108 protein-coding genes and 1 riboswitch (2 of these 109 cut by a window edge) are annotated in these 115,343 nt (G+C 37.1%); of the genes, 103 read left to right on the forward strand and 5 right to left on the reverse strand.

Annotated elements, in window-relative coordinates; genetic code table 11:
• Positions 1-431: the beginning of a membrane protein gene (locus DN394_RS04190; protein WP_046957413.1), read on the reverse strand. 955 nt of this gene lie to the left of the window's left edge; the window shows 431 of its 1,386 coding nt (coding positions 1-431); it begins with the start codon at positions 429-431; its stop codon lies off the left edge, out of view.
• 101 nt (positions 432-532) lie between these two features.
• Here DN394_RS04190 and DN394_RS04195 point away from each other — a divergent pair, with 101 nt between their 5' ends.
• Both DN394_RS04195 and DN394_RS04200 read left to right on the forward strand, forming a co-directional pair.
• Positions 533-967, forward strand: coding sequence for a YoqO family protein (locus DN394_RS04195; RefSeq protein ID WP_097917898.1), 435 nt, complete (start codon positions 533-535; stop codon positions 965-967).
• A 14-nt stretch (positions 968-981) separates the two neighbouring features.
• Positions 982-1,350, forward strand: coding sequence for a YoqO family protein (locus DN394_RS04200; protein ID WP_097917873.1), 369 nt, complete (start codon positions 982-984; stop codon positions 1,348-1,350).
• A 32-nt stretch (positions 1,351-1,382) separates the two neighbouring features.
• Here DN394_RS04200 and DN394_RS04205 read toward each other — a convergent pair whose 3' ends face one another.
• The 3 genes from DN394_RS04205 to DN394_RS04215 form a co-directional block, all read right to left on the reverse strand.
• Positions 1,383-1,907 carry a DinB family protein gene (locus tag DN394_RS04205; RefSeq protein WP_088123302.1) on the reverse strand — a complete coding sequence of 175 codons (525 nt, stop codon included), beginning with the start codon at positions 1,905-1,907 and terminating at the stop codon, positions 1,383-1,385.
• Between the two features lie 84 nt (positions 1,908-1,991).
• Positions 1,992-3,062 (reverse strand): M24 family metallopeptidase, encoded by a 1,071-nt coding sequence (locus DN394_RS04210; RefSeq protein WP_000172796.1) that lies wholly within the window; start codon positions 3,060-3,062, stop codon positions 1,992-1,994.
• 363 nt (positions 3,063-3,425) lie between these two features.
• The gene (locus DN394_RS04215) at positions 3,426-5,135 is read right to left on the reverse strand and encodes an Rqc2 family fibronectin-binding protein (protein ID WP_000863260.1); all 1,710 of its coding nucleotides are present in this window, start codon (positions 5,133-5,135) and stop codon (positions 3,426-3,428) included.
• Between the two features lie 105 nt (positions 5,136-5,240).
• Between DN394_RS04215 and DN394_RS04220 the strand changes: the two genes are divergently transcribed.
• The 17 genes from DN394_RS04220 (at position 5,241) to spoVM (ending at position 23,233) form a co-directional block, all read left to right on the forward strand.
• The gene (locus DN394_RS04220; RefSeq protein WP_048546043.1) at positions 5,241-7,964 is read left to right on the forward strand and encodes a calcium-translocating P-type ATPase, SERCA-type; all 2,724 of its coding nucleotides are present in this window, start codon (positions 5,241-5,243) and stop codon (positions 7,962-7,964) included.
• 99 nt (positions 7,965-8,063) lie between these two features.
• The gene (locus DN394_RS04225; RefSeq protein WP_000563111.1) at positions 8,064-8,939 is read left to right on the forward strand and encodes a YicC/YloC family endoribonuclease; all 876 of its coding nucleotides are present in this window, start codon (positions 8,064-8,066) and stop codon (positions 8,937-8,939) included.
• A gap of 67 nt (positions 8,940-9,006) precedes the next feature.
• On the forward strand, positions 9,007-9,270 hold the full coding sequence (remA, locus tag DN394_RS04230) for an extracellular matrix/biofilm regulator RemA (RefSeq protein WP_001251456.1): 264 nt from the start codon (positions 9,007-9,009) through the stop codon (positions 9,268-9,270).
• Positions 9,271-9,283: 13 nt separating this feature from the next.
• On the forward strand, positions 9,284-9,901 hold the full coding sequence (gene gmk, locus DN394_RS04235; protein WP_137050962.1) for a guanylate kinase: 618 nt from the start codon (positions 9,284-9,286) through the stop codon (positions 9,899-9,901).
• A 2-nt stretch (positions 9,902-9,903) separates the two neighbouring features.
• Positions 9,904-10,116, forward strand: coding sequence for a DNA-directed RNA polymerase subunit omega (gene rpoZ, locus DN394_RS04240; RefSeq protein ID WP_000933965.1), 213 nt, complete (start codon positions 9,904-9,906; stop codon positions 10,114-10,116).
• A 172-nt stretch (positions 10,117-10,288) separates the two neighbouring features.
• Positions 10,289-11,494: a bifunctional phosphopantothenoylcysteine decarboxylase/phosphopantothenate--cysteine ligase CoaBC gene (coaBC, locus tag DN394_RS04245; protein WP_000911721.1), complete on the forward strand. Its 1,206-nt coding sequence runs from the start codon at positions 10,289-10,291 to the stop codon at positions 11,492-11,494.
• Positions 11,491-13,896 (forward strand): primosomal protein N', encoded by a 2,406-nt coding sequence (priA, locus tag DN394_RS04250; protein ID WP_149293641.1) that lies wholly within the window; start codon positions 11,491-11,493, stop codon positions 13,894-13,896. The genes coaBC and priA overlap by 4 nt, the downstream gene beginning before the upstream one ends.
• An 11-nt stretch (positions 13,897-13,907) precedes the next feature.
• On the forward strand, positions 13,908-14,378 hold the full coding sequence (def, locus tag DN394_RS04255; RefSeq protein WP_000279468.1) for a peptide deformylase: 471 nt from the start codon (positions 13,908-13,910) through the stop codon (positions 14,376-14,378).
• 23 nt (positions 14,379-14,401) lie between these two features.
• Positions 14,402-15,346, forward strand: a complete 945-nt coding sequence (fmt, locus tag DN394_RS04260; protein ID WP_149293642.1) for a methionyl-tRNA formyltransferase — start codon at positions 14,402-14,404, stop codon at positions 15,344-15,346.
• Positions 15,343-16,677 (forward strand): 16S rRNA (cytosine(967)-C(5))-methyltransferase RsmB, encoded by a 1,335-nt coding sequence (rsmB, locus tag DN394_RS04265; protein WP_001249653.1) that lies wholly within the window; start codon positions 15,343-15,345, stop codon positions 16,675-16,677. The genes fmt and rsmB overlap by 4 nt, the downstream gene beginning before the upstream one ends.
• 4 nt (positions 16,678-16,681) lie before the next feature.
• Positions 16,682-17,770: a dual-specificity RNA methyltransferase RlmN gene (gene rlmN / locus DN394_RS04270; protein WP_000450539.1), complete on the forward strand. Its 1,089-nt coding sequence runs from the start codon at positions 16,682-16,684 to the stop codon at positions 17,768-17,770.
• Between the two features lie 4 nt (positions 17,771-17,774).
• The gene (locus DN394_RS04275; protein WP_000648694.1) at positions 17,775-18,527 is read left to right on the forward strand and encodes a Stp1/IreP family PP2C-type Ser/Thr phosphatase; all 753 of its coding nucleotides are present in this window, start codon (positions 17,775-17,777) and stop codon (positions 18,525-18,527) included.
• Positions 18,528-18,535: 8 nt separating this feature from the next.
• A complete protein-coding gene (gene prkC / locus DN394_RS04280; RefSeq protein WP_097917875.1) occupies positions 18,536-20,509 on the forward strand; it encodes a serine/threonine protein kinase PrkC in 1,974 nt (657 codons plus the stop codon).
• Positions 20,510-20,777: 268 nt separating this feature from the next.
• On the forward strand, positions 20,778-21,659 hold the full coding sequence (rsgA, locus tag DN394_RS04285; RefSeq protein WP_001113945.1) for a ribosome small subunit-dependent GTPase A: 882 nt from the start codon (positions 20,778-20,780) through the stop codon (positions 21,657-21,659).
• Positions 21,660-21,661: 2 nt separating this feature from the next.
• A complete protein-coding gene (gene rpe / locus DN394_RS04290) occupies positions 21,662-22,306 on the forward strand; it encodes a ribulose-phosphate 3-epimerase (protein ID WP_149293643.1) in 645 nt (214 codons plus the stop codon).
• 99 nt (positions 22,307-22,405) lie between these two features.
• Positions 22,406-23,086, forward strand: coding sequence for a thiamine diphosphokinase (locus DN394_RS04295; protein WP_002008369.1), 681 nt, complete (start codon positions 22,406-22,408; stop codon positions 23,084-23,086).
• A 66-nt stretch (positions 23,087-23,152) separates the two neighbouring features.
• Positions 23,153-23,233, forward strand: a complete 81-nt coding sequence (spoVM, locus tag DN394_RS04300; protein WP_001213599.1) for a stage V sporulation protein SpoVM — start codon at positions 23,153-23,155, stop codon at positions 23,231-23,233.
• Positions 23,234-23,306: 73 nt separating this feature from the next.
• On the opposite strand, the gene rpmB is transcribed toward spoVM, so the two are convergent.
• The gene (rpmB, locus tag DN394_RS04305; RefSeq protein WP_000124776.1) at positions 23,307-23,495 is read right to left on the reverse strand and encodes a 50S ribosomal protein L28; all 189 of its coding nucleotides are present in this window, start codon (positions 23,493-23,495) and stop codon (positions 23,307-23,309) included.
• A 375-nt stretch (positions 23,496-23,870) separates the two neighbouring features.
• On the opposite strand from rpmB, the gene DN394_RS04310 reads away from it, so the two are divergent.
• The 84 genes from DN394_RS04310 to miaB all read left to right on the forward strand — a co-directional run.
• Positions 23,871-24,233, forward strand: a complete 363-nt coding sequence (locus DN394_RS04310; RefSeq protein WP_000021109.1) for an Asp23/Gls24 family envelope stress response protein — start codon at positions 23,871-23,873, stop codon at positions 24,231-24,233.
• Between the two features lie 22 nt (positions 24,234-24,255).
• A complete protein-coding gene (locus tag DN394_RS04315; RefSeq protein ID WP_000027123.1) occupies positions 24,256-25,932 on the forward strand; it encodes a DAK2 domain-containing protein in 1,677 nt (558 codons plus the stop codon).
• Between the two features lie 283 nt (positions 25,933-26,215).
• Positions 26,216-28,264 (forward strand): ATP-dependent DNA helicase RecG, encoded by a 2,049-nt coding sequence (recG, locus tag DN394_RS04320; protein WP_149293644.1) that lies wholly within the window; start codon positions 26,216-26,218, stop codon positions 28,262-28,264.
• Between the two features lie 88 nt (positions 28,265-28,352).
• A complete protein-coding gene (gene fapR, locus DN394_RS04325; protein WP_000747354.1) occupies positions 28,353-28,946 on the forward strand; it encodes a transcription factor FapR in 594 nt (197 codons plus the stop codon).
• A complete protein-coding gene (gene plsX / locus DN394_RS04330; RefSeq protein ID WP_046956482.1) occupies positions 28,943-29,935 on the forward strand; it encodes a phosphate acyltransferase PlsX in 993 nt (330 codons plus the stop codon). The genes fapR and plsX overlap by 4 nt, the downstream gene beginning before the upstream one ends.
• A 14-nt stretch (positions 29,936-29,949) precedes the next feature.
• Positions 29,950-30,894 (forward strand): ACP S-malonyltransferase, encoded by a 945-nt coding sequence (gene fabD / locus DN394_RS04335; protein WP_000516944.1) that lies wholly within the window; start codon positions 29,950-29,952, stop codon positions 30,892-30,894.
• Entirely contained in the window at positions 30,894-31,634 is a 741-nt protein-coding gene (gene fabG, locus DN394_RS04340) for a 3-oxoacyl-[acyl-carrier-protein] reductase (protein WP_097917877.1), read from the forward strand. The genes fabD and fabG overlap by 1 nt, the downstream gene beginning before the upstream one ends.
• A gap of 69 nt (positions 31,635-31,703) precedes the next feature.
• Positions 31,704-31,937 carry an acyl carrier protein gene (acpP, locus tag DN394_RS04345; protein WP_000786062.1) on the forward strand — a complete coding sequence of 78 codons (234 nt, stop codon included), beginning with the start codon at positions 31,704-31,706 and terminating at the stop codon, positions 31,935-31,937.
• Between the two features lie 58 nt (positions 31,938-31,995).
• Positions 31,996-32,733 carry a ribonuclease III gene (rncS, locus tag DN394_RS04350; protein ID WP_001146867.1) on the forward strand — a complete coding sequence of 246 codons (738 nt, stop codon included), beginning with the start codon at positions 31,996-31,998 and terminating at the stop codon, positions 32,731-32,733.
• A 147-nt stretch (positions 32,734-32,880) separates the two neighbouring features.
• Positions 32,881-36,450 carry a chromosome segregation protein SMC gene (smc, locus tag DN394_RS04355; RefSeq protein ID WP_097917878.1) on the forward strand — a complete coding sequence of 1,190 codons (3,570 nt, stop codon included), beginning with the start codon at positions 32,881-32,883 and terminating at the stop codon, positions 36,448-36,450.
• A gap of 15 nt (positions 36,451-36,465) precedes the next feature.
• The gene (gene ftsY / locus DN394_RS04360; RefSeq protein WP_000007644.1) at positions 36,466-37,455 is read left to right on the forward strand and encodes a signal recognition particle-docking protein FtsY; all 990 of its coding nucleotides are present in this window, start codon (positions 36,466-36,468) and stop codon (positions 37,453-37,455) included.
• Between the two features lie 133 nt (positions 37,456-37,588).
• The gene (locus DN394_RS04365) at positions 37,589-37,921 is read left to right on the forward strand and encodes a putative DNA-binding protein (RefSeq protein ID WP_000891061.1); all 333 of its coding nucleotides are present in this window, start codon (positions 37,589-37,591) and stop codon (positions 37,919-37,921) included.
• 12 nt (positions 37,922-37,933) lie between these two features.
• Positions 37,934-39,283, forward strand: a complete 1,350-nt coding sequence (gene ffh, locus DN394_RS04370; protein WP_149293645.1) for a signal recognition particle protein — start codon at positions 37,934-37,936, stop codon at positions 39,281-39,283.
• 100 nt (positions 39,284-39,383) lie between these two features.
• A complete protein-coding gene (gene rpsP, locus DN394_RS04375; RefSeq protein WP_000268750.1) occupies positions 39,384-39,656 on the forward strand; it encodes a 30S ribosomal protein S16 in 273 nt (90 codons plus the stop codon).
• 14 nt (positions 39,657-39,670) lie between these two features.
• Positions 39,671-39,898 carry a KH domain-containing protein gene (locus tag DN394_RS04380; RefSeq protein WP_000737397.1) on the forward strand — a complete coding sequence of 76 codons (228 nt, stop codon included), beginning with the start codon at positions 39,671-39,673 and terminating at the stop codon, positions 39,896-39,898.
• A 121-nt stretch (positions 39,899-40,019) separates the two neighbouring features.
• Complete coding sequence (rimM, locus tag DN394_RS04385; protein WP_000170282.1) at positions 40,020-40,535, forward strand: ribosome maturation factor RimM; 516 nt, start codon at positions 40,020-40,022, stop codon at positions 40,533-40,535.
• Complete coding sequence (trmD, locus tag DN394_RS04390) at positions 40,535-41,269, forward strand: tRNA (guanosine(37)-N1)-methyltransferase TrmD (RefSeq protein WP_000686894.1); 735 nt, start codon at positions 40,535-40,537, stop codon at positions 41,267-41,269. The genes rimM and trmD overlap by 1 nt, the downstream gene beginning before the upstream one ends.
• A 146-nt stretch (positions 41,270-41,415) precedes the next feature.
• Complete coding sequence (gene rplS, locus DN394_RS04395; protein WP_001186518.1) at positions 41,416-41,760, forward strand: 50S ribosomal protein L19; 345 nt, start codon at positions 41,416-41,418, stop codon at positions 41,758-41,760.
• Positions 41,761-41,861: 101 nt separating this feature from the next.
• On the forward strand, positions 41,862-42,413 hold the full coding sequence (lepB, locus tag DN394_RS04400) for a signal peptidase I (RefSeq protein WP_000711855.1): 552 nt from the start codon (positions 41,862-41,864) through the stop codon (positions 42,411-42,413).
• A 20-nt stretch (positions 42,414-42,433) separates the two neighbouring features.
• Positions 42,434-43,324: a ribosome biogenesis GTPase YlqF gene (gene ylqF / locus DN394_RS04405; protein ID WP_000236709.1), complete on the forward strand. Its 891-nt coding sequence runs from the start codon at positions 42,434-42,436 to the stop codon at positions 43,322-43,324.
• Positions 43,325-43,375: 51 nt separating this feature from the next.
• Positions 43,376-44,149, forward strand: a complete 774-nt coding sequence (locus tag DN394_RS04410; RefSeq protein WP_046956485.1) for a ribonuclease HII — start codon at positions 43,376-43,378, stop codon at positions 44,147-44,149.
• A 194-nt stretch (positions 44,150-44,343) separates the two neighbouring features.
• On the forward strand, positions 44,344-45,504 hold the full coding sequence (gene sucC / locus DN394_RS04415) for an ADP-forming succinate--CoA ligase subunit beta (RefSeq protein ID WP_001020778.1): 1,161 nt from the start codon (positions 44,344-44,346) through the stop codon (positions 45,502-45,504).
• Between the two features lie 19 nt (positions 45,505-45,523).
• On the forward strand, positions 45,524-46,426 hold the full coding sequence (gene sucD / locus DN394_RS04420) for a succinate--CoA ligase subunit alpha (protein WP_149293646.1): 903 nt from the start codon (positions 45,524-45,526) through the stop codon (positions 46,424-46,426).
• 87 nt (positions 46,427-46,513) lie between these two features.
• On the forward strand, positions 46,514-47,383 hold the full coding sequence (gene dprA / locus DN394_RS04425; protein ID WP_000818024.1) for a DNA-processing protein DprA: 870 nt from the start codon (positions 46,514-46,516) through the stop codon (positions 47,381-47,383).
• Positions 47,384-47,527: 144 nt separating this feature from the next.
• The gene (topA, locus tag DN394_RS04430) at positions 47,528-49,606 is read left to right on the forward strand and encodes a type I DNA topoisomerase (protein WP_001286953.1); all 2,079 of its coding nucleotides are present in this window, start codon (positions 47,528-47,530) and stop codon (positions 49,604-49,606) included.
• Positions 49,607-49,654: 48 nt separating this feature from the next.
• Complete coding sequence (trmFO, locus tag DN394_RS04435; protein WP_000211996.1) at positions 49,655-50,959, forward strand: FADH(2)-oxidizing methylenetetrahydrofolate--tRNA-(uracil(54)-C(5))-methyltransferase TrmFO; 1,305 nt, start codon at positions 49,655-49,657, stop codon at positions 50,957-50,959.
• A 65-nt stretch (positions 50,960-51,024) separates the two neighbouring features.
• Positions 51,025-51,924 carry a tyrosine recombinase XerC gene (xerC, locus tag DN394_RS04440; RefSeq protein ID WP_001101235.1) on the forward strand — a complete coding sequence of 300 codons (900 nt, stop codon included), beginning with the start codon at positions 51,025-51,027 and terminating at the stop codon, positions 51,922-51,924.
• Between the two features lie 42 nt (positions 51,925-51,966).
• Positions 51,967-52,509 (forward strand): ATP-dependent protease proteolytic subunit HslV, encoded by a 543-nt coding sequence (gene hslV, locus DN394_RS04445; RefSeq protein ID WP_000526271.1) that lies wholly within the window; start codon positions 51,967-51,969, stop codon positions 52,507-52,509.
• Between the two features lie 22 nt (positions 52,510-52,531).
• Entirely contained in the window at positions 52,532-53,923 is a 1,392-nt protein-coding gene (hslU, locus tag DN394_RS04450) for an ATP-dependent protease ATPase subunit HslU (RefSeq protein ID WP_000550070.1), read from the forward strand.
• A 77-nt stretch (positions 53,924-54,000) separates the two neighbouring features.
• Complete coding sequence (codY, locus tag DN394_RS04455) at positions 54,001-54,780, forward strand: GTP-sensing pleiotropic transcriptional regulator CodY (RefSeq protein ID WP_000421290.1); 780 nt, start codon at positions 54,001-54,003, stop codon at positions 54,778-54,780.
• Between the two features lie 351 nt (positions 54,781-55,131).
• Positions 55,132-55,833, forward strand: coding sequence for a 30S ribosomal protein S2 (rpsB, locus tag DN394_RS04460; protein WP_000111484.1), 702 nt, complete (start codon positions 55,132-55,134; stop codon positions 55,831-55,833).
• 103 nt (positions 55,834-55,936) lie between these two features.
• Positions 55,937-56,824, forward strand: a complete 888-nt coding sequence (gene tsf, locus DN394_RS04465; protein ID WP_001018585.1) for a translation elongation factor Ts — start codon at positions 55,937-55,939, stop codon at positions 56,822-56,824.
• Positions 56,825-56,890: 66 nt separating this feature from the next.
• The gene (gene pyrH / locus DN394_RS04470; RefSeq protein ID WP_000042667.1) at positions 56,891-57,613 is read left to right on the forward strand and encodes a UMP kinase; all 723 of its coding nucleotides are present in this window, start codon (positions 56,891-56,893) and stop codon (positions 57,611-57,613) included.
• Positions 57,614-57,615: 2 nt separating this feature from the next.
• On the forward strand, positions 57,616-58,173 hold the full coding sequence (gene frr, locus DN394_RS04475) for a ribosome recycling factor (protein WP_000531506.1): 558 nt from the start codon (positions 57,616-57,618) through the stop codon (positions 58,171-58,173).
• Between the two features lie 85 nt (positions 58,174-58,258).
• Positions 58,259-59,035 carry an isoprenyl transferase gene (gene uppS, locus DN394_RS04480; RefSeq protein WP_000971311.1) on the forward strand — a complete coding sequence of 259 codons (777 nt, stop codon included), beginning with the start codon at positions 58,259-58,261 and terminating at the stop codon, positions 59,033-59,035.
• 17 nt (positions 59,036-59,052) lie between these two features.
• Entirely contained in the window at positions 59,053-59,844 is a 792-nt protein-coding gene (gene cdsA, locus DN394_RS04485; protein WP_000813596.1) for a phosphatidate cytidylyltransferase, read from the forward strand.
• A gap of 23 nt (positions 59,845-59,867) precedes the next feature.
• Positions 59,868-61,010, forward strand: coding sequence for a 1-deoxy-D-xylulose-5-phosphate reductoisomerase (gene dxr, locus DN394_RS04490; RefSeq protein WP_000790363.1), 1,143 nt, complete (start codon positions 59,868-59,870; stop codon positions 61,008-61,010).
• Positions 61,011-61,026: 16 nt separating this feature from the next.
• A complete protein-coding gene (rseP, locus tag DN394_RS04495; protein ID WP_046957401.1) occupies positions 61,027-62,283 on the forward strand; it encodes an RIP metalloprotease RseP in 1,257 nt (418 codons plus the stop codon).
• A gap of 109 nt (positions 62,284-62,392) precedes the next feature.
• The gene (locus DN394_RS04500) at positions 62,393-64,093 is read left to right on the forward strand and encodes a proline--tRNA ligase (RefSeq protein ID WP_046956487.1); all 1,701 of its coding nucleotides are present in this window, start codon (positions 62,393-62,395) and stop codon (positions 64,091-64,093) included.
• A 124-nt stretch (positions 64,094-64,217) separates the two neighbouring features.
• Entirely contained in the window at positions 64,218-68,519 is a 4,302-nt protein-coding gene (locus tag DN394_RS04505) for a PolC-type DNA polymerase III (RefSeq protein ID WP_097917880.1), read from the forward strand.
• Between the two features lie 333 nt (positions 68,520-68,852).
• Entirely contained in the window at positions 68,853-69,323 is a 471-nt protein-coding gene (rimP, locus tag DN394_RS04510) for a ribosome maturation factor RimP (protein WP_000359098.1), read from the forward strand.
• A gap of 17 nt (positions 69,324-69,340) precedes the next feature.
• On the forward strand, positions 69,341-70,447 hold the full coding sequence (nusA, locus tag DN394_RS04515; RefSeq protein WP_000102596.1) for a transcription termination factor NusA: 1,107 nt from the start codon (positions 69,341-69,343) through the stop codon (positions 70,445-70,447).
• Between the two features lie 11 nt (positions 70,448-70,458).
• Entirely contained in the window at positions 70,459-70,731 is a 273-nt protein-coding gene (gene rnpM / locus DN394_RS04520) for an RNase P modulator RnpM (RefSeq protein ID WP_000071127.1), read from the forward strand.
• On the forward strand, positions 70,732-71,043 hold the full coding sequence (locus tag DN394_RS04525) for a YlxQ family RNA-binding protein (RefSeq protein WP_001286521.1): 312 nt from the start codon (positions 70,732-70,734) through the stop codon (positions 71,041-71,043). It begins immediately after the preceding gene.
• A 4-nt stretch (positions 71,044-71,047) separates the two neighbouring features.
• The gene (infB, locus tag DN394_RS04530; protein ID WP_000036353.1) at positions 71,048-73,108 is read left to right on the forward strand and encodes a translation initiation factor IF-2; all 2,061 of its coding nucleotides are present in this window, start codon (positions 71,048-71,050) and stop codon (positions 73,106-73,108) included.
• Positions 73,105-73,386: a DUF503 domain-containing protein gene (locus DN394_RS04535; RefSeq protein WP_000582364.1), complete on the forward strand. Its 282-nt coding sequence runs from the start codon at positions 73,105-73,107 to the stop codon at positions 73,384-73,386. The genes infB and DN394_RS04535 overlap by 4 nt, the downstream gene beginning before the upstream one ends.
• Positions 73,387-73,401: 15 nt before the next feature.
• Positions 73,402-73,758 carry a 30S ribosome-binding factor RbfA gene (gene rbfA / locus DN394_RS04540; protein WP_000776445.1) on the forward strand — a complete coding sequence of 119 codons (357 nt, stop codon included), beginning with the start codon at positions 73,402-73,404 and terminating at the stop codon, positions 73,756-73,758.
• A gap of 86 nt (positions 73,759-73,844) precedes the next feature.
• The gene (truB, locus tag DN394_RS04545; protein WP_046957399.1) at positions 73,845-74,768 is read left to right on the forward strand and encodes a tRNA pseudouridine(55) synthase TruB; all 924 of its coding nucleotides are present in this window, start codon (positions 73,845-73,847) and stop codon (positions 74,766-74,768) included.
• A 43-nt stretch (positions 74,769-74,811) separates the two neighbouring features.
• On the forward strand, positions 74,812-75,783 hold the full coding sequence (gene ribF, locus DN394_RS04550; RefSeq protein ID WP_149293647.1) for a bifunctional riboflavin kinase/FAD synthetase: 972 nt from the start codon (positions 74,812-74,814) through the stop codon (positions 75,781-75,783).
• Between the two features lie 100 nt (positions 75,784-75,883).
• On the forward strand, positions 75,884-76,153 hold the full coding sequence (gene rpsO / locus DN394_RS04555; RefSeq protein WP_001229392.1) for a 30S ribosomal protein S15: 270 nt from the start codon (positions 75,884-75,886) through the stop codon (positions 76,151-76,153).
• A 160-nt stretch (positions 76,154-76,313) separates the two neighbouring features.
• Positions 76,314-78,452, forward strand: coding sequence for a polyribonucleotide nucleotidyltransferase (gene pnp / locus DN394_RS04560; protein ID WP_046957398.1), 2,139 nt, complete (start codon positions 76,314-76,316; stop codon positions 78,450-78,452).
• Between the two features lie 152 nt (positions 78,453-78,604).
• Complete coding sequence (locus tag DN394_RS04565; protein WP_000647534.1) at positions 78,605-79,504, forward strand: polysaccharide deacetylase family protein; 900 nt, start codon at positions 78,605-78,607, stop codon at positions 79,502-79,504.
• An 86-nt stretch (positions 79,505-79,590) separates the two neighbouring features.
• Positions 79,591-80,832, forward strand: coding sequence for a M16 family metallopeptidase (locus DN394_RS04570; RefSeq protein WP_000593006.1), 1,242 nt, complete (start codon positions 79,591-79,593; stop codon positions 80,830-80,832).
• A 130-nt stretch (positions 80,833-80,962) separates the two neighbouring features.
• Complete coding sequence (locus tag DN394_RS04575) at positions 80,963-81,214, forward strand: YlmC/YmxH family sporulation protein (protein ID WP_149293648.1); 252 nt, start codon at positions 80,963-80,965, stop codon at positions 81,212-81,214.
• 274 nt (positions 81,215-81,488) lie between these two features.
• Positions 81,489-82,391, forward strand: coding sequence for a dipicolinic acid synthetase subunit A (gene dpaA, locus DN394_RS04580; protein ID WP_000954740.1), 903 nt, complete (start codon positions 81,489-81,491; stop codon positions 82,389-82,391).
• Positions 82,388-82,987, forward strand: coding sequence for a dipicolinate synthase subunit B (dpaB, locus tag DN394_RS04585; RefSeq protein WP_001049480.1), 600 nt, complete (start codon positions 82,388-82,390; stop codon positions 82,985-82,987). Before dpaA ends, dpaB begins: the two co-directional genes overlap by 4 nt.
• 150 nt (positions 82,988-83,137) lie before the next feature.
• Positions 83,138-84,184: an aspartate-semialdehyde dehydrogenase gene (gene asd / locus DN394_RS04590; protein WP_046957394.1), complete on the forward strand. Its 1,047-nt coding sequence runs from the start codon at positions 83,138-83,140 to the stop codon at positions 84,182-84,184.
• Positions 84,185-84,207: 23 nt separating this feature from the next.
• Entirely contained in the window at positions 84,208-85,440 is a 1,233-nt protein-coding gene (gene dapG, locus DN394_RS04595) for an aspartate kinase (protein ID WP_097914682.1), read from the forward strand.
• An 11-nt stretch (positions 85,441-85,451) separates the two neighbouring features.
• A complete protein-coding gene (dapA, locus tag DN394_RS04600) occupies positions 85,452-86,330 on the forward strand; it encodes a 4-hydroxy-tetrahydrodipicolinate synthase (protein ID WP_000564777.1) in 879 nt (292 codons plus the stop codon).
• Positions 86,331-87,089: 759 nt separating this feature from the next.
• The gene (locus DN394_RS04605; protein WP_000823080.1) at positions 87,090-88,760 is read left to right on the forward strand and encodes a ribonuclease J; all 1,671 of its coding nucleotides are present in this window, start codon (positions 87,090-87,092) and stop codon (positions 88,758-88,760) included.
• A 104-nt stretch (positions 88,761-88,864) separates the two neighbouring features.
• Positions 88,865-89,614: a translocation-enhancing protein TepA gene (tepA, locus tag DN394_RS04610; RefSeq protein ID WP_000139828.1), complete on the forward strand. Its 750-nt coding sequence runs from the start codon at positions 88,865-88,867 to the stop codon at positions 89,612-89,614.
• A complete protein-coding gene (locus DN394_RS04615) occupies positions 89,611-89,814 on the forward strand; it encodes a YlzJ-like family protein (protein ID WP_000605020.1) in 204 nt (67 codons plus the stop codon). The genes tepA and DN394_RS04615 overlap by 4 nt, the downstream gene beginning before the upstream one ends.
• 212 nt (positions 89,815-90,026) lie before the next feature.
• Positions 90,027-92,411, forward strand: a complete 2,385-nt coding sequence (locus DN394_RS04620; protein WP_001118773.1) for a DNA translocase FtsK — start codon at positions 90,027-90,029, stop codon at positions 92,409-92,411.
• Between the two features lie 203 nt (positions 92,412-92,614).
• A riboswitch (purine riboswitch) is annotated at positions 92,615-92,716 on the forward strand.
• A 233-nt stretch (positions 92,717-92,949) separates the two neighbouring features.
• Positions 92,950-93,675, forward strand: a complete 726-nt coding sequence (locus tag DN394_RS04630) for a GntR family transcriptional regulator (RefSeq protein WP_000114176.1) — start codon at positions 92,950-92,952, stop codon at positions 93,673-93,675.
• Positions 93,676-93,767: 92 nt separating this feature from the next.
• Positions 93,768-94,835, forward strand: coding sequence for a BMP family lipoprotein (locus DN394_RS04635; protein WP_000730590.1), 1,068 nt, complete (start codon positions 93,768-93,770; stop codon positions 94,833-94,835).
• Between the two features lie 108 nt (positions 94,836-94,943).
• Positions 94,944-96,476 carry an ABC transporter ATP-binding protein gene (locus DN394_RS04640; protein WP_097914691.1) on the forward strand — a complete coding sequence of 511 codons (1,533 nt, stop codon included), beginning with the start codon at positions 94,944-94,946 and terminating at the stop codon, positions 96,474-96,476.
• The gene (locus DN394_RS04645; protein WP_097914694.1) at positions 96,469-97,527 is read left to right on the forward strand and encodes an ABC transporter permease; all 1,059 of its coding nucleotides are present in this window, start codon (positions 96,469-96,471) and stop codon (positions 97,525-97,527) included. The genes DN394_RS04640 and DN394_RS04645 overlap by 8 nt, the downstream gene beginning before the upstream one ends.
• Positions 97,528-98,487, forward strand: a complete 960-nt coding sequence (locus DN394_RS04650) for an ABC transporter permease (protein WP_000008847.1) — start codon at positions 97,528-97,530, stop codon at positions 98,485-98,487.
• A gap of 198 nt (positions 98,488-98,685) precedes the next feature.
• Positions 98,686-99,960 carry an EF-P 5-aminopentanol modification-associated protein YfmF gene (gene yfmF / locus DN394_RS04655; protein ID WP_046956496.1) on the forward strand — a complete coding sequence of 425 codons (1,275 nt, stop codon included), beginning with the start codon at positions 98,686-98,688 and terminating at the stop codon, positions 99,958-99,960.
• Positions 99,961-101,247 (forward strand): EF-P 5-aminopentanol modification-associated protein YfmH, encoded by a 1,287-nt coding sequence (yfmH, locus tag DN394_RS04660; RefSeq protein ID WP_000411935.1) that lies wholly within the window; start codon positions 99,961-99,963, stop codon positions 101,245-101,247.
• A gap of 99 nt (positions 101,248-101,346) precedes the next feature.
• Complete coding sequence (ymfI, locus tag DN394_RS04665; RefSeq protein WP_000759593.1) at positions 101,347-102,060, forward strand: elongation factor P 5-aminopentanone reductase; 714 nt, start codon at positions 101,347-101,349, stop codon at positions 102,058-102,060.
• A gap of 75 nt (positions 102,061-102,135) precedes the next feature.
• On the forward strand, positions 102,136-102,384 hold the full coding sequence (locus DN394_RS04670; protein WP_000114455.1) for a DUF3243 domain-containing protein: 249 nt from the start codon (positions 102,136-102,138) through the stop codon (positions 102,382-102,384).
• Between the two features lie 139 nt (positions 102,385-102,523).
• Positions 102,524-103,309: a DUF3388 domain-containing protein gene (locus DN394_RS04675; RefSeq protein WP_000574107.1), complete on the forward strand. Its 786-nt coding sequence runs from the start codon at positions 102,524-102,526 to the stop codon at positions 103,307-103,309.
• Between the two features lie 21 nt (positions 103,310-103,330).
• Complete coding sequence (locus DN394_RS04680; RefSeq protein ID WP_000137490.1) at positions 103,331-104,242, forward strand: helix-turn-helix domain-containing protein; 912 nt, start codon at positions 103,331-103,333, stop codon at positions 104,240-104,242.
• 63 nt (positions 104,243-104,305) lie between these two features.
• Positions 104,306-104,884, forward strand: coding sequence for a CDP-diacylglycerol--glycerol-3-phosphate 3-phosphatidyltransferase (pgsA, locus tag DN394_RS04685; RefSeq protein ID WP_046956497.1), 579 nt, complete (start codon positions 104,306-104,308; stop codon positions 104,882-104,884).
• 20 nt (positions 104,885-104,904) lie between these two features.
• Positions 104,905-106,143 carry a competence/damage-inducible protein CinA gene (cinA, locus tag DN394_RS04690; protein ID WP_149293649.1) on the forward strand — a complete coding sequence of 413 codons (1,239 nt, stop codon included), beginning with the start codon at positions 104,905-104,907 and terminating at the stop codon, positions 106,141-106,143.
• 142 nt (positions 106,144-106,285) lie between these two features.
• Positions 106,286-107,317: a recombinase RecA gene (recA, locus tag DN394_RS04695; protein ID WP_046956499.1), complete on the forward strand. Its 1,032-nt coding sequence runs from the start codon at positions 106,286-106,288 to the stop codon at positions 107,315-107,317.
• 481 nt (positions 107,318-107,798) lie between these two features.
• Complete coding sequence (rny, locus tag DN394_RS04700) at positions 107,799-109,361, forward strand: ribonuclease Y (RefSeq protein WP_000099775.1); 1,563 nt, start codon at positions 107,799-107,801, stop codon at positions 109,359-109,361.
• A gap of 154 nt (positions 109,362-109,515) precedes the next feature.
• Positions 109,516-110,310, forward strand: a complete 795-nt coding sequence (locus DN394_RS04705; protein ID WP_001221093.1) for a TIGR00282 family metallophosphoesterase — start codon at positions 109,516-109,518, stop codon at positions 110,308-110,310.
• A gap of 149 nt (positions 110,311-110,459) precedes the next feature.
• On the forward strand, positions 110,460-110,720 hold the full coding sequence (gene spoVS, locus DN394_RS04710) for a stage V sporulation protein SpoVS (RefSeq protein ID WP_000404341.1): 261 nt from the start codon (positions 110,460-110,462) through the stop codon (positions 110,718-110,720).
• Positions 110,721-110,778: 58 nt separating this feature from the next.
• Positions 110,779-111,702: a dipeptidase gene (locus DN394_RS04715; RefSeq protein WP_149293650.1), complete on the forward strand. Its 924-nt coding sequence runs from the start codon at positions 110,779-110,781 to the stop codon at positions 111,700-111,702.
• A 227-nt stretch (positions 111,703-111,929) separates the two neighbouring features.
• Positions 111,930-113,687 carry a 2-oxoacid:acceptor oxidoreductase subunit alpha gene (locus tag DN394_RS04720; protein WP_046956501.1) on the forward strand — a complete coding sequence of 586 codons (1,758 nt, stop codon included), beginning with the start codon at positions 111,930-111,932 and terminating at the stop codon, positions 113,685-113,687.
• Entirely contained in the window at positions 113,674-114,540 is an 867-nt protein-coding gene (locus DN394_RS04725; protein ID WP_000190162.1) for a 2-oxoacid:ferredoxin oxidoreductase subunit beta, read from the forward strand. Before DN394_RS04720 ends, DN394_RS04725 begins: the two co-directional genes overlap by 14 nt.
• A 429-nt stretch (positions 114,541-114,969) precedes the next feature.
• On the forward strand, positions 114,970-115,343 hold the start of the coding sequence (miaB, locus tag DN394_RS04730; protein WP_149293651.1) for a tRNA (N6-isopentenyl adenosine(37)-C2)-methylthiotransferase MiaB. It continues 1,156 nt past the right edge of the window; only the first 374 of its 1,530 coding nucleotides appear in the window; it begins with the start codon at positions 114,970-114,972; the stop codon falls past the right edge of the window.

The following is a 115,343-nucleotide window of genomic DNA, read 5'->3' on the forward strand; positions in this document are numbered from 1 at the left end:
GGAAGGCCGACGCGTACAGCCACGGGTAATAAAATAGCTCCCATTAAAGCGACAGCTGGAGAAGGCCAAAAGAAGAAAGAAATTGTCATCATTAAAAGGCCGATAATCCAGTAGGCGAGGGTAGGGGTACGAATCATCTTTGTAAATGGTGAAATCATCGTATCATTTATGCCAGTATGAACGAGTAGATTGCTCATTGATACGATAATGGAGATGATTAATATAGTTGGTAATAGCTCAGTAATGGCGTAAATGAAACTTTGAAAAATACCGCTAACGGCAAGAGGGATAGAACTTGTAGCAGTTAATGCTAATAAAAAGATAAAAACGATACAAATAATCGTCGTATCTTTCCGGAGAATAAAAAAAGTAATAATAGTGAGTAAACAAAGAATATAGAGAGCATGCAACAGCGTTAATTCAACTCCCATAACATTCACATCCTTTAGGCATTCATGTAGTTTATTGTATGAAAGCAGTAAAAGTATGTGAGTATAGGAAAAAGAAAAAAAGTGAAATTTCATGTACTGTAATGGTAAGAAGTAGAAATGGATGTTACAATACAATTAATCCTAAAAATGGAATTTATGGAGGGCTTATGCGCAAAAAAATTGGGTTTTGGGGATTCATTATATCTTGTAGTCTATTAATCATTTTAAATCTGTTTACAAACAATGAATGGATAAGTATCATACCTGTTTTCGGGTTTGTTTTTGTACTGTTGTATAACTGGGATGATATGAAACAATATAGTAAGAAAAGTATCGGATGTATGATAGGCAGCATTATTGTTATTTGTTCATTTGTCGCAGGGATTATTTTAATAGAGGGGCAGAAGCAAATGGAGAAAATGTCTATTTTTCAAGAATGGATGTCATCTGCGAAGGGTCTTTATATTGTAATTGTAGTTGTTATTTTACTAAGATTTGTTATAAGCATAGTAAGTTACATATTAAAGGAGAAGTAGAATGGGGAGTACGAATGAGAGAGAAAATAGGGTATTATGGTGTGCTCGTTTGTTTACTATTATCAGTTATTTCAGGGCAATTTCTTAAAAGTGAATGGGTACCAATTATATTATGTATAGGAGTATTCATATTTGCTCCTATGTATCGCTGGGATGAATGGAAAGCATATAGCAGAAAAAAGAAAATTGTTTTCAGCATCGAGTTTGTCATTATAATTAGCACGATTCCTTTTTTGTTATTGAAAGGAAATGAGATAATAGATGGAATTGTAATGTTTCAAGGGTGGTTATTTATCGCGAAATTACTATATTTAATATGTATTTTAATGCCGATAGCGGTAGTCGCTAAAAAAGTAAACGAAAAGTTATTCGTTAATGAATAAAAGAAAATGCCACCTTATTCGGTGGCATTTTCTCATTTTACTGAATGAGATTTTTGCATCTTTTTAACTAAACGAATTTGTCCGCGATGATTGATTTCATCTTCAAATACGTGAAACCACTTAAAATAGTTATTCGCTCGTTTGTCATACCAAAATTCTGTCGTTTTAAATAGCCATTCATCAGGTAACGATTGAAAAGTCTCGATCGTTTTGGAACGTACTTTTTGTAATGTGTTTATGTAAAATTCTATAGGGTTTCCTTTTATTTTCTCGCGTCCAATATTTCCTAACTCAATAGCAGGTAACCACTGTTCTAATTCAGCCTCCGTTGGTTCACGGTCTTCAAAAGTATGAATTTGGTAGTAAAATTCAATAGCGGCCATATGGTACAAAAGCATGCCAATTGAATTTGCTTCCTCATCATATAAATAATCAAGTTCTTCAATTGTTAAACCTTCCACCGCCTGCATTGTTGTATAGCGAGCGTAATTCATCATGGAAACAAGTTTTGAAAATTCAACTTGTAAACCATCTATTTTATCAATTACAAAATTCAATTAAAATTCCCCCTCTTTAAACGATGACTCCAGAGAAAGAATTCTATGTGCAGAGAAAAACTCCTTTTAAAAAAGGTCATGATTTTAACAAGGAATAACAATTAGTTCCCGATTTGATTTTGTAATAACTTCATATCCGTCTTTTGTAATGACAATATCATCTTCAATTCTACAACCGCCCCAGTTTGGTATATAAATGCCTGGTTCCACTGTAACGACCATACCTTCTTCTAAAGTAGCTTTACTTTCTTGGGATAAGCGGAGAGGTTCATGTATTTCTAACCCAAGACCATGACCAGTAGAGTGTCCAAAATATTGGCCGTATCCATGCTCAGTAATGTAATCTCTCGTTATATCATCGATACTTTTCGCAGTTTCCCCAGGTTTAATTGCTTCCGTCCCACGTTTTAACGCTTCTCGTACAACATTGTATATCTTTTTGAATTCTTCTGATGGTTCCCCAATTGCTACAGTACGTGTTATATCGGAACAATATCCGTCGTAAAGTGCACCGAAATCTAATGTAACGACGTCGCCTCGCTCGATTATTTTATTTGATGCAACTCCATGAGGAAGTGAAGAGCGAACTCCAGAAGCTACAATGATTTGAAATGAGGAGGAGGTAGCCCCTTTTTTACGCATGAAAAATTCTAACTCATCTCGTACATCATTTTCACTTATTCCTGGTTTTAGAAACGTAAGGATGTGGTGAAATGCTTCGTCAGCAATATTAGCTGCAATTTTCATTGTTTCTATTTCAGGCGTGTCTTTAATAATACGAATATTTTCGATGATTTCGCACACTTGAATCATTTCCACATGTACGTATTTTTGTAAGTTTTTATATTGTTGCAATGTCATGTTGTTTTCTTCAATTCCGAGTTTTTGAATGTTTAATTTCGATACTTGATTTGCAATTTCTTTTTCTAAATTTCCATTATGCATAATAATTTCAGCATCTTTTATTTGTGATTTCGCTTGATCTACATAGCGAAAATCAGTTATAAAAACAGCTTTATCCGCAGAGATTAAGACGACGCCAGCACTACCTGTAAAGCCTGTTGCATATTGGCGATTTTCTTTTTTTGTAATCAGTAATCCGTCAATTTCATAGTTTTGTAGTTGATTTTGGATTTTATTAATTTTTAAAGTCATGTTAATTCCCCCTATTCACAGTATTGAATAAAGCAAATAGTGTGCCAAAATATATATTTGAAGAAAAGATAGTAGGAACAACATATATTTTAGGGGAGATAAAAAATAGCTCGCTATTTGTGGGAGACGGTTTGTTCATAAAATCCAGATTGCTTCAATAAATAGCAGGGGGATGAAAAAATATTGATTGGAGTTGCACTTTATTTACATGCTGTAAAAAATTTTATACAACTGTGAAATGACACTGTCAATTTTTTTGACAATATTGAAAGGGAGAAAGATGTTTTGAGTTATTGAATGGATATAGGAACTAAATTGAAAAAATATAAAAAATGCGTTGCTTATAAGCAACGCATTTTTTATTTACGCTTTTAATTTCATTACAGTATCAGCATCAGGTGTTACATATACGGTTTGCTGATTGTCGTACGTAACAAAACCAAGTTTTGCACCACTCGGTTTTTTGACATGGCGTATTTTGGTGAAATCTACAGGAACAGAACTAGAATCTTTTGCTTTACTGAAATAGGCAGCGATTTTAGCAGCTTCTAACACGGTTTCTTCGGTAGGTTCAAGAGAACGAATGACAACATGAGACCCAGGGATATCTTTCGTATGTAACCAAATTTCATCACGACGGGCAAACTTCGTTGTTAAATAATCGTTTTGCTTGTTGTTTTTACCGACGAAAATTTCTGTTCCGTCACTAGCTAAATATTTGTCTAATACCGGTTTAGTTGGTTTCTTCTTAGCATTTTTTGCTTTACGATTGCGCATATAACCTTCTTCAGCTAATTCCTCGCGAATTTCTTCAATATCTTTTGAAGAAGCAGCTTCCATTTGTTGAAGTAAGCTATCAAAATAAAGAATTTCTTCATTTGTTTTTTCGATTTGTTCTTCTACAACAACAACTGAATTTTTCGCTTTTTGGTACTTTTGGAAATAGCGTTGTGCATTGTCAGATGGTGTTTTTAAAGGATCTAATGTAATTTTTACAGTTCCGCCATTTTCGTCGTAATAGTTAACGACTTCAATATCTTTATCACCTTTTTTCAAAGCGTACATATTGGCTGTAAGTAGTTCTCCAAATAGTTGATATTTATCTGCTTTTCCGGCATCTTGTAATGTTTTTTCTAGTTTAATGAGTTTCTTCTCATTTTTATTTTTTTCGTTTTGCATAAAGCGCTCTAAATCATAAGCTTGCTGTTTTACACGGTCTCGCTCTGCTTTTCCGAAAAAGAAACGGTCTAGCAATTCACTAACAGATGAGAATGTCTTGTCTTCTCCTTGCAAGTGTGCAAGAGGGAAAAGATAAAAGAATTCTTTCCCATTTGAAGTAGTCATTGTTGGTGAATATGTATGAGTTAGTAATGGTTTTTGTATGGAGAAAAATGCGTCCGCTAATGCTTTTTCATTTACCATACCTGCTTTTTTCACTACTTCTTTTGCGAATAACGGCGAAATTCCCGTAAAGGTGCCGACAAGTTGTTTATCCATGTTTCCAGATAGAAAGTCTAGCGGTCTAATAAATTCATCATTTGTTTCAATCTGGAGTGGGTTAATTTTATGTTGTGCTGGTGGTGCAATGTACTCCGCTCCAGCATATACAGTTCGATGTCGGTTTACCGCTAAAGAAACGTGTTTTAAGCTATCTAAAATATTGTTTGTTTTTGTATCTACTAAAATGATGTTACTATGTCGTCCCATTATTTCAATTACTAATGTTTTTAGCGATTCGTCACCAATTTCATTTCTGCTACGAACTGTAATTTGAATAATGCGCTCTAAATCAATTTGTTCAATTTTTTCAATGAACCCACCTTCTAAATGCTTACGAAGAAGCATACAAAACATTGGCGGAAGTGCAGGTGAATCGTAATTTTGATTTGTTAAGTGTAAACGTGCATATGTCGGATGAGCGGAAAGAATTAGTTTTTGATTTTTTCCGTTTGCTCGAATATGTAATAAAATCTCGTATTTTGAAGGTTGATATATTTTGGAAATTCTTCCTGTGTAAAGAGAATTTGCAATTTCATGTGTAATTGCTCTTGTAAATAATCCATCGAATGCCATAAATGAACACTCCTTTCTAACTAAAAGTTAATTATAGCATTTTTTTGGACGAGGCTGAATAAGCTTTCAATAGAGTATGTCTGGAATCAGGAGGTCGATAGCGGGATGAACTGGTATGGAATGCGCGCACACGAAGTGGAAGAAAGAACGAATACGAATGTGAAGGTGGGGCTTACAGAGAAGGAAGCAGAAGGGCGAATAAAAAAATTTGGTACAAATGAATTAGATGAAGCCAAAAGGCCTTCTGCACTGATGGTATTTTTGGCGCAGTTTAAAGATTTTATGGTACTTGTTTTATTTGGTGCAACAATAGTTTCAGCTTTTTTAGGTGAATACATTGATTCTATTGCGATTGTTGCGATTGTTATTATCAATGGTATTCTTGGCTTTTTTCAAGAAAGAAAGGCTGAAAAGTCACTGGAAGCTTTAAAAGAGCTAGCCGCCCCGCAAGTTACTGTAATGCGGAATGGAAATTGGGTAAAAGCACCGTCTAAAGCACTTGTTTTAGGTGATATCATTAAATTTTCTAGTGGTGATCGTATTGGGGCGGATGTACGTCTTGTTGAGGCATCAAGTTTATATATCGAAGAATCAGCTTTGACAGGAGAGTCAGTACCGGTGCAGAAGAAGGTAGAAGCTCTGCAGGGGCAAGATGTTTCAATTGGTGATCAAAAAAATATGGCTTTTATGGGTACGATGATTACACGAGGAGCTGGAACAGGGGTCGTTGTAGCAACTGGTATGAATACAGCGATGGGCCAAATTGCAAATATGTTACAAAATGCAGAGCAAATGGAAACACCACTGCAAAGAAGATTAGAGCAACTCGGGAAAATATTAATTATTGTGGCTCTTATTTTGACAGCGCTTGTTGTATTAGCCGGTGTGTATCAAGGGAATGAAGTGTATCATATGTTTTTAGCAGGCGTGTCGCTAGCTGTTGCTGCTATTCCTGAAGGATTACCAGCAATTGTTACAGTAGCTTTATCGCTTGGTGTACAGCGTATGATTAAAAAGAGAGCAATTGTAAGGAAGTTACCAGCGGTAGAAACGTTAGGATGCGCTTCTGTTATATGCTCTGATAAAACAGGAACAATGACGCAAAACAAAATGATGGTAACACATATGTGGTCAGGTGGGGAATTATGGAAAGTTACGGGTCAAGGATATGAACCTAATGGCTCTTTTTTGAAAGGTGAAAAAGAATGCGATCCAGCTAAAACAAAAGCACTGTATCAACTACTAACATTTGGTTCACTTTGTAATAACGCAAATATTATTCAAAAGAAAAAGGCGTATGTATTAGATGGAGATCCAACTGAGGGAGCACTTGTAGCTGCAGCAATGAAAGCGGGGATAACGCGTGAGGCACTGAAAGGGAAATTTGAAATTATTCGTGAATTTCCATTCGATTCAACTCGAAAAATGATGAGTGTTATTGTGCGAGATAGAGAGGGGAAAAAGTTTCTTGTTACGAAGGGAGCACCAGATGTCCTCCTGCAAATGAGTCAAACGATTTTATGGGGGGATAAGCAACAACCGTTAAGTGAGTTGTATAGAAAAGAAGTACAGGCGGCTATTCATAGTTTAGGTAGTCAAGCGCTCCGAACAATTGCAGTTGCATTTAAGCCATTAAAAGTAACAGATTCTATTGAACATGAAAGAGACGTTGAAAAAGATTTTATGTTGGTCGGGATACAGGGAATGATTGATCCGCCAAGACCAGAGGTAGAACAGGCTGTAAAAGAGTGCAGAGAAGCTGGTATTCGAACAGTGATGATTACAGGAGATCATAAAGTGACAGCAATGGCAATTGCGGAACAATTAGGGGTTTTACCACCTGGTGGACGTGTTGTTGAAGGAGTAGAACTCGCGAATATGGATGTAGAGGAACTAGAAAGTGTTGTAGAAGATACGTATGTATTTGCTCGAGTATCACCTGAACATAAATTGAAGATTGTTAAGGCGTTGCAAAATAAAGGGCATATAGTAGCGATGACAGGTGATGGAGTAAACGATGCTCCGGCTATAAAAACAGCGGATATTGGGATAGCGATGGGAATTACAGGGACAGACGTTGCGAAAGAAGCTTCTTCTCTTGTTTTGCTAGATGATAATTTTGCTACGATTAAATCAGCAATTAAAGAAGGCAGAAATATATACGAGAATATACGTAAGTTTATTCGTTATTTATTAGCATCGAACGTAGGAGAAATTTTAGTCATGTTATTTGCAATGTTACTTGCATTACCGCTGCCGATGGTTCCCATTCAAATTTTATGGGTGAACTTAGTGACTGACGGATTACCGGCGATGGCATTAGGATTGGATAAGGCGGAAGGAGACGTTATGAAGAGAACGCCGCGTCATCCGAAAGAAGGGGTATTTGCTAGAGGGCTTGCCTGGAAAATTATAAGCCGTGGCTTTCTAATTGGAGCAGTGACGTTAGTGGCGTTTATTATTGCATATAATCAACATCCAAATGAACTGAAATATGCACAAACTGTGGCGTTTGCGACGTTGGTACTTGCACAACTTATTCATGTATTTGATTGCCGAAGTGAACATTCTATCTTCCACCGTAATCCGTTTGGGAACGTGTATTTAGTAGGAGCGGTTATTATTTCTTTACTGTTAATGTTAGTGGTTATATATTACCCACCGCTACAACCGATCTTTAGTACAATGCCAATACAAGCGAGAGATTGGTTGTTAATTGGAGGTTTGTCATCAATTCCGACCTTCTTATTAGTAGGTTCTTTATTAACAGGGAAAAAGGGGAAGAAGGAAAAGCCAGTATTATATAAGAAGGGATTAAACTTGAAATAGTCAATGATATGAAAATGTGATATAATTTACAGAAGGTAGTAGAGCCTTGTCTCTATTACCTTTTTCATTGAGTTATTTCATGGCTTGGATGTGATAAAAATGATTTGTAGTATGACAGGATTTGGAAGATCGAAAGTGGAAAATGATACTTTTCAAATTACAGTAGAAATGAAATCGGTGAACCACCGTTTTCTAGAGATGAGTATTCGACTTCCGAAGCAAATGATGATATTTGAAGAAAAAATTCGTAAAATAATTGCAGAACAAGTTCGGCGTGGACGCATTGAAGTGTCTATTAGTATAACGGGTGAAGGGCTTGTTGAAAGAAAATTAAGTGTGAATTGGTCGCTTCTTGAGCAGTACCAATCGATTATGGAAGATATAAAAGGAAAATTTCAATTACAAGATTCTATTACACTTCAGCAATTAATGGAAATGCCAGAAGTAACAGCGATTGAAGAAGTAGAAAATGTAAATGAACAATTTGAGAACGGTTTATATGAGGCTGTTCGCCAAGCTGCTCATATGTTAAAAACGATGAGAGATGGCGAAGGAGAACGATTACATAAAGATATAGCGTATCGTTTACAAGAGATTCACAATTGTGTAAATGCAATTATTCCGCATGTACCGATTGTTACACAAAAATATCGTGAACGATTAGAAAATCGCTTAAAAGAATTACATAATCAAGATCTAGATGAACAAAGATTGTTAACAGAAGTCGCAATCTTTGCAGAGCGTTGTGATATTCACGAAGAGTTAGTTCGTTTGCAAAGTCATTTAGAGCAATTTCGTGAAACACTGCAGATTGAAGAGCCTGTTGGAAGGAAAATGGATTTCATCGTGCAAGAGATGCATAGAGAAATTAATACGATTGGTTCTAAGGCAAATGACTTAACAATTTCAAAATATGTTGTAGAAATGAAAAATAACCTTGAAAAAATTCGTGAACAAGTACAAAATATTGAGTAGCTTTCAAAAAATATATAAAGTTATACGTGGTGGAGAAATCGGATAGACTTACTAGGAGGCGCAAACTATGGCCATGCGGTTTTTAAATATTGGATACGGAAATATTGTATCTGCTCATCGAATTATTGCTATTGTAAGTCCGGAGTCAGCTCCTATTAAACGAACAGTACAGGAAGCACGCGAACATAATGCTTTGCTTGATGCTACGTATGGGAGAAAAACAAGGGCGGTTATTGTTATGGATGATGGGCATGTGGTATTAAGTCCAATTCAGCCAGAGACGATTGCACATCGTTTGAATAATAAAGAAGATTTAAGTGAGGAAGGGTAGGTTTTACATATTTATGAGAAGTAGAAGAGGATTGCTCATCGTTCTTTCAGGACCTTCTGGGGTTGGTAAAGGAACGGTTCGAAAAGAGCTGTTTAGTCATGAGGATACACGTTTTCAGTACTCCATTTCAGTAACGACACGTAAGCCACGTGAAGGTGAAGTAGATGGTGTGGATTATTTCTTTAAAGAGAGAGAAGAATTTGAGGAAATGATTCGTAATGAAAAATTACTGGAGTGGGCTGAGTTCGTAGGTAATTATTACGGAACACCGATTGACTATGTTGAAAAAACATTACAAGAAGGAAAAGATGTATTCTTAGAAATTGAAGTGCAAGGAGCAATTCAAGTTAAGAAAGCTTTCCCAGAAGGTGTATTTATTTTCTTAGCACCTCCAAGTTTATCTGAACTAAAGAACCGTATTATCGGCCGTGGTACAGAAACTGAAGATGTTATTGAAAATCGTTTAACGGTAGCGAAAGAAGAAATCGAAATGATGGACGCTTACGACTATGTTGTAGAAAACGATCAAGTTGAATTAGCTTGTGAAAGAATTAAAGCAATTGTGGTTGGTGAACATTGCCGCCGCGAAAGAGTAGCAAAATATTATAAAGAAATGACGGAGGGTCTATAATTATGTTAAATCCATCAATTGATTCATTATTAACAAAAATCGATTCTAAATATACACTTGTAACAGTAGCTGCAAAACGTGCGCGTGAAATGCAACTTGCTGATAACTGTGTTATCGAGCAACCTGTTTCTCATAAATGTGTAGGTAAATCATTAGAAGAAATCGATGCAGAAGTATTAAAATATGTACCAAGCGAAGGCAAAATCATCGATTAAGACATTCTTTTCGACAAATTAAAACATAGACTTTATAATTTTCTATGTAACGGTAACAACCTATTTACAAGTAGGTTGTTATTTTTTTACGATAGGGAAGAAATATTGGTACTGATGAGATGGGAATTCTGTTTCAGTATTATAAGTTTGAAAAAGAAAGAGGACGAGCCATATGCTAAAAGGGAAAAAGATACTTCTATGTGTAACAGGAGGCATTGCGGTCTTTAAAGCGGCTGCGTTAACTAGTAAATTGACACAGGCTGGTGCTATTGTAAAAGTAATGATGAGTGAGTCGGCAATGAAGTTTGTTACGCCTCTTACATTTCAAGCACTTTCTCGCCATGACGTATATACAGATACATTCGATGAGAAAGACTCGGCTGTTATTGCACATATCGATTTAGCAGATTGGGCAGATGTAGTACTTGTTGCGCCTGCTACTGCCAATTGTATTGGGAAGTTAGCTGGTGGTATTGCAGACGATATGATTACAACTACTTTGTTAGCTACTACAGCCCCAGTGTGGATTGCACCTGCTATGAATGTGCATATGTATGAAAACAAAATTGTACAAAAAAATATGATGACGTTGAAAACGTTAGGATATACATTTATTGAGCCTGGAGAAGGTTTTTTAGCGTGTGGTTATGTTGCGAAGGGAAGACTAGAAGAACCGGAAGCAATTATTGCACGGTTAGAAGAGGCTTTTTCCGAACAAAAACCGTTGCAAGGAAAAAAAATATTAATAACTGCTGGCCCAACTCGCGAAAAGATTGATCCAGTGCGTTTTATGACCAATTTTTCTTCCGGGAAAATGGGATATGCAATTGCGGAAGTGGCAGCGAACTTAGGTGCTGATGTCATACTTGTTTCGGGACCGACAGCATTAAACCCACCATTACATGTAAATACGGTACAAGTGGAATCTGCACAAGATATGTTAGAAGTAGTTCTGCAACAGTATCAAAACGTAGATGTTGTCATTAAAACAGCAGCAGTTGCAGATTATCGCCCGAAATATGTTCATGATAATAAAATGAAAAAGAAAAATGGTGATGCTGTAATCGAACTCGAGAGAACAGTAGATATTTTAAAAACGTTAGGTGAGATGAAGGATAAACAGTTACTTATCGGTTTTGCGGCTGAAACGACAAAGGTAGAGGAATACGCAACAAAAAAATTACGTGAGAAAAATGCGAATATGATTGTTGCGAACGATGTAAAGGCACAAGGAGCTGGATTTGGTACAGATACAAACATTGTAACAATGTATAGAAAAGATGGAGAAGTTATCGAGTTACCACTTTTAACGAAGAAAGAGGTTGCTCGTGAAATATTAAAGCAAATTGAAATGATGTTAGAAGATGATCGTCTATGAAATTTGCAAGTGTAATTGTTGATGTACCTGCACGTCAGACAGATCGACCATTTGATTATATTATCCCTAAAAAGTGGGAAGATATTGTTCAGACAGGCATGCGTGTAGTAGTTCCATTTGGCCCAAGGAAATTGCAAGGCTTTATTATTGGGATCAAAGATTCGGCTGAAGTAGAAAGTAAGAAGCTAAAGACAATCCATGAAATATTAGATGTAACACCAGTTTTAAACGAGGAATTATTAAAGCTTGGATATTGGCTTACAAGCGAAACGTTATGTTATATGATTTCAGCCTTTCAAGTCATGCTTCCAACGGCGATAAAAGCTACGTATAAAAAGCGTCTACAACTTCGTAAACAAGAAAAAGTAGCACCTGAACTACTGTTTTTATTTCAGGACAAAGAAGCGATAGATTGGGAAGCTATTGAGACGCAGCCGCATCTATACCGCACGATTCAACAAGAAATTAAAAATGGCACGATTGAAGTTGTTTATCAGGTAAAAGATAAAGTGCAAAAGAAGAAACAAAGAGTCGTTCAACCGGAGTTGTCAGAAGATAAATTGGAATTAGCAGCATTTGAACTGAAAAGTAAAAAACAACAAGATGTACTCTATTATTTTGTGGAAAATTATAAAAGTGTGCCGTTGAAAGTGATAACAGAAGAGTTGCAAATAACAGACGCTCCGATTAAAGCACTTGTTAAAAAGGGGCTAATTTCAGAAAAGTATGTGGAAGTGTACCGAAATCCGTATGACGATGATGATTTTGAACAAACGAAACCATTCCCACTTACGGAGGAACAAAAGCAAGTTATTGCACCGATTTTATCATCAATTACAAATGAAACTTACAATCCATTTTTACTATATGGTGTTACAGGAAGCGGAAAAACAGAAGTATATTTACAATCTATAGCAGCGGTGCTCGCGAAAGGGAAAGAAGCTATTGTACTTGTTCCTGAAATTGCACTAACGCCTCAAATGGTAGATCGTTTTAAAGGCAGATTTGGCTCGCAAGTTGCGGTTCTTCATAGTGCGCTGTCTGTTGGAGAAAAATATGATGAATGGCGTAAGATTTTAAGAAAAGAAGTGAAAGTTGTAGTTGGTGCACGTTCAGCTGTATTTGCTCCTTTTGAAAATTTAGGGATTATTATTATTGATGAGGAGCATGAATCGAGCTATAAGCAAGAAGATAATCCGAGGTATCATGCAAGGGATGTAGCTGTCTGGAGGGGGCAATATCATAAATGTCCTATCGTTCTTGGTAGTGCAACACCGACACTTGAATCGTTTGCAAGAGCGAAAAAAGGTGTGTATGAATTACTAACGATGGAAAAACGTATGAATAAACAAGCGTTACCAACAGTAGAGATTGTTGATATGCGTGAGGAACTTCGTGACGGGAATCGTTCCATGTTTTCGAAGGCATTGCATGAAAAAATAGCAGATCGATTAGAAAAGAAAGAACAGATGGTGCTCTTTTTAAATAGAAGAGGTCATTCTACATTTGTTATGTGCCGTGATTGTGGGTATGTTGTACAATGTCCGCATTGTGATATCTCGCTGACATATCATAAAATGAACCATCGTTTAAAATGTCATTACTGCAGTCACGAAGAGAATATGCCGACTGCGTGTCCTGCTTGTCAAAGTACATATATTCGTTTCTTTGGTACAGGTACACAAAAGGTAGAAGAAGAAATTACAAAACTATTTCCAGAGGCACGAGTCATTCGAATGGATGTAGATACGACAAGTCGCAAAGGAATGCATGAAAAATTATTAAAGGCGTTCGGGGAAGAAAAAGCAGATATACTACTTGGAACACAAATGATTGCGAAAGGATTAGATTTTCCTAAAGTAACGCTTGTCGGGGTTTTAACTGCAGATACGATGCTTCACTTGCCTGATTTTCGAGCGAGTGAAAAGACGTATCAGTTATTGACGCAAGTAAGTGGACGAGCAGGCAGACATGAATTGCCAGGGGAAGTTATAATTCAAACGTATACGCCAGAACATTACAGTATAGAGTTAGCAAAGAACCAACAATATGATGTGTTTTTTGACCAAGAAATGCAAATGAGACGAACAAGACAATATCCACCTTATTACTATGTTGTGCTTGTAACAGTATCTCATCCAGAATTATTAAAGGCAGTGCAAGTGACGGAAAAAATTGTCGGTCATTTACGGGCGCATTGCACAGAGCAAACGATGGTGTTAGGACCGGTTGCTTCAGCAATTCCAAGGATAAAAGATAGATATCGTTATCAATGCATGATAAAATACAAACGGGAACCAAACTTAAAGAACGTGCTCAAAATGGTAAATGAACATTATCAAGCAGAAATGCAAAAAGAGCTACAAATCTCAATTGATTTTAATCCAACAATGTTAATGTAGCGGAGGGAAATATGGCAGTTTTAGAAATAGTAAAGCATCCAAATGAAGTGTTAGAAACACCATGCGAAAGAGTAATTAACTTTGATAAAAAGTTAGTGAAATTGTTGAAAGATATGCATGAAACAATGTTAATTGCGGACGGAGTCGGTTTAGCTGCACCTCAAGTAGGTGTAAGCTTGCAAGTTGCGGTAGTTGATATCGGTGATGATACGGGGAAAATCGAGTTAATCAATCCATCGATACTAGAAAAACGTGGTGAACAAGTAGGTCCCGAAGGCTGTCTAAGCTTCCCGGGACTTTATGGTGAAGTGGAACGTGCGGATTATATTAAAGTACGTGCGCAAAATCGCCGAGGTAAAGTATTTTTACTAGAAGCAGAAGGATTTTTAGCACGTGCAATTCAACATGAAATCGATCATTTACACGGTGTGTTATTTACATCGAAAGTGACAAGATATTATGAGGAAAACGAATTAGAATAGGTATTAAAAGGAGCGGTTTTTGAATGATAAAAGTAGTATTTATGGGAACACCGGACTTTTCAGTGCCGGTGCTTCGTCGTCTTATCGAAGATGGCTATGATGTAATAGGTGTTGTGACGCAGCCTGATCGTCCGGTAGGTAGAAAAAAAGTATTAACACCTACACCTGTTAAAGTTGAAGCAGAAAAACATGGTATTCCGGTGTTACAACCGTTAAGAATTCGTGAAAAAGACGAATATGAACAAGTCTTGGCATTAGAGCCAGATTTAATTGTAACAGCTGCTTTCGGTCAGATTGTACCAAATGAAATTTTAGAAGCACCGAAGTATGGATGTATTAACGTCCACGCGTCTTTACTACCTGAACTTCGTGGTGGTGCACCAATCCATTATGCAGTTATGGAAGGTAAAGAAAAAACGGGTATTACAATTATGTATATGGTAGAGAAATTGGATGCTGGTGATATCTTAACACAAGTAGAAGTCGAGATTGAAGAGCGTGAAACGACAGGCTCTTTATTCGATAAGTTAAGTGAAGCAGGGGCACACCTTCTATCTAAAACAGTACCTTTATTAATTCAAGGTAAGTTAGAACCAATTAAACAAAACGAAGAAGAAGTAACGTTTGCATATAATATAAAACGTGAGCAAGAGAAGATTGATTGGACAAAAACAGGTGAAGAAGTATACAATCACATTCGCGGATTGAATCCATGGCCAGTCGCTTATACGACTTTGGCAGGACAAGTTATTAAAGTATGGTGGGGAGAGAAGGTCTCTATTACAGAGAAAGCTGAACCAGGTACAATAGTAGCTCTTGAAGAAGATGGATTTGTTGTTGCAACAGGGAATGAGACAGGTGTTAAAATCACTGAATTGCAACCTTCTGGTAAAAAACGTATGAGTTGTTCGCAATTTTTACGTGGCACAAAACCTGAAATTGGAACGAAGTTAGGAGAAAATGCATGAGACAAAATGTTCGTGAGTTAGCTCTTGATGGCTTAATTCAAGTAGAAAAAAGTGGTGCATACAGTAACTTACTTTTAAATAATCTAATTGAAAAAAATGCAATTGATAGAAAAGATATTGGTTTGTTAACTGAAATTGTATATGGAACGATTCAACGTCGTGACACATTAGATTATTATTTACAGCCTTTTTTAAAAAAGAAGGTTGAGGCGTGGGTAAGAGTATTACTTCGCTTATCTTTATATCAAATGATTTATTTAGACCGAGTGCCAGAAAGAGCGGCTATTCATGAAGCAGTTGAAATTGCAAAGCGTCGCGGGCATAAAGGGATTGCTGGTATGGTAAACGGGGTATTACGTTCGATTCAGAGAGAAGGGGTACCTTCTGTAGATGAAATCAAGGATCCAATAGAACGTTTGGCAATTGCAACAAGTCATCCAATGTGGCTTGTGCAAGACTGGGCTTCTGAATATGGTTTAGAGACAGCAGAGAAAATGTGTGAAGTGAACATGTTACCCCCGGTACCAACAGCGCGTGTAAATGTTGATAAAATAACAGTAGAAGAAGCAATTGAGTTGTTGGCTGGTGAAGGTATAGAAGCGAAGCGCGGCGATTTATCAGAGGATGCAATTCAAATTGAAAGAGGGAATGTAGCGCATACAGATGCGTTCAAAAAAGGTTTTCTTTCTATTCAAGATGAAAGTTCTATGCTTGTAGCACGCGCTTTAGAACCGAATGAGGGAGATGAAGTTCTTGATAGTTGTGCTGCTCCGGGCGGAAAGACAACGCACATTGCAGAGCGATTAAAAGGAACAGGTCAAGTTATGTCTCTTGATTTACATGCACACAAAGTACGTTTAATTAAACAACAAGCGGAGAGACTTGGTCTAGAAAATGTCGAAACAAAAGCACTAGATGCTAGAAAAGTACAAGAACACTTCGCGAATGAAACATTTGATAAAATATTAGTAGATGCACCATGTTCTGGATTTGGTGTGATTAGACGTAAACCTGATATTAAGTTAGGTAAAAATAAAGGCGATAGTGAAAGATTATCGACGATTCAACTTGCAATACTAGAAAAAATAGCACCGTTATTAAAACAAGGTGGTCGCCTTGTTTATAGTACGTGCACAATAGAAAAAATAGAAAATGAACAAGTAATAAAGCAATTTTTACAAGAGCATCCTGAATTTGAATGGGATACTACGATAAAAGATCGCATGCCAGAAAAGTTAAATCCGTATATTGATGAAGGTCAAGTACGAATTTTACCGCATTATTTTGCAACAGATGGCTTTTATATTGCTTGTTTAAGGAAGAAGGTGTAGCATCGTGGAAACGACTGTGAGAAAACAAAAGAAAAATCTAGAAACGAAGAAACCATCAATTTATTCTTTACAACTTCATGAAATGCAAGATTGGTTAAAGGAACAAGGAGAACCTAAATTCCGTGCAGGACAAATCTTTGATTGGCTATATAAAAAACGTGTAAAAAATTATGACGACATGTCGAATCTTTCTAAAGGATTACGCGATAAATTGTCGAATTCCTTTGATATTACTACTTTAAATACATTGGTAAAACAAACATCTTCTGATGGAACAATTAAATTTTTATTCCAATTATATGATGGTTATTCTATTGAAACAGTGTTAATGCGACACGAATATGGAAATTCTATTTGTGTAACAACACAGGTTGGATGCCGTATTGGTTGTACGTTCTGTGCATCTACACTTGGTGGGTTAAAACGAAACTTAGAGGCTGGAGAGATTGTAGCGCAAGTAGTAGAAGTGCAACGTGCACTTGATGAAACAGAAGAACGTGTAAGTTCGCTTGTTGTTATGGGAATTGGAGAGCCGTTTGATAATTACGACAACTTAATGTCATTCTTACGCATTGTAAACCATGAAAAAGGAATTCATATTGGTGCAAGACATATGACAGTTTCAACAAGTGGAATTGTTCCAAAAATTTATAAGTTCGCTGAAGAAGATATGCAAATTAATTTTGCGATTTCATTGCATTCTGCAAATACAGAGTTACGTTCAAAATTAATGCCGATTAACCGTGCTTATAAGCTACCAGACTTAATGGAAGCTGTTAAATACTATGTAAATAGAACAGGGCGTCGTATTACGTTTGAATATGGCTTATTTGGAGGAGAAAATGACCAAGTTGAGCAAGCTGAAGAACTTGCTGCGCTTTTAAAAGGTGTAAAATGTCATGTAAACTTAATTCCGGTAAACTACGTACCTGAACGTGATTATGTACGTACGCCACGTGAACAAATTTTCTTATTTGAAAAAACGTTAAAAGATCGTGGAGTGAATGTAACAATTCGCCGTGAACAAGGTCATGATATTGATGCAGCCTGCGGTCAGTTACGTGCGAAGGAGCGTAAAGAAGAGACGAGGTGACGAGATGAAAGCCGTGTTTCTATCAGATAAAGGAAAAGTTCGCCAACATAATGAAGATAGTGCAGGAGTTTTTCACAATTTAGATGGAAATATTTTAGCGGTAGTAGCAGATGGAATGGGAGGTCATCGAGCTGGTGATGTAGCTAGCTCGATGACCATTCAATTATTCCATGATTATTGGAAGCAAACGCATAATATGAATGAACCCAAAAAAGTAGAAGAGTGGTTACATACGAGTGTTGGGATTATTAATGAGCGTATATATGAGTACTCTAAGCAACATGTAGAATGTAATGGTATGGGAACAACACTTATAATAGCGATTTGTACGCCAAACTTTGTGACAATAGGTCATATAGGAGATAGTCGTTGTTATATGGTATCAGAGGGAGAAATCTCGCTTGTAACGGAAGATCACTCACTTGTAAATGAACTTGTGAGACATGGTGAAATTTCAAAAGAAGACGCAGAATATCACCCGAAAAAGAATGTTTTGTTAAGGGCATTAGGAACAGAAGAAAAGGTCGGATTAGATGTTAAAACATTGGTGCTTGAGGAAGATGATCAGTTACTTCTTTGCTCTGATGGGTTATCTAACAAAGTTTCTATTGCTGATATGCAACAAATTTTACAGTTAAATGAACAGCTTGAAACTAAGGGACAACGTCTCATTCAATTGGCGAATGATCGTGGCGGGGAAGATAATATCACCCTTGTTCTTATTGATTATGCGGGTTCGACAAACGAAAGTAGGTGAAGTGCAACGTGCTGATTGGAAAACGCTTAAATGACCGTTATAAGCTGCTGAAAATGATTGGTGGTGGTGGAATGGCCAATGTGTATTTAGCTCATGATGATATACTTGGCCGAGATGTAGCGGTAAAAATATTAAGACTCGACTATTCAAATAACGAAGAGTTTATTAAACGTTTCCATCGAGAAGCGCAGTCTGTTACAACGTTGTCGCATCCAAATATTGTGAATATGTATGATGTCGGAGAAGAAGATGGTATATATTATCTTGTAATGGAGTATGTACCAGGACAAACATTGAAGCAATACATAATTGAGCGAGGGATGTTACCTATAGGAGAAGCTCTTGATATTATGGAGCAGTTAACATCCGCCATGGCACACGCCCATCATTTTGAAATTGTGCACCGTGATATTAAACCGCACAATATTTTAATTCGAGCTGATGGAGTAATAAAAGTAACAGATTTTGGAATTGCGACAGCTACAAGTGCAACAACAATTACACATACAAATTCGGTACTCGGTTCGGTGCATTACTTATCACCAGAACAAGCACGCGGCGGGATAGCAAATAAACAATCAGATATTTATTCCCTAGGGATCGTTATGTTTGAGTTGTTAACAGGAAGACAACCGTTTTCTGGCGAATCTGCTGTTGCTATAGCTTTAAAACATTTACAAAGTGAAATTCCGTCTCCAAAGAGATGGAATGAAAATATTCCGCAAAGTGTCGAAAATATTATATTAAAGGCAACTGCGAAAGATCCGTTTCACCGATATCAATCTGCCAATGCGATGAAACGAGATATTGAAACTGCGCTATATCCAGAGAGGATAAATGAGCAGCCATTTTACATACCGGAAGATATGGAAGCGACAAAAGCGATTCCGATTATTCAACAAGAACAATTATTCGAAAATGTAACTGATGAAACAATTGTTTTAAAAGGAAGTAAAATGGATGAACAGAAAAGAAAAGAAGAAACGGAATTAAATAAGAAGAAAAAACGAAGTAATAAATGGATCAAAGTTTTAATTACGACATTTTTACTTTTAGCAATTGGAATAACGTTAGCGCTTACTGTTATTCCGGGATTCTTTATTCCAAAAGATGTAAAAGTCCCTGATGTGGCTGGTATGAAGTATACGACAGCAGTAAATAAATTAGTTGAAAAGGGTTTTGAGGTTACGGAACCTAACATTGTATATACAGATGATGTTGAAGCAGGTGATGTGATAAAAACAGACCCTGTGGCAGGTAGAGTCGTGAAAGAAAACTCTAAAATTACTATCTATCAATCAGGTGGAAAAAAGAAAAGTAAGATGAGTGATCTCACAGGAAAAGATTTTGAGAGTATAAGGAATGAATTAGAAGAAAAATATAAGCAAGTTACAATAAATTATATTGAAAATGATAGGCCGAAAGGTGAAATCGTAGAGCAAATTCCGACGCCTGATCAAATGGTAGTAGAGGCGGAACAAGAACTGAAAATTTGGGTAAGTAAAGGTCCTTATCAAATTAGACCAGGTGATTTTTCAGGATGGACTGAAAATAGCGTAAATGGTTATTTGAATGAGAGAAAACTAACTCCAGATATAAAACGAGAGTATTCCGATACTGTTGATAAAGGACTTGTAATTTCGCAATCTCCAAAACCAGGAACGCCGTTAAAAGAAGGAGATAAAGTGACGATTATCATCTCAGAGGGGCCTAAGCCGAAAGTAACGAAAACAGTGAAAGTGGATAATATTTCTATTCCGTATGAGTCTTCTATAATTGGTGAGAAAAAACCGCAAACGATAGAAATTTATAAAGAAGATATGCAACAAAAAATGGATAGACCAATTGAAACTAGAACAATTTCAGAGTCGGCAACTATTTCTTTAGAATTTGTAATTCAAGAAGGTACAAAAGGACACTATAAAATTGTACGAGATGGTGTAACGATTATCGACAAAGAAGTACCATACCCAACTCAATAATAATGACTTCCATTTTCTTTCTAGAGGGGATGGAATGTATTACTCTTGCCTGTTATGCTGTCTACATATAGTGGACTGTATAACAGGCAAAAATATATGATTCAAAAAGCTATAAAAGTGATACTGTTATAAATAATATTTTAAATTTGATGGTAGATTAAATATATTAACTTGTATATATGACGGGTTTTGAAATAAGTATTTAAAGAATTTTAAACCATTTAATATTAATGACAGCTTCACTTTATACAAAATAAAGGAGAATTATATGCCAGAAGGAAAAATTGTAAAAGCTCTAAGTGGATTTTATTATGTGCAGCATGAAGAAGGGATTACACAATGCCGTGGGCGTGGTGTGTTCAGAAAAAATAAAATTACGCCACTGGTAGGAGACCAAGTTGTCTTTCAAGCAGATAATCCAACTGAAGGATATGTGCTTGAAGTATTTGATCGGAAAAATGAACTTGTTAGGCCTCCTATTGCTAATGTTGATCAAGCAATTCTCGTTTTCTCTGCAGTAGAACCAGATTTTAATCCGGGACTATTAGATCGATTTTTAGTGCTGATTGAATATCATAACATTAAGCCGATTATTTGCATTAGTAAGATGGATTTAGTGGATGAAAAAATGAGAGAGACTGTTGAATCTTATGCAAATGACTATCGTGAAATGGGATATGATGTATTATTTACTTCTATAAATACATCGGAAAGTATTGATATTTTAAAACCATTCTTAGAAGGTTGTATTTCTGTCGTTGCAGGGCAATCTGGTGTTGGAAAATCTTCTATGCTTAACGTTTTACGTCCAGAGTTAGAACTGAAAACGAATGATATTTCCTCGCATTTAGGACGTGGGAAACATACGACAAGACACGTGGAATTAATTGCGGTTGGAAGCGGACTAGTTGCAGATACGCCTGGTTTTAGTTCACTTGATTTCATAGATATAGAGGTAGAAGATCTTACATATTGTTTTCCAGAGTTGAAAGAAGCGAGCCAATACTGTAAATTTAGAGGGTGTACACATCTTTCTGAACCGAAATGTGCTGTGAAGACAGCAGTTGAAGAAGGGAAGATTACAGAATATCGTTATAAAAATTACAAACAGTTCGTAGAAGAAATTAGAGAGAGAAAGCCGAGGTATTAGTTATGATTAAAATTGCACCATCGATCTTATCAGCAGATTTTTCAAAATTAGGGGAAGATATTAAAGATGTAGAAAAAGGTGGAGCGGATTACATTCACGTCGATGTAATGGATGGACATTTCGTACCAAATATTACGATTGGACCATTAATTGTAGAAGCTATCCGTCCAATTACATCTTTACCATTAGATGTACATTTAATGATTGAAAATCCTGATAACTATATCCCGACTTTCGCAAAAGCGGGAGCGGATATTATTACTGTTCATGTAGAGGCGTGCCCTCATTTGCATCGTACAATTCAGCTAATTAAGTCTCATGGCATTAAAGCGGGAGTTGTATTAAATCCGCATACGCCAGTTTCGACGATTGAGCATGTATTAGAAGATATCGATATGGTATTGCTTATGACAGTAAACCCTGGATTTGGTGGACAGAAATTTATCCATTCTGTATTACCGAAAATTAAACAAGTGGCAGAAATGGTTAAAGAGCGCAATCTAGAAGTAGAAATTGAAGTTGATGGTGGTGTAAACACTGAAACAGCACGACTTTGTGTTGAAGCAGGAGCAAATGTACTTGTAGCTGGATCAGCAGTATACAATCAAAAAGACCGTGGTGAAGCAATTCGTGTCATTCGTGGATAATGAATGAACGAGTCTTTATCCTAGTGAAACTGCTAGTGTAGTAAGTTTTCACTATTTATAAAGGATAGAGAAAAAATATGTAAAAAGGCAATCTACCGAATGGCAGATTGCCTTTTTACAATAGAAGGGGAAGGAAACATGATTATTCATATTTTAGCGGGTGGACCTGCGGAATATTGTGCAGATTTTTCTCGATATGAAAATGAGAAAGTAGTGTGGGCGGCAGTTGATAGAGGAGTATATCGTCTATTAAAAGGAGGGATTACTCCAGCTGTTGCATTTGGAGATTACGATTCAGTTACTGAAGAGGAATTAGTATGGATGGGCCAGCAAACAAATGACTTACATATTGTTCCTCGTGAAAAAGATCAAACAGATTTAGAAATTGCGATTAATTGGGCGTTAGAACAAAATCCGATATTGATTCGTATTTTTGGTGCCACCGGTGGAAGGCTGGATCACGGTTTAGCAAATATACAGATGCTTTTAAGAGGGTTAGAAGTAGGGATAGAAATGTGTATTGTAGACAATAAAAATGAAATAAGCGTGAAAAAAGTGGGTACACATATAATTGAAGAAAATAAAAATTTCCCTTATGTATCTTTTGTGCCGGTTACTGAAATAGTAGAAGGGATTACATTACTTGGTTTTAAGTATCCTCTAACTAATAAAACAATAGAATGGGGATCAACACTTTGTATTAGTAATGAACTCGTTGAGGAAAAAGGTACTTTTTCATTTACTTCTGGCATATTAATGGTGATAAGAAGCACTGATTAAAGAAACAATTTTGCTCCTTACATCATATAGTGAACAAGTGGAGTAATGGGGATTAGGAGGGAAACCATGAGATTTTATACAATTAAGTTACCTAAATTTCTTGGTGGAATTGTTCGTGCCATGTTAAATACCTTCAAAAAAGATTAAAAAAAGCACCTATTACCGGTGCTTTTTTCATTGTCATAGTAAAAAAAGAGCCTATCGGCTCTTTTTTTTATTATTAAACACGTTCGATTTTGCCAGATTTTAATGCTCTAGCAGAAACGTAAACACGTTGAACTTTTCCGTCGATGCGTACGCGAACTTTTTGAAGGTTAGCGCCCCATTTACGTTTTGTAGCGTTCATTGCGTGAGAACGAGAGTTACCAGAACGAGCTTTTCTTCCAGTGATAGCACAAACACGAGCCATTTATATTTCCCTCCCTTGATACCTTACCATACGTAATTTTTCAATGTTAGTCTTTTTTGCGATGCTAAAAACACTACTATAATTTAACACAACTAAAAAGAGAATGCAACACCGTAGAAAAAAGAAATCAAGAAAAATTACTTGACACCATATGTCCATGATGAAAAGTTGAAATCAAGAAAAATTGCTTGACATATTATAGTGGTACATGTTGTATAATAACAATGGACTATTTTGCTCATCATAAAAAATGTGATTTAAAACATAAAATATGAGAGTGAAAAGAAAGAACGATGGAATTTTCTTTAAAAAGATTATATGATAGTAACTAAAGTAGTCTAGCTCACTTTCACCATTTATGAAGGGGGAAACGAGATGTCAATTGAAATTAAAACGAAGTATGGTCAAATTGATATTAGTACAGATGTAATTGCAACAATTGCTGGAGGTGCCGCAGTAGATTGCTACGGTATCGTAGGTATGGCATCAAAAAATCAGTTAAAAGATGGTTTAACAGACATTTTACGAAAAGAAAACTTCACTAGAGGTGTTATTGTTCGTAAAGATGAAGATGAAGTACATATTGATATGTATATTATTGTGAGCTATGGTACGAAAATTTCAGAAGTAGCACATAACGTGCAGACGAAAGTGAAATATACATTAGATCAAACTGTAGGACTAGCAGTAGATTCTGTAAACATCTACGTACAAGGAGTTAAAGTAATAAACTTGTAATGTGCATTAAGGAGGAAAATCTGTGTCAATTCAAAAAATTGATGGGAAACGTTTATCACAAATGATCATGCAAGGAGCGAATAATTTAACAAATAATGTTCAGCTTGTTGATGCATTAAACGTATTTCCGGTTCCAGATGGCGATACCGGTACAAACATGAACTTATCAATGACTTCAGGCGCACGTGAAGTGAAAGCAAATCCTTCACAGCATGCTGGTAAAGTCGGCGTAAGTTTAGCCAAAGGATTATTAATGGGAGCACGTGGTAACTCTGGAGTTATTTTATCTCAGTTGTTCCGTGGTTTCTCTAAATCCATTGAACAAAAAGAAGAATTAACAACAGTTGATTTTGCTGCAGCTTTAGATGCTGGGGTAGAAGCGGCTTACAAAGCGGTTATGAAACCGATTGAAGGAACGATTTTAACGGTTGCAAGAGAAACGGGTAAATATGCAGTGACAGTTGCGAAAAAACAGCGCGACTTTGTTTTGTTTATGGAAGACGTTGTGAAAGAAGCGAATGCATCGTTAAATCGTACGCCAGATTTATTACCTGTATTAAAACAAGTTGGCGTTGTAGATAGCGGTGGTAAAGGTCTTGTTGTTGTATACGAAGGATTTTTAGCTGACTTAAAAGGAGAAACGATTTCTTCTAATGTGTCTGCCCAACCATCTATGAATGACATGGTACGCGCAGAACATCACCGTAGTGTACAAAGCCAATTGAGTACAGAAGATATTAAGTATGGATATTGTACGGAATTCATGGTGAAATTAGAGCCTGAAAAAATGAAAGAACATAATTTCTCTGAACAAAAATTCCGTGAAGATATTAGTGTGTACGGAGATTCACTACTTGTTGTATCAGATGATGAGGTTGTTAAGGTTCATATTCATGCGGAACATCCTGGAGATCCTATGAATTATGGACAACGCTATGGTAGTTTAATTAAGATTAAAGTAGAAAATATGCGTGAACAGCATACTGCTTTATTAGATGAGCCTACTATGATGCCTGAGCCAACTAGCCAGTCTAAAGAGAAACAACCGTACGGTATCGTAACTGTTGCTATGGGATCTGGTATCAAAACTTTATTTGAGAGCATTGGCGCGACGAAAGTTATCGAAGGTGGCCAAACGATGAATCCAAGTACGGAGGATATTGTGAAGGCGATTGAAGAAGCGAATGCTGAAAAAATCATTATTTTACCGAACAACGGAAATATCGTGATGGCAGCAGAACAAGCAGCGTCAGTTGTGGATCAAGAAGTGATTGTAATTCGTTCAAAAACAGTTCCTCAAGGTATGGCTGCAATGTTAGCGTTTAATCCAGTTGGAACGTTAGAAGAGAACGAAGAAAACATGAAAGAAGCTTTATCTCATGTGAAAACCGGTCAAATTACGTATGCTGTACGTGATACGGAAATTGATGGTGTAGCGATTCAAAAAGATGATTTCATGTGTATTGCAGATGGAAAAATTGTATCAACAAACGCTGCAAAAGTAGGAGCTGCAAAGCAATTACTAGAAGCACTTATTGATGAAGATTCCGAAATTGTAACGATTCTTCAAGGTGAAGATGCAACTGACGAAGAAGTAGCTGAGTTAGTTGCATTTGTAGAAGAGAATTTTGAAGATGCAGAAGTAGAAGTACATGCTGGAAACCAACCGGTGTATTCGTTCATCTTCTCTGTAGAATAAGAGAAAATTCGTTTTGAAAATGAATGGATTACTTACTTGCTAATGGATAAGAAGTAGTAATATGAAGTTTATTACTAGTTTTTATTCAAAAGGCTAGCATATTGAAGATAAAAAAGAGCCTTGCTGCTAATAGTGAGGCTCTTTTCTTTCGTATTGTTTATGAGGGATTTGAGTAGTTTCTCTAAGAATGCCTATGATAGAATATATATGGTGAAAGAGAGCGATTACAGATGTCAATAGTATGAATGAATCAAAGAAAATAATGTGACGGAGCGTGAGAATCTTGAATGAAGTTGTACAAGTTCCTGTTACGGATGTAAAGGGAATCGGAGGAGAAACATCTGAATTACTAAACGAGATGGGGATTTATACAGTTTCTCATCTATTAGAACATTTTCCGTACCGTTATGAAGATTATGCGATGAAAGATCTTGCTGAAGTAAAGCATGATGAACGTGTAACAGTTGAGGGAAAGGTTCATAGTGCTCCTTTACTGCAATATTATGGGAAGAAGAAGTCGCGTCTTACGGTTCGTGTCCTCGTCGGTCGTTATTTAATTACAGCTGTATGCTTTAATAGGCCGTACTATAAGCAGAAGTTAAATTTAAATGAAACAGTAACGATTACTGGTAAATGGGATCAGCACCGTCAAACGATTGCGGTATCAGAGCTTCATTTTGGACCAGTTGTACGTCAACAAGAAGTAGAGCCTGTATACTCAGTGAAAGGGAAACTTACAGTAAAACAGATGCGCCGTTTTATTGCCCAAGCGTTCAAGGAGTATGGAGAATCTATAGTTGAAGTGTTACCTGAGGGATTGCTAAGTCGATATAAATTATTGCCGCGTTATGAAGCGCTTCGGTCGTTGCATTTTCCAGCAGGACAGGAAGATTTAAAACAAGCACGTCGCCGTTTTGTATATGAGGAGTTTTTCTTATTTCAGCTAAAAATGCAAACATTACGGAAAATGGAGAGGGAAAATTCGAAAGGGACGAAAAAAGAAATTCCTTCAGCAGAATTGCAAGAGTTTATTGATGCACTTCCGTTTCCATTAACTGGTGCGCAGCGTCGGGTAGTAGATGAAATTATGAAAGATATGACATCTCCTTATCGGATGAATCGTCTGTTGCAAGGTGATGTAGGTTCTGGGAAAACAGTCGTTGCAGCGATTGGCCTTTATGCAGCGAAGTTAGCACATTATCAAGGTGCTTTAATGGTTCCTACAGAAATTTTAGCAGAGCAACATTATCAATCGCTTGCAGAGACGTTCTCGCACTTTGGTATGAATGTTGAATTGTTAACCAGTTCTGTTAAAGGTGTAAGGCGTCGAGAGATTTTGGCAAAATTAGAACAAGGAGAAATAGATATCCTTGTTGGAACACATGCTTTAATTCAAGATGAAGTTATCTTTCATAGGTTAGGTCTCGTTATTACTGATGAACAACATCGATTTGGTGTAGCGCAGCGACGAGTTTTAAGGGAGAAAGGTGAAAGTCCGGATGTTTTATTTATGACGGCGACGCCAATTCCGCGTACGTTAGCAATTACTGCATTTGGAGAGATGGATGTTTCTATAATCGATGAGATGCCAGCTGGTAGAAAGGTAATTGAAACATACTGGGCAAAACATGATATGTTAGATCGAGTTCTCGGTTTTGTGGAGAAGGAGATAAAAAAAGGAAGACAAGCATATGTTATTTGTCCCCTTATTGAAGAATCTGAGAAACTTGATGTACAAAATGCGATTGACTTACATAGTATGCTGACTCATCATTATCAAGGGAAATGTCAAGTCGGATTAATGCATGGCAGACTCTCATCTCAAGAAAAAGAAGAGATAATGGGACAATTTAGTGAAAATAAAGTGCAAATTCTTGTGTCGACAACAGTTGTTGAAGTAGGTGTGAACGTACCGAATGCGACTGTAATGGTTATTTATGATGCAGAGCGTTTCGGTTTATCGCAGCTCCATCAGCTCAGGGGACGTGTTGGGCGTGGTAGTGAACAATCATATTGTTTGTTAATCGCGGATCCAAAATCGGAAACGGGAAAAGAGCGAATGCGTATTATGACCGAAACGAATGATGGATTTGTATTGTCAGAAAAAGATTTAGAGTTAAGAGGTCCTGGAGATTTCTTTGGAAGTAAGCAAAGTGGTTTACCAGAATTCAAGGTTGCTGATATGGTACATGATTATCGAGCTTTAGAAACAGCTAGACAAGATGCGGCGTTACTAGTAGAATCAGAAGCGTTTTGGCATAATGATCAGTATGCTTCGCTGCGTACTTATCTTGACGGGACAGGTGTGTTCCAAGGAGAGAAGCTCGATTAAAGGGAGGCAACGAAAGTTTTTGTTGCATTCTACTTTTAATGATTATATACTACTGTTAGTACCTAGTCATAAAAATGGATGGTGCGGTATGAAAAAAAGAAGAAGTAAAAAAGAAAGACAAGAATTATTACAACAAACAATAGAAACGAATCCTTTTATTACGGATGAAGATTTAGCAGAAAAATTTCAAGTGAGTATACAAACCGTACGTCTTGACCGTATGGAATTATCTATTCCTGAATTAAGAGAAAGAATTAAACATGTAGCTACAAAGCAACATGAAGAAGATGTGAAATCTTTACCGTTAGAAGAGGTTGTCGGAGAAATTATCGATATAGAATTAGATAGACATGCGATTTCTATCTTTGAAGTGAAGGTAGAACACGTATTTAAAAGAAATCAGATTGCCCGTGGGCATCATTTGTTTGCACAAGCAAACTCACTAGCTGTTGCAGTTATTGATGAAGAATTAGCTTTAACTGCAAAGTCTACCATTCGATACATTCGTCCTGTAAAATTAGGAGAGCGTGTTGTTGCAAAAGTGCGCGTTGAAGATGTAGAGAATGATAAAGGACGGACCGTTGTCAAAGTGCGTAGCTTTGTTGGAGAAGAACTTGTTTTTACAGGCACTTTTGAAATGTATCGATCTAGTAATTATAGTGAGGAAGGTAACAACTTATGAAAATCGCAATAGATGCAATGGGCGGCGATCATGCTCCAAAGGCTGTCGTATTAGGAGCAATGAAAGCTATTAAGGAATATTCTGATTTACATATTACGTTAGTAGGGAAAGAAGAGGAAATTCGTCAATACTTAACGAGTGAAGAACGAATTACTATACTTCATACAGATGAAAAAATCGAATCGACAGATGAACCAGTAAGAGCGGTTCGTCGAAAAAAACAAGCCTCAATGGTACTAGCAGCGCAGCAAGTGAAAGACGGCGTAGCGGATGCTTGTATATCAGCTGGTAGTACAGGAGCTTTAATGGCGGCTGGATTGTTCGTTGTAGGTCGTATGGAAGGGATTGAGCGACCAGCTTTATCCCCTACAATGCCAACGGTTGATGGAGAAGGTTTTGTTATGTTAGATGTTGGAGCGAACGTTGATGCAAAACCAATTCATTTATATCAATATGCAGTAATGGGATCTGTATACGCTGAGAAAGTAAGAGGAATTAAAAATCCTCGCGTTGGACTTTTGAATGTTGGAACAGAGGATGGCAAAGGGAACGAGCTTTCAAAACAAGTCTTTGCAATGCTTAAGGATGCCCCAATTCATTTCGTTGGGAACGTTGAATCAAGAGATTTATTGCAAGGTGTAGCAGATGTTGTTGTATGTGATGGTTTTACAGGGAATGTAGCGCTAAAATCATTAGAAGGAACAGCACTTGCGTTATTTTCTATGTTAAAAGAGCAGTTAATGAGTTCGTTTACGAGCAAATTAGCAGCAGCGGTATTAAAGCCAAAACTTATGGTATTAAAAGATAAAATGGATTATTCGGAGTATGGAGGAGCGGCATTATTTGGATTGAAAGCTCCAGTCATTAAGGCTCACGGTTCTTCCAATGACCAATCAATATTTAGTGCGATTCGTCAAACGAGAGAAATGGTAGCGAAAGAAGTTATTCCTACTATTTCAAGCGTAATGGAGAAAGAGCCACTCCAATAAGAGGAGGATTTGAAATGGGAAAACTAGCATTTCTTTTTCCGGGCCAAGGTTCACAGGCAGTTGGAATGGGTAAACAGTTAGCGGAGAATAATAAAGAGGTTGCAAATGTGTTTGCGAAAGCAGATGAGGTGTTGCAAGATTCACTTTCAGAAGTGATTTTTGAAGGGCCGCAGGAAAAGCTTACGTTAACGACAAATGCGCAGCCGGCCTTATTAACAACGAGTTTTGCTATTTTGACAGCTTTGAAAGAGTATGATATTACACCAGACTTTGTTGCAGGGCATAGTTTAGGTGAATATAGCGCTCTTGTAGCAGCGGGTGCAATAACTTTTGAAGACGCTGTATATGCTGTAAGAAAACGTGGGGAATATATGGAAGAAGCTGTTCCTGGTGGAGAAGGTGCAATGGCGGCTATTTTAGGTGCTGATCCACATATGCTGAAACAAGTTACAGAAGAAGTAACAAGTGAAGGATATGCAGTGCAAATCGCTAATATGAATAGTACGAAGCAAATTGTGATTTCTGGAACAAAGCAAGGAGTGGAGATTGCTTCTCAAAGAGCGAAAGAAAATGGTGCAAAGAGAGCAATTCCGCTTAAGGTAAGTGGACCGTTCCACTCTTCGCTTATGAAGCCAGCAGCGGAGAAGTTCCAAAGTGTCTTAAAAGAAATTACAATTCAAGATACGAATATTCCTGTTATCGCAAATGTAACAGCAGACGTTATTACAAATGGTGCACTTATTCAAGAAAAGCTAATTGAACAGCTCTATTCGCCTGTCTTATGGTACCCGTCCATTGAAAACATGGTGAATCAAGGGGTAGATACATTTATTGAGATTGGACCTGGGAAAGTACTTGCTGGACTTATGAAGTCAATTGATTCATCAGTGAAAGCATATGCGATATACGATGAAGAGACATTAAAAGATACCATTTCAAATTTGAGAGGAGAAAACTGATGTTAAAAGGGAAAGTAGCATTAGTAACTGGCGCTTCACGTGGAATTGGTCGTGCGATTGCGATTGATTTAGCGAAACAAGGGGCAAATGTTGTAGTAAATTATGCTGGTAATGAGCAAAAGGCGAATGAAGTAGTTGATGAAATAAAGAAATTAGGTTCGGATGCATTTGCAGTAAGAGCAGATGTTGCAAATGCTGAAGACGTTACAAATATGGTGAAACAAACTGTAGATACATTTGGACAAGTTGATATTCTTGTAAATAATGCAGGTGTAACAAAAGATAATTTATTAATGCGTATGAAAGAAGAAGAATGGGATACAGTTATTAATACAAACCTAAAAGGTGTATTCTTATGTACGAAGGCAGTATCTCGATACATGATGCGCCAGCGTCATGGACGTATTATTAATATCGCTTCTGTTGTTGGAGTGACAGGTAATCCAGGACAAGCAAACTATGTTGCTGCTAAAGCGGGTGTAATTGGATTAACAAAAACATCAGCAAAAGAATTAGCGAGCCGTAATATTACTGTAAATGCAATTGCTCCAGGTTTTATTGCGACTGATATGACGGATATATTAGATGAAAATATAAAAGCCGAAATGTTAAAGTTAATTCCTGCAGCTCAGTTTGGTGAAGCGCAAGATATCGCAAATACTGTAACGTTTTTTGCTTCTGATCAAAGCAAATATATTACAGGGCAAACGTTAAATGTTGATGGCGGAATGGTAATGTAATAAAAGAATTGATTTCAACTAGTTTTTTTGGTCAATATTTAATATAATATTTGAGGGGAGGTGAATGGAATGGCAGATGTTTTAGAGCGTGTAACAAAAATCATCGTTGATCGTTTAGGTGTAGAAGAAACTGAAGTAGTACCAGCTGCGAGCTTTAAAGAAGATTTAGGCGCAGACTCCCTAGATGTAGTAGAACTTGTAATGCAATTGGAAGATGAATTCGAAATGGAAATTTCTGATGAAGATGCTGAAAAGATTGCTACTGTTGGCGATGCTGTGACTTACATAGAGAGTCATCTATAATGCTTAAGTGAAGTCCCGTTTTTTAGCGGGGCTTCTCGGCTTATATCTGGAGGGACCTATGCCGTACCGAAAACATAGAGAAAAAAAATACGAAACAAAATATCGTGAAGCGTTTAAAGTATTTCAAGAAGAGATAGGTATTACGTTTTCAGATGAAAAATTATTGATTCAAGCATTTACGCATTCATCGTATGTGAATGAGCATCGAAAAAAACCGCATGAAGACAATGAGCGTCTCGAATTCCTTGGAGATGCAGTATTGGAACTTACTGTGTCACAGTATCTGTTTCAAAAATATCCGACAATGAGCGAAGGAGAGTTAACGAAACTACGTGCAGCTATTGTATGTGAACCATCTCTTGTTCGTTTTGCAAACGAGTTGTCATTTGGTAGCCTTGTTTTATTAGGAAAAGGTGAGGAAATGACAGGTGGACGTGAACGACCAGCTTTATTAGCGGATGTCTTTGAAGCGTTTATTGGTGCCCTTTATCTTGATCAAGGGTTAGAAACAGTATGGGGCTTCTTAAAAGAAATTGTATACCCTAAAATTAATGAAGGTGCTTTTTCTCATGTGATGGATTATAAGAGTCAATTACAAGAGTTGATTCAGCGTGATGGTAGTGGCAATATTGAGTATCAAATTTTGCAGGAAAAAGGACCGGCCCATAATCGAGAATTTGTGTCACGTGTTACGTTAAATAACGTGGCTTTAGGTCTTGGTAGTGGCAAGTCGAAAAAAGAAGCAGAGCAACAAGCTGCTGCAGAAGCATTGAAAAAATTAAAAGAACAACTATAAGGAATCCCCCTTTGAATGAGGGGGATTCCTTATGCATAGAATGAAACTTTCTTTTTGTTTGTGAATAAAGGGAAGGGAAATCCGTATAATAGCTTGTTTTTGTATAGACAACAGTTATAACAACGGAGAATAGGAGGAAGGCCTTTCGTGTTTTTAAAAAGATTAGAAATAGCAGGGTTTAAGTCTTTTGCTGAGCGTGTATCTGTTGATTTTGTCCCAGGTGTAACTTCCGTAGTAGGACCAAATGGAAGTGGGAAAAGTAATATTACTGATGCGATTCGCTGGGTACTTGGTGAACAATCTGCAAAATCATTACGTGGTGCAAAGATGGAGGATATTATTTTTGCAGGCAGTGATACGAGAAGAGCAGTTAATGTTGCTGAAGTAACAATAACTTTAAATAATGAAGATCAACGTTTACCGATTGAATATAATGAGGTGTGTGTAACGCGTCGTGTATCTCGTTCTGGTGATAGTGATTTTTATATTAATAAACAATCATGTAGATTGAAAGATATTATCGATTTATTTATGGACTCTGGTATGGGAAGAGAAGCTTTTTCGATTATTAGCCAGGGGAAAGTTGAAGAGATTTTAAGTAGTAAATCAGAAGAACGTCGTGGTGTATTTGAAGAAGCTGCGGGAGTGCTGAAATACAAACTTCGTAAAAAGAAAGCTGAAGTGAAATTAGCAGACACACAAGAAAACTTAAATCGTGTACAAGATATCATTCACGAATTAAGTAGTCAAGTAGAACCTTTAGAAAGACAAGCTTCTATTGCGAAAGATTATCTCGAGAAAAAAGAAGAATTAGAGAAAGTAGAAGCGGCGCTTATTGTACATGAAATTGAAGAATTACATGAGAAATGGGAAGCGCTTCGAAATCAGTTTGGGCATAATAAAAACGAAGAAGCTAAAATGTCAACGCATTTAGAAAAAGGTGAAGAAGAGCTTGAGGAATTACGAGGACAATTACAAGCAGTAGATGAGTCTGTAGATTCCTTACAAGAAGTGCTGCTTCTTTCTAGTAAAGAGCTAGAAAAGTTAGAAGGACAGCGTGAGTTATTAAAAGAGAGAAAACAAAATGCAACGACGCATTGTGCACAACTCGAACAGTTAATTGTTGAATTAACAGAGAAAGCTACAAGTTATGATGGTGAAATTGAATCCAGTACAGAAGTGTTGATGCAATTTGTAAATCAAGTAAAAGAGTTGGAGACAAAATTGCATGATAATGAGCTACTGCTTGCAACTTTTGCTGACAATTTAGAGGAACAAATTGAGAATTTAAAAGGTGACTATATTGAACTTTTAAATCAACAAGCTAGTCATCGTAATGAGTTATCTATGATTGAAGAACAATCTAAACAACAAAACTCAAAAAATGAACGCCTCGATGAAGAAAATGCGAAATATGTAGAAATACGCATGGAAATTACAGCGAAAAAGACGAAACTTGTGGAAAGTTATGAACAAGTGAAAGAAAAAGTAGCTGGTATCCTTTCGAATATACAAAAGACAGAAGCGGCACTTGGGAAATGCAAGACGCAGTATAGTGAAAATGAAACAAAACTGTATCAAGCGTATCAATTTGTACAACAGGCACGTTCTCGAAAAGAAATGCTAGAAGAGATGCAAGAGGATTACTCTGGTTTCTATCAAGGGGTACGTGAAGTGTTAAAAGCTAGAGAAGATAGGTTGCAAGGTATCGAGGGTGCTGTTGCAGAACTGCTAACGGTACCGAAAGAATATGAAATTGCAATGGAAATTGCTCTAGGTGCAGCGATGCAGCATATTGTCGTACAAAAAGAAGAACATGCTCGTAATGCAATTACGTTTTTAAAACAAAATAAACATGGACGAGCAACGTTTTTACCGCAAGCTGTTATTAAAAGTAGATCGTTATCATTTGAACAATTACGTATTGTAAATCAACACCCATCGTTTGTAGGTGTGGCGGCAGAACTTGTGCAATATAACAATAAATATGAAAATGTAGTTTCAAATTTATTAGGTACTGTTATTGTTGCGAAAGATTTACGTGGGGCGAATGAGTTGGCGAAACAACTGCAATACCGTTATCGCATTGTAACAATTGAAGGTGATGTAGTGAACCCTGGTGGTTCTATGACTGGTGGAGCGGTAAAACAGGCGAAATCTTCTTTATTAGGACGTCAACGTGAGCTAGAAGAGTGGACGAACAAGTTAACTGATATGGAAGAAAAAACGACAAAGTTAGAAAACTTTGTTAAAGCAGTAAAGCAAGAGATTCAAGAAAAAGAAGTGAAAATACGGGAACTAAGGCAAAATGTAGAAGCAGAGCGTGTAGATGAACAGAAATTAAGAGAAGAAATTAGTCGCTTAGAATTAGAAGAACATCGTATTAATGATCGTTTATCTATTTACGATTTAGAGATTGAAGGATTCTTACAAGATCAAGTGAAGATACAAGGGCGTAAAGAAGAGCTAGAAAAGATTTTAGCAACGCTTCAAGCGGAGATTACGGAATTAGATAGCAAAATTGTCGCTTTAACAAAACAAAAAAGTGAGCAGCATTCTTCGAAAGAAAAAGTGCAAAAAGAAATGACTGAGTTAAAAGTGTTGGCGGCTGAAAAGCAACAACGCTTATCTAATCAAAAAGAAAAAGTTGAACGATTGACGAAGGAAAAAGAAGAAACGGATGCAACGCTTGTCAAAACGAAAGAGGATTTAGCATTCTTAAAACAAGAAATGACATCTAATTCAAGTGGTGAAGAACAGATTACGAATATGATTGAGAAGAAAGCATATGATCGTAATCAAACTTCAGAGTTAATTCGCTCTCGTCGTGAACAACGCATATCGTTACAAGAGAGGGTAGAACATTTAGAACGTAATCTGAAAGAAACAACAGGTAAACATAAATACATTCTTGAGATGCTGAAAAATCAAGAAGTAAAAATAAACCGACTTGATGTAGAGTTAGAAAATAGATTACAACATTTACGTGAAACATATACGATTTCATTTGAAGCAGCAAAACTGAAGTATACAATGATGATGCCTGCAGAGGATGCACGTAAAAAGGTGAAACTAATTAAATTATCCATCGAAGAGCTAGGCACAGTGAACTTAGGGGCAATTGAAGAGTATGAGCGTGTAGCAGAGCGTCATACATTCTTACTAGAGCAAAAAGATGACCTAGAAGAAGCGAAAGCGACATTGCACCAACTTATTACTGAAATGGATGAAGAAATGAAAAAACGTTTTTCTACTACGTTTGAAGGAATTCGAATGGAGTTTCAATCGGTATTCTCTGAATTATTTGGAGGCGGTAGAGCGGATTTAGTCATGACGAATCCAGAGGACTTATTAAATACTGGTATTGATATTGTAGCGCAACCGCCAGGGAAGAAACTGCAAAACTTAGGTTTACTTTCTGGTGGGGAGCGTGCTTTAACAGCAATTGCGCTGTTATTCGGTATTTTAAAAGTGCGCCCAGTCCCATTCTGTGTATTAGATGAGGTAGAGGCGGCTCTTGATGAGGCGAATGTTGCCCGTTTTGCGCAGTATTTAAAGAGATTTAGTGATGAGACACAGTTTATTGTCATTACACATAGAAAAGGTACAATGGAAGAGTCTGACGTATTGTACGGTGTAACAATGCAAGAGTCAGGGGTATCTAAACTTGTTTCGGTTCGTTTAGATGATGGAGAAGAACTAGTTGCAAGTAATTAGGAAGGATGGGACAGTATGAGTTTTTTTAAAAAATTAAAAGAAAAAATTTCAAAACAAACAGATACGGTAACAGAGAAATTTAAACATGGATTAGAAAAAACGAGAAATTCGTTTGCAGATAAAGTAAATGATTTAGTTTATCGTTATCGTAAAGTAGATGAAGATTTCTTTGAGGAATTAGAAGAAATTTTAATTGGTGCAGATGTCGGAGTTTCGACGGTAATGGAATTAATTGATCAATTGAAAGAAGAAGTGCAACGTCGTAACATCCAAGATCCAAAAGAAGTACAAGCTGTTATTTCAGAAAAGTTAGTAGGAATTTACAAAGGCGACAGTGAGTTTAGTAACGAAATTAATATGCAAGAGGATCAATTAACAGTTGTTTTATTTGTCGGTGTTAACGGCGTAGGGAAAACGACGACGATTGGTAAACTAGCACATAAATTCAAATCAGAAGGTAAGTCTGTCCTATTGGCGGCAGGAGATACATTCCGCGCAGGAGCGATTGAACAATTAGAAGTATGGGGCGATCGCGTTGGTGTAGAAGTGATTAAACAAGGGTCAGGATCTGATCCAGCGGCGGTTATGTATGACGCTGTACAAGCCGCGAAAGCACGTAAAGTAGACGTATTACTATGTGACACAGCAGGACGCTTACAAAATAAAGTAAACTTAATGAAAGAGTTAGAGAAAGTGAAGCGTGTAATTGAGCGTGAAGTACCGGGGGCTCCTCACGAAGTATTACTTGTTATTGATGCAACAACAGGACAAAACGGTTTAAGTCAAGCGAAGACATTCCGTGAAGCAACGAACGTTACTGGTATTGTTTTAACGAAGTTAGATGGAACTGCTAAAGGTGGTATTGTATTAGCGATTCGTAACGAAATGGATGTACCGGTGAAATTCGTTGGATTAGGAGAGCAAATGGATGACTTGCAGCAGTTTGATCCAGAACAATATGTGTATGGTTTATTTGCGAACTTAGTAGAAACAGAAGAAGTGTAAGTGAAAGAAGCGGCATTTTCCGCTTCTTTTTCTATAAAAATATGTGATGTTAAGAAAAAAACTTGACACTCTTTTGTACTCCATGTAAACTAATTCATGTAAAGGGAAATCACTTAACAAAGGATGATCCAACATGCTCGAGAAAACAACGAGAATGAACTATTTATTTGATTTTTATCAATCGTTGTTAACGCAAAAACAAAGAAGTTATATGTCGCTTTATTATCTAGATGATTTATCTCTTGGTGAAATTGCGGAAGAATTTGATGTAAGTCGCCAAGCCGTGTATGATAACATTAAACGGACTGAAGCGATGCTTGAAGAATATGAAGATAAATTAGTATTACTTCAAAAGTTTCAAGAGCGACAGCGACTTGTTGCAAAGCTAAAACAGCTAATCAGCGAAGAAGAGCATGTGAATGAAGAAATGAAACAAGTTGTTGAAGCTATCGAAAAATTAGATTAGGAGGGCGGCAATATGGCATTTGAAGGATTAGCCGACCGACTTCAACAGACAATGCAAAAAATCCGCGGCAAAGGAAAAGTTTCTGAAGCCGATGTGAAAGAAATGATGAGAGAAGTTCGTCTAGCTCTTTTAGAAGCGGACGTTAACTTTAAAGTAGTAAAAGAGTTTGTAAAGCGTGTGTCTGAACGTGCTGTCGGACAAGATGTAATGACAAGTTTGACACCTGGACAACAAGTAATTAAAGTCGTACAGGAAGAACTTACAGAGCTTATGGGCGGAGAGCAAAGTAAAATTGCTGTTGCTAATAGGCCACCGACTGTTATAATGATGGTTGGTCTGCAAGGTGCGGGTAAAACAACGACGACAGGTAAGCTTGCGAATTTGCTTCGTAAAAAGCATAATCGTAAACCAATGCTTGTTGCAGCGGATATTTACCGTCCAGCAGCGATTAAACAGCTTGAAACATTAGGGAAGCAATTGGACATGCCTGTATTCTCTTTAGGAGATCAAGTAAGTCCTGTTGAAATTGCGAAACAAGCGATTGCAAAAGCAAAAGAAGATCATCACGATTATGTTTTAATTGATACAGCAGGTCGCCTGCATATTGATGAAGAACTAATGGATGAATTAGCGAAAGTGAAAGAAGTTGCGAAACCGGATGAAATTTTCCTTGTTGTCGATGCGATGACGGGACAAGACGCGGTAAATGTTGCACAAAGTTTCCATGAACAGTTAGGTTTAACAGGTGTTGTATTAACGAAATTAGATGGTGATACGCGCGGTGGTGCGGCATTATCTATTAAGGCGGTAACAAATACACCGATTAAATTTGCTGGTATGGGTGAAAAACTAGATGCGATTGAAGCGTTCCATCCAGAGCGTATGGCATCCCGTATTTTAGGGATGGGAGACGTCTTAACATTAATTGAAAAAGCGCAAGCTACAGTTGATGAAGAGAAAGCAAAAGAACTTGAGCAAAAAATGCGTACGCTTTCGTTTACGCTTGACGATTTCCTAGAACAACTTGGACAAGTGCGTCAACTTGGACCGCTTGATGAATTGTTAGGAATGCTTCCTGGTGCAAATAAAATTAAAGGGCTGAAAAATGCGCAAGTTGATGAAAAACAAATTGGGCATATTGAGGCAATTATTCGTTCTATGACTAAATTAGAGCGAGAACAACCGGAAATAATCAATGCTAGTCGCAAAAAGCGCATTGCCAAAGGTAGCGGTACAACGGTACAAGAAATCAATCGTTTAATCAAGCAATTTGATGATATGAAAAAGATGATGAAAACGATGACGGGAATGCAAAAAGGTAAGAAAAAAGGACTAGGTGGATTGAAGTTTCCATTCATGTAAGGAAAAAAGATGGCTCTGTTAAGAAAAAATACTTTACAAAGCAATAGTCTTTTTGCTAATATAATTATCTGTGTGAAATAAATTCGGAGGTGCTTTATAAATGGCAGTTAAAATTCGTTTAAAACGTATGGGAGCTAAAAAAACTCCTTTCTATCGTGTAGTTGTTGCAGATTCTCGTTCTCCTCGTGACGGACGTTTCATTGAGGAAATCGGTACTTACAATCCGGTTGCTCAACCAGCTGAAGTTAAGATCAACGAAGAAGCAGCATTAAAATGGTTAGGAAATGGTGCTAAACCATCTGATACAGTTCGTAACTTATTCTCTAACCAAGGTATCATGGAGAAATTCCACTTATCTAAACAAGGTAAGTAATTGAGGCAATGACTATGAAGAAGTTAGTCGAGACGATTGTCAAGCCTCTTGTCGATCATCCTGAAGATGTAAAAGTTACACAGGAACTTTACAACGGAGAGATAAAGTATCGATTAACTGTACATCCTGAGGATGTTGGAAAAGTCATTGGAAAGCAAGGGAAAGTTGCGAAAGCAATTCGAATGCTCTTGTATTCAGTGGGACATCATAATGATGAAAAAGTAACACTGGAAATTCAATAAACGTAAAAAGGGCGAGGAGTTATTTCCTCTCCCTTTTTTAACATTTAAAGAGAAGTTGCATGTTCCATATGTGAAATGGAGATGCTTAATTTATATAGAAACCAGGGGTGACATACTATTTATGACAAAATGGTTTAACGTAGGGAAAATTGTAAATACTCATGGCGTAAGAGGAGAAATTCGTGTTATTTCTCGTACTGATTTTCCAGAAGAGCGATATAAAGTAGGAAACACGTTATACATAAGTAATGAGAAAAGTACAGACTACCTTCCAGTGAAAGTAACTTCTCATCGTCAACATAAGACATTTGATTTATTAACATTTGAAGGATACAACAATGTAGATGAAGCAGAGAAGTTTAAAGGTTCTTTAATAAAAGTACCAGAAGAGCAGTTAGGTGAACTAGCTGAAGGCGAATACTACTACCATGAAATTATTGGTTGCAGTGTTGTAACGGAAGAAGGAGAAGCGTTAGGAACAATAAAAGAAATTTTATCTCCTGGTGCAAATGATGTTTGGGTAATTAAACGTCCAAAAGGTCAAGATCTATTAATTCCTTATATTGATGATGTTGTACTTCAAGTTAACATTGAGAATAAATTAGTAACCATTCATGTAATGGAAGGGCTATTATAATGAAAATTGACATTTTAACATTGTTTCCAGATATGTTTACGGGTGTGTTTGGATCTTCAATTTTAAAGAAAGCACAAGAAAAAGAAGCGGTAGAGCTTCGTGTTGTCAATTTCCGCGATTATACAACGAGTAAGCATAATAGCGTAGATGATTATCCGTATGGTGGTGGCGCTGGGATGGTATTAACCCCCCAGCCTATCTTTGATGCAGTGGAAGAGTTAACGAAGGAAACAGACCGTAAACCGAGAGTTGTCCTAATGTGTCCACAAGGAGAGCGTTTTACGCAGAAGAAGGCAGAAGAACTTGCTGAAGAAGAGCATGTTATTTTTGTGTGTGGTCATTATGAAGGGTACGATGAACGAATTCGTGAGCATCTCGTAACGGATGAAATTTCTATCGGTGACTACGTATTAACCGGCGGAGAGTTAGCCTCTATGGTTATTACGGATAGTGTCGTGCGTCTCCTCCCGGGAGTGCTAGGAAATCATGCTTCACAAGTCGAGGATTCGTTTAGTACAGGTTTATTAGAACATCCTCATTATACACGTCCAGCTGATTTTCGTGGTATGAAGGTACCGGATGTACTAATGTCAGGAAATCATAAAAATATTGATGAATGGCGACACAAAGAATCACTACGTCGTACGTACACGCGTAGGCCGGATTTACTGGAAGAACGAGAATTATCTAAGCAAGAAGCGAAATGGCTAGAACAAATTAAAGAAGACAAGTAAGGGCTTGATATATTTTCTATTGCAACAGTCCTAGCAATATGCTATTATAACACTTGTGCTACTGAAATCAGTGGCCGTATTAACGATGTTCCGCTGTAATTTATTAAGACTTTATAAGAGCATCTGTTTAAAGGAGAGAATTTAATATGCAACAATTAATCGCAGAAATTACTCAAGGCCAATTAAAAACTGACCTTCCTTCATTCCGTCCTGGAGACACTTTACGTGTACACGTAAAAGTAGTTGAGGGAACTCGTGAAAGAATTCAGCTTTTCGAAGGTGTTGTAATTAAACGTCGTGGTGGCGGAATCAGTGAAACATTCACAGTTCGTAAGATTTCTTACGGTGTAGGTGTTGAGCGTACATTCCCAGTTCACACGCCAAGAATCGCGAAACTTGAAGTACTTCGTCGTGGTAAAGTACGTCGTGCTAAGTTATACTACTTACGTAACCTTCGCGGTAAAAAAGCACGTATTAAAGAAATTCGATAAGACATGTATGGGAGCTTGTAAATACACAAGCTCCCTTTTTCCAATCTATATAAAATTTTGATATAATACGAGCAGCTTACATAATCGTGGAGGGGAAATGCATGAAGAAAGAAAAGAGTTCACTTTGGGAATGGATCAAAGCAATTTTGATTGCTGTTGTATTAGCGGGTGTTATTAGACAGTTTTTCTTTGCTCCAATTCTCGTAGATGGAGTATCGATGGCGTCTACTTTACATGATCGCGATCGAATGATTGTCAATAAAATTGGTTATCACATAGGAGATCCGAAACGATTTGATATTATCGTATTCCAAGCGACGGAAGATAAAGATTATATTAAGCGCATTATCGGCCTGCCAGGCGATGAAATAGAGTATCGTAATGATAAACTATATGTTAACGGAAAGGCTTATGAGGAGCCGTATTTAGACAAGCAAAAAAAACAAATTGCTGACGGACCGCTTACATATGATTTTACTCTTGAAGAAATGACAGGGAAGAAAACTGTTCCAGAAGGTCAATTATTTGTTTTAGGCGATAATCGTCGTTTTAGTAAAGATAGCCGTTCGATTGGTACAATTTCAATGGACCAAGTGATTGGAAAAGCAAATATACTATATTGGCCGTTAAAAGATGCTCGTATTGTGAAATAAAAGAAAAAGAAGGTGGCAACATGGTAATTCAATGGTTCCCGGGACATATGGCAAAGGCTAGACGCCAAGTAACAGAAAAATTAAAGTTAATTGATGTTGTAATTGAGCTTGTAGATGCTCGATTACCTTTATCTTCTCGAAATCCAATGATCGATGAGATTATTACACATAAGCCGAGGCTTGTTGTTTTAAATAAAGCGGATATGGCAGATGATCGATTAACAAAGCAGTGGATTGCATATTTTAAAGAAAAAGGCCAAATGGCAATTTCAATTAACGCGCAAGCTGGACAAGGTATGAAGGAAATTGCAGCGGCTTGTAAAGTGTTGGTGAAAGAAAAATTTGATAAAATGGTTGCAAAAGGTATTAGACCGAGAGCCATTCGTGCATTAATTGTAGGTATACCGAATGTTGGTAAATCTACGTTAATTAATAAGTTAGCGAAGAAAAATATTGCTAAAACAGGAGATCGTCCTGGTGTGACAACAGCTCAACAGTGGATTAAAGTTGGGAAGGAAATGGAACTGTTAGATACACCTGGTATTTTATGGCCTAAATTTGAAGATCAATTAGTGGGTCTTCGATTAGCGACAACGGGCGCAATTAAAGATTCAATTTTAAATTTACAAGATGTTGCTGTTTACGCTTTACGTTTTATGGAGAAACATTACCCAGAACGTTTGAAAGAGCGATATAATTTAAATGAAATTCCAGAAGATATTGTGGAGTTATTCGATGCAATTGGAAAAAATAGAGGCTGTTTAATGGGCGGCGGAATGATTGATTATGATAAAACATCTGAGCTTGTACTTCGTGAGCTTCGTGGTGGAAAACTTGGAAAAATGACGTTTGAAACACCAGAAGAGTTTGCAGAGCAGACAGAAGATGCAGAAAAAGTAGAAGAAGTATAAGACGTGCGTTTGTACGTCTTTTCTTTTTTGTATATAAAGGGAGTGGCATGAATGCAAAAAGTGACTATTCAAGAAGCGGAACGTTTACTGCATGAAATAATGAGTGAGGAGGACGACCGCTTCCAAATATTAATGAAAGACGAGCGAAAAGGAATACAAAAGCTTATTTTGAAGTGGCATAAACAAAAAGAGTTAGCGCAGAAAGAAAAAGAAAAGTTTTTCGAAATGTCCAAGTACGAGATTGCATTACGTGAAAAAGGGCTCACACTTATCGCCGGTATAGATGAAGTAGGGCGTGGGCCGCTAGCTGGGCCTGTCGTGACGGCAGCTGTTGTCCTTCCGGAAAATTTTTATATTCCAGGGTTAAATGACTCGAAAAAGCTGAGTGAGGCGAAGCGAGAGCGTTTTTATGATGAAATTAAAGCACAAGCAATTGCAATTGGAGTTGGAATTGTATCACCACAAGTTATTGATGAGATAAATATTTATCAAGCGACGAAACAAGCGATGTTAGATGCTGTTGCGAATTTATCTTGTGCACCAGAACATTTATTAATTGATGCGATGAAACTTCCTACACCAATTCCGCAAACGTCGATTATTAAAGGGGATGCGAAAAGTATTTCTATTTCAGCTGCATCCATTATTGCGAAAGTAACGAGAGATCGTATGATGAAAGAGCTTGGAGAAAAGTATCCTGCATATGGATTTGAACAGCATATGGGATATGGCACAAAACAACATTTAGAAGCGATTGAAGCGCATGGAGTATTAGAAGAACATCGGAAATCTTTTGCACCAATTAAAGATACGATTCAAAAATAAGCTGCGAATATGCAGCTTATTTTTTTATTTTGGTATATGAACATTATTATTTTCAAAAAAGAATAAAGCGATTTCAGTTTTCTGACACTTTATTGTAGACAGCGTGCCAATCATCTTATACAATGGCAATGTAATGTTTTTTAAACATTAAAAAACTTTTCGAGTAAAACAGGAAAACAGGGGAGGATGGGACCATGAATATCCATGAGTACCAAGGTAAGGCAGTCCTTAAAAGCTATGGGGTTAGCGTTCCGAACGGGAAGGTTGCATTTACAGTAGAAGAAGCTGTAGAAGCAGCGAAAGAATTAGGAACGGATGTATGTGTAGTAAAAGCACAAATTCACGCTGGTGGACGCGGTAAAGCTGGCGGAGTAAAAGTTGCAAAAAATTTAGATGAAGTTCGTACATATGCAGAGAGCATTTTAGGAACTACACTTGTGACACATCAAACAGGTCCTGAAGGTAAGGAAGTAAAACGCTTACTTATCGAAGAAGGTTGCGATATTAAAAAAGAATATTATGTTGGTTTAGTTTTAGATCGTGCAACTTCTCAAGTTGTTTTAATGGCATCTGAAGAAGGTGGAACAGAAATTGAAGAGGTAGCAGAGCAAACACCTGAAAAGATCTTTAAAGAATATATTGATCCAGCAGTAGGCTTACAAGGCTTCCAAGCGCGCCGAATCGCGTTTAACATCAATATTCCAAAAGAGCTTGTAGGACAAGCTGTGAAGTTTATGATGGGCTTATACCGTGCGTTTATCGAAAAAGATTGCTCAATCGCGGAGATCAATCCACTTGTTACAACAGGTGACGGTAAAGTTATGGCATTAGATGCGAAATTAAACTTTGATTCTAATGCTTTATATCGCAATAAAGACATTTTGGAACTTCGTGATCTTGATGAAGAAGATTCAAAAGAAATTGAAGCTTCTAAATATGACTTAAACTACATTCCTTTAGATGGAAATATCGGTTGTATGGTTAATGGTGCAGGTTTAGCGATGGCTACAATGGATATCATTAAACATTACCATGGCGATCCAGCTAACTTCTTAGATGTTGGTGGCGGTGCAACAGCTGAAAAAGTTACAGAAGCATTCAAAATTATCCTTTCTGACAAAAATGTAAAAGGTATCTTCGTTAACATTTTTGGTGGCATTATGAAGTGTGATGTTATCGCAGAAGGTGTTATTGAAGCGACGAAACAAGTAGGTCTTGAATTGCCTTTAGTTGTACGTCTTGAAGGTACAAACGTAGAGTTAGGTAAGAAAATTTTAAATGAGTCTGGCTTAAATATTGTTGCAGCAGAATCTATGGCAGACGGTGCACAAAAAATTGTTTCACTAGTGGGCTAATAGAAAGCGGGGGAGAAAAATGAGCGTATTAGTTAATAAAGATACAAAAGTTATTGTTCAAGGTATTACAGGTTCTCAAGGGTTATTCCACACAAAACAAATGATTGAATACGGTACGAAAATTGTCGGTGGTGTAACGCCAGGTAAAGGTGGCACTGATATTGAAGGTGTACCAGTATTTGATACTGTAGAAGATGCAGTGAAGGCAACAGGCGCAAATGCTTCAGTTGTATACGTTCCACCCGCTTTTGCGGCTGATGCAATTATGGAAGCAGTTGATGCAGAAATCGATTTAGTAGTATGTATTACTGAAGGAATTCCTGTATTAGATATGGTAAACGTAAAGAGATATATGGCGGGTAAACATACACGTTTACTTGGACCAAACTGTCCTGGTGTTATTACGCCTGATGAATGCAAAATTGGTATTATGCCAGGGTACATTCATAAAAAAGGCCATGTAGGTATCGTATCTCGCTCTGGTACATTAACGTATGAGGCTGTACATCAGTTAACACAAGAAGGTATTGGCCAATCTACTGCTGTAGGTATCGGTGGGGACCCAGTTAACGGTACGGACTTTATTGATGCGTTAAAAGCATTTAATGAAGATGAAGAAACGCATGCTGTAATTATGATTGGTGAAATCGGTGGTACAGCGGAAGAAGAGGCGGCTGAATGGGTGAAAGCTAATATGACAAAACCTGTTGTAGGCTTCATTGGTGGCCAAACAGCGCCTGCTGGCAAACGTATGGGCCATGCTGGTGCAATCATTTCTGGTGGTAAAGGAACTGCTGCTGAAAAGATTAAAACGATGGAAGCTTGCGGTATTAAAGTAGCGGAAACTCCAGCGATTATGGGTGAAACACTAATCTCTGTCTTAAAAGAAAAAGGTCTATTTGAGACTTGTAAAAACTACTAATCTGTTGAAAGACACCTTCTTGCTTGAAGGTGTCTTTTTACGCAATTCTTGTTTACATAATAAAAATTATGGGTAAGGAGAATTAAGATGAAAAGAGAACGATTATTACATCTTCATTATTTTTTAGCAGATCATTGGAAGGCAATGAAAAGACTACTATATGTCGATCCTGAATTGAAGAGAATATACACTTTTAATACAAAACAAATGGAATACTACACTGGAATATCCTCGAAAAAATCTTCAGAATTAGTAAATTTTCTTCAAAGTTCAAATCTCCCGCAATATATATCTTATTTAGAGAAAAATCGAATCTTTTATATGACTATATGGGATGAAGATTATCCACAATTATTACGTGAAATACAGGATCCCCCCTTTGTGTTATATGGAAAAGGAGAGAAGTGTTTTCTCAATAAAGCGAATAAATTAGCGGTTATTGGAACGAGAGAACCGACTTTATATGGACATGAGAGTTTAAAATTTATTTTACACCCATTATTAGAAAGGGAATGGCTTATTGTCAGTGGGTTTGCAAGAGGGATAGATACAATGTCTCATGAAATTACAGTAAGACGGCATTGCCCGACTATTGCAATACTAGGACATGGATTATCGTATATGTATCCAAAAGAGAATAGACATTTATATGAAAAGTGGAATGAATATATATTGTTATTAACAGAGTATCCACCGCACTATGCACCGAAAAAATGGTATTTTCCAAAAAGGAACCGGATTATTAGTGGTATAAGTAAGGGTGTTTTAGTTGTAGAAGCGAAATCAAGAAGTGGAACACTTATTACTGCGGACCTTGCTTTAGAGCAAAATAGAGAGGTATTTGCACTTCCTGGACCTATATTTATAGATAGTGCATCAGGAACGAATCATCTCATTCAACAAGGAGCAAAACTAGTAAGAAATGCAGAAGATATCTTGGAAGAAGTTTTAAATTAACCTTATATTTTTATGTTTTTATTAAACAATTATTGACAAATGGTAGATAGGCACTGTATGGTATATTCATTCTTGATTGACAAAAACAAGAGAAATCAATAAGATTGATGAAGACTTGAATCCACCTCTTAAGGAGGCACTAGCATGTCAGATTACCTCGTAATCGTGGAGTCGCCTTCTAAGGCGAAGACCATTGAGAAATATTTAGGGAAAAAATACAAAGTTGTCGCGTCTATGGGACACGTTCGCGATTTACCTAAAAGCCAAATGGGGATAGAAGTAAAGAACAACTTCACCCCGAAGTATATTACCATTCGTGGTAAAGGTCCCGTCTTAAAAGATTTAAAATCAGCGGCCAAAAAAGCAAAGAAAGTCTATCTCGCGGCCGATCCAGACCGCGAAGGGGAAGCGATTGCTTGGCATTTAGCCAATACGTTAAATGTGGACGTTGAATCAGATTGCCGAGTTGTGTTTAATGAGATTACAAAAGATGCAATAAAAGAATCATTTAAACATCCTCGTGCGATTAATATGGATTTAGTAGATGCACAACAAGCAAGGCGTATACTAGATCGTCTTGTTGGTTACAATATTAGTCCTTTATTATGGAAGAAAGTAAAAAAAGGATTAAGTGCAGGACGCGTACAATCTGTAGCAGTTCGTTTAATTATCGAACGTGAAAAAGAAATTCAAATCTTTGAGCCTGAAGAATTCTGGACAATTAAGACAGAATTTGTGAAAGGGAAAGACACATTTGAAGCAAGTTTTTACGGTGTAGATGGTGAAAAAGTTCAATTAACGAATGAAACGCAAGTGAATGAAATAATTGAACAGATGAAAGATAATGCGTTTTCAGTTGAAAATGTAACGCGAAAAGAGCGAAAACGTAATCCTGCATTACCGTTTACAACATCTTCCTTGCAACAAGAGGCAGCTCGTAAGTTAAACATGCGAGCAAAGAAAACAATGATGCTCGCGCAGCAATTGTATGAAGGGATAGATCTTGGAAAGCAAGGGACTGTAGGTCTTATTACGTATATGAGAACTGACTCAACACGTATCTCAGAAACAGCTCAAACAGAGGCGCGTACTTACATTACAGAGGCGTTTGGTGCGGAATACATAGGGACAGAAAAGAAGAAAGAAACGAAAAAGTCGAACGCGCAAGATGCGCATGAGGCAATTCGTCCTACTTCGGTAATGAGAAGGCCAGAGGAACTAAAGAGTTTCTTAAGTCGGGATCAACTTCGGTTGTATAAACTGATTTGGGAGCGATTTGTTGCAAGTCAAATGGCGTCTGCTATAATGGATACTGTGACAGCTAGACTCATTAATAACAATGTTCAGTTCCGTGCAAGTGGATCGGTTGTAAAGTTTCCAGGATTTATGAAAGTGTATGTAGAGTCGAAAGATGACGGGGCTGAAGAAAAGGATAAAATGTTGCCACCTTTAGAAGTAGGGGAAACGGTATTTTCGAAGGATTTAGAACCGAAGCAACACTTTACACAACCTCCGCCGCGCTATACAGAGGCTCGTCTAGTAAGAACACTTGAAGAGCTTGGAATTGGAAGACCATCGACTTACGTACCGACACTTGAAACGATTCAAAAACGTGGATACGTAGGTTTGGATAATAAACGCTTCGTTCCAACTGAACTTGGTGAAATAGTTATTGAACTTATTTTAGAGTTTTTCCCAGAAATTATTAACATTGAATTTACTGCTAACATGGAGCAAAGTCTTGATGAAGTAGAAGAAGGAAATGCGAATTGGGTAAAAATTGTTGATGATTTCTACGTAGGCTTTGAACCGCGTTTAGAAAAAGCGGAAAAAGAAATGCGTGAAGTGGAAATTAAAGATGAACCAGCTGGGGAAGATTGTGAACTGTGTGATCACCCAATGGTCTTTAAAATGGGTAAATACGGGAAATTTATGGCTTGTTCGAATTTCCCAGATTGTCGTAATACAAAACCGATTGTGAAAGAAATCGGTGTTACTTGTCCGAAGTGTGATAAAGGTCAAATTATTGAACGCCGTAGTAATAAAAAGAAACGTCTTTTCTATGGATGCGGTACGTATCCAGAGTGTGACTTTGTATCTTGGGATAAACCAATTGGTCGTAAATGTCCGAAGTGCGAAGGTATGCTTGTAGAGAAGAAGTTGAAAAAAGGCGTGCAAGTACAATGTATTTCGTGTGATTATGAAGAAGAACAACAAATGTGAGCGTAACTGCTCACATTTTTTTCGGGAAGAAAAGGAAAGGTGATAAATATGACAACACAAGTAGTAAACGTCATTGGCGCAGGTCTTGCAGGAAGTGAAGCAGCTTACCAAATTGCAAAACGTGGTGTCCAAGTGAAATTATATGAAATGAGACCAGTAAGGCAAACGCCAGCTCATCACACAGATAAATTTGCAGAGTTAGTATGTAGTAACTCGCTTCGCGCAAACACATTAACAAACGCTGTTGGTGTTATTAAAGAAGAAATGCGTTTAATGGACTCTGTTATTATTCGTGCAGCTGATGAGTGCTCTGTACCAGCAGGAGGGGCTTTAGCTGTAGATCGTCATGAATTTGCGGCAAAGGTAACGGAGTATGTGAAAAACCATCCGAACGTAACTGTGATGAATGAAGAAATTACTGAAATTCCAGAAGGACCTACTGTTATCGCGACAGGTCCACTTACGTCTCCTGATCTTGCTGCACAATTAAAAGAATTAACAGGTGAAGATTATTTTTATTTCTATGATGCTGCAGCACCGATTGTTGAGAAAGACAGCATTGATATGAATAAAGTATATTTAAAGTCTCGTTACGATAAAGGTGAAGCTGCATATTTAAACTGCCCAATGACGGAAGAGGAATTTGACCGTTTTTACGAGGCTTTAATTGCTGCTGAAACAGTACCTTTAAAAGAATTTGAAAAAGAAATTTTCTTTGAAGGTTGTATGCCGGTAGAAGTTATGGCAAGTAGAGGAAGACAGACGCTAGTATTTGGACCGATGAAACCTGTTGGATTAGAAGATCCGAAAACAGGGAAAACGCCATATGCTGTTGTTCAGTTACGTCAAGATGATGCAGCAGGAACGTTATACAATATCGTAGGTTTCCAAACGCATTTAAAGTGGGGACCACAAAAAGAAGTGTTACAGTTGATTCCAGGACTGGAAAACGCAGAGATTGTACGTTATGGTGTAATGCATCGTAATACGTTTATTAATTCACCTAACTTGCTTCGTCCAACATATCAATATAAACAACGTGATGATTTATTCTTCGCTGGTCAAATGACTGGAGTAGAGGGATATGTTGAATCAGCGGCGTCAGGATTACTAGCGGGTATTAACGCTGCTCGACTTGTGAAAGGTGAAGAACCGGTTGTATTACCGCCTGTAACTGCAATGGGAAGTATGGCGAATTATATTACTGCGACAAACGCGAAAAACTTCCAGCCAATGAATGCAAACTTCGGTTTGTTTGCACCGTTAGAGAAGAAAATTAAGAGGAAAGCAGAACGAAATGAAGCATATGCAACACGCGCTTTAGAAACAATTCAAAATTTTGTAAATATTTAGTTAAATTTCTTGCAAAGGCTACTAAGTTGTGATACGATTTAGTAGCCTTTATTGAGGTGAATTGTGTGAATGTGAAGAAATTGTTACAATTATTCGTTGGATATTTACAAATTGAAAGAAATTATTCAAAATATACAATTGCAAGTTATCAAAATGATTTAGAACATTTTGTGCAATTTATGGAGCGAGAAGGCATATCCTCTTTTTTAGATGTTACATACGCGGATGTTCGTTTGTACTTAACGACGTTGCACGATGAAAAGTTAGCCCGTAAATCTGTCGCAAGAAAAGTATCAAGCTTACGAAGTTTATATCGTTTTTTGATGCGTGAAGGTTATCGGAAAGATAATCCGTTTGCACTTGCGTCACTCCCCAAAAAAGAATTGTCAATCCCAAAGTTTTTATATGCTGAAGAATTAGAGGAATTATTTGAAGTTGCTGATACGGAAACGCCGCTAGGTCAAAGGAATCAAGCTTTATTAGAGTTGATGTATGCGACTGGAATCCGTGTGAGTGAATGTGTCAATTTACAACTTACCGATATTGACTTCGCGGTGGGAACAATTTTAGTAATGGGAAAAGGAAAAAAACAAAGGTATATTCCGTTCGGAAGCTATGCGCAAGATGCTTTAATTACTTATATAGAGAACGGGAGAAAACAGTTAGCTCACAAAACTGAAGAACACTCTCATATGGTATTTTTAAATGCGAAAGGCACGCCGCTAACAAGTCGAGGGGTACGTTATGTATTAAACGAACTCATTAAGAAAGCTTCACTGACAATGCGGATAAGTCCCCATATGTTAAGGCATACATTTGCTACACACATGTTAGATGAAGGGGCAGATTTACGTACTGTACAGGAGCTACTTGGTCATGAGAATTTGTCGACGACACAAATTTATACGCATGTCTCTAAAGAAAGATTGCGTTCGGTCTACATGAAGCATCACCCGCGGGCATAAATTGCTTTTAAAGCTATAAAAACATATAAAGGAGTTTTTTCTATGGGAAATTTCCACGCTACAACGATATTTGCAGTTCATCATAATGGAGAATGTGCAATGGCTGGAGATGGTCAGGTGACAATGGGAAATGCAGTTGTAATGAAACATACAGCTCGTAAAGTCCGTAAACTTTTCCAAGGGAAAGTTTTAGCTGGCTTTGCAGGTTCCGTTGCTGACGCATTTACTCTTTTTGAAATGTTTGAAGGGAAATTAGAAGAGTACAATGGGAACTTGCAGCGTGCTGCAGTTGAGATGGCAAAACAATGGCGTGGCGACAAAATGTTACGTCAGCTAGAAGCGATGCTCATTGTCATGGATAAAACAACTATGCTTCTTGTTTCAGGTACAGGAGAAGTGATTGAACCGGATGATGGTATTTTAGCGATTGGATCTGGTGGGAATTATGCGCTTTCTGCAGGTCGTGCTTTAAAGCAATATGCAAGTGAACATTTAACAGCGAAGCAAATTGCGAAAGCGAGTTTAGACATTGCTGGCGATATTTGTGTTTATACAAACCACAATATAATTGTGGAAGAATTGTAGAATCGTAAGGGAGGCATTTTATATGCATTTACATTTTACTCCGCGTCAAATTGTGGAAAAATTAGATCAATACATTATCGGTCAAAAAGATGCGAAGAAAGCGGTTGCTGTAGCTTTAAGAAATCGATATCGTCGAAGTAAATTAGCTGAAAATCTACGTGATGAAATTGCACCTAAAAATATTTTAATGATTGGACCGACAGGTGTTGGTAAAACAGAGGTAGCACGACGAATGGCGAAACTCGTTGGAGCACCTTTTATTAAGGTTGAAGCTACCAAATTTACAGAAGTTGGATATGTAGGTAGAGATGTAGAATCGATGGTACGTGACCTTGTGGAAACGTCAGTTCGTATCGTGAAAGAAGAAATGGTAATTAAAGTACAAGACAAAGCAGAAGAACAAGCGAACCAACGTCTTGTTGAAATTTTAGTGCCGAGTCCGGAGAAACAATCTGGATTTAAAAACCCATTAGAAATGCTATTTGGCGGTGCTCAAAATTCGAATCAAACATCTGATGCACAGGAAGATGTTGAAATCGAAAAGAAACGTCAAGATGTGGAAAGAAAGCTTGCTGCAGGACTTCTTGAAGATGAAATTGTATCGATTGAAGTGACTGAGCAACAGTCTTCCATGTTCGATATGTTACAAGGAACTGGCATGGAACAAATGGGAATGAATTTCCAAGATGCATTAGGAAGTTTTATGCCGAAAAAAACAAAAAAACGTAAACTTTCTGTGAAAGAAGCAAGAAAACTCTTGACAAATGAGGAAGCACAGCGCTTAATTGATATGGATGAAGTTACACAAGAGGCTGTTTATCGTGCTGAACAGCTCGGGATTATTTTTATCGATGAAATTGACAAAATTGCTGGTAAGCAGTCGAATAGCGTAGATGTATCACGTGAAGGCGTGCAACGTGACATTTTACCAATTGTAGAAGGATCGAATGTTGCGACAAAATACGGATCAGTAAAAACGGATTATATTTTATTCGTTGCAGCTGGAGCGTTTCATATGTCTAAACCGTCGGATTTAATTCCAGAACTGCAAGGGAGATTTCCGATTCGAGTAGAATTAACAAAATTATCGACAGATGATTTTGTTAAAATATTAATCGAGCCTGACAATGCGTTAATTAAACAATATATGGCTTTATTAGCGACTGAAGGTATAGAAATTGAATTTTCAGACGAAGCTATTCGTAAGATTGCTGAGATTGCTTATCAAGTTAATCAGGATACAGATAATATTGGAGCAAGAAGACTTCATACGATTATGGAGAAACTCCTTGAAGATTTATCGTTTGAAGCATCTGAAATTACGTTAGAGAAAATAACGATAACACCTCAATACGTTGAGGAGAAATTAGCAACGATTGCTAAAAATAAAGATGTGAGCCAGTTTATTTTGTAATAGTGTCATCAGGTGACTCGCCCTAGTTTCCAAGTGATGAAAAAATATGTAAGTAACATGTAGGAGGAACTTTTGAAATGGAATTATTAGCAAAAACAAGAAAATTAAATGCGTTATTACAGAGCGCAGCAGGAAAGCCTGTAAACTTTAGAGAAATGTCTGACACAATGTGTGAAGTAATCGAAGCGAACGTATTCGTAGTAAGCCGTCGTGGTAAATTACTAGGTTATGCAATTCACCAACAAATTGAGAATGAGCGTATGAAACAAATGCTTGCAGAGCGTCAATTCCCGGAAGAATACACGCAAAGCTTATTCAACATTACAGAAACATCTTCAAACTTAGATGTAAACAGTGCTTACACAGCATTCCCAGTAGAAAATAGAGAATTATTTGGTCAAGGTTTAACTACAATCGTACCAATCGTTGGTGGCGGTGAGCGTCTAGGCACATTAGTGTTAGCTCGTCTTGGTCAAGAGTTCTTAGACGATGATTTAATCCTTGCTGAATACAGTTCAACTGTAGTAGGTATGGAAATCTTACGTGAAAAAGCAGAAGAAATCGAAGAGGAAGCACGTAGTAAAGCTGTTGTTCAAATGGCGATTAGCTCATTATCTTACAGTGAGTTAGAAGCAATCGAGCATATCTTCGAAGAATTAAATGGAACAGAAGGTTTACTTGTTGCAAGTAAAATTGCTGATCGCGTAGGAATTACTCGTTCTGTAATCGTAAATGCACTTCGTAAATTAGAGAGTGCTGGTGTTATTGAGTCTCGCTCTTTAGGTATGAAAGGAACATACATTAAAGTGCTAAACGACAAGTTTCTACAGGAACTTGCTAAATTAAAAACAAACTAATTTATAAAACTCTCCTCATTTTTTGAGGAGAGTTTTTTTGTGTATAAAAGATTGATGTTGTTTGTAAATAGCGTCATAATCGTGTTTTTCGGAAAAGCTATGAATTGAATTTTATTTTTTTGCTTAAAGGAAATACAGGTTGGTAATACTAGAATTCGAGTGTGAACAAAGAAAGTTTTACATTGTTCGCATTTTCGACTTGATTGTAATATTTCAGTATGATATAGTAAGCAGTGGTGTCAGTACAAAGTACACACGTTTACTGATTTAAGTGTTGGTGCTACGTTTGTAGTTTCGCTTAGAGATGAAGTAAACGGAGGATATCAAAAACCATTTAGGAGGAACTATATTATGTCAGTAATTTCTATGAAGCAATTGCTTGAAGCTGGTGTTCATTTCGGACATCAAACTCGTCGTTGGAACCCAAAAATGAAGCGTTACATTTTCACAGAGCGTAACGGTATCTACATCATCGACTTACAAAAAACTGTGAAAAAAGTTGAGGAAGCTTACAGAACGATGCGTGACATCGCTGCTGAAGGCGGAGACATCTTATTCGTAGGTACTAAAAAACAAGCACAAGAAGCTATTAAAGAAGAAGCAACTCGTGCTGGTATGTACTTCGTTAACCAACGTTGGTTAGGTGGAACTTTAACAAACTTCCAAACAATCCAAAAGCGTATCAAGCGCCTTAAAGACATCGAAAAAATGCAAGAAGATGGTACTTTCGAAGTACTTCCTAAGAAAGAAGTTGTTCAACTTAAAAAAGAGTTAGAGCGTCTTGAGAAATTCTTAGGCGGTATTAAAGATATGAAAGGTCTTCCAAGTGCATTATTCGTAGTAGACCCTCGTAAAGAGCGTATTGCAGTTGCTGAAGCACGCAAATTACACATTCCAATCATCGGTATCGTTGATACAAACTGTGATCCAGACGAAATCGATCACGTTATCCCAGCAAACGATGATGCAATTCGTGCTGTAAAACTTCTTACATCTAAAATGGCAGACGCGATCCTTGAAGCAAAACAAGGTGAAGAAACTGTTACTGCGTAACAAATTTGGAAAGGTGATAAGGGGTTCGGCCTTTTATCACCTTTTTTAAGGTATAAACACCTTTATAAAAGGTATAAATACATATTTTAGGAGGATGAAAAATATGGCAATCACTGCACAAATGGTAAAAGAACTTCGTGAAAAAACAGGCGCAGGTATGATGGACTGCAAAAAAGCTTTAACTGAGACTAATGGCGACATGGAGAAAGCAATTGACTTCTTACGTGAAAAAGGTATTGCAAAAGCTGCTAAAAAAGCAGACCGCATCGCTGCTGAAGGTTTAACTTTCATCGAAACAAACGGTAACGAAGGTTTAATCTTAGAATTAAACTCTGAAACTGATTTCGTTGCGAAAAACGAAGGTTTCCAAGCATTAATTAAAGAATTAGCTGCTCACTTATTAGCTAACAAACCAGCTAATATTGAAGAAGCTATGGCTCAAACAATCGAAGGCGGCAAAACAGTAGAAGAGCACATCAACGAAGCAATCGCTAAAATTGGTGAAAAACTTACACTTCGTCGTTTCGAAATCGTAACAAAAACTGATGCTGATGCATTCGGCGCTTACCTACACATGGGTGGACGTATTGGTGTATTAACAGTTCTTGAAGGTTCTACTGACGAAGCTGCTGCTAAAGATGTAGCAATGCACATCGCAGCAGTTAACCCTAAATACATTGACCGCGATGCTGTAACAGCTGAAGAAGTTGAGCATGAGCGTCAAGTATTAACACAACAAGCTTTAAACGAAGGCAAGCCTGAAAAAATCGTTGCAAAAATGGTTGAAGGCCGTCTTGGCAAATTCTTCGAAGAAATTTGCTTACTTGACCAAGCATTCGTTAAAAACCCTGATATGAAAGTTCGTCAATTCGTTGAGTCTAAAGGCGGAACATTAAAAGGATTCGTTCGCTACGCTGTTGGTGAAGGTATCGAAAAACGCGAAGACAACTTTGCTGAAGAAGTAATGAACCAAGTAAAAGGTAGTAACTAATACAGATTAGGGAACACATTGTGTTCCCTTTTTTAAAATAAAGATGTAAGCAATTGGAGGTTCATTATGAGTAAACCGAAATATAATCGTGTCGTATTAAAGCTAAGCGGAGAAGCGTTAGCTGGCGAACAAGGATTTGGAATTAACCCATCTGTTATTAAATCAGTTGCGGAACAAGTGAAAGAAATTGCAGAACTTGATGTAGAAGTTGCTGTTGTTGTTGGTGGCGGAAACATTTGGCGTGGAAAAATCGGAAGTGAAATGGGAATGGATCGTGCTGGAGCGGATTACATGGGTATGTTAGCAACAGTTATGAACTCATTAGCTCTTCAAGATAGCTTGGAGAACATTGGAATTCAAACTCGTGTTCAAACTTCAATCGAAATGCGTCAAGTAGCAGAGCCTTACATTCGTCGTAAAGCAGTTCGTCATCTAGAGAAAAAACGTGTTGTGATCTTTGCAGCAGGTACAGGTAACCCATATTTCTCTACAGATACAACAGCAGCACTACGTGCAGCGGAAATCGAAGCAGACGTTATCTTAATGGCGAAAAACAATGTAGATGGCGTATATAATGCAGATCCATCTCTTGACCCAACAGCTACGAAATACGAAACACTTACTTACTTAGATGTATTAAAAGAAGGTTTAGGTGTAATGGATTCAACAGCTTCTTCTTTATGTATGGACAATGATATTCCATTAATTGTATTCTCAGTTATGGAAAAAGGTAACATTAAACGTGCCGTTTTAGGCGAAAATATCGGAACAGTTGTAAGGGGGAAATAAATATGGGACAACAAGTATTGAAGTCTTCAAATGAAAAAATGGAAAAAGCAGTTGCTGCTTACTCTCGTGAATTGGCAACAGTTCGCGCAGGTCGTGCAAGCTCGTCTGTATTAGATAAGGTACAAGTTGATTACTATGGTGCACCAACACCTGTTGTGCAATTAGCGAACATTACAGTTCCAGAAGCACGTTTACTTGTAATTCAACCTTATGATAAAACTTCTATCGGTGATATTGAAAAAGCAATCTTAAAAGCAGATTTAGGCTTAAATCCTTCTAATGATGGAACTGTAATTCGTATTGCATTCCCTGCATTAACAGAAGAGCGTCGTCGCGATCTTGTAAAAGTTGTGAAAAAATATGCTGAAGAAGCAAAAGTTGCTGTTCGTAACGTACGTCGTGACAGTAACGATGATCTTAAGAAGCTTGAAAAAGCTGGCGATATTACAGAAGATGATTTAAGAGGATATACTGAAGATATCCAAAAAGAAACAGATAAATATATTGCAAAAGTTGACGAAATCGCAAAAAACAAAGAAAAAGAAATCATGGAAGTGTAATAGCGATACCTTCGCAAATATGACCCTCTTCTTAAGGGGGTCTTTTTACACTTTTAGGCATACGTCTGCTTGCTGGAGGGTATGAATGATGTTTAAAAACTTTCCTTTTTTTAAAAGTAAAAAGGTCGCATCGTTTGATCATCTCGTTGAAAAAGTGAAAAAAGGATACATCCCAGAACATATTGCCATCATTATGGATGGTAATGGAAGATGGGCAAAGAGGAGAGCGATGCCTCGTATTGCGGGACATCATGAAGGCATGCAAGTTGTAAAGAAAATCACAAAATTTGCAAGCAAACTTAATGTGAAAGTGTTAACTCTTTATGCTTTTTCAACTGAGAACTGGAAAAGACCGAAAAAGGAAGTTGACTATTTAATGAGGCTTCCAGAAGAATTTCTAGGTACATTTTTACCAGAATTGATTGAAGAGAACGTACAAGTCCGAGTGATAGGACAACAAGATCGTCTTCCTACGCATACACGCAGAGCGATGGAAAAGGCCATGGAAGATACGAAAGAGAATACGGGATTAATTCTTAATTTCGCGTTAAACTATGGAAGTCGAGATGAGATCGTTTCTGCTGTGCAACATATGGTGAAAGATAGTGAGGAAGGAAAAATTCGTGTTGAAGATGTAAGTGAAGAAATGCTTTCTTCCTACTTAATGACGAGTTCTTTACCTGATCCAGAGTTGTTAATCCGTACGAGCGGAGAGCTACGTATTAGTAATTTCATGTTATGGCAAATTGCATATTCGGAGTTTTGGTTTACAGATGTGTATTGGCCAGATTTTACCGAGGAACATTTGCTAAATGCGATTACAGACTTTCAACATAGAGGGCGCAGATTCGGAGGCGTGTAGAAAGAGAGGGTTTGGTAGTGAAACAGAGAATTATTACTGGAGTGGTTGCTGCCGCGCTATTCATTCCCATCGTAATTTACGGTGGCGTGCCTTTTACGGTTTTAGTGTATGCACTTGCTTCTATAGGTTTATATGAATTAATTCGTATGAATAAGCTTACGCTTATTTCAGTACCAACAGTTTTAGCTGCAGTATTATTATGGGTTATTTTAATTCCAAGTAGTGCATCAGAACTGTTTACTTGGATTGGATTAGGTAAATTAGAAATCACATTTGTGATTGTTTTATTACTTTTATCATATACAGTCCTTTCTAAGAATACATTTACTTTTGACCATGCTTCCTTTTTACTAATGGCAACAACATATGTTGCAATGGGATTCTTATATTTGAATGAAACGAGAATTTTAGGAATTAAATATGTGTTTTGCGCATTATTTGTTATATGGGCTACCGATTCAGGCGCATATTTCGTAGGGAAAGCATTAGGAAAAAGAAAATTATGGCCAGAAATTAGTCCGAATAAAACGATTGAAGGTTCATTAGGCGGCATCGTTTGTGGGATTGTTGTGGCACTTGTTTACAATATGTTCTTCCCAGTTGAGGCTAATGTAGGGATTTTAATTGTGTTGACAATTATCATTTCTATTTTTGGACAAATTGGTGATTTAGTACAATCTGCATTTAAACGTCATTATGGCGTAAAAGATTCAGGTACAATTTTACCTGGACATGGTGGTATATTAGATCGAACAGATAGTTGGTTATTCGTTTTACCAATTCTCTACTTCTTATTACAATACAATTAATAAATGAACGAGGGGTTGGAGTCATGAAAAACATTAGTTTATTAGGTGCAAGCGGATCAATTGGTACACAAACTTTAGATGTATTACGCTCGCACCCAGACCAATTCCGTCTCGTTGCTTTTTCTGTAGGGAAAAATATTGACTACGCAGTAAAGGTAATTCAAGAATTTTCTCCGCAAATTGTCTCTGTGCAAAGAGAGGAAGATGTTTTAAAATTACAAGCTGTCTCTGGAAATACAAAAATTGTATATGGTAGTGAAGGGCTTTTAGAAGTAGCATTACATCCAGATGCAGAGATTGTAGTAAATGCTGTTGTAGGTAGCGTAGGGTTGTTACCAACACTTCGTGCAATTGAGGCGAAAAAAACAATCGGAATTGCAAACAAAGAAACGTTAGTAACCGCAGGGCATCTTGTAATGGAAGCAGCACGAAAACATAATGTTTCGTTACTTCCAGTAGACAGTGAACATTCAGCTATTTTTCAATGCTTGAATGGTGAAAATGAAAAAAGAATTTCTCGACTGATTATTACAGCTTCTGGAGGAAGTTTCCGTGATAAAACGAGAGATGAATTGCATCATGTGACGGTAGAAGATGCGCTTCGACATCCAAACTGGTCAATGGGTTCGAAAATTACAATTGATTCTGCTACAATGATGAATAAGGGGCTAGAAGTAATTGAAGCACATTGGCTTTTTGGTATCCCTTATGAGCAAATCGATGTTGTTTTACATAAAGAAAGTATTATTCATTCTATGGTTGAATTTGAAGATCGTAGTGTGATGGCACAGCTTGGCTCACCTGATATGCGAGTACCAATTCAATACGCACTTACATATCCTGATCGATTACCTCTTTCAGACACAAAGCAGTTAAATTTATGGGAAATGGGAACATTGCATTTTGAGAAAATGAACCAAGAACGTTTCCGTTGTTTGCGTTTTGCGTATGAAGCTGGAAAAACAGGTGGAAGTATGCCAGCTGTAATGAATGCAGCGAATGAAGTAGCTGTTGAAGCTTTTTTACAAAAGAGAATTGGTTTCTTAACAGTGGAAGACCTCATTGAAAAAGCAATGAACCATCACAATGTCATTGCACGTCCGAGCTTAGAGGAAATTCTGGAAATTGATGCAACCACAAGACGGTTTGTGATGGAACAAATTTAGCAAAGGTGGTATGGAATTGAATACAGCGATTGCCTTTATATTAATTTTCGGTGCACTCGTATTTTTCCATGAGCTAGGGCATCTATATTTCGCAAAAAGAGCAGGTATTTTATGCCGTGAGTTTGCGATTGGTTTTGGTCCGAAAATATTCTCATTTGAAAAGAATGAAACGGTGTATACGATTCGATTACTGCCCCTTGGTGGCTATGTAAGAATGGCTGGCGAGGATGCAGACACAGTTGAGTTAAAGCCTGGAAAAAAGGTTGGCCTTGTATTAAATGAAAAAGACGAAGTTGCGAAATTAGTTTTTGATGGATATGAAAAGTATCCAAATGTTCGTGTCATTGAAGTCGAACAAGCTGATTTAGAGCATAATTTAGCAATTTCGGGCTATGAAGAGTACGAGGAAGAGCTTCAAACATTCCGAGTGAATGAAAAGGCTCGTATTATTACTGCGGGTGAAGAAATACAAATTGCTCCGTATAATAGGCAGTTCGGCTCCAAGAAATTGGGTCAACGTGCCTTAACAATCTTTGCAGGTCCTGCAATGAACTTCATTTTAGCATTTGTTATTTTTGTGATTCTTGGATTTGTACAAGGTGTTCCTGTTGACAAGCCAATGGTTGGAAAAGTAATGGAGAATAGTGCAGCCGAGCAAGCCGGATTAAAAGAAAATGATACAATTCAAGCAATCGATGGGAAAAACACAAGTACATGGAAAGATGTTGTTACCATTGTACGTGAAAACCCAAATAAAGAAATTACGTTACAAGTAAAGCGTGATAATGAACAGTTTAATGTAAAAGTAACGCCAACACTCGATAAAGAAGGAAAAGACGAAGTAGGTAGAATTGGTGTTTACTCTCCAGTAGAGAAAACAGTAATGGGTTCTATTAAATCAGGATTTGAACAAACATACCAATGGACAAAACTAATTTTTGATTCACTTGTGAAATTAGTAACTGGTCAATTCTCTATTAATGAGTTGTCAGGTCCAGTAGGAATTTATAATCTAACAGATCAAGTCGTAGATTATGGATTTACGCGTGTATTAAGTTTAGCGGCAGTTTTAAGTATTAACCTTGGTTTATTTAATTTACTACCAGTCCCTGCTTTAGACGGTGGACGTTTGTTCTTCTTCTTAATTGAAGCGTTACGAGGGAAACCAATTGACCGCCAAAAAGAAGGAATGGTTCACTTTATTGGTTTTGCATTATTAATGTTACTTATGTTAGTTGTAACTTGGAATGACATTCGTAAGTTTTTCTTGTAAAATAAAGTGAAACTTATAATGAAATAGAGCTCGTAGAATAAAATCCCTCACCTAACTCGAGGTGAGGGGTTTTACTGCGTGTAAGAGTAAAATGAAGAGGTGCGAATAAATGAAACAAAGTATGGTATTCAGTCCTACATTACGTGAAGTTCCAGCTGATGCGGAGATTAAGAGTCATCAGTTATTACTTCGTGCAGGTTTTATGCGTCAAAATGCTTCTGGTATTTATAGTTTTCTACCATTTGGATTAAAAGTACTACACAAAGTAGAACGTATCGTTCGAGAAGAAATGGAGCGCGCAGGAGCTGTAGAATTATTAATGCCAGCGATGCAAGCTGCAGAATTATGGCAAGAATCAGGCCGTTGGTATTCTTACGGATCTGAATTAATGCGTATGAAAGATCGTAACGCTCGTGAATTCGCATTAGGAGCGACACATGAAGAAGTAATTACGGATCTTGTACGTGATGAAGTGAAATCATATAAAAAATTACCGTTAACATTGTACCAAATTCAAACAAAATTCCGTGATGAACAAAGACCTCGTTTCGGTTTATTACGTGGAAGAGAGTTTCTAATGAAAGATGCATACTCTTTCCATGCTACACAAGAGAGCTTAGATGAAGTATACGATCGCTTATACAAAGCATACTCTAACATTTTTGCTCGTTGTGGCTTGAATTTCCGTGCAGTTATTGCTGACTCTGGAGCAATGGGCGGAAAAGATACGCATGAATTTATGGTATTATCTGAAGTTGGTGAAGATACAATTGCATACTCTGATACATCTAATTATGCAGCAAACATCGAAATGGCTCCTGTGGTAGCTACGTATACGAAGAGTGATGAAGCAGAAAAGGCACTTGAAAAAGTAGCAACACCAGATCAAAAAGCAATTGAAGAAGTATCTGCATTCTTAAACATTGAAGCTGACAAGTGCATTAAGTCTATGGTATTTAAAGTAGATGAGAAATTAGTAGTTGTACTTGTTCGTGGTGATCATGAAGTAAACGATGTAAAAGTGAAAAATGTATACGGCGCTTCAGTTGTTGAGCTTGCTTCTCATGAAGAAGTGAAAGAATTATTAAACTGTGAAGTTGGTTCTTTAGGACCGATTGGTGTAACAGGGGATATCGAAATTATCGCAGACCATGCTGTAGCATCAATTGTTAACGGATGTTCAGGAGCGAATGAAGAAGGATTCCATTATGTAAATGTAAATCCAGAACGTGACTTTAAAGTAAGTCAATATACAGATTTACGCTTCATTCAAGAAGGAGACCAGTCTCCAGATGGAAATGGAACAATTCTTTTCGCACGCGGAATTGAAGTTGGCCATGTATTCAAATTAGGAACTCGTTATAGTGAAGCAATGAACGCAACATTCCTAGATGAAAACGGAAAAACACAACCACTTATTATGGGTTGTTACGGTATCGGTGTATCTCGTACAGTGGCAGCAATCGCAGAGCAGTTTAATGATGAGAACGGTTTAGTTTGGCCAAAAGCTGTTGCACCGTTCCATGTGCATGTAATTCCAGTAAATATGAAATCTGATGCGCAACGTGAAATGGGTGAAAACATCTACAACTCATTACAAGAGCAAGGGTACGAAGTATTACTAGATGATCGTGCAGAACGTGCAGGTGTTAAATTTGCAGATGCAGATTTATTCGGCCTTCCAGTTCGCGTGACAGTTGGTAAAAAAGCAGACGAAGGTATTGTAGAAGTGAAAGTACGTGCTACAGGCGAGTCTGAAGAAGTGAAAGTAGAAGAACTTCAAACATATATTGCAAATATTTTAAAATAAGAAGAGGTACCTCGTAATGAGGTACCTTCTCTTTCTTTGTAAACGTATTTTGTAAAAGAAGAAGGGAGAAATCTTTCTTTGTAGTACGTTTCAATTTATAATAGCAAATGGAAGGAGAGTGCTTATGTCTTTAACAAATGAACAACAAGAGCGATTTCAAATTTTGCTCCAGCAGTTGCAAATACCAGACGACCTTATAAATCAATATTTACAAGGTGGTGGCATTGAAAGGCTCGTTATTGATAAAGCGAATAAAAGTTGGCATTTTGATTTACAAGTGCCACGAATTTTGCCTACAGAATTATATGAATTGCTAGAAACAAAGCTTAAGCAATCATTTTCTCATATTGCAAGAACAACATTTGCATTAGAAACAGAGAATAAACAATTTACAGAAGAAGAAGTGAGGGCGTATTGGCCACTTTGTACGGAACGAATTACATTTTCACCTATGTTTGCTTACTTAAAAAAGCAGCTTCCGCAGGTGAATGGAGTGAAGTTGCTAATAAATGTGAATAATGAGCTGGAATCTACTGCTTTAAAGAAAAACGTTGCGAAACCAGTAGGGGATCAATACGAAACTTTTGGATTCCCGCGTTTTCAGTTAGACACACATATACAGCAAAATACAGAAGAAATGCAAAAGTTTCGTGAGCAAACGCAGCAAGAAGATCGTGAACGTGTTATACAAGCTATGGAAGAAATGGCAAAGAAGCAAGCTGAAGAAAGTAGCGTTGTGCATGAAGGACCGGTTGTACTCGGATATCTTATTAAGCCGGATGAAGAGATTACACCGATGCGAGAAATTCAAGATGAAGAAAGAAGAAAAACAGTTCAAGGGTATGTCTTCCATGTAGAAACGAAAGAGCTACGTAGTGGCCGTACGTTATTAACTTTAAAAATAACAGACTATACGGATTCAATTATGATCAAAATGTTCTCGCGTGACAAAGAAGATATTCCAATGCTGCAATCCTTGAAAAAAGGAATGTGGGTGAAAGCGCGTGGTTCTGTTCAAAATGATACATTCGTTCGAGATTTAGTAATGATTGCAAATGATATAAATGAAATAACAGGACCGTCTCGTAAAGATAAAGCGCCAGAAGGTGAAAAACGTGTAGAGCTGCACCTTCACACACCGATGAGCCAAATGGACGCTGTTACTCCTGTTTCTAGACTTGTTGCCCAAGCAGGTAAATGGGGACATGAGGCAATCGCTGTTACAGACCATGCTGTTGCGCAGTCTTTCCCAGAGGCATATTCTGCGGGTAAAAAGGCTGGGGTTAAAGTTATATATGGTGTAGAGGCGAATTTAGTTAATGATGGTGTACCGATTGCATATAACGAAGCGCATCGTTTACTTGCAGAGGAAACTTATGTTGTTTTCGACGTGGAGACGACAGGTTTATCAGCTGTATATGATACTGTTATCGAGTTAGCGGCTGTAAAAGTAAAAGGTGGCGAAATTATTGACCGCTTTGAATCTTTCGCAAATCCACATCAACCATTATCTGCGACGATTATTGAATTAACAGGTATTACAGATGATATGTTAACGGATGCACCAGAAGTGGACGAAGTGTTTAAAAAGTTTGAAGAATGGATGGGCGACCATACACTTGTTGCTCATAATGCAAGTTTTGATATGGGCTTTATTAACGTAGGTTTTAAAAAGGCTGGACTAGAAAAAACGAATAATCCTGTTATTGATACGTTAGAACTTGCAAGATTCTTATTCCCGGAAATGAAAAACCATCGATTAAATACGATGTGTAAAAAGCTTGATATTGAATTAACGCAACATCACCGTGCGATTTATGATACAGAAGCAACGGGATACTTACTTGTGAAAATGTTAAAAGATGTGATTGAAAAGGGATTTGAATATCACGATCAATTAAATGATAGCATGGGGCAAGGGGATGCGTATAAGCGTGGACGTCCAAGTCATATGACGTTACTTGCCACATCAGATGTAGGGTTGAAAAATTTATATAAACTTGTTTCCTATTCTCACCTAAATTACTTTTACCGTGTACCACGAGTACCAAGGTCACTATTAAAAAAATATCGTGAAGGAATTTTAGTAGGAACGGCTTGTGATAAAGGTGAAGTGTTTGAGGCGATGATGCAAAAAGCTCCTGAAGAGGTAGAAGAAATTGCGCAGTTCTATGATTACATTGAAGTAATGCCTCCAGAGGTGTTACGTCATTTAGTAGAGCGTGAACTTGTTCGAGATGAGGGACAATTAAAAACAATTATTTCTAACTTAGTAAAACTAGGTGAGACGTTAGATAAACCAGTTGTTGCTACAGGAAACGTGCATTATATAGACCCAGAGGATGCGATGTATCGCAAAATTTTAGTCAGTTCGCAGGGCGGAGCCAATCCGTTAAACCGACATTCATTACCGCCTGTACATTTCCGTACAACGGATGAAATGTTAGAGTGTTTTTCATTCTTAGGTGAAGACGTAGCGAAAGAAATTGTTGTAACGAATACACAAAAGATTGCATCATTAATTGGGGATGTTCATCCAGTGAAAGATGATCTATATACACCGAAAATTGAAGGTGCAGATGATGAGACGCGTGACATGAGTTATAAAATGGCGCGTAGCATTTATGGTGAAAAGTTACCTGAAATTGTAGAAGCGCGTTTAGAAAAAGAATTAAAAAGTATTATTGGGCATGGATTTGCCGTAATTTATTTAATTTCACATAAGCTTGTGAAAAAATCGTTAGTAGACGGATATTTAGTAGGTTCGCGTGGATCGGTAGGTTCATCATTCGTTGCAACGATGATGGAAATTACAGAAGTAAACCCATTACCACCACACTATGTATGTCCGAAGTGTAAGCAATCAGAATTCTTTAATGATGGTTCTGTAGGTTCTGGTTTTGACTTGCCGGATAAAGAATGTCCTGCATGTAATGTTCCATACGTGAAAGATGGACATGATATTCCGTTCGAAACGTTCCTTGGATTTAAAGGAGATAAGGTACCCGATATCGATCTGAACTTCTCCGGGGAATACCAACCACGTGCCCATAACTATACGAAAGTACTGTTCGGTGAAGATTATGTATACCGTGCGGGTACAATAGGTACAGTTGCGGAAAAAACGGCTTATGGATATGTAAAAGGTTATGCAAATGATCATAATTTAACGATTCGAAATGCAGAGATTGACCGCTTAGTAGCAGGATGTACGGGCGTAAAACGTACAACCGGACAGCATCCAGGTGGTATTATCGTTGTGCCAGATTACATGGATATCTTTGATTTCTCACCAATTCAGTTTCCGGCAGATTCAATAGGGGCTGAGTGGAGAACGACACACTTTGATTTCCACTCCATTCATGATAATTTATTGAAACTTGATATACTAGGACACGATGATCCTACTGTTATTCGTATGTTACAAGATTTAAGTGGTATTGATCCGAAAACAATCCCAACAGACGATCCGGAAGTAATGAAAATTTTCTCAGGCCCGGAATCGTTAGGGGTAACGGAAGAACAAATTAACTGTAAAACAGGTACACTTGGTATACCAGAGTTTGGTACGAAATTCGTAAGGCAGATGTTAGAAGAGACGAAACCTACGACATTCTCTGAGTTAGTCCAAATCTCTGGACTATCACATGGTACAGACGTATGGCTTGGTAATGCAAACGAGTTAATTTATAACGGTACATGTACGCTGAGTGAAGTTATCGGTTGTCGTGATGACATCATGGTATATTTAATCTATCAAGGTTTAGACCCATCATTAGCCTTCAAAATCATGGAGTCAGTTCGTAAAGGTAAAGGTGTACCGGAAGAATGGGAAGATGACATGAAAAGTAATAATGTACCAGGTTGGTATATTGATTCATGTAAGAAAATAAAGTACATGTTCCCTAAAGCCCATGCGGCTGCTTACGTACTTATGGCTGTACGTATTGCATACTTTAAAGTACATTTCGCGCTTCTATTCTATGCGGCATACTTTACAGTTCGTGCAGATGACTTTGATGTAGAGGCGATGGCGAAAGGTTCAGCATCTATACGTGTAAGAATTGATGAAATTGCGCAAAAAGGTTTGGATGCAGCGCCGAAAGAGAAAAGTTTATTAACAGTACTAGAAATGACACTTGAAATGTGTGAGCGTGGATACTCATTCCAAAAGGTTGATTTATACCGTTCGCATGCAACAGAATTTATTATTGATGGGGATACTTTAATTCCTCCATTTAATGCAGTGCCTGGACTTGGTACAAACGCAGCTTTAAGTATTGTAGAAGCACGTAAAAATGGAGATTTCTTATCAAAAGAAGATTTACAGCAGCGCAGTAAGGTTTCGAAAACAATTATTGAGTATTTAGATAGTCAAGGTTGCTTAGGCGATCTACCTGATCAAAACCAGTTATCACTGTTCTAATAGGTAGGAAAATTCTTTGCAAATCAACATTTGCTATGGTATACTATTAACCGAGATAACCATGTCATGTATATTGTGTAAAAAAAAGAGTGGGGAAACCCACTCTTTCGTGTTACTATCTACGTTTTATTGATGTGGAGAGGTAAGAAATTTCTGTCGTATATACATATTTTGTTACAAGTTTTACTTCTTAAATTTGGTAATACTAAGACAGATATTCCCTGCTTAACGGCAGGGGCTTTTGTTAGCTAACGAGAAAGAATAAGATGGACCGTTTTTATGGACGGGGTCTTTTCTTGTAAATGGTACATGGCGGCAGGAAGGAGGCTGTTTATGGATAAGAAAGTCACAGAAGTTGTAGAAGCATTTGCGCAGCCAATCGTTGAAGAGTTAAATCTTGAACTTGTAGATGTAGAGTATGTGCAAGAAGGACAAGACTGGTTCTTACGCGTATTCATCGATTCTGAAAAGGGAGTCGACATTGAAGAATGCGGTGCGGTAAGTGAACGTTTAAGCGAAGCTTTAGATAAAGAGGATCCAATTCCTCATCTTTACTTTTTGGATGTATCATCTCCTGGAGCGGAACGCCCATTAAAGAAAGAGAAAGACTTCCAGCAAGCGGTAGGAAAACAAGTGGCAATTAAAACATATGAGCCGATTGATGGTGAAAAAATGTTTGAAGGAAAGCTACTTTCCTACGATGGTACTACAATTACATTATTATTAACAATTAAAACACGTAAAAAAGAAATCCAAATTCCAATGGATAAAGTTGCAAATGCGCGACTTGCTGTTACGTTTTAGTTAGAAGGGGGATCTTCATGAGCACTGAGTTGTTAGATGCCTTGCTCGTATTAGAGTCAGAAAAAGGAATTAGCAAAGATATTATTATTGATGCGATTGAAGCAGCGTTAATCTCTGCTTATAAACGCAATTTTAACCAAGCACAAAACGTTCGTGTGAGCTTTAACCCAGAAGTGGGAACAATTCAAGTTTTAGCACGTAAAGACGTTGTTGATAATGTGTTTGATCCACGTCTTGAAATTTCTGTTGAAGAAGCAAGACAAATTAATCCAAACTATCAAGATGGTGACGTACTAGAGATTGAAGTAACACCAAAAGATTTTGGTCGTATTGCAGCACAAACTGCAAAACAGGTTGTAACACAACGAGTGCGCGAAGCAGAGCGTGGTGTTATTTACTCTGAGTTTAGTGACCGTGAAGAAGATATCATGGTGGGTATCGTACAACGTCAAGATGCTCGTTTCATCTATGTAAGCTTAGGGAAAGTAGAAGCTTTATTACCTGTAAGTGAGCAAATGCCAAACGAACAGTACAAACCACATGATCGTATTCGCGTATTCATTACGAAAGTAGAAAAAACAACGAAAGGACCACAAATTTACGTATCACGTACACATCCTGGTCTTTTAAAACGTTTATTCGAAATGGAAGTTCCTGAAATTTATGATGGAACTGTTGAAATTCGTTCTGTAGCACGTGAAGCAGGCGATCGCTCTAAAATTTCTGTACATGCAGAGAACATTGATGTTGATCCAGTAGGTTCTTGTGTAGGACCGAAAGGACAACGTGTACAACGCATTGTAGACGAACTAAAAGGCGAAAAGATTGACATCGTTCGCTGGTCAAATGATCCAGTAGAATATGTTGCAAATGCTTTAAGCCCATCACAAGTTGTTAAAGTGCTTGTAGATGAAGAAGAAAAAGCAACAACAGTTGTTGTTCCAGACCACCAACTGTCATTAGCTATTGGTAAGCGTGGACAAAATGCACGTCTTGCAGCTAAATTAACAGGTTGGAAAATTGATATTAAGAGTGAGTCTGATGCGAAACAACTTGGTATTGTAACAGAAGAAGATAGCGTAATCGCATTCGGATTCGATTCAGTTGAAGACGAAATCGAATAGAGGTGATGAGTATGAGCAATCGAAAAGTTCCGTTACGAAAATGTGTTGCAACGCAAGAAATGAAATCAAAACGAGAGCTCGTTCGCATTGTTCGTTCCAAAGAGGGAGAAGTGTCCATTGATTTAACTGGAAAGAAATCAGGACGAGGTGCTTATTTGTCAAAAGATAAAGAAAGTATTCTTCAAGCTCAAAAGAAAAATGTTTTGGAACATCATCTAAAAGCGAAAATCGACGGTTCTCTATACGAAGAGCTTCTTGAGCTTGTTGAGAAGGAGTCGAAATAAGTGTCCGATTGGAAATCGTTTTTAGGACTAGCAAACCGGGCTCGGAAAATTATTTCGGGTGAAGAACTTGTTTTAAAAGAAGTACGAAGTGGCAAAGCAAAACTTGTATTGCTATCTGAAGATGCGTCAGCAAATACTACAAAACGCATCACGGATAAAGCGACGTATTACAACGTACCAATGAGAAAGGTCGAAAATCGACAACAATTAGGGCATGCGATTGGGAGAGACGAGCGAGTCGTTGTAGCTGTGTTAGATGAGGGCTTTGCGAAAAAGCTGCGTAGCATGCTCGATACAAATTACCGGGGGTGAAGGTATGAGTAAAATTCGAGTGCATGAATATGCAAAACAACATAATATCTCAAGTAAAGATCTTATGACAAAACTAAAAGAAATGAATATCGAGGTTTCGAATCATATGACAATGTTAGAAGATGAAGTAGTAAATAAATTAGATAATGCGTATCAAACTGAAAAACCTTCTGTTGCAGATGAGTTTGAAGTAGAAGAAAAAGTTGTTCGTAGTAAAAAGAACAGCAATAAGAAAAAGAAAAAAGGCAAGGGAAATGAAGACAAACGTCAAGATAACTTTGCTGGAAGACAACAAACACAAACTGTAGAAACACCAGATAAAGTTACTTTCTCTGGAAGTCTTACAGTAGGTGAGCTTGCTAAAAAATTAAGCAAAGAGCCATCTGAAATTATTAAGAAGCTCTTTATGCTTGGAATTATGGCAACAATTAACCAAGACTTAGATAAAGATACAATTGAGTTAATTGCTACTGATTATGGTATTGAAGTAGAAGAAGAAGTAGTTGTAAGTGAAACTGAATTTGAAACATTCATCGATGAGCAAGATGATGAAGAGAACTTAAAAGAGCGTCCAGCTGTAGTTACAATTATGGGGCACGTTGACCATGGTAAAACAACTTTACTTGACTCTATCCGTAATTCAAAAGTAACTGCAGGCGAAGCAGGTGGAATTACTCAGCATATTGGTGCATACCAAGTTGAAGTAAATGACAAGAAGATTACATTCTTAGATACGCCTGGTCACGCGGCATTTACAACGATGCGTGCTCGTGGTGCGCAAGTAACGGATATTACAATCCTTGTTGTTGCAGCTGATGACGGTGTTATGCCACAAACAGTTGAAGCAATTAGCCATGCGAAAGCAGCTGGAGTACCAATTATTGTAGCTGTGAATAAAATGGATAAACCAGCGGCAAATCCTGATCGTGTAATGCAAGAATTAACAGAGTATGAATTAGTTCCAGAAGCTTGGGGCGGAGATACAATTTTCGTACCAATTTCTGCAATTCAAGGTGAAGGAATTGACAACTTATTAGAAATGATTCTTCTTGTAAGTGAAGTAGAAGAATATAAAGCAAATCCAAACCGCTATGCAACTGGTACTGTAATCGAAGCACAGCTTGATAAAGGTAAAGGAACTATCGCGACATTACTTGTTCAAAACGGTACACTTCGAGTTGGAGATCCAATCGTTGTTGGTACTTCATTCGGACGTGTTCGTGCAATGGTAAGTGATATTGGTCGTCGTGTAAAAGTTGCTGGTCCATCAACTCCTGTTGAAATTACAGGTTTAAACGAAGTACCACAAGCGGGAGATCGTTTCATGGCATTCGCTGATGAGAAGAAAGCTCGTCAAATCGGTGAATCACGTGCACAAGAAGCGTTACTTGCTCAGCGTGGTGAAAAATCTAAATTAAGCCTTGAAGATTTATTCCAACAAATCCAAGAAGGCGATGTAAAAGAAATTAACTTAATTGTGAAAGCAGACGTACAAGGTTCTGTAGAAGCAATGGCAGCGTCACTTCGTAAAATTGATGTTGAAGGTGTTAAAGTTAAAATTATCCATACAGGCGTAGGTGCGATTACAGAATCTGATGTTATTTTAGCTTCTGCATCTAATGCAATTGTAATTGGATTTAACGTACGCCCTGATGTGAATGCGAAGCGTACAGCTGAATTAGAGAATGTTGATGTTCGTTTACACCGTATTATCTATAAAGTAATCGAAGAAATCGAATCAGCAATGCAAGGTATGCTGGATCCAGAATTCGAAGAAAAAGTAATCGGTCAAGCGGAAGTACGCCAAACATTCAAAGTAACAAAAGTTGGAACAATCGCAGGTTGTTACGTAATTGACGGTAAAATTACACGTGATAGTGGCGTGCGTATTATCCGTGATGGCGTAGTAATTTTCGAAGGACAACTTGATACGTTAAAACGTTTCAAAGATGACGTAAAAGAAGTTGCACAAAACTATGAGTGTGGTATTACAATTGAGAGATATAATGATCTTAAAGAAGGGGACATCATTGAAGCGTACATTATGGAAGAAGTGAAGCGATGATTATCGCTTCACTCTCATTCGAGTGTATGATTTACGATGTGCATTCTTTAAAAGAGAAACGAGCAATTTTGCAACGGGTGCTAACTCGTGTGAAGCAGCGTTATAATGTAGCTGTTTCAGAAGTAGGGCATCAAGATGTATGGCAACGTACAGAAATTGCAATTGTTTCTGTATCCTCTAATCGTGTTATTTGTGAAAAAGAAATGAATCGTGTACTTGAGTACATCGATTCATTTCCTGAAATTGAACGTACAATAACACAATTGGAATGGTATTGAATGAGGTGAAGAGTTATGAAATTACGTGCAAATCGTGTAGGCGAGCAAATGAAAAAAGAATTAGGCGACATCATCAGTCGTAAAATTAAAGATCCACGTGTTGGATTTGTTACAGTAACAGATGTACAAGTGAGTGGAGATTTACAAATTGCTACAGTATATATTTCTGTTTTAGGTGATGAGGAACAGAAAGAAAGTACATTAAAAGGTTTAGCGAAGGCAAAAGGTTTCATTCGTTCAGAAATTGGCCAGCGTATTCGTCTTCGTAAAACACCGGAAATTTCCTTTGAGTTTGATGAGTCTATCGGATATGGTCATCGAATTGATACACTTTTACATCAAATTAATAAAGACGGTAAACGTGAAGAATAATGGATAGACATTTGTCTATCCATTTTTTCAATGCAAAATTAATTTTGGATAATTACTATGAAAGAATTATGATGAGGTGAACATATATGGAAGGTGTAGTATTATTACATAAGCCAAAAGGCATGACATCACATGATTGTGTATTTAAATTAAGAAAGATATTGCGTGAGAAACGAATTGGTCATACAGGAACATTAGATCCAGATGTAACAGGAGTATTACCTATTTGTGTAGGACGAGCAACGAAGATTGCACAATTTTTAACAAGTGAGACGAAAACATATGAAGGTGAAGTAACACTTGGATTTTCAACGACAACTGAAGATGCTTCTGGTGAAGTTGTTGAAAGGAAAAATGTAGATCGTGTTATTACTCGTAAGGAAGTAGAAGGGGCTCTTGCTGCATTAACAGGTACAATTGAACAAATGCCTCCGATGTTTTCAGCTGTAAAAGTTAACGGAAAAAAATTATATGAATATGCAAGAGCAGGACAAGAAGTTGAACGTCCAGTTCGTACAATTACAATTCATGAATTTGTATTACTAGATGACCGTGAAGTGTTTGAGGGAGAAAATATTTCATTCCGTTTCCGTGTAACGTGTAGTAAAGGGACATATGTAAGAACGTTAGCAGTAATGATTGGTGAAAAACTTGGTTTCCCATCACATATGTCTCACCTTGTAAGAACAGCTTCTGGTGAATTTTTATTAGAAGATTGCATATCATTTGAAGAAATTGAAGAAAACGTGCAAAATGGAACAGTAGAGTCTATCTTCATTTCAATTGATGAAGCATTAAGTAAGTTTCCGAAAATGGTTGTAGATGAAAAGCAAGCAGAGAAAATAAAGAATGGTATGTTCTTAAAAAATGAATTGCAAATAACGGCGCCATTTATAACAGTGTTTGATACAAATAATCGCTGCCTTGCAATTTATGAGCACCATCCAAAACACCCTGGTATGCTAAAGCCGATGAAAGTACTTGTGAATAATCAAGAACTAAAGCTATAATGAATTATCGGAAGGATTATTACAGAAAAAGGTGAATTCAAGCGTGAAACTTATTCATTTAACTCATCCACATGAACAAAATAAATTAGAATTACCACCTACTGTAATGGCATTAGGATTTTTTGATGGCATTCATTTAGGACATCAATGTGTGATTCGAACTGCGAAACAAATAGCTGATGAACGAGGATATAAAAGTGCAGTTATGACATTTTATCCGCACCCATCTGTTGTTTTAGGAAAAAAGGAAGCGTATGCGGAGTATATTACACCAATGTGTGATAAAGAAAAAATAGTCGAAAACTTAGGGATCGATATATTATATGTTATTAAATTTGATGAATCGTTTGCAGGCTTATTGCCACAACAATTTGTAGATGATTATATTATTGGTTTGAATGTAAAGCATGTAGTAGCAGGGTTTGATTATTCATATGGACGTTTAGGAAAAGGAAAGATGGAGACTTTACCATTTCATGCAAGAGGGGAGTTTACACAGACTGTGATTGAAAAAGTTGAATTTCAAGAAGAGAAAGTAAGTTCTACAGCATTACGAAAGTTAATTCGAAATGGCGAAATGGAACAAATTCCATCTATTTTAGGTAGAGCATATACAGTAGGGGGAACGGTTGTACACGGTGATAAGCGTGGACGTCAAATTGGTTTTCCCACAGCTAATATAGGTTTAAGTGATGAGTATCTATTACCACCTGTAGGTGTTTATGCAGTGAGATTAAAAGTTCACGATGAATGGTACGATGGTGTATGTAATATTGGATATAAACCAACTTTTAAAGAAGATGAGCGTCAATTATCTATTGAAGTGCATTTATTTGAATTTAACAAAGACATATATGATCAAAATGTTACAGTAGAGTGGCATATGCGTATAAGAGAAGAAAAGAAATTCAATGGCATCGATGAGTTAGTTGAACAAATTGCAAAAGATAAGAAAACAGCACAAGAATATTTTGCGAACGAAAAGAATATACTTGCTTTTTCAAATGAAAAGTAGTATTCTATGTTATGTACTTTATGACAACCATTGCTTGGCATTGCGACTCACCGACGCTTGCTAGGTAATTGGGGGTTTAATTAATAGGAGGTGAAATAGGATGGCTTTAACACAAGAGCGTAAAAATGAAATCATTGCACAATTTAGAACTCATGAGACTGATACTGGTTCTCCAGAGGTTCAAATTGCTGTCCTAACGGAGCAAATTAACACTCTAAACGAGCACTTACGTACTCACAAGAAAGATCATCATTCACGTCGTGGTCTATTAAAGATGGTTGGTAAACGTCGTAACTTACTAACTTACCTTCGTAATAGCGATATCACACGTTACCGTGAATTAATCACAAAGCTTGGCTTACGTCGATAGTCAAAGAAGCGGGAATATTCCCGCTTTTTTGTTAGGTAAAAATATATCTTCTACCCTTTATAGCTTACTTCATTTTCGGTAATACTAGAGGTAGAATATTGTGATATACTATCCATTTACATAGAAGAATTGAATACTTTAAATTGAGAGGGGTACTTAAATGAGTCAAGAAAAGCAAGTCTTCTCGATAGATTTAGCTGGTCGCCAGCTAACAGTTGAAACAAGTCAGCTTGCGAAGCAAGCGAACGGAGCAGTATTAGTAAGATATGGCGATACAGCGGTTCTATCTACAGCAACTGCATCAAAAGAACCAAAAAATGTAGATTTCTTCCCACTTACAGTAAACTATGAAGAGCGTTTATATGCAGTCGGAAAAATTCCTGGCGGTTTCATTAAACGTGAAGGTCGTCCGAGTGAAAAAGCAATTTTGGCAAGTCGTTTAATCGACCGTCCAATTCGTCCGCTTTTCGCAGATGGTTTCCGTAACGAAGTACAAGTTGTCAGCATAGTAATGAGTGTTGATCAAGATTGTTCTTCTGAAATGGCAGCTATGCTTGGTTCTTCATTAGCGTTATCGATTTCAGATATTCCATTTGAAGGTCCAATCGCGGGTGCAACAGTTGGTCGTATTAACGGCGAATTCGTTATTAATCCAACAGTAGAACAGCAAGAACAAAGTGATATTCACCTTGTTGTAGCTGGTACGAAAGATGCAATTAACATGGTTGAAGCAGGAGCAGATCAAGTGCCTGAAGAAACAATGTTAGAAGCAATTATGTTTGGACATGACGAAATTAAACGTCTAATTGCATTCCAAGAAGAGATTGTACAAGCTGTAGGTAAAGAGAAATCAGAAGTGAAACTTTATGAAGTTGACGCTGATCTTAATCAAGCTGTACGTGAAATGTCTGAGAAGGATATGCATTCTGCAATTCAAGTACATGAGAAACATGCACGTGAAGATGCAATTAACGAAGTGAAAAAGCGTGTAATTGAGCATTACGAAGCGCAGGAAGCTGACGCTGATACGTTAGGACAAGTAAGTGAGATTTTATATAAAATTGTAAAAGAAGAAGTACGTCGTCTTATTACAGTTGAAAAAATCCGCCCAGATGGCCGTAAAGGTGACGAAATCCGTCCATTAGCATCAGAGGTTGGTATTTTATCTCGTACACACGGTTCTGGTTTATTCACACGTGGACAAACACAAGCATTAAGTATTTGTACATTAGGTGCATTAGGCGATGTACAAATTTTAGATGGTCTTGGTGTAGAAGAATCAAAACGCTTTATGCACCATTACAATTTCCCATCATTTAGTGTTGGTGAAACAAGACCGATGCGTGGACCAGGTCGTCGTGAAATTGGTCACGGTGCACTAGGAGAACGTGCTCTTGAGCCTGTAATTCCATCTGAAAAAGATTTCCCATATACAGTACGTCTTGTATCTGAAGTTTTAGAATCAAATGGTTCTACTTCACAAGCAAGTATTTGTGGTAGTACTTTAGCAATGATGGATGCTGGTGTTCCACTTAAAGCTCCAGTTGCAGGTATTGCAATGGGTCTAGTTAAAACTGGTGAGCATTACACAATTTTATCTGATATTCAAGGTATGGAAGATCATTTAGGTGATATGGACTTTAAAGTAGCAGGTACAGCAAAAGGTGTAACTGCACTGCAAATGGACATTAAAATCGATGGTCTATCTCGTGAAATTTTAGAAGAGGCATTACAACAAGCGAAAGTTGGTCGTGTGCACATTCTAAATCATATGTTATCTGTTATTGCAGAGCCACGTACTGAGTTATCAGCTTACGCTCCAAAGATTATTACAATGACAATTAACCCAGATAAAATCCGTGACGTTATTGGGCCGAGCGGTAAACAAATCAATAAAATTATTGAAGAAACTGGCGTTAAAATTGACATCGAGCAAGATGGTACAGTATTCATTTCTTCAATAAATCAAGAAATGAATGACAAAGCTAAGAAAATTATCGAAGATATCGTTCGCGAAGTACAAGTAGGTGAAATCTACGAAGGAAAAGTGAAACGTGTTGAGAAATTCGGTGCTTTCGTTGAATTATTCAGCGGTAAAGATGGATTAGTTCACATTTCAGAACTTGCACTTGAGCGTGTAGGTAAAGTAGAAGACGTTGTGAAGATCGGTGATGTAATTACAGTTAAAGTTATCGAGATTGACAAGCAAGGTCGTGTGAATCTATCTAGAAAAGTATTGCTAAAAGAAGAGCAAGAAAAAGAAGCTGCTAAAGAAGAAAACAAACAAGAGCAGCAATAAGTAAAAGCCAGTTAAACTGGCTTTTTTTGTTATGTAAAAAATATGATTTACATATATTTTTATGTCAGTATAGGTATAGTTTTCATTATAACGCTCAAATTAACAAAGATAAGAAGAAAAAAGGTTTTTATATAGTTAATGGGAGGGTTTATATGAAAGCTCGTATATTGGCATACATATGTATATTCTTTTTATATGTCAGTGTAGGCTCTTATTCCGTTTTTGCACAGGATAACTTATATGAAGAAATTCAAAAACATGCAAAACAATATGAGATTGCACCTCAAAACGCGATGATTGATAAGATATGGAAATTAACACCAGGATATAATGGAAGACAAGTTGATATCGAAGCATCTTATAATAATATGAAGAAACTAAAGAAATTTGATCAAAAATATCTGGAATTCAAGGAAGTATCACCGAGTGTCCACTTAGAAGATTTATCACCAGCTCCAATTTATAGGGGACATCCAAATAAAAAGATGGTGGGATTAACAATAAATGTGGCGTGGGGAAACGAGTATTTGCCTCGTATATTAGAAATATTGAAAAAACATGATGTGAAAGCGACTTTCTTTTTAGAAGGACGTTGGGTGAAGGAAAATTTGCGATTTGCAAAAATGATTGTTGATGCAAATCAAGAAGTCGGAAATCATTCTTACACACACCCTAATATGAAAACGCTATCTTCTGATGAAATCCGAGATCAGTTACAAAAAACAAATCGAATGATCGAAGCAGCTACGAATCAAAAGGTAAGATGGTTTGCTCCGCCGAGTGGAAGTTTTCGGGATGAAGTCGTGAAAATTGCAGATGATTTCCAAATGGGAACGATTATGTGGACTGTAGATACAATTGATTGGAAGCGACCTGAACCAGAGGTACTATTGCAGAGAGTGATGACAAAAATACATCCAGGTGCTATCGTATTAATGCATCCAACTTCATCTACAGCAGAAGCATTAGATACAATGATTACAAAATTGAAGGAACAAGGATATAAAGTAGGGAATATAACAGAATTACTGGATGAAAAACGTGTGGATTAAATACATTTGCATGACATTCATCCTTAAACTTGTTATCATTAAATAATAGCAATTAATTAGAGAAACTGGCAGTAGGAGGAAAGTTTTTGATTAAAAAATATACTTGTAAAAATGGTGTAAGAATCGTTATGGAGAATATACCAACTGTAAGATCGGTTGCAATTGGTATTTGGATTCATGCGGGATCAAGAAATGAAAATGAAAAAAATAACGGGGTTTCCCACTTTTTAGAGCATATGTTCTTTAAAGGGACAGAAACACGTAGTGCACGCGAAATTGCAGAATCATTTGATAGCATTGGTGGGCAAGTGAATGCTTTTACTTCAAAAGAATACACTTGTTACTATGCAAAAGTGCTAGATGAGCATGCTAAATATGCTTTAGATGTATTAGCAGATATGTTCTTTAATTCAACATTTGATGAGGAAGAACTGAAAAAAGAGAAGAATGTCGTATGTGAAGAAATTAAAATGTACGAAGATGCTCCAGATGATATTGTGCATGATATGTTAACGAAAGCAACATATGAAACGCATCCACTTGGATATCCTATTTTAGGAACAGAAGAAACGCTTGATACGTTTACAGGTGATACGCTACGCCAATATATTAAGGATCATTACACACCTGAAAATGTCGTTGTTTCAGTTGCAGGAAATATTGATGAAGCCTTCTTGCAAACGGTAGAGCAATATTTCGGTAGTTATGAAGGAACAACAAACCGTGAACAAGTACATAGCCCAATTTTCCATTTTAATAAGGTAGCACGTAAAAAGGAAACAGAACAAGCTCATTTATGTTTAGGATATAAAGGCTTACAAATGGGACACGAAGATATTTATAACTTAATTGTATTAAATAACGTTTTAGGCGGTAGTATGAGTAGCCGTTTATTCCAAGAAGTACGTGAGCAACGCGGGTTAGCCTATTCAGTATTTTCTTACCATTCTTCTTATGAAGATACAGGTATGTTAACGCTGTATGGTGGAACAGGTAGCCAACAATTAGATACACTGTATGAAACAATGCAAGAAACATTAGAAACATTGAAAAATACAGGTATTACAGAAAAAGAGCTTATTAATAGTAAAGAGCAATTAAAAGGAAACTTAATGTTAAGTTTAGAAAGTACGAATAGCCGTATGAGCCGTAATGGTAAAAATGAATTGCTACTTCGTAAGCATCGTTCACTTGATGAGATTATTGAAAGTGTAAACACAGTAACAAAAGAAAATGTTGATGAGTTAATTCGTAACATGTTTACAGATGAATTCTCTGCAGCATTAATTAGTCCAGATGGAAAACTTCCAAAAGGAATAAAACTATAATTGCTTTATATGAAGTATGTAAAAATAACCGTATCTCTTTTAAAAGAGATACGGTTATTTTTTTTTTGATATACAGAATAGGTACTAATTATGGATAACTTAAATTCATAATTCGGTAGGGGGAGAGTGTATGCGATTAAGTGAATTAAGTGGCAAAGAGATTGTAAATTTAGAAAGAGCAGAAAAAATGGGAGTTTTAGGTTATGTGGATTTAGAGATTGATGAGAAGGATGGCCAAATACAGGCTCTTATCATACCGGGTGGGAAATGGGGAGGTTTTAAAAAGGAACCACAAGAAGTAAGAGTCACGTGGAGCCAAATTAAGAAAGTAGGGTACGATATGATCCTTTGTGATATTACGGATCATTCAAATTCGAAGTGAAAGGTGGCCATTTTGGTCATCTTTTTTTTGTTCATTCTCTTCTGAGTAAAAGCTCACATGAATCGAGCGTTTACCGGAAAGCAATTTCCCGTATAATGTCCTCTCATATGTCGAATGTTGAGAGGGAGGTCTAACTGCATACAAATAGCGGGATAAATCATACGTGCTTTTGTTTTTCAATCACCTAAAACTCGTACATTACATATGATGTGGAGGAAAAAGAAAAAGTAGGCACTTTTCTTATAAATGACAGAAAAAGAAGGTGAATTAGGGAATGTTGACTGAGATGCATATTGCTGTCATAGGAGGAGATGCAAGACAGCTAGAAGTAATTCGCAAGCTAGTTGAATTGGATGCGAAACTTTCATTGATAGGGTTTGATCAGTTAGATCATGGCTTCACAGGGGCAGCAAAAGAAAGTATACAAAATTTAGATTTCACTTCTGTAGATGCAATTATTTTGCCAGTTGCAGGTACAAATGCCAAGGGAGAAGTAGATACTATTTTTTCAAACGAAAAAGTTTCTATAACGAAAGAACAAATTGAAAATACACCAGAACACTTTACTATATATTCAGGTATTGGTACGCCTTACTTGGAAAATCTCGTATCTACTACAAACCGCAAACTTGTTAAATTATTTGATCGTGATGATGTGGCAATCTACAATTCTATACCAACTGTAGAAGGTACATTAATGATGGTAATTCAACATACCGACTATACAATTCATGGTTCCAATGTAATGGTTTTAGGATTTGGTAGAACAGGGATGAGTGTTGCCAGAGCATTTCAATCATTAGGAGCCCATGTCAAAGTTGGAGCAAGACGATCGGAACATATTGCACGTATTACAGAAATGATGTTTTCTCCTTTTCATATGCAAAATATTGAGAAAGAAGTAGGAAATATCGATATTGTCATTAATACAATTCCGCATCTCGTCGTGACAGCGAATGTTATTTCGAAAATGCCGGCTCATACGTTAGTAATTGATTTAGCTTCTAAACCAGGCGGTACCGACTTTAGATATGCGGAAAAAAGAGGAGTCAAAGCGCTGTTAGCACCTGGATTACCAGGTATTGTTGCTCCAAAAACAGCAGGACAAATTTTAGCGAACGTTCTTTCTCAGTTACTAGCAGAAGACGTAATAGCAAGAAAGGAGAATGGGGAATGAATTTAAAAGGGAAAAGAATAGGGTTTGGTTTTACTGGTTCACATTGTACGTATGAAGAAGTAATGCCTCATTTAGAAAAATTAATTGCTGAGGGAGCAGAAGTACGCCCCGTTGTTTCTTACACTGTTCAATCAACAAATACGAGATTTGGAGAAGGAGCAGAGTGGATTAAAAAGATTGAAGAAGTAACAGGCTTTAAAGCGATTAATTCCATCGTTGGCGCAGAACCACTAGGACCTAAAATTCCACTAGATTGTATGGTAATTGCACCACTAACAGGAAATTCTATGAGTAAATTTGCAAATGCAATGACAGACTCTCCAGTACTAATGGCAGCGAAAGCGACGTTAAGAAATGGCAAGCCTGTCGTGTTGGCTGTTTCGACGAATGATGCTTTAGGGCTTAATGGAGTAAATCTCATGCGCCTAATGGCAACAAAAAACATCTACTTCGTCCCATTCGGTCAAGATGCACCAGAGAAAAAACCAAACTCAATGGTAGCTCGCATGGAGCTGCTGGAAGACACAGTATTAGAAGCACTGCAAGGGAAGCAATTACAACCGGTTGTCGTAGAAAAATTCAGATATATGAATTGAAAAACGAAAAAAAACGGACAATTTTTGATGAAACCATCATTCTTACTGTAGAATATGATAAAATTAACGTTATTAAGATTAGAAGGGGTATTGTATACTCCTTCTAATTCTAAGTTATAGAAGGATTGGTATCTAGAAAGGGGCATAGTGATGGAAAAGCAAAAAACTTTTCATGTCGCTGTAGTTGGAGCAACCGGCGCAGTTGGTGAACAAATGTTAAATACTTTAGAGAAACGAGAATTTCCAATCGGGAAGTTAACGTTACTTTCATCTAAACGATCTGCAGGTAAAAAACTTGTATTTAAAGGCGAAGAATTTACAGTTCGAGAGGCAACTCCTGAAAGTTTTGAAGGAGTAGATATCGCACTATTTAGTGCTGGTGGATCTGTATCAAAACAATTAGCGCCAGAAGCAGCAAAGCGCGGTGCGATTGTTGTTGATAATACAAGTGCATTCCGTATGACAGAAAACGTGCCACTTGTTGTACCTGAAGTAAATGAAAACGACTTAAAAGAACATAATGGTATTATTGCAAATCCAAACTGTTCTACAATTCAAATGGTAGTAGCTCTTGAGCCAGTTCGTCAGCAATATGGTTTAAAACGAGTAATCGTTTCCACATATCAAGCTGTATCAGGTGCTGGTGCGGCAGCGATTGAAGAACTTCATGAACAATCACAAGCAATCTTAAATGGTGAAGAAGTGAAGGCGAATGTTTTACCTGTATCAGGTGATAAGAAACATTTCCAAATTGCTTTCAACGCGATTCCACAGATTGATAAATTCCAAGATAATGGATTTACGTTTGAAGAAATGAAAATGATTAATGAAACGAAAAAAATTATGCATATGCCTGAATTAGAAGTAGCGGCAACATGTGTACGTTTACCAGTTGTATCAGGTCACTCTGAGTCTGTTTACATCGAAGTAGAAAAAGAAGGTGTAACAGTAGAAGAATTCAAGAGCTTACTTGCAAATGCGGAAGGTATCGTTCTGCAAGATAATCCAGAAGAGCAGTTATATCCAATGCCAGCTACTGCAGTAGGTAAAAACGAAGTATTCGTTGGAAGAATCCGTAAAGATTTAAATAACGATAAAGGATTCCATCTTTGGGTCGTATCTGATAACTTATTAAAAGGCGCTGCATGGAATTCTGTTCAAATTGCAGAGCGCTTAGTAAAATTACAATTAGTGTAAACGGCTAAGAGAAGGTGCAAAATATGAAAATTATTGTTCAAAAATTTGGTGGCACATCCGTACGTGATGAAAATGGACGTAAGCATGCGCTTCATCATATAAAAAAATCGCTAGATGCGGGTTATAAAGTAGTTACTGTCGTATCTGCTATGGGCCGTAAAGGTGAACCATATGCAACTGATACTTTGTTAAGTCTTGTAAATCAAGAGGAATCTCGCATTTCTAATCGTGAGCAAGATTTATTATTATCATGCGGAGAATTAATCTCAGCAATCGTCTTCTCTAACATGTTAAATGAGAACGGTATAAAAGCAGCGGCATTAAATGGTGCACAAGCTGGTTTTGTAACAAATGAGGATTTTACGAATGCTAAGATTATTGAAATGAATTGCGATCGTGTACATGAAGAATTAGAAAATTTAGATGTAATCGTAGTTACAGGATTCCAAGGACAAACGAAAAAAGGTGATACGACAACACTTGGACGCGGAGGTAGCGATACTTCAGCTTCAGCGTTAGGTGTTGCGCTTCATGCTGAATACATCGATATCTTCACAGATGTAGAAGGTGTTATGACTGCGGATCCTCGCATTGTAAAAGATGCACGTCATCTTCAAACGGTAACGTACAATGAAATTTGTAACATGGCATATCAAGGTGCAAAAGTTGTTCATCCACGTGCAGTGGAAATTGCGATGCATGCAAAAGTACCACTTCGTGTACGTTCTACGTATTCTGATAGTGAAGGTACGCTTATTTCAGCATCGGACGGTGCTACAAAAGGCCGTGATGTAGAAGAACGGCCTGTTACAGGTATCGCTCATGTGTCAAATGTGACGCAAATTAAAGTGCTTGCAAAAGAAACAGCATATGATTTGCAACAGCATGTGTTTAAAGAAATGGCGAATGAAGGAATCAGTGTCGATTTAATTAATATTTCACCTACTGGGGTAGCTTATACGGTGAGTGATAGTGTATCAAGTCGTGCAGTTGAATTATTAAAAAACCTTGGATATGAGCCAATTGTGACAGAACATTGTGCAAAAGTATCTATTGTAGGAGCTGGAATGGCAGGATACCCAGGGGTTACTGCGAAAATCGTTACAGCTTTAGCGGAAAAAGGTATTCAAATTCTGCAATCGGCAGATAGCCATACAACAATTTGGGTTCTTGTAAAAGAAACTGATTTAGTGGAGGCTGTAAATGCATTACATAGTGCGTTTGAGCTTTCAAAAGAAAAGCAACTGGAACAATAAGGAGTGAGACCATGATAGATTTTGGGACAATTGCAACCGCGATGGTAACTCCGTTTGATAAAAACGGAAATATCGATTTTGCGAAGACAACGAAATTGGTAAATTATTTAATAGATAACGGTACAACAGCAATCGTGGTAGGAGGAACGACAGGAGAATCTCCTACATTAACTTCAGAAGAAAAAGTAGCGTTATATCGCCATGTCGTATCTGTTGTCGATAAAAGGGTGCCCGTAATCGCTGGAACAGGTAGTAATAATACGCATGCTTCTATTGACTTAACTAAAAAGGCAACAGAGGTTGGTGTTGATGCAGTAATGCTAGTAGCACCGTATTATAACAAACCGAGTCAAGAAGGAATGTATCAGCATTTTAAAGCAATTGCTGAAAGCACGCCGCTTCCGGTTATGCTATATAACGTTCCAGGACGATCTATTGTACAGATCTCCGTTGATACAGTTGTTCGTTTATCAGAAATAGAAAACATTGTTGCGATTAAAGATGCAGGCGGCGATGTGTTAACAATGACAGAAATCATTGAAAAAACAGCGGACGACTTTGCGGTATACAGCGGTGATGATGGTTTAACGTTACCAGCTATGGCAGTTGGAGCGAAAGGTATCGTTTCTGTAGCATCTCATGTTATCGGAAATGAAATGCAAGAAATGATTGCAGCATTCCAAGCAGGAGAATTTAAAAAGGCGCAAAAATTACATCAATTACTTGTAAGAGTAACGGATTCATTATTTATGGCGCCAAGCCCAACGCCAGTAAAAACAGCGTTACAAATGGTTGGATTAGATGTAGGCTCTGTACGTTTACCACTTCTTCCATTAACAGAAGAAGAAAGAGTAACGTTACAATCTGTTATGCAATCTATCCCTCGTTAATAAAAAATGACCTAGTATAGAACTAGGTCATTTTTTTATGGTATGAAAATCTTTGCCGCTCTTTTTTACCTACCATATTACTCCGTGTGTTTGATCGCTTTTTCATTATGTATTGCAACATATACAAGAAAATAATTGTACCCCCTTTAAATGAATCAAAAAAACATAGTTATTATAGGATAAACATTTGTATAAAAGTAATAAACTATTGATTCTATTTTTCAGAGGAATTGCCTCAAATGTGATGTGATTCATAAAAAAGCTTTATTTTATAAGTTTTTTTGTTCGATTCTAGAAGAATAAGTCTTGAAAATCCATATTATGAAATAAATTTAGTGTATTTATGGCTATTTCTTCAAAAAATTATGGAGTACAAAATCGAAGCAAATATAAAGGAAATACGTTCGATACTTTTGTTGTAATTCCGTTCTTTTACTTTCTCTTTCGCACGATTTAACTTGTGTTCTATTTCTTGTATCAGGTATAATATGGCTAAGTAGCTTAGTACGGGTATGCTTAGCAAAATTGGTAAAAATTATAATTTGATTACATTTTCATATCATATCGAATAAGATATTTGATTTATATAATGAAAGAGAGGTGAAACCTGGTTTAAAAAATAAATAAGGACATGATATCGCATAACGGTAAGGACATTCGTCTTGGACGGTGAATATATGGTGGTTGTAGAGTTTCCCCTGGTGTCTCTGCAATTTTAGTGAAATCAGTGTTTGAAAGATTTTTAAACCAGGCAACAACATGAAGAGAAAAGAGAATGAGTCTGTTAAAGTATTTGCTCTTGGTGGAGTAGGTGAAATCGGGAAAAACATGTACTGTGTTGAAATTGATTCTGAAATCTTTATTGTAGATGCAGGATTAATGTTCCCAGGAGATGAAATGTTTGGAATTGATATCGTTATTCCTGATATTACATATTTAGTGGAAAATCAAGAGCGAGTAAAAGGTTTATTTATTACTCACGGTCATGAAGATCATATTGGAGGTATTGTTTACGTACTTCGTAAATTATCTATTCCAGTGTATGCAACGAAATTAACGGTAGGACTTATACAAGAAAAACTTGGCGAAGCGGGTATGTTAGGCCGTGTAGACTTAAAAACGATCGATTCAAATTCAACAGTAGAGTTTAATACTACAACGGTGTCATTCTTTGGAACGACACATAGTATTCCAGATTCTGTTGGTGTTTGTTTCCATACATCAAAAGGTGCTATCGTATACACGGGAGACTTTAAATTCGATCAAACTCCAATTGGAAATAGTGGAGCAGACCTTGGGAAAATGGCACAAATCGGAAATGAAGGCGTACTGTGCTTATTATCTGATAGTACAAATGCTGAGCGTCCAGGCTATACAGGTTCTGAAAAAGAAGTTGGTGTAGAAATTTCTAAAGTGTTCTACGGCGCAGAAGGACGTATTATTGTTGCTTCATTTGCATCGAATGTACATCGCATTCAACAAGTATTTGATGCAGCTGCTGAAACAGGACGAAAAGTAGCGGTTGTAGGTCGTAGCATGGTGAAAGTGGTAGATATCGCAAGACGTCTTGGTTATTTAGATGTTCCAGAAGGTATGGTTATTTCACTACAAGAAGTAGACAATTTCCCAGAGAAAAAGGTAGCTATTTTAACGACAGGTAGCCAAGGTGAACCGATGGCAGCCCTTTCTAGAATGGCGAAGCAAGCTCATAAACAAATTTCAATTCGTAAAGGCGATACGGTTATTATTGCGGCTTCTCCAATTCCGGGTAATGAAATATCTGTATCGAAAATTATTGACTTGTTATTTAGAGCTGGGGCTGATGTTATTTATTACGGTGAAAGAAAAGTTCACGTTTCAGGTCACGGTAGCCAAGAAGAATTAAAATTAATGTTAAATTTAATGAAACCTAAGTATTTTGTACCCGTACATGGTGAGTTCCGTATGCAAAAAGCACATGCATATTTAGCTGAAGATGTAGGTATTGCAAGAGAGAATATCTTTATCGTAGAAAAAGGCGATGTAATTGCTTTTGGTGACGATGAAGCAAACTTAGTTGGCAAAGTACAAGCTGGTAATGTGTTAATTGATGGATTAGGTGTAGGTGACGTTGGTAATATCGTTCTTCGAGATAGAAAAATGTTATCTCAAGATGGAATATTAGTAGTTGTTGTAACACTTGGTAAAGATGAAAAGAAAATTATCTCTGGTCCAGAAATCATTTCACGTGGTTTTGTGTATGTTCGTGAATCAGAAGCGTTAATTGACCGCTCTACAGAGATTGTACGTATGATTGTTGAGCAATCGATTAAAGAGTATTCAATTGAATGGTCTATGTTAAAACAAAATATTCGTGAATTATTAGGGCAGTTCTTGTACGAAGAGACAAAGAGAAAACCTATGATTTTACCGATTATTATGGAAGTATAAAAAAGATCACCTTTACGGGTGATCTTTTTTTCTTTTTAAACTCTATCGAATGAAATTTATAACTTAAGAAATAATAGTTATATACGAGTGAAAGGGGATGCGATATGACAGAACGTGATCGTTATACAAATGAAGGGAAAGAGGCTGAGCCGAAAGAAACTGGGAAAGAAGCCTCGATAGTGGAAAAAATTCAACAGCTAGGGCAAACGAATGTACCACAAATGAATGAATCGAGTATTCATTGTTTAACAATCATTGGACAGGTGGAAGGTCATGTTCAGTTGCCGCCGCAAAATAAAACAACAAAATATGAGCATATTATTCCGCAAATTGTTGCGATAGAACAAAATCCGAAAATTGAAGGTTTGCTTTTAATATTAAACACGGTCGGAGGTGACGTTGAAGCAGGGTTAGCAATTTCTGAGATGGTAGCTTCGCTTTCAAAGCCAACGGTATCACTTGTACTGGGCGGAGGGCATTCTATCGGTGTACCAATCGCCGTCTCTACGGATTATTCATTTATTGCGGAAACTGCGACGATGACAATTCATCCCATTCGTCTAACAGGTCTTGTTATAGGTGTGCCGCAAACATTTGAGTATTTAGATAAAATGCAAGAAAGAGTCATTCGATTTGTGACGAAGCATTCGAAAGTAACCGAAGATCGTTTTAAAGAACTTATGTTTGCGAAAGGGAATTTGACGCGAGATATTGGGACGAATGTTATTGGTGGCGATGCAGTGAAATATGGTCTTATAGATGATGTCGGTGGTATTGGGAATGCGATTCGAAAGCTGAATGAATTAATAGATGCTCGCATGGATGATAGTGCAGAAGGGACAATGTTACAATGATTTTATACACAATTATGCCAGAGCAACTTGTATATCCAGCTGATTATTCGCAATGTGAAAGCCAAAAAGTTGTAAATATAAACGGTGTTGAATTAATGGTTTCTGAAGAAGAACATGGGTGTTATTCTATTGTACGTGTGTTAAGTACGGATCCGCTACACTACTTAGAGTTTGAGCCCGGCCAGAAAATAACCTTTTAGCAAAAAGAAGGATTTTGTTTAGAAGCTATGGTATAATATAAAAAACAAGACGGTTGAGCAGCCATGAGAGGGCTGCTTTCTTCTGTTTATTTAACAATTTACAAGAAGTGTAAAAATAGAAGATATAAGACCTGAAAAAATAGAGAAAACAGACATATAAGTAGAGCTTTTTTAAGGAAGCCCTACTTACATGTAGAACACGAGGTGAAGAAATGGCAAAACAAAAGCAAAGAGGGACGAAGGCAAAAGCAAGACGCACGATAAAGCCAACTTTGTATTATGAAATCGTCGGTTTAACTCTTTTTGCACTTTCAATCATTACGATTTTACAGCTAGGTGTTGTAGGGAAATCGTTTGTGTTATTTTTTCGCTTCTTCTTTGGTGAGTGGTACATAATTGGTGTGTTAGGTGTAATAGCTTTATCGGTTTCGTTTGTTATCAAACGTGGATGGCCGAACCTTTTAAATAAACGGTTAATTGGTTTTTATTTAATAGTATTGGCGATATTAATGTTTAGTCATATTACATTATTTAACCTTCTTACGAAAGATGGAGCGGTGCAAAATACTTCTGTTATTGTGAGTACGAAAGATAACTTCTTTCTTGAAATGAAAAAGGGGCCGGATAGCGTCCATTTAGGCGGTGGTATGTTTGGGGCGCTTATGTTCGCGACGTGTTACTTTTTATTTGACGAAGTAGGAGCTTATATCATTGGTATTATTTTAGTGATTCTCGGCATACTTTGTATAACAAATAAGCATATTGGAGAAGTACTTGCCCCTGTAGGAAGAATCCTTAGAAGTCAATTTGAAGTAATGCAAGGGGATTATAAAGATTGGAGATCCAAAAGGACGGCTGAACAAACAGAAAAGAAAAAAACAACGAGAAGCACAAGGAGCAAACGTGCTGCAGAACAAGAAGAGATTATTGAGCCGATGGAAGAAATCTCAATTGATCCTCCAATTATTTCGAATTTCACTGAGAATTATCCTGTAAATGAAGAAGAGAATAAACGAATTAGCGAAGAACAGGAAGCAGAGTTAATAACTTCACCGTCTATTGAAGAGGCTCCGCCTGTTGAAGAATCTAAGAAAAAGCGTGGAGAAAAGATTGTAGAATCTTTAGAGGCGGAAACAAGTGCCCCGCCAATGCAATTTTCAAATGTAGAAAATAAAGATTACAAGCTTCCTGCACTTGATATATTGAAATTTCCTAAGAATAAGCAAGTTACAAATGAAAATGCAGAAATTTATGAGAATGCTCGTAAATTAGAACGTACATTCCAAAGTTTTGGAGTGAAAGCGAAAGTAACAAAAGTACATAGAGGTCCTGCAGTTACAAAATATGAAGTGTATCCTGATATGGGAGTAAAGGTAAGCAAAATCGTTAGTTTAAGTGATGATTTAGCACTTGCTTTAGCTGCGAAAGACATTCGTATTGAAGCACCTATTCCCGGGAAATCAGCTGTAGGGATTGAAGTTCCGAACTCAGAAGTATCTATGGTAACGCTTAGAGAAGTTCTTGATTCTAAGGCTAATAATCATCCGGAAGAGAAGTTGTTAATTGGTCTTGGACGAGATATTACAGGTGAAGCTGTATTAGCCCGTTTAAATAAAATGCCCCATTTACTAGTAGCTGGTGCGACAGGTAGCGGGAAAAGTGTATGTATTAATGGTATTATTGTTAGTATTTTAATGCGTGCAAAACCACATGAAGTAAAATTAATGATGATTGATCCGAAAATGGTAGAGTTAAATGTATATAACGGTGTTCCGCATTTATTAACACCAGTTGTAACTGATCCGAAAAAAGCATCACAAGCTTTGAAAAAAGTCGTGAGTGAAATGGAACGACGTTATGAGTTATTTGCTCATAGTGGCACGCGTAACATTGAAGGATATAATGATCATATTAAAGAACATAATAGTCAATCAGAAGCGAAACAACCGGAATTACCTTATATTGTAGTAATAGTGGACGAGTTAGCCGATTTAATGATGGTTGCTTCATCAGATGTAGAGGATGCGATTATGCGTTTAGCACAAATGGCTCGTGCGGCTGGTATTCATTTAATTATTGCGACGCAGCGTCCATCGGTTGATGTTATTACGGGAGTTATTAAAGCGAATATTCCATCACGTATTGCATTCGCTGTATCTTCTCAAACGGACTCTCGTACAATTCTTGACGGTGGTGGTGCAGAGAAACTGCTAGGTCGTGGAGATATGCTGTTTATACCAATTGGTGCATCGAAGCCTGTACGTGTACAAGGTGCATTTTTATCCGATGATGAAGTTGAGAGAGTTGTAGAGTATGTTATTGGTCAGCAAAAAGCGCAATATCAAGAAGATATGATTCCACAAGATGTTCCTGATACGAAGCAGGAAGTAGAAGATGAATTATATGATGAAGCAGTTCAGCTTGTAGTAGAAATGCAAACAGCATCTGTTTCTATGTTGCAACGTAGGTTTAGAGTAGGTTATACGCGAGCTGCCCGTTTAATTGATGCAATGGAAATGAATGGTGTAGTAGGTCCGTATGAAGGTAGTAAACCACGAGAAGTGCTCATTAATGATGTACAAGAAAAAAGTTCATAAAAAAAGCCTAATTGTTTTTACAATTAGGCTTTTTTATATGCTAGTTTTGTTATATACTATATTCAGCGATAAAGAAAGGGCTTACATATAAAGCGATTCTTTAGAATACGAATACTTTTATTATGTTTTTAATGAATGTTCGATATTTAATGTAGAAAAATGTTAAATTTTGTTGACACGTATGGGAGCAAGTGGTAAGATTACTTCGAAAAGAATCACTGCCTCATATAATCTTGGAGATAAGGTCCATAAGTTTCTACCCGGCAACCATGAATTGCTGGACTATGAGGGGAAAAGTGTGTAACAAAGGATGTAAACGATCTTTGTGCCGAACTTTTTCTCGAAATGAGGAATGTTTATGGTACGAAGTTTTTTTTATGCAGTAAAGAGTGAAAATTTTATCTTGAAAAATTATTAATATTTATTCGACAATTAAGCTTATTTTTAGTATTTAGCAATTTTTATTATGTTGTAAGTTGAAAAAAGAGAAAAGAAGTCTTACATCAGAGGTCGAATAATTGAAATGCGGGGGAGTCTTATGTCAGTAAAATCCGATAGTCGTCACCTATATTTACGGGTGATTGATCACATCAAAGAAAAAATTAAAGATGGAGCTTACAAAGAAAGACAGAAGTTACCATCAGAGTTTGATTTAGCGAAAGAACTTGGTGTAAGTAGGGCGACTTTAAGGGAAGCGCTGCGTATTTTAGAAGAAGAAAATGTTGTCATTCGTAGACATGGTGTAGGAACATTTGTAAATGCAAAGCCGTTATTTTCTTCTGGGATTGAACAACTTTCTAGTATTACAGATATGATTTCTAGTGTGGGGAAAACACCAGGAACTATCTTTTTATCATCATCTACAACAAGTTTAACAGAAGAAGAAAAAGAGAAGTTTAATAGTGAAGACGGTTTTAATGCCGTAATGATTGAGCGTGTGCGTACAGCAGATGGGGAACCTGTTGTATATTGTATCGATAAACTTGCAAAAGAAATCTTGCCAGATTTATCGGGATACAACGAAGAATCATTGCTTACAGTGATACATAACAATACGCACAAACGTATCACATACGCAGTTGCTCACATTGAGCCAATTGGCTATCATCCGAAAATCTCACCGATTTTAGAATGTGAACCGGAAACGGCACTGCTAGTTTTAAAACAAATGCACTATGATCAAAATGATGAGCCAATCTTATATTCTATCAATTACTTTAGAGCTGATAAGTTTAGCTTCCACGTATTAAGAAAACGTATGTAGGTAAGTTCCATTTTAGGGAGGTGACAGCAAGAAGTTAGGGACAGCAGCGTAAGAATAAAGAGATATATATAATTTTAGGAGGGGTTTCTAGTATGAAGAAAAAAACAGGTCTTTTATTATCATTAACATTAGCAGCAAGTGCGGTTTTAGGTGCGTGTGGTAACTCGGATAAAGCGAGTAGCGACAAAAAAGAGTTCAAAGTTGGTATGGTTACAGATGTTGGGGGCGTTGATGATAAATCATTTAACCAATCAGCTTGGGAAGGTTTAACGAAATTCGGTAAAGACAACGATTTAAAGAAAAATGAAGGATATCGTTATCTTCAATCAAGTAAAGATGCAGACTATATTCCAAACTTAACAAAATTTGCGAAAGATCATTATAACACAACATTCGGAATTGGATTTTTAATGCAAGACTCGATTGAAAAGGTTGCAAAACAATATCCGAAAGAGCAATTTGCTATTGTAGATACTGTTGTGAAAGAGCCGAATGTAACAAGTATTACATTTAAAGACCATGAAGGTTCATTCCTAGTTGGTGCTGTAGCAGCAATGACGACAAAATCAAATAAAGTTGGATTTGTTGGCGGCGTGAAGAGCCCATTAATTACAAAGTTTGAATCAGGTTTCAAAGCTGGTGCAAAAGCAGTAAATCCAAATATCGAAATTGTAGCGCAATATGCAGATGCATTTGACAAACCAGAAAAAGGATCTGTATTAGCTTCAGCAATGTACGGTGGTGGAGTTGACGTAATTTATCATGCTTCAGGTGCAACTGGTAACGGTGTATTCACAGAAGCGAAAAACCGTAAGAAAAAAGGTGAAAACGTTTGGGTAATCGGTGTTGACCGTGACCAAAATCAAGAAGGTATGCCTGAAAACGTAACTTTAACTTCTATGGTAAAACGTGTTGATATTGCAGTAGCAAAAGTAGCACAAGAAGCGAAAGATGGTAAATTAAAAGGCGGTAAAGTAGAAGAGTTCGGATTAAAAGATGACGGTATTGGTATTGCGAAAACTACTGACAATGTGAAAAAAGTAAATCCAGAAATCTTAACAAAAGTAGAAGAGTTTGAGAAGAAAATCACTGACGGTGAAATTAAAGTACCTGCAACTGACGAAGAATATAAAACATATGAAGCTTCTCTAAAGAAATAATAATAGAGAAATAGCAAAGGTTAGTTCTTAGAACTAACCTTTGTATATATAAAAATACCTTTAATAGACTGCAATTGGGGAGTGTTCCCTGCTAGAAGGAGGAACAAAATGGAATACGTAATTGAGATGAACAATATTACAAAAGTATTCCCAGGTATTGTAGCGAATGATGATATTACGCTGCAAGTAAAACAGGGAGAGATACACGCTTTACTTGGAGAAAATGGTGCAGGGAAATCAACATTAATGAATGTACTGTTCGGTTTGTATCAACCAGAACAGGGAGAAATTAAGATTAAAGGAAAACCTGTAAAAATTACAAATCCGAATATAGCAAATGACCTTGGTATTGGGATGGTCCATCAGCATTTTATGCTTGTTCATAATTTTACAGTTACAGAGAATATTATTCTTGGAAATGAGCCGAAGAAAAAAGGAAGAATTGCTGTTGAAGAGGCTGCGAAAGAAATTAAACAATTATCTGAACAGTACGGTTTAGCAGTTGATCCAAATGCAAAGATTGAAGATATTTCGGTTGGGATGCAGCAAAGGGTTGAAATATTAAAAACGCTTTATCGTGGCGCGGAGATTTTAATATTTGATGAACCAACTGCGGTGTTAACTCCTCAAGAAATTCATGAGTTGATTCAAATTATGAAAAAGCTTGTGCAAGAAGGAAAATCTATCGTTCTTATTACACATAAATTGAAAGAAATTATGGAAGTTTGCGATCGTTGCACAATTATTCGTAAAGGTAAAGGAATTGGTACAGTTGACGTTGCGGACATGAATGAACATAAACTTGCAGAATTAATGGTCGGACGTCAAGTGAATTTTAAAACAGAAAAAATAGAGGCTAAACCGAAAGAAGAGGTTCTATCTGTTTCGAATATTGTCGTTCATGATGCACGGCAATTACCTGCTGTAAAAGGCCTTGACTTAACTGTTCGTGCAGGAGAAATCGTTGGTATTGCAGGGATTGATGGAAATGGACAAAGTGAATTAATAGAGGCAATTACTGGTTTACGAAAAGTTGAGTCAGGTTCTATTGCAATTAAAGGAAAAGAAATAACGAATTGGCCTGTTCGAAGAATTACAGAGGAAGGAATTGGTCATATTCCAGAAGATCGTCATAAACACGGTCTTGTGCTTGATTTTTCTGTTAGAGATAATATAGTTTTGCAAACGTACTATAAAAATCCATTCTCAAAGAAAGGGATTTTAAACTTTAGTCAAATTACACAAAAAGCAAAAGCGCTTATTGAACAGTTTGATGTGCGTACACCTGGTGAACATACATTAACTCGTGCACTATCTGGTGGAAACCAGCAGAAGGCAATTATCGCACGTGAAGTGGATCGTAATCCAGATTTATTGATTGCAGCACAGCCAACACGTGGTTTAGATGTAGGTGCGATTGAATTTATTCATAAAAAATTAATCGAGCAAAGAGATAAGGGGAAAGCAGTATTGCTTCTATCGCTAGAACTGGATGAAATTTTAAATGTAAGTGATCGAGTTGCTGTTATATATGAAGGGGAAATTGTAGCAATTGTTGATGCGAAAGAAACAAATGAACAACAGCTTGGTTTGTTGATGGCTGGCGGAACGGAGAAAGAGAAGGTGAATACAAATGGCTAAAAAATTTTTAACGGAGCGAACAATTAATATTTTAGTTCCTGTATTATCCGTTATTTTTGGTTTACTTGTTGGTGCCATTGTAATGTTATTTAGTGGATATGATCCACTTGTTGGGTATGCAGCGCTTTGGGAAGGAATGGTTGGAAATCCACAAGCAATTGGTGAAACATTACGTACGATGATTCCGCTTGTATTAGCAGGACTTTCTGTAGCATTTGCATTCCGTACAGGCCTTTTTAACATTGGAGTAGAAGGGCAGTTATTAGTCGGGTGGCTTGCTGCCGTTTGGTTTGGATATGCAGTATCATTACCGGCAATTTTACATATTCCGTTGTCAATTTTAGTAGCGGCAATAGCTGGTGGGCTATGGGGATTTATCCCGGGATATTTGAAAGGGAAATTTAAAGTAAATGAAGTAATCGTAACGATTATGATGAATTATATTGCACTTTACGTGACGTATGATTTAATTAAACGCTTTTTACATGAGGCGAATGAGAAGTCATATGATATAAAATCTAGTGCTTCTTTATCTTCTGAATGGTTATCTTCTTTAACAGATGGTTCTCGTTTGCACTGGGGGATTGTCGTAGCGATATTAGTAGCGATTATTATGTGGTTCTTATTGGACAGAACGACATTGGGATACGAATTGAAATCTGTTGGATTTAATCAACATGCTTCTCAGTATGCGGGGATGAAAGTTTCTCGAAATGTTGTACTATCTATGACGATTGCGGGTGCATTTGCAGGGATTGGTGGTGCTATGGAAGGGCTTGGTACATTCCAAAACATGACAGCGATGTCTTCGTTTACTGGTATCGGATTTGATGGGATTGCGGTAGCTCTACTTGGGGGGAATAATCCGTTTGGTATATTATTAGCGGCTTTACTGTTTGGTGGTTTGAAAAGTGCAGCCCCACAAATGAATTTTGAAGCAGATGTACCTTCTGAGTTAATTAACGTTATTATTGCATGTATTATTTTCTTTGTAGCGTGCAGTTATGTTTTACGCTGGGCACTTACACGCATGAGCAAGGAGGGGAAATAAATGAGCTTTTTAGATATTTTAGCCATTCTTGTGACGGGTACGTTATATACGGCAGCGCCACTTATTTTTACGGCGTTAGGTGGAGTGTTTAGTGAACGTTCTGGGGTTGTAAATATAGCATTAGAAGGTTTAATGTTATTTGGTGCATTTACTGGTATTGTTACAACGTTATTAATGGGTGATACGTGGGGAGCGATGACTCCTTGGATAGCTCTATTATTTGCAGCGATTGGTAGTGGGTTATTTGCACTTCTTCATGCGGTAGCATCCATTACATTCCGTGCGGATCAAGTAGTGAGCGGGGTAGCGATTAATTTCTTAGCTCTTGGTTTAACGGTATTTGCGATTAAGAAAATCTTTGGCAAAGGACAAACTGATTTCATTCAATATCGTATTGAAAAAATCGATGTTCCAGGTCTTTCGGATATTCCGGTAATCGGAAAAATCTTTTTCTCAAATGTACCGTTAACATCGTATATTGCTATTATTTTAGCGTTTGTCGTTTGGTATGTCATTTATAAAACGCCGTTCGGTCTTCGTCTTCGTGCGGTTGGTGAACATCCAATGGCAGCAGATACGATGGGTATTAATGTATATAAAATGCGTTATATTGCAGTTGCTATATCTGGAATGTTTGCAGGGGTTGGTGGAGCGGTCTTCGCTATGTCGATTTCTGGTAACTTCTCAGGTGCTACAATTACTGGACAAGGTTTCTTAGCGCTAGCAGCTATGATTTTTGGTAAATGGAATCCACTTGGTGCCCTTGGAGCGGCTCTGTTCTTCGGATTTGCTCAATCACTTGGAATAACAGGTGGTACGATTCCGGTACTAAAGGAAATTCCAAGTGTATTCTTAACGATATTACCGTATGTATTCACAATATTAGCACTTGTTGGTTTTGTAGGTCGTTCTGAAGCTCCGAAAGCGTTAGGAACGCCGTATGAAAAAGGAAAACGATAAGTATAAAAAAGCTCGCACATTAGTGCGGGCTTTTTTACATAGAATATATGTAATACGGAATTTTACTATGTTCCTTACATATGAAAGTTTTTAGAAAGAGCCTCATGTAAGTATAGTGAGGAAGAAAAGTTGATTTTTCATTTCTAAAAACTGTATATTGAAGAGGAATATTCCTATATACGTAAAGGAGGGCTATAAATGAAACTAATGGAACAACAGTTACATGAGTTAGGTGGTTTGCGAGTACATATTATTCCGACTGATAAATATAAAACAAATACTTTTGTATTTCGTTTTAAAGCACCTTTAAATGAGGAGACGGTGACAGAGCGTGCCCTATTGCCATACGTATTGCAAAGTGCGACAGAAAAGCTTCCTTCTGTAATTCGTCTTCGTCAATATTTAGAAGAATTATACGGATCTTCTTTGGCAGTAGATGTAAGTAAAAAAGGAGAAGACCATATTATCTCTATTTATGTAGACATTGCAAATGAAGTATATTTACATGATGCACCACCGCTATTTGAAAAAGCACTTTCTATGTTATCGGATATCGTTTTACATCCAGCAACAGAGGGGGATGGTTTTTTACCTTCTATCGTAGAAAGTGAAAAGAGAGCGCTCTTGCAACGAATTGAAGCTACGTACGATGATAAAATGCGCTATGCAAACGAGCGTTTAATTGAAGAAATGTGCAAAGTAGAACCGTATCGTTTAAGTGCACATGGGAAAAAAGAGAGTGTTTCTTCTATTACAAATGAAAGTTTGTATCAATATTATCAAAAAGTGTTAGCAGAAGATGAAATGGATCTATACATTATTGGTGATATTTCAGAAAACGCAGTGGATCTTGTAAGTAAGTATTTTTCTATTTCAGCGCGTCCTGCGAGAGAAAGAAATGTACTTCTTCATAAGAGAAATAATGAAGAAAAAGAAGTTGTTGAAAAACAAGAATTAAAACAAAGTAAATTACACATCGGTTATCGTACGTTTATTACGTATAAAGACGAAGATTATTTTGCACTACAATTGTTCAATGGATTGTTTGGAGGATTTTCTCATTCGAAGTTATTCGTTAACGTTCGTGAAAAAAATAGTTTAGCGTACTATGCGGCATCCCGCTTTGAAAGTCATAAAGGCTTATTGTTTGTCATGTCAGGGATCGAAGCGAAAAATTATGAAAAAGCTGTTGAGATTATTAAAGAACAAATGTTGGCGATGCAAAATGGTGATTTTTCTGAAGAAGAGATGCATCAAACGAAAAGTGTCATTCAAAATCAAATATTAGAAGCGATTGATACACCGCGCGGATTTGTGGAAATGCTGTATCATGGTATTATTTCAGACCGTACGCGTCCGGTTGAAGAATGGCTTTCAGGTATTGAAAGTGTGACGAAAGAAGAGATTGTGAAAGTTGCTAAAAATATTGAACTAGATACAATTTACTTTTTACATGGAACGGAGGGAGAATAAATGGAGAAAATTGTTTATGAGCAATTAAAAGAGACACTCTATTATGAAAAACTTCCTAATGGATTAGATGTATATATTTTACCGAAGCAAGGATTTAATAAAACATTTGCAACGTTTACGACAAAATATGGTTCTATGGATAATACATTCGTACCACTAGGTAAAGAAGAAATGATTCGTGTGCCTGATGGAATTGCTCATTTTCTTGAGCATAAATTATTTGAAAAAGAAGATCACGATGCTTTCCAATTGTTTAGTAAACAAGGAGCATCAGCAAATGCTTTCACATCTTTCACAAGAACAGCTTACCTGTTTTCATGTACATCAAATGTAGAACAAAATTTAAATACATTGTTAAACTTCGTACAAGAGCCTTACTTCTCTGAAAAAACAGTTGAAAAAGAGAAGGGGATTATTGGGCAAGAAATTCAAATGTATCAAGATAATCCAGATTGGCGCTTATACTTTGGATTAATTGATAGCTTGTTTGTAAAGCACCCAATTAAAATTGATATTGCAGGGACAATCGAGTCTATTAGTAAAATTACGAAAGACTTATTATATGAATGTTATGAAACATTTTATCATCCGAGCAATATGTTATTGTTCGTTGTGGGGGCAATTGATCCAGAGAAAACAATGGATTTAGTACGTGAAAATCAAGCGAAAAAAGATTATAAAAACCAGCCAGAAATTGTACGTTCATTTGAAGAAGAACCAGATGAGGTAAATGAAAAGAAGAAAATTATTTCCATGCCTGTACAAACACCGAAATGTTTAGTTGGTATTAAAGCGACAAATTTAAAAGAAAAAGGGAAAGCCCTTTTAAAACAAGAAATTGCGCTTACGTTACTTTTAGATTATTTATTTGGGAAAAGCTCCGTTCATTACGAATCTTTATATAATGAAGGTCTTATTGATGATTCGTTCTCGTATGATTATACGGAAGAGAATAACTTCGGTTTTGCAATGGTTGGCGGCGATACGAAGCAACCTGATGAGCTGGAAGAGCGTTTGAAAAGCATTTTACTAAATACAAATTATGATCAATTAGATGAGGTGGCATTAGAACGAGTAAAGAAAAAGAAAATAGGTGGCTTTTTACGCTCGTTGAATTCGCCGGAATATATTGCAAATCAATTTACACGATATGCGTTTAATGAATCTAGTCTGTTTGAGGCATTGACTGTATTAGAAAGTTTAACTGTTCAAGATTTACAAGAAGTAGCCAAATTATTATTATCAGAAGAGAAAATGAGTGTTTGTCAAGTTTTGCCGAAAAAATAAAAGATTTCATAATAATACCCTCATCTTATCATTGATAAATTGTAAGATGAGGGTATTATTTATAGGAGAAAGATTTTGTTGAGATAAGAGAGGAATTGTATGAAAAAGTATGCATTAGTAACTGGAGGAAGCGGAGGGATTGGCTCTGCTATTTCAAAACAATTAATTCAAGATGGATATACAGTATATGTTCATTATAATAACGGTGAAGAGAAAGTGAACGAGTTGCAGAAAGAATGGGGTGAAGTGATTCCTGTTCAAGCGAATTTAGCTTCTACTGATGGGGCAGAGCAGTTGTGGGAACAAATTGAACATCCTCTTGATGTTATCGTATATGCAGCTGGGAAGAGTATCTTTGGACTCGTAACAGATGTAACGAACGATGAATTGAATTATATGGTAGAACTTCAAGTGAAGAGTATCTATAAATTATTATCAAGGGCGCTGCCATCTATGATTCAGCGGAGAAGTGGTAATATTGTACTTGTTTCTTCTATATGGGGCCAAATCGGCGCATCATGTGAAGTGCTTTACTCGATGGTGAAAGGTGCACAAAATTCATATGTGAAAGCTTTAGCGAAAGAAGTTTCATTAAGTGGATTAAGGGTTAACGCGGTGGCGCCAGGTGCAATTGAAACGGAAATGTTACAAGTATTTTCAGAAGAGGATAAGAATGAAATTGCTGAAGAGATCCCGTTAGGCAGGTTGGGACTACCAGAAGAGGTAGCGAAAACAGTGTCATTCCTCGTATCACCAGGAGCATCTTACATAACTGGACAAATTATCGGAGTAAATGGTGGTTGGCATTGCTAAAAATTTCTTACATAAAAAATGAAAAACTGTACAAATTAAGCATGATTCTATTACTAAGTAGTGAGGTGCTTACACATGTCAGTTTTAGATAATTTTGATCAATGGAAGAGCTTTTTAGGAGAACGTTTAGAACAGGCATCAGGAAAAGGTCTTGATGGTGGTGCTGTATCAGATATGGCATTTCGTGTTGGAGATTATTTAGCAAATGAAGTAGAAGCGCGCAACGATCAAGAGAAATTATTGTCTGAGCTTTGGAAAGTTGCTGATGAACAAGAGCAACATACAATCGCAAACTTAATGGTGAAGTTTGTACAGCATAAGTAAAAAATAGAGAGGAGATTCTCCTCTCTATTTTTTTTGTATAATAATTGAACGGGATAGATTATACATTTAGCTTCCCTATTAAGGTGAAATCATATAATATAGTACGTAGGTGTAAAGTAAGCAAGGGGAGTGATCTTGGATGATTGAATGGTATTTTGAATATGAAATACATAAAAACCGACCTGGCTTGCTTGGTGACGTTTCTTCGTTAATCGGTATGCTCGGCATTAATATTGTCACAATTAATGGTGTAGATAATGCACGACGTGGATTACTCCTTATGTGTGATAATCAAGAGCAAATCTCTAGACTTGAATCAATTTTAAATACGATGGATAACATAACGGTAACGAAATATCGTCCGCCAAAGCTAAGAGATAAGCTAGCGGTTAGACATGGTAGGTACATACAACGAGATGCAGATGATAAGAAGACATTTCGATTTGTACGTGATGAATTAGGGTTACTTGTAGACTTTATGGCTGAAATAATGAAAAAAGAAGGTCATAAACTAATCGGGATACGAGGAATGCCTCGTGTCGGAAAAACAGAATCCATTGTTGCCGCAAGTGTTTGTGCAAATAAAAGATGGTTATTTGTATCATCTACTCTTATTAAGCAAACTGTTCGTAGTCAATTGATTGAAGATGAGTATAGCGACGACAATATTTTTATCTTAGATGGAATCGTGTCAACAAAGCGTGCTAACGAAAGGCATTGGCAGCTTGTTCGTGAAATTATGAGATTACCTGCAACGAAAGTTGTGGAACATCCTGACGTATTTGTGAGTCAGTCAGAATACACATTGGATGATTTTGATTATATTATCGAGTTGCGTAACGATTATGATGAAGAAATTCAATATAATTTAGTAGATGAAATTGAGCAAGGTACGCAAAATAATTTCTCTATGTTTGACTTTTAAAGAAATATTGAGGTGTTAGTAGTGACAGAATTAGGACAAAAGCTGAAAGAAGCAAGAGGAACGAAGGGCTTGTCTATGGATCAGCTGCATGAGATTACAAAAATTCAAAAACGCCATTTAGTAGCGATTGAGGAAGGCAATTATGATGTATTGCCAGGAGCTTTTTATGCGCGTGCATTCATTAAACAATACGCAGATGCGGTTGGGTTAAATGGAGAGGAACTGCTTGTAGAGTATCAGAGTACGATACCACAATCTGAAAAACGCGACGTTCCACAAGTATCAACAGGACAGAAAACACAAGAAACAATGCAAAAATCTTCATCATGGCCAATTGCAGATCATATGCCGAAAGTTTTAGTTGCGCTATTAGTAATTGCATTTGGAGTGGTAATTTGGTTTGTTTTCCAAGCGTTAACTGGAAAAGGTGATGAGAAAGTTCCGAATGCTCAAAGTGAGAAAATTGAAGTTAAAAAAGCAGAAAACTCTCCGTTAGATACGAAGAAAGATGAAGTGAAAGCGGAAGAGCCGAAAAAAGAGGAACCAAAGAAAGAAGAGCCAAAGAAAGAGGAACAACCAGCACAACCAACGGGACAAGAAGAAGTAAAAGTAGTTGGTACAACTGGTAAAGTATCTACTTTGGAAATTCATAACAATAAAACATTAGAACTGGAAATATCGGGTAAAGGTGCGAGTTATGTAGATGTTAAAGATGATGCGGGGAATGTGATTCTAAACGCTACAGTACAAGAGGGCCAAATAGAAAAACGTGATGTATCAACATTAAAAGAAGTGCGACTTAATATTGGGAATGCAACGAATGTTGAAGTTAAACTGAATGGCCAAGTGGTCGCTTATCCATTGGATCCAGAAAAAGAACTTCACCAAAGATTGGTGATAAAAAACCAAGGGATAGGGCAACCAGCACAATAATAGTCATCGCCTCGATGACTTTTTTCAATGAACAAATGTTTTTGATATGATGGAGGAATAGCTGTGAATTTACCAAATAAAATTACAATATCTAGAATCTTCTTAATTCCAATTTTTATGGTAATTATGTTAGCGCCCTTTGATTGGGGTTCATACACAATTGGTGATGTTGATTTACCAATTCAACATTTAGTAGGGGCACTTATCTTTATTATTGCTTCGGCTACAGATTGGATTGATGGACATTACGCAAGAAAGTATAATCTTGTAACGAATTTAGGGAAGTTTCTTGACCCGTTAGCTGATAAATTACTTGTTTCAGCAGCGCTTATTACATTAGTTGAGATGCAATACGTACCTGCTTGGATCGTTATTGTAATTATCAGCCGTGAGTTTGCAGTAACTGGTTTACGCCTTGTACTTGCTGGAACAGGAGAAGTAGTGGCAGCAAATCAGTTAGGAAAAATTAAGACGTGGACACAAATTATTGCAATTGCGGCGTATTTATTACACGATGTACCTTTAAATTTAATCCATATCCCAGTTGCTGATATTTTCATATGGATTGCATTAATCTTTACTGTTATTTCAGGGTGGGATTATTTCTGGAAAAATAGAGCTGCTTTTGTAAACTCAAAATAGAAGTTTATGGGGGAATTGGGATGAATGCTGAAATTATTGCGGTTGGAACTGAATTATTACTTGGACAAATTGCAAATACAAATGCCCAGTTTTTATCTGAAAAGTTAGCTTCAATCGGAATTAATGTGTACTACCATACTGTAGTTGGAGATAATAACAAGCGATTACAGCAGGCGATTGAAGTTGCGGAAGAACGTGCTGACATACTTATTTTCACAGGTGGATTAGGCCCGACAAAAGATGATTTGACGAAAGAAACGATATCTTCTAGGTTGGGTGAAGAGCTTGTATATGATGAAAAGGCATTAGCATCGATAAGCGAGTACTTTAAGCGTACAGGTCGCGAGTTCACAGAGAATAATAAAAAGCAAGCGCTCGTTTTGAATGGAGCAACTGTATTTGCGAATGATCACGGCATGGCACCTGGTATGGGGCTAAATAAGAACAGGAAAGTTTATATTTTATTACCAGGACCACCGAAAGAGATGAAGCCGATGTATATAAGTTATGTAGAGCCTTTTTTACGTAACTTTACAACAGGAGAAAACATTTATTCTCGTGTGCTTCGCTTTTTCGGGATTGGGGAATCTCAATTAGAAGTGAAAGTTCAAGAGTTAATTGATGGACAAACGAACCCGACAATCGCCCCCCTTGCGAATGATGGAGAAGTGACACTACGTTTAACTGCCAAACATCAAAATGCTGATGAAGCTGCGAAACGCATTCAGCATATGGAAGATTTGATTTTAGAAAGAGTAGGAAAATTTTTCTACGGGTATGATCAAGAGTTTCTGCATGATAAGGCGATAGAGTTATTGAAGAAAAAAGGATTAACTTTAGCGTGTGCAGAAAGTTTAACCGGTGGTCTCTTTGGCAATCAAGTAACAGAAAGTGCTGGTGTGTCTTCAGTATTTAAAGGCGGTATCATTTGTTATCATAATGATGTGAAGCAACATGTTTTACATGTACCTGCGGAAGTGTTGTCTACTGATGGTGCAGTTAGTAAAGAATGTGCTCGTTATCTTGCTGAAAATGTTAAGGGCTTATTAAAAGCGGATATCGGAATTAGTTTCACTGGGGTAGCAGGACCGGATGCTTCAGAACATAAAGAGCCGGGAACAGTATTCGTTGGATTGGCGATTAAGGATGAACCAACTGTAGTCTTTCCTCTTATTTTAAGTGGAAGTCGTCAACAAATTAGGGAACGTTCGGTGAAATATGGATTTTATCATTTATATAAAAAGCTAGAAGAGATATAAGTTTCTTCTAGCTTTTTTTATGGTTAAACTCATTTTTATTTAATGGAAAATAAAAAAATCGAATAAATGTTCGATTTTGTTGGCAAATTGAATTGAAAATAGGTATAATAAGATTAGCAATTGAGTTAAGGAGGAATTTTGAATGAGTGATCGTCAAGCGGCGTTAGATATGGCGTTAAAACAAATAGAGAAGCAATTCGGTAAAGGTTCAATTATGAAATTAGGAGAACAAGCGGAGCGTAGAATTTCTACAATTTCAAGTGGTTCTTTAGCACTTGATGTGGCATTAGGGGTAGGCGGATACCCACGTGGCCGTATTATCGAAATTTATGGACCAGAAAGTTCAGGTAAAACAACAGTTTCATTACACGCAATCGCGGAAGTACAGCGTCAAGGTGGACAAGCAGCGTTTATTGATGCGGAGCATGCAATGGATCCTGTATATGCACAAAAATTAGGCGTTAACATAGATGAATTACTATTATCACAACCTGATACAGGGGAGCAAGGACTAGAAATCGCAGAAGCACTTGTACGAAGTGGCGCGGTTGATATTATCGTAATTGACTCTGTAGCAGCTCTTGTACCGAAAGCTGAGATTGAAGGAGACATGGGTGACTCACACGTAGGTCTACAAGCTCGTTTAATGTCTCAAGCACTTCGTAAGCTGTCAGGTGCAATCAATAAATCAAAAACAATCGCAATCTTTATTAACCAAATCCGTGAAAAAGTTGGGGTTATGTTCGGGAACCCAGAAACAACTCCAGGTGGTCGTGCGTTGAAATTCTATTCAACAGTTCGTCTTGAAGTACGTCGTGCGGAGCAATTAAAGCAAGGTAACGACATCGTTGGTAATAAAACAAAAGTAAAAGTAGTTAAAAATAAAGTGGCACCACCATTCCGTGTTGCTGAAGTTGATATTATGTACGGAGAAGGTATTTCAAGAGAAGGTGAAATCTTAGATATGGCTTCTGAACTTGATATCGTTCAAAAGAGTGGTGCTTGGTACTCTTATAATGAAGAGCGTTTAGGGCAAGGTCGTGAAAATTCGAAGCAATTCTTAAAAGAGAATACGGATTTAAGAGAGGAAATTGCCTTCTTTGTTCGTGACCATCACGGAATTGGTGAAGACTCTGGTGCTGAAGACACGGAAGATTCAAATCTTCAAGATTAAAAAATAAAAGACACGGTTCCGTGTCTTTTATTTTTAATTATTATGAAAGCGTTGTATATCGTTGGAGATAAAATATTTAATCTGCCTAAAAGGCTATGTATAAAGAGGGATATATGCATGTTTTGCATGCATAAACTGGAATTCACTAAGGTTTTCCAGGATAATATGCTGTCTTCTTTTTAAATTCATATATGAATTAGAGCTGAAGGTAAAGAAAGTAAAAGTAGACAACGCTTGACAATGAAAATTGCGATAGATACAATGAGAATGTATATTTTTTCTTATATACGAAACACTCTTCTCAAGAAGAGAAGTAATATTCGGAGTAAGACTTAAATCTTGCCGAAATAATAATATGACATTTTAATTGTGAAATGAAGAAAGTCCCTTAAAAAAGCGGGACGACGGTCTTTGCTGTATGTTGGTATTCAATGTACATGCCGACAGTCTTTTTTCATTCATAGCAAGGGGAGGTGAAATCATGAGTAGTACAGTTTGGATACTCATCTCCATTTTGCTTGCAACAGTCGGTGCAGTTGTTGGCTTTTTTGTTCGAAAGTCTATTGCTGAAGCGAAGATTAATGGTGCAGCTAACGAAGCGAAACGTATTCTAGACGAAGCGAATCGTGAGGCTGAAGCACTTAAGAAAGAAGCGCTTTTAGAAGCAAAGGATGAAATTCATACACTTCGTACAGAAGCTGAATTAGAAATTCGTGACCGTAGAAGCGAATTACAAAAACAAGAAAATCGTTTAATGCAAAAAGAAGAGAACCTTGATCGTAAAGACGAAACGCTCGATAAACGCGAGCGACAGTTAGAAAAGAAAGAGGATTCTCTTGTAGCGAGACAACAACAGATTGAAGAGTTGGAAAGCAAAGTGGGAGAGTTAGTTCAAAAGCAACAAACAGAATTAGAGCGCATTTCCAATCTGACACGCGAACAAGCGAAAGCAATTATTCTTGGTAAAGTAGAAAGTGAAGTTTCTCATGAAATTGCCGTAATGGTAAAAGAAAGTGAAGTTCGTGCGAAAGAAGAAGCGGATAAGAAAGCAAAAGAGATTTTATCTCTTGCAATGCAAAGATGTGCAGCTGATCATGTTGCTGAAACAACCGTTTCGGTTGTAAATCTTCCAAATGACGAAATGAAGGGACGTATTATCGGACGTGAAGGTCGAAATATTCGTACGTTAGAAACGTTAACAGGTATTGACCTAATTATCGATGATACACCAGAAGCGGTTATCCTTTCTGGATTCGACCCAATTCGTCGTGAAACAGCTCGTATCGCTCTTGATAAACTAGTACAGGACGGACGTATTCACCCAGCGCGTATTGAAGAGATGGTCGAAAAATCAAGACGTGAAGTGGACGAGTATATTCGCGAAGTCGGAGAGCAAACAACGTTTGAAGTGGGTGTTCACGGATTACATCCAGATTTAATTAAGATTTTAGGTCGTTTAAAATACCGTACAAGTTACGGACAAAACGTCTTAAAACACTCTATGGAAGTTGCATATTTAACTGGACTTATGGCAGCGGAGCTTGGTGAGGATGAAAAACTAGCAAGACGTGCTGGTCTATTACATGATATCGGTAAAGCAATTGATCATGAAGTAGAAGGTAGCCACGTTGAAATTGGTGTCGAACTCGCAACGAAGTATAAAGAGCATCCTGTAGTTATAAACAGTATTGCATCTCACCATGGGGACACAGAACCAACTTCTATCATTGCAGTTTTAGTTGCAGCAGCAGATGCATTATCAGCTGCAAGACCTGGAGCTCGTAGTGAAACACTTGAGAACTATATTCGTCGTCTTGAAAAGTTGGAAGAGATTTCAGAGTCTTATGAAGGCGTAGAAAAATCTTTCGCAATTCAAGCAGGACGAGAAGTTCGTATTCTGGTAAAACCAGATACAATTGATGATTTAGAAGCTCATCGTTTAGCTCGTGATATTCGAAAACGTATTGAGAATGAACTGGATTACCCAGGACATATTAAAGTAACTGTTATTCGTGAAACACGTGCAGTGGAATACGCAAAATAAAGTGGTGAAACACCACTTTATTTTTTTGTGTTGGAATTGGTTAAAATAAAGGGAATTAGTATACAAGTGAAACGAACTTATAATAAATATATTGTAAGGAAATCACTTGAAGCTATAGTAATAAAAAATGTAGTACATAGGAAGGGTAAGACATATGAGAATATTATTTGTTGGGGATGTAGTAGGATCTCCTGGTAGAGGTATGATTCAACAATACGTACCGGCATTAAAGAAGAAATATACACCTACAGTAACCATTATTAATGGAGAAAATGCAGCAGGTGGACGTGGAATTACGGAAAAAATATATCGAAACTTTTTAGAATGCGGGGCACAAGCGGTTACACTTGGAAACCACGCTTGGGATAACCGTGAAGTATTTGAATTTATTGATGACGCAAAATATCTTGCAAGACCAGCTAACTTCCCGGAAGGAACTCCAGGAAAAGGACTTATCTTTGTGAACTGCAATGGAACAGAAGTTGCAGTTATTAACTTACAAGGACGTACATTCCTTCCTCCAATTGATTGTCCATTCCGTAAAGTGGATGAATTAATTAACATTGCAAAAAAACGTACGAATATTATCTTTATTGATTTTCATGCGGAAACTACAAGTGAAAAACAAGCGTTAGGTTGGTATGTAGATGGTCGTGCTACAGCAGTAGTGGGTACACATACACATGTTCCTACAGCAGATAATCGTATTTTACCAAGCGGAACCGCATATATCACAGATGTTGGTATGACAGGTCCTTACGATGGGATTTTAGGTATGGATCGAGAAGCGGTATTGAAGAAGTTTTTAACAAACTTACCAGTACGATTTGAAGTGACAAGTGGTAGAACACAATTAAGTGCAGTGCTAGTTGATGTGGATCCTAATACAGGAAAAGCTAAGAAAATCCAGCGTATCTTAATTAATGATGATCAGCCATTTTTTGAGTAATTTCTGGATAAGATTTAGAAAAGTTATTATTTTTTAATTTTTTAGAAAAATTACAGAAATTTAGCAGGAATACGCGTCATTCCTCGTGAATATAAGTTAAAGTGAAATAATTGCTAATACTTTTTATAGAAACGAGGAGGAAACGCGGAATGGAAATATTAAAAGTTAAAGCAACGTCGGTCCCTAATTCTGTAGCTGGTGCACTTGCAGGTGTTATTCGCGAACGCGGAACAGCAGAAATTCAAGCCATTGGTGCAGGTGCATTGAACCAAGCGGTAAAGGCAGTAGCAATTGCAAGAGGATTTGTAGCGCCTAGTGGTTTGGACCTGATTTGTATCCCAGCGTTTACGGATATTATGATTGATGGGGAAGAACGTACAGCAATAAAATTAATTGTAGAACCTCGTTAAGCTTAAACAACCTGTTTGCAGTATGCAAACAGGTTGTTTTTATAATGGAGGAATGAAAATGAAAATTTTTGATGCTCATTGTGATGTGCTTCTTCAGTTATGGAGTGCACAAGGGAAAAAGAATTTTAAACATGATCCGCAATTACATATTACATTTGAACAATTAAAGAGAAGAAAAGGAAGTATACAATGTTTTGCTATATATGTGCCAGAAACAGTGGCATATGAAAACCGATTTGAAGTAGCATTACAAATGGTAGATATTTTTTATAATGAAATTTTATCCCTACCAGGTGTGAAGTTTATTCAGACAAAAGATGATATTAACATGTTAAAACAGGACGAGATTGGAGCGATATTAACACTAGAAGGATGCGAAGCAATTGGAAGAGATGCAATGAAATTACGGTTGTTGTATCGCCTAGGAGTACGTTCTTTTGGACTAACATGGAATTATGCCAATCTATTAGCTGATGGTGCGCTAGAGACACGTGGGGCAGGTTTAACGACTTTCGGTAAAGAAGTTGTACAAGAACTTAATACGTTACATGCATGGACTGATGTGTCTCATCTAAATGAAAGAAGTTTTTGGGATGTTGTAGAAAGTGCAAAAAATCCTATTGCTTCCCACTCAAACTGTATGAAACTTTGTCAGCATCCACGTAATTTAAACGATGAACAACTTAAAGCTCTTATAAAGCGAAATGGCATGATAGGTGTCACTTTTGTACCGCAGTTTCTAACAAATGAAAAACAAGCGAATATAGCAGATATAGTAAGACATATCGAATATATTTGTTCATTAGGTGGAGAGAACAATATAGGATTTGGCTCAGATTTTGATGGGATTTTAGAAACGGTTGTAAATGTATCAGCGTATCGAGATTATGAAAATGTAATGAATGAGCTTTGTAAACATTATGCTGCATCTACTGTAGAGCGATTTTTATATGATAATTTTGTTGAACATATAAGCTTTTAAGATTTTTGTTTTAAAAATCCAGAAAAATCAGAATTAATTCATTTGATATTATTGCTTTTTTTAAGACCTAATACTAGAATGAAAAACAAAATAGCTTTATACTAAAGATTCAGGGAAATCAGAAGAGGCATAATTTGCGTCCGTTGTAGTTTATTTGTATAAAAAATGCTAAACTATTACTGTAAAAAAATACACTACAATGAATGCAGCCAAAAGGGGTGTAGGAGATGATTAGTCAACTTTCATGGAAAGTTGGAGGCCAACAAGGTGAAGGAATTGAAAGTACAGGAGAAATCTTCTGTATTGCATTAAACCGATTAGGATATTACCTATACGGTTACCGCCACTTCTCATCACGTATTAAAGGCGGCCATACAAATAATAAAATTCGCGTAAGTACAACAGAAGTACGCGCGATCTCAGATGATTTAGATATTTTAATTGCTTTTGATCAAGAAACAATTGATTTTAACTTCCACGAACTACGTCCAGGTGGAATTGTAGTTGCGGATGCGAAATTTAATCCAACAATACCTGATAATACAGATGTAAATCTATATGTGATACCGTTTACAGATATTGCTTCAGAATTAGGCACATCATTAATGAAAAACATGGTTGCTGTTGGGGCATCAAGTGCGGTATTAGGATTAGATGAAACAGCTTATTTAAATGTTGTTGAAGAGATCTTTGGTCGTAAAGGAGAGCAAGTCGTTCAAAAGAATATGGACGCAATTAAACGTGGCTCTCAATATATGAAAGAGTTGCTAGGTAAGAAAGTGAACATGATGCAGCTTGAAAAAGCTGATGGTAAGAAACGCATGTTTATGATTGGAAACGATGCAATCGCATTTGGTGCGGTAGCTGGTGGTGCTCGCTTTATGTCTGCATATCCAATTACACCTGCATCTGAAATTATGGAATACTTAATTAAAAAATTACCAAAAGTTGGTGGAACAGTAATCCAAACTGAGGATGAAATCGCAGCTTGTACAATGGCAATCGGTGCAAACTATGCTGGTGTTCGTACATTAACTGCATCTGCCGGTCCGGGTCTATCTTTAATGATGGAAGCGATTGGTTTAGCGGGTATTACAGAAACACCATTAGTAATTGTTGATACACAACGTGGTGGTCCAAGTACAGGATTACCAACGAAACAAGAGCAGTCGGATTTAATGGCGATGATTTACGGTACGCACGGTGAGATTCCAAAAATCGTAATGGCGCCAAGTACAGTTGAAGAAGCTTTCTATGATATTGTAGAAGCATTTAACCTAGCTGAAGAATATCAAGTACCTGTTATTTTCTTAACGGATTTACAGCTTTCTTTAGGAAAACAAACTGTAGAACCGCTTACGTTAGATAAAGTGGAAATTCGTCGTGGTAAGCTTGATTTAGAAGCGGAATTACCAGAACGTGAAAATAAAGCATACTTCAAGCGCTATGAAGTAACCGAAGATGGCGTTTCACCACGTGTTTTACCTGGTATGAAAAATGGTGTTCACCATGTTACAGGTGTAGAACATGATGAAACTGGTAAACCATCTGAATCAGCAATAAACCGTAAAGATCAAATGGACAAACGTTTCCGTAAAATGGAGAACTTGAAGTTTAATACCCCTGTCTATAAAAATGTTAAGCATGAAGAAGCGGACGTATTGCTTGTTGGATTTAACTCAACTCGTGGTGCGATCGAAGAAGCAATGGAGCGTTTAGAACAAGAGGGTATGAAAGTAAACCATGCTCATGTACGCTTAATTCACCCGTTCCCGACAGCTGAAATCGATCCACTTGTGAAAAATGCGAAGCGTGTTGTAGTGGTAGAAAACAATGCAACAGGTCAGCTTGCTAACATTATGAAAATGAATCTTGGTAACGGTGAGAAAATTTCTAGTCTTTTAAAATATGATGGGAACCCATTCTTGCCGAAAGAGATTTACAACGAATGCAAAAAAGGGGTTGTATTAAATGGCAACATTTAAGGACTTTCGTAACAGCGTAAAACCAAACTGGTGCCCAGGTTGCGGAGACTTCTCGGTGCAAGCTGCAATTCAACGTGCGGCAGCTAACGTTGGTTTAAATCCAGATGAACTTGCTGTTGTCTCCGGTATCGGCTGTTCAGGTCGTATTTCAGGTTATATTAATTCATATGGTGTGCATAGTATTCATGGTCGTGCCCTTCCAATTGCACAAGGTGTGAAAATGGCAAATCGTGATTTAACAGTTATCGCATCAGGTGGTGACGGTGATGGATTTGCGATTGGTATGGGACATACAATCCATTCTATTCGTCGTAACATCGACATTACGTACATCGTAATGGATAACCAAATTTACGGATTAACAAAAGGGCAAACTTCACCGCGTAGTGAAGCTGGATTTAAAACGAAAAGCACACCACAAGGTTCAATTGAACCGTCACTAAATGTTATGGAAATGGCTTTAACAGCTGGTGCGACATTTGTGGCGCAAAGCTTTTCAAGTGATTTAAAAGAATTAACACAAATTATTGAAGCTGGTATTAACCATAAAGGATTTTCATTAATTAACGTATACAGCCCATGTGTTACTTACAATAAAGTAAATACTTACGATTGGTTTAAAGAGAATTTAACAAAACTAAGTACAGTAGAGGGATATGATCCGTCTAATCGCATGATGGCTATGCAAACGTTAATGGAAAATAACGGATTAGTAACAGGTTTAATATATCAAAATACAGCGCAACCTTCATACCAAGAACTTGTAAAAGGCTATAGTGAGAAGCCTTTAGTGCAAGCTGATTTAAATATGGATCAGAAAATGTTTGATGAACTCGTAGCTGAATTTATGTAATGTAAGAAGAGGAGGTTGCCATTTGGTAACCTTTTTTTATGAGTAAAAAATATAGGGTAGTCTTATTTACTTAGAAAATTCAGAATGGTAAAATAATATATAAATCGTTGTATGAAAATGGCGAGTTCATTGCTGATGAAATGTAAGATCAGACAGAGCCTCTTTCTTGTTAAAATTGGCGCAACGCTTCATCCTATGGTAATGTTTATAGGGATAAAGCAATATGCTTTTGGATAGGACAAAAAGAAGTATGAAAAGGGAATGTCTATTTGTGTGGGGAAGACTTCATTCTTATGAATGATTAGATTGATTACTCAAGTTTCAAAGGACAAGTTATCTCTCAAGCTATCTAACCATTTTTGAGGTGAGTCAAAGCGCATTAAAATGGACTATAGAGTGTGTATAGTTAAGGGTGAAAGGAGATTACCAATGAACGAGCAACAACGATTAGCAAGTCGACAAGCAAATTCCTCTACGAAAAAAGAAGAGAAAGATTATAGTAAATACTTTGAAAGTGTATACCAACCACCTTCCTTAAAAGACGCGAAAAAACGAGGGAAAGAAGAAGTTAAAATTGAACGGGATTTTGGCTTATCTGAAGAATTTCGCAATTTTGGTACAGGAAGAAAGTTCTATATTCGTACATATGGTTGTCAAATGAATGAGCATGATACGGAAGTAATGGCGGGTATTTTCACCGCACTTGGATATGAGCCAACCTTTTCAACTGAAGATGCAGATGTAGTTTTATTAAATACTTGTGCAATTCGTGAAAATGCTGAAAATAAAGTTTTCGGTGAACT

This window comes from Bacillus sp. BB081, assembly GCF_008368895.1.
In the GTDB taxonomy this organism is placed as follows: domain Bacteria; phylum Bacillota; class Bacilli; order Bacillales; family Bacillaceae_G; genus Bacillus_A; species Bacillus_A wiedmannii.

Excerpts from the sequence above, each read along its gene's own strand:
- DN394_RS04195 (WP_097917898.1), top strand. The coding sequence starts at position 533 with ATGGTAAGAAGTAGAAATGGATGTTACAATACAATTAATCCTAAAAAT.
- DN394_RS04200 (WP_097917873.1), top strand. The coding sequence starts at position 982 with ATGAGAGAGAAAATAGGGTATTATGGTGTGCTCGTTTGTTTACTATTA.
- DN394_RS04210 (WP_000172796.1), bottom strand. The coding sequence starts at position 3,062 with ATGACTTTAAAAATTAATAAAATCCAAAATCAACTACAAAACTATGAA.
- DN394_RS04215 (WP_000863260.1), bottom strand. The coding sequence starts at position 5,135 with ATGGCATTCGATGGATTATTTACAAGAGCAATTACACATGAAATTGCA.
- DN394_RS04220 (WP_048546043.1), top strand. The coding sequence starts at position 5,241 with ATGAACTGGTATGGAATGCGCGCACACGAAGTGGAAGAAAGAACGAAT.
- DN394_RS04225 (WP_000563111.1), top strand. The coding sequence starts at position 8,064 with ATGATTTGTAGTATGACAGGATTTGGAAGATCGAAAGTGGAAAATGAT.
- remA (WP_001251456.1), top strand. The coding sequence starts at position 9,007 with ATGGCCATGCGGTTTTTAAATATTGGATACGGAAATATTGTATCTGCT.
- gmk (WP_137050962.1), top strand. The coding sequence starts at position 9,284 with ATGAGAAGTAGAAGAGGATTGCTCATCGTTCTTTCAGGACCTTCTGGG.
- rpoZ (WP_000933965.1), top strand. The coding sequence starts at position 9,904 with ATGTTAAATCCATCAATTGATTCATTATTAACAAAAATCGATTCTAAA.
- coaBC (WP_000911721.1), top strand. The coding sequence starts at position 10,289 with ATGCTAAAAGGGAAAAAGATACTTCTATGTGTAACAGGAGGCATTGCG.
- priA (WP_149293641.1), top strand. The coding sequence starts at position 11,491 with ATGAAATTTGCAAGTGTAATTGTTGATGTACCTGCACGTCAGACAGAT.
- def (WP_000279468.1), top strand. The coding sequence starts at position 13,908 with ATGGCAGTTTTAGAAATAGTAAAGCATCCAAATGAAGTGTTAGAAACA.
- fmt (WP_149293642.1), top strand. The coding sequence starts at position 14,402 with ATGATAAAAGTAGTATTTATGGGAACACCGGACTTTTCAGTGCCGGTG.
- rsmB (WP_001249653.1), top strand. The coding sequence starts at position 15,343 with ATGAGACAAAATGTTCGTGAGTTAGCTCTTGATGGCTTAATTCAAGTA.
- DN394_RS04275 (WP_000648694.1), top strand. The coding sequence starts at position 17,775 with ATGAAAGCCGTGTTTCTATCAGATAAAGGAAAAGTTCGCCAACATAAT.
- rsgA (WP_001113945.1), top strand. The coding sequence starts at position 20,778 with ATGCCAGAAGGAAAAATTGTAAAAGCTCTAAGTGGATTTTATTATGTG.
- rpe (WP_149293643.1), top strand. The coding sequence starts at position 21,662 with ATGATTAAAATTGCACCATCGATCTTATCAGCAGATTTTTCAAAATTA.
- DN394_RS04295 (WP_002008369.1), top strand. The coding sequence starts at position 22,406 with ATGGCAGATTGCCTTTTTACAATAGAAGGGGAAGGAAACATGATTATT.
- spoVM (WP_001213599.1), top strand. The coding sequence starts at position 23,153 with ATGAGATTTTATACAATTAAGTTACCTAAATTTCTTGGTGGAATTGTT.
- rpmB (WP_000124776.1), bottom strand. The coding sequence starts at position 23,495 with ATGGCTCGTGTTTGTGCTATCACTGGAAGAAAAGCTCGTTCTGGTAAC.
- DN394_RS04310 (WP_000021109.1), top strand. The coding sequence starts at position 23,871 with ATGTCAATTGAAATTAAAACGAAGTATGGTCAAATTGATATTAGTACA.
- fapR (WP_000747354.1), top strand. The coding sequence starts at position 28,353 with ATGAAAAAAAGAAGAAGTAAAAAAGAAAGACAAGAATTATTACAACAA.
- plsX (WP_046956482.1), top strand. The coding sequence starts at position 28,943 with ATGAAAATCGCAATAGATGCAATGGGCGGCGATCATGCTCCAAAGGCT.
- fabD (WP_000516944.1), top strand. The coding sequence starts at position 29,950 with ATGGGAAAACTAGCATTTCTTTTTCCGGGCCAAGGTTCACAGGCAGTT.
- fabG (WP_097917877.1), top strand. The coding sequence starts at position 30,894 with ATGTTAAAAGGGAAAGTAGCATTAGTAACTGGCGCTTCACGTGGAATT.
- acpP (WP_000786062.1), top strand. The coding sequence starts at position 31,704 with ATGGCAGATGTTTTAGAGCGTGTAACAAAAATCATCGTTGATCGTTTA.
- rncS (WP_001146867.1), top strand. The coding sequence starts at position 31,996 with ATGCCGTACCGAAAACATAGAGAAAAAAAATACGAAACAAAATATCGT.
- ftsY (WP_000007644.1), top strand. The coding sequence starts at position 36,466 with ATGAGTTTTTTTAAAAAATTAAAAGAAAAAATTTCAAAACAAACAGAT.
- DN394_RS04365 (WP_000891061.1), top strand. The coding sequence starts at position 37,589 with ATGCTCGAGAAAACAACGAGAATGAACTATTTATTTGATTTTTATCAA.
- ffh (WP_149293645.1), top strand. The coding sequence starts at position 37,934 with ATGGCATTTGAAGGATTAGCCGACCGACTTCAACAGACAATGCAAAAA.
- rpsP (WP_000268750.1), top strand. The coding sequence starts at position 39,384 with ATGGCAGTTAAAATTCGTTTAAAACGTATGGGAGCTAAAAAAACTCCT.
- DN394_RS04380 (WP_000737397.1), top strand. The coding sequence starts at position 39,671 with ATGAAGAAGTTAGTCGAGACGATTGTCAAGCCTCTTGTCGATCATCCT.
- rimM (WP_000170282.1), top strand. The coding sequence starts at position 40,020 with ATGACAAAATGGTTTAACGTAGGGAAAATTGTAAATACTCATGGCGTA.
- trmD (WP_000686894.1), top strand. The coding sequence starts at position 40,535 with ATGAAAATTGACATTTTAACATTGTTTCCAGATATGTTTACGGGTGTG.
- rplS (WP_001186518.1), top strand. The coding sequence starts at position 41,416 with ATGCAACAATTAATCGCAGAAATTACTCAAGGCCAATTAAAAACTGAC.
- lepB (WP_000711855.1), top strand. The coding sequence starts at position 41,862 with ATGAAGAAAGAAAAGAGTTCACTTTGGGAATGGATCAAAGCAATTTTG.
- ylqF (WP_000236709.1), top strand. The coding sequence starts at position 42,434 with ATGGTAATTCAATGGTTCCCGGGACATATGGCAAAGGCTAGACGCCAA.
- DN394_RS04410 (WP_046956485.1), top strand. The coding sequence starts at position 43,376 with ATGCAAAAAGTGACTATTCAAGAAGCGGAACGTTTACTGCATGAAATA.
- sucC (WP_001020778.1), top strand. The coding sequence starts at position 44,344 with ATGAATATCCATGAGTACCAAGGTAAGGCAGTCCTTAAAAGCTATGGG.
- sucD (WP_149293646.1), top strand. The coding sequence starts at position 45,524 with ATGAGCGTATTAGTTAATAAAGATACAAAAGTTATTGTTCAAGGTATT.
- dprA (WP_000818024.1), top strand. The coding sequence starts at position 46,514 with ATGAAAAGAGAACGATTATTACATCTTCATTATTTTTTAGCAGATCAT.
- topA (WP_001286953.1), top strand. The coding sequence starts at position 47,528 with ATGTCAGATTACCTCGTAATCGTGGAGTCGCCTTCTAAGGCGAAGACC.
- trmFO (WP_000211996.1), top strand. The coding sequence starts at position 49,655 with ATGACAACACAAGTAGTAAACGTCATTGGCGCAGGTCTTGCAGGAAGT.
- hslV (WP_000526271.1), top strand. The coding sequence starts at position 51,967 with ATGGGAAATTTCCACGCTACAACGATATTTGCAGTTCATCATAATGGA.
- hslU (WP_000550070.1), top strand. The coding sequence starts at position 52,532 with ATGCATTTACATTTTACTCCGCGTCAAATTGTGGAAAAATTAGATCAA.
- codY (WP_000421290.1), top strand. The coding sequence starts at position 54,001 with ATGGAATTATTAGCAAAAACAAGAAAATTAAATGCGTTATTACAGAGC.
- rpsB (WP_000111484.1), top strand. The coding sequence starts at position 55,132 with ATGTCAGTAATTTCTATGAAGCAATTGCTTGAAGCTGGTGTTCATTTC.
- tsf (WP_001018585.1), top strand. The coding sequence starts at position 55,937 with ATGGCAATCACTGCACAAATGGTAAAAGAACTTCGTGAAAAAACAGGC.
- pyrH (WP_000042667.1), top strand. The coding sequence starts at position 56,891 with ATGAGTAAACCGAAATATAATCGTGTCGTATTAAAGCTAAGCGGAGAA.
- frr (WP_000531506.1), top strand. The coding sequence starts at position 57,616 with ATGGGACAACAAGTATTGAAGTCTTCAAATGAAAAAATGGAAAAAGCA.
- uppS (WP_000971311.1), top strand. The coding sequence starts at position 58,259 with ATGATGTTTAAAAACTTTCCTTTTTTTAAAAGTAAAAAGGTCGCATCG.
- dxr (WP_000790363.1), top strand. The coding sequence starts at position 59,868 with ATGAAAAACATTAGTTTATTAGGTGCAAGCGGATCAATTGGTACACAA.
- DN394_RS04500 (WP_046956487.1), top strand. The coding sequence starts at position 62,393 with ATGAAACAAAGTATGGTATTCAGTCCTACATTACGTGAAGTTCCAGCT.
- DN394_RS04505 (WP_097917880.1), top strand. The coding sequence starts at position 64,218 with ATGTCTTTAACAAATGAACAACAAGAGCGATTTCAAATTTTGCTCCAG.
- rimP (WP_000359098.1), top strand. The coding sequence starts at position 68,853 with ATGGATAAGAAAGTCACAGAAGTTGTAGAAGCATTTGCGCAGCCAATC.
- nusA (WP_000102596.1), top strand. The coding sequence starts at position 69,341 with ATGAGCACTGAGTTGTTAGATGCCTTGCTCGTATTAGAGTCAGAAAAA.
- rnpM (WP_000071127.1), top strand. The coding sequence starts at position 70,459 with ATGAGCAATCGAAAAGTTCCGTTACGAAAATGTGTTGCAACGCAAGAA.
- infB (WP_000036353.1), top strand. The coding sequence starts at position 71,048 with ATGAGTAAAATTCGAGTGCATGAATATGCAAAACAACATAATATCTCA.
- DN394_RS04535 (WP_000582364.1), top strand. The coding sequence starts at position 73,105 with ATGATTATCGCTTCACTCTCATTCGAGTGTATGATTTACGATGTGCAT.
- rbfA (WP_000776445.1), top strand. The coding sequence starts at position 73,402 with ATGAAATTACGTGCAAATCGTGTAGGCGAGCAAATGAAAAAAGAATTA.
- truB (WP_046957399.1), top strand. The coding sequence starts at position 73,845 with ATGGAAGGTGTAGTATTATTACATAAGCCAAAAGGCATGACATCACAT.
- rpsO (WP_001229392.1), top strand. The coding sequence starts at position 75,884 with ATGGCTTTAACACAAGAGCGTAAAAATGAAATCATTGCACAATTTAGA.
- pnp (WP_046957398.1), top strand. The coding sequence starts at position 76,314 with ATGAGTCAAGAAAAGCAAGTCTTCTCGATAGATTTAGCTGGTCGCCAG.
- DN394_RS04565 (WP_000647534.1), top strand. The coding sequence starts at position 78,605 with ATGAAAGCTCGTATATTGGCATACATATGTATATTCTTTTTATATGTC.
- DN394_RS04575 (WP_149293648.1), top strand. The coding sequence starts at position 80,963 with ATGCGATTAAGTGAATTAAGTGGCAAAGAGATTGTAAATTTAGAAAGA.
- dpaA (WP_000954740.1), top strand. The coding sequence starts at position 81,489 with ATGTTGACTGAGATGCATATTGCTGTCATAGGAGGAGATGCAAGACAG.
- dpaB (WP_001049480.1), top strand. The coding sequence starts at position 82,388 with ATGAATTTAAAAGGGAAAAGAATAGGGTTTGGTTTTACTGGTTCACAT.
- asd (WP_046957394.1), top strand. The coding sequence starts at position 83,138 with ATGGAAAAGCAAAAAACTTTTCATGTCGCTGTAGTTGGAGCAACCGGC.
- dapG (WP_097914682.1), top strand. The coding sequence starts at position 84,208 with ATGAAAATTATTGTTCAAAAATTTGGTGGCACATCCGTACGTGATGAA.
- dapA (WP_000564777.1), top strand. The coding sequence starts at position 85,452 with ATGATAGATTTTGGGACAATTGCAACCGCGATGGTAACTCCGTTTGAT.
- DN394_RS04605 (WP_000823080.1), top strand. The coding sequence starts at position 87,090 with ATGAAGAGAAAAGAGAATGAGTCTGTTAAAGTATTTGCTCTTGGTGGA.
- tepA (WP_000139828.1), top strand. The coding sequence starts at position 88,865 with ATGACAGAACGTGATCGTTATACAAATGAAGGGAAAGAGGCTGAGCCG.
- DN394_RS04615 (WP_000605020.1), top strand. The coding sequence starts at position 89,611 with ATGATTTTATACACAATTATGCCAGAGCAACTTGTATATCCAGCTGAT.
- DN394_RS04620 (WP_001118773.1), top strand. The coding sequence starts at position 90,027 with ATGGCAAAACAAAAGCAAAGAGGGACGAAGGCAAAAGCAAGACGCACG.
- DN394_RS04630 (WP_000114176.1), top strand. The coding sequence starts at position 92,950 with ATGTCAGTAAAATCCGATAGTCGTCACCTATATTTACGGGTGATTGAT.
- DN394_RS04635 (WP_000730590.1), top strand. The coding sequence starts at position 93,768 with ATGAAGAAAAAAACAGGTCTTTTATTATCATTAACATTAGCAGCAAGT.
- DN394_RS04640 (WP_097914691.1), top strand. The coding sequence starts at position 94,944 with ATGGAATACGTAATTGAGATGAACAATATTACAAAAGTATTCCCAGGT.
- DN394_RS04645 (WP_097914694.1), top strand. The coding sequence starts at position 96,469 with ATGGCTAAAAAATTTTTAACGGAGCGAACAATTAATATTTTAGTTCCT.
- DN394_RS04650 (WP_000008847.1), top strand. The coding sequence starts at position 97,528 with ATGAGCTTTTTAGATATTTTAGCCATTCTTGTGACGGGTACGTTATAT.
- yfmF (WP_046956496.1), top strand. The coding sequence starts at position 98,686 with ATGAAACTAATGGAACAACAGTTACATGAGTTAGGTGGTTTGCGAGTA.
- yfmH (WP_000411935.1), top strand. The coding sequence starts at position 99,961 with ATGGAGAAAATTGTTTATGAGCAATTAAAAGAGACACTCTATTATGAA.
- ymfI (WP_000759593.1), top strand. The coding sequence starts at position 101,347 with ATGAAAAAGTATGCATTAGTAACTGGAGGAAGCGGAGGGATTGGCTCT.
- DN394_RS04670 (WP_000114455.1), top strand. The coding sequence starts at position 102,136 with ATGTCAGTTTTAGATAATTTTGATCAATGGAAGAGCTTTTTAGGAGAA.
- DN394_RS04675 (WP_000574107.1), top strand. The coding sequence starts at position 102,524 with ATGATTGAATGGTATTTTGAATATGAAATACATAAAAACCGACCTGGC.
- cinA (WP_149293649.1), top strand. The coding sequence starts at position 104,905 with ATGAATGCTGAAATTATTGCGGTTGGAACTGAATTATTACTTGGACAA.
- recA (WP_046956499.1), top strand. The coding sequence starts at position 106,286 with ATGAGTGATCGTCAAGCGGCGTTAGATATGGCGTTAAAACAAATAGAG.
- rny (WP_000099775.1), top strand. The coding sequence starts at position 107,799 with ATGAGTAGTACAGTTTGGATACTCATCTCCATTTTGCTTGCAACAGTC.
- DN394_RS04705 (WP_001221093.1), top strand. The coding sequence starts at position 109,516 with ATGAGAATATTATTTGTTGGGGATGTAGTAGGATCTCCTGGTAGAGGT.
- spoVS (WP_000404341.1), top strand. The coding sequence starts at position 110,460 with ATGGAAATATTAAAAGTTAAAGCAACGTCGGTCCCTAATTCTGTAGCT.
- DN394_RS04715 (WP_149293650.1), top strand. The coding sequence starts at position 110,779 with ATGAAAATTTTTGATGCTCATTGTGATGTGCTTCTTCAGTTATGGAGT.
- DN394_RS04720 (WP_046956501.1), top strand. The coding sequence starts at position 111,930 with ATGATTAGTCAACTTTCATGGAAAGTTGGAGGCCAACAAGGTGAAGGA.
- DN394_RS04725 (WP_000190162.1), top strand. The coding sequence starts at position 113,674 with ATGGCAACATTTAAGGACTTTCGTAACAGCGTAAAACCAAACTGGTGC.